The organism is Gordonia jacobaea (genome assembly GCF_001186365.1).
Lineage (GTDB): Bacteria > Actinomycetota > Actinomycetes > Mycobacteriales > Mycobacteriaceae > Gordonia > Gordonia jacobaea.
Map to the genome: position 1 here is coordinate 403699 of NZ_LDTZ01000015.1, position 115039 is coordinate 518737.

Annotated in this window: 108 protein-coding genes (2 of these 108 running past the window's edge); 42 read left to right on the forward strand and 66 right to left on the reverse strand. The window is 66.2% G+C overall.

The genetic code is table 11. The features are described from left to right. The 3 genes in view from gltX to ABW18_RS07800 are tightly spaced (at most 43 nt apart) and all read right to left on the reverse strand, a layout consistent with a single transcriptional unit that may run on beyond the window. Positions 1–539, reverse strand: partial view of a glutamate--tRNA ligase gene (gltX, locus tag ABW18_RS07790; protein ID WP_049698388.1) — the 5' portion only. It extends 940 nt beyond the left edge of the window; the window shows 539 of its 1479 coding nt (coding positions 1–539); the start codon lies at positions 537–539; its stop codon lies off the left edge, out of view. Positions 540–582: 43 nt separating this feature from the next. Then, positions 583–1407 carry an alpha/beta fold hydrolase gene (locus tag ABW18_RS07795; RefSeq protein WP_049698389.1) on the reverse strand — a complete coding sequence of 275 codons (825 nt, stop codon included), beginning with the start codon at positions 1405–1407 and terminating at the stop codon, positions 583–585. Continuing rightward, complete coding sequence (locus tag ABW18_RS07800; RefSeq protein WP_049698390.1) at positions 1404–2177, reverse strand: fumarylacetoacetate hydrolase family protein; 774 nt, start codon at positions 2175–2177, stop codon at positions 1404–1406. Before ABW18_RS07800 ends, ABW18_RS07795 begins: the two co-directional genes overlap by 4 nt. A gap of 171 nt (positions 2178–2348) precedes the next feature. On the opposite strand from ABW18_RS07800, the gene ABW18_RS07805 reads away from it, so the two are divergent. Beyond that, the gene (locus ABW18_RS07805) at positions 2349–3566 is read left to right on the forward strand and encodes an MFS transporter (RefSeq protein WP_049698391.1); all 1218 of its coding nucleotides are present in this window, start codon (positions 2349–2351) and stop codon (positions 3564–3566) included. A gap of 33 nt (positions 3567–3599) precedes the next feature. On the opposite strand, the gene ABW18_RS07810 is transcribed toward ABW18_RS07805, so the two are convergent. The 4 genes from ABW18_RS07810 to serA all read right to left on the reverse strand — a co-directional run bounded on the left by ABW18_RS07810 (position 3600) and on the right by serA (position 7791). Then, positions 3600–4592 (reverse strand): hypothetical protein, encoded by a 993-nt coding sequence (locus ABW18_RS07810; protein ID WP_049698392.1) that lies wholly within the window; start codon positions 4590–4592, stop codon positions 3600–3602. Continuing rightward, positions 4589–4939, reverse strand: a complete 351-nt coding sequence (locus ABW18_RS07815) for a GntR family transcriptional regulator (protein ID WP_049698393.1) — start codon at positions 4937–4939, stop codon at positions 4589–4591. The genes ABW18_RS07810 and ABW18_RS07815 overlap by 4 nt, the downstream gene beginning before the upstream one ends. A gap of 249 nt (positions 4940–5188) precedes the next feature. Beyond that, positions 5189–6199 carry a 3-isopropylmalate dehydrogenase gene (locus ABW18_RS07820; RefSeq protein ID WP_049698394.1) on the reverse strand — a complete coding sequence of 337 codons (1011 nt, stop codon included), beginning with the start codon at positions 6197–6199 and terminating at the stop codon, positions 5189–5191. After that, positions 6196–7791 carry a phosphoglycerate dehydrogenase gene (serA, locus tag ABW18_RS07825; protein WP_049698395.1) on the reverse strand — a complete coding sequence of 532 codons (1596 nt, stop codon included), beginning with the start codon at positions 7789–7791 and terminating at the stop codon, positions 6196–6198. The genes ABW18_RS07820 and serA overlap by 4 nt, the downstream gene beginning before the upstream one ends. A 344-nt stretch (positions 7792–8135) precedes the next feature. Between serA and ABW18_RS07830 the strand changes: the two genes are divergently transcribed. Beyond that, complete coding sequence (locus ABW18_RS07830; RefSeq protein ID WP_049698396.1) at positions 8136–8798, forward strand: chymotrypsin family serine protease; 663 nt, start codon at positions 8136–8138, stop codon at positions 8796–8798. Positions 8799–8961: 163 nt separating this feature from the next. Here the strand turns inward: ABW18_RS07830 and ilvC are convergent, their stop codons facing one another. The 3 genes from ilvC to ABW18_RS07845 all read right to left on the reverse strand — a co-directional run bounded on the left by ilvC (position 8962) and on the right by ABW18_RS07845 (position 12541). Continuing rightward, complete coding sequence (gene ilvC / locus ABW18_RS07835) at positions 8962–9975, reverse strand: ketol-acid reductoisomerase (protein WP_049698397.1); 1014 nt, start codon at positions 9973–9975, stop codon at positions 8962–8964. Between the two features lie 98 nt (positions 9976–10073). Continuing rightward, the gene (ilvN, locus tag ABW18_RS07840) at positions 10074–10574 is read right to left on the reverse strand and encodes an acetolactate synthase small subunit (protein WP_049698398.1); all 501 of its coding nucleotides are present in this window, start codon (positions 10572–10574) and stop codon (positions 10074–10076) included. Next, positions 10571–12541, reverse strand: coding sequence for an acetolactate synthase large subunit (locus ABW18_RS07845; RefSeq protein WP_049698399.1), 1971 nt, complete (start codon positions 12539–12541; stop codon positions 10571–10573). Before ABW18_RS07845 ends, ilvN begins: the two co-directional genes overlap by 4 nt. Before the next feature lie 399 nt (positions 12542–12940). Between ABW18_RS07845 and ABW18_RS07850 the strand changes: the two genes are divergently transcribed. The 3 genes from ABW18_RS07850 (at position 12941) to ilvD (ending at position 16961) form a co-directional block, all read left to right on the forward strand. Continuing rightward, the gene (locus tag ABW18_RS07850) at positions 12941–13387 is read left to right on the forward strand and encodes a PH domain-containing protein (protein WP_414652041.1); all 447 of its coding nucleotides are present in this window, start codon (positions 12941–12943) and stop codon (positions 13385–13387) included. A 56-nt stretch (positions 13388–13443) separates the two neighbouring features. After that, entirely contained in the window at positions 13444–14787 is a 1344-nt protein-coding gene (gene mgtE / locus ABW18_RS07855) for a magnesium transporter (RefSeq protein WP_049698401.1), read from the forward strand. A gap of 329 nt (positions 14788–15116) precedes the next feature. Further along, entirely contained in the window at positions 15117–16961 is a 1845-nt protein-coding gene (gene ilvD / locus ABW18_RS07860) for a dihydroxy-acid dehydratase (RefSeq protein ID WP_049698402.1), read from the forward strand. A 102-nt stretch (positions 16962–17063) separates the two neighbouring features. Here the strand turns inward: ilvD and ABW18_RS07865 are convergent, their stop codons facing one another. Further along, a complete protein-coding gene (locus tag ABW18_RS07865) occupies positions 17064–18437 on the reverse strand; it encodes a DoxX family protein (RefSeq protein ID WP_235434312.1) in 1374 nt (457 codons plus the stop codon). Between the two features lie 82 nt (positions 18438–18519). Between ABW18_RS07865 and ABW18_RS07870 the strand changes: the two genes are divergently transcribed. The 3 genes from ABW18_RS07870 (at position 18520) to ABW18_RS07880 (ending at position 20973) form a co-directional block, all read left to right on the forward strand. Then, entirely contained in the window at positions 18520–19689 is a 1170-nt protein-coding gene (locus tag ABW18_RS07870) for a PQQ-dependent sugar dehydrogenase (protein WP_231894270.1), read from the forward strand. A 121-nt stretch (positions 19690–19810) separates the two neighbouring features. Next, on the forward strand, positions 19811–20539 hold the full coding sequence (locus ABW18_RS07875) for a TNT domain-containing protein (protein ID WP_049698403.1): 729 nt from the start codon (positions 19811–19813) through the stop codon (positions 20537–20539). Next, positions 20536–20973: an Imm63 family immunity protein gene (locus ABW18_RS07880; RefSeq protein WP_049698404.1), complete on the forward strand. Its 438-nt coding sequence runs from the start codon at positions 20536–20538 to the stop codon at positions 20971–20973. Before ABW18_RS07875 ends, ABW18_RS07880 begins: the two co-directional genes overlap by 4 nt. 15 nt (positions 20974–20988) lie before the next feature. On the opposite strand, the gene gatB is transcribed toward ABW18_RS07880, so the two are convergent. From gatB to ABW18_RS07900, 4 genes are all read right to left on the reverse strand, one after another. After that, positions 20989–22491, reverse strand: a complete 1503-nt coding sequence (gene gatB, locus ABW18_RS07885) for an Asp-tRNA(Asn)/Glu-tRNA(Gln) amidotransferase subunit GatB (RefSeq protein WP_049698405.1) — start codon at positions 22489–22491, stop codon at positions 20989–20991. 72 nt (positions 22492–22563) lie between these two features. Continuing rightward, positions 22564–23598, reverse strand: coding sequence for an ATP-dependent 6-phosphofructokinase (locus ABW18_RS07890; RefSeq protein WP_005205247.1), 1035 nt, complete (start codon positions 23596–23598; stop codon positions 22564–22566). Positions 23599–23717: 119 nt separating this feature from the next. Continuing rightward, entirely contained in the window at positions 23718–24413 is a 696-nt protein-coding gene (locus ABW18_RS07895) for a LuxR C-terminal-related transcriptional regulator (protein WP_049698617.1), read from the reverse strand. Positions 24414–24423: 10 nt separating this feature from the next. Continuing rightward, positions 24424–25758 carry a sensor histidine kinase gene (locus ABW18_RS07900; RefSeq protein WP_053117416.1) on the reverse strand — a complete coding sequence of 445 codons (1335 nt, stop codon included), beginning with the start codon at positions 25756–25758 and terminating at the stop codon, positions 24424–24426. A 178-nt stretch (positions 25759–25936) separates the two neighbouring features. Between ABW18_RS07900 and ABW18_RS07905 the strand changes: the two genes are divergently transcribed. Both ABW18_RS07905 and ABW18_RS07910 read left to right on the forward strand, forming a co-directional pair. Then, complete coding sequence (locus ABW18_RS07905; protein ID WP_235434313.1) at positions 25937–26638, forward strand: hypothetical protein; 702 nt, start codon at positions 25937–25939, stop codon at positions 26636–26638. After that, on the forward strand, positions 26635–27861 hold the full coding sequence (locus ABW18_RS07910; RefSeq protein ID WP_049698407.1) for an alpha/beta-hydrolase family protein: 1227 nt from the start codon (positions 26635–26637) through the stop codon (positions 27859–27861). The genes ABW18_RS07905 and ABW18_RS07910 overlap by 4 nt, the downstream gene beginning before the upstream one ends. On the opposite strand, the gene gatA is transcribed toward ABW18_RS07910, so the two are convergent. From gatA to ABW18_RS07925, 3 genes are all read right to left on the reverse strand, one after another. Then, positions 27813–29312: an Asp-tRNA(Asn)/Glu-tRNA(Gln) amidotransferase subunit GatA gene (gatA, locus tag ABW18_RS07915; RefSeq protein ID WP_049698408.1), complete on the reverse strand. Its 1500-nt coding sequence runs from the start codon at positions 29310–29312 to the stop codon at positions 27813–27815. The genes ABW18_RS07910 and gatA overlap by 49 nt on opposite strands. Further along, positions 29309–29638, reverse strand: a complete 330-nt coding sequence (gatC, locus tag ABW18_RS07920; RefSeq protein ID WP_049698409.1) for an Asp-tRNA(Asn)/Glu-tRNA(Gln) amidotransferase subunit GatC — start codon at positions 29636–29638, stop codon at positions 29309–29311. The genes gatA and gatC overlap by 4 nt, the downstream gene beginning before the upstream one ends. 153 nt (positions 29639–29791) lie before the next feature. Continuing rightward, positions 29792–30382, reverse strand: coding sequence for an antibiotic biosynthesis monooxygenase (locus ABW18_RS07925; protein ID WP_049698619.1), 591 nt, complete (start codon positions 30380–30382; stop codon positions 29792–29794). Positions 30383–30439: 57 nt separating this feature from the next. On the opposite strand from ABW18_RS07925, the gene ABW18_RS07930 reads away from it, so the two are divergent. After that, positions 30440–31108 (forward strand): ACT domain-containing protein, encoded by a 669-nt coding sequence (locus ABW18_RS07930; protein ID WP_049698410.1) that lies wholly within the window; start codon positions 30440–30442, stop codon positions 31106–31108. A gap of 45 nt (positions 31109–31153) precedes the next feature. Here the strand turns inward: ABW18_RS07930 and ABW18_RS07935 are convergent, their stop codons facing one another. Together ABW18_RS07935 and ABW18_RS07940 are read right to left on the reverse strand one after the other, a co-directional pair. Next, positions 31154–31477, reverse strand: a complete 324-nt coding sequence (locus ABW18_RS07935; protein ID WP_049698620.1) for a nuclear transport factor 2 family protein — start codon at positions 31475–31477, stop codon at positions 31154–31156. A gap of 100 nt (positions 31478–31577) precedes the next feature. Beyond that, positions 31578–32357 (reverse strand): SDR family oxidoreductase, encoded by a 780-nt coding sequence (locus ABW18_RS07940; protein ID WP_049698411.1) that lies wholly within the window; start codon positions 32355–32357, stop codon positions 31578–31580. 75 nt (positions 32358–32432) lie between these two features. On the opposite strand from ABW18_RS07940, the gene ABW18_RS07945 reads away from it, so the two are divergent. After that, positions 32433–33383 (forward strand): LysR family transcriptional regulator, encoded by a 951-nt coding sequence (locus tag ABW18_RS07945; protein WP_049698412.1) that lies wholly within the window; start codon positions 32433–32435, stop codon positions 33381–33383. Here ABW18_RS07945 and ligA read toward each other — a convergent pair. Then, entirely contained in the window at positions 33313–35433 is a 2121-nt protein-coding gene (gene ligA / locus ABW18_RS07950; protein ID WP_049698413.1) for an NAD-dependent DNA ligase LigA, read from the reverse strand. The two genes, ABW18_RS07945 and ligA, sit on opposite strands and share 71 nt — an antisense overlap. 66 nt (positions 35434–35499) lie before the next feature. Here ligA and ABW18_RS07955 point away from each other — a divergent pair, with 66 nt between their 5' ends. Then, complete coding sequence (locus ABW18_RS07955) at positions 35500–35883, forward strand: MmcQ/YjbR family DNA-binding protein (protein WP_049698414.1); 384 nt, start codon at positions 35500–35502, stop codon at positions 35881–35883. A gap of 156 nt (positions 35884–36039) precedes the next feature. Here ABW18_RS07955 and ABW18_RS07960 read toward each other — a convergent pair whose 3' ends face one another. The 11 genes from ABW18_RS07960 to ABW18_RS08010 form a co-directional block, all read right to left on the reverse strand. Then, on the reverse strand, positions 36040–37074 hold the full coding sequence (locus tag ABW18_RS07960) for a uroporphyrinogen decarboxylase/cobalamine-independent methonine synthase family protein (RefSeq protein WP_049698415.1): 1035 nt from the start codon (positions 37072–37074) through the stop codon (positions 36040–36042). A gap of 11 nt (positions 37075–37085) precedes the next feature. Continuing rightward, complete coding sequence (gene mnmA / locus ABW18_RS07965; protein ID WP_049698416.1) at positions 37086–38231, reverse strand: tRNA 2-thiouridine(34) synthase MnmA; 1146 nt, start codon at positions 38229–38231, stop codon at positions 37086–37088. Continuing rightward, a complete protein-coding gene (locus ABW18_RS07970; protein WP_049698417.1) occupies positions 38231–39439 on the reverse strand; it encodes a cysteine desulfurase family protein in 1209 nt (402 codons plus the stop codon). Before ABW18_RS07970 ends, mnmA begins: the two co-directional genes overlap by 1 nt. A 75-nt stretch (positions 39440–39514) precedes the next feature. Beyond that, the gene (locus ABW18_RS07975; RefSeq protein WP_049698418.1) at positions 39515–40891 is read right to left on the reverse strand and encodes an FAD-binding oxidoreductase; all 1377 of its coding nucleotides are present in this window, start codon (positions 40889–40891) and stop codon (positions 39515–39517) included. Between the two features lie 146 nt (positions 40892–41037). Further along, positions 41038–44583: an ATP-binding protein gene (locus tag ABW18_RS07980; RefSeq protein ID WP_049698419.1), complete on the reverse strand. Its 3546-nt coding sequence runs from the start codon at positions 44581–44583 to the stop codon at positions 41038–41040. A gap of 8 nt (positions 44584–44591) precedes the next feature. After that, the gene (locus ABW18_RS07985) at positions 44592–46052 is read right to left on the reverse strand and encodes an MFS transporter (protein ID WP_049698420.1); all 1461 of its coding nucleotides are present in this window, start codon (positions 46050–46052) and stop codon (positions 44592–44594) included. A 255-nt stretch (positions 46053–46307) separates the two neighbouring features. Continuing rightward, complete coding sequence (locus ABW18_RS07990; RefSeq protein ID WP_049698421.1) at positions 46308–46817, reverse strand: DUF4334 domain-containing protein; 510 nt, start codon at positions 46815–46817, stop codon at positions 46308–46310. 126 nt (positions 46818–46943) lie between these two features. Beyond that, positions 46944–47873 (reverse strand): lysophospholipid acyltransferase family protein, encoded by a 930-nt coding sequence (locus tag ABW18_RS07995; RefSeq protein ID WP_049698621.1) that lies wholly within the window; start codon positions 47871–47873, stop codon positions 46944–46946. A gap of 7 nt (positions 47874–47880) precedes the next feature. Further along, the gene (locus ABW18_RS08000) at positions 47881–48783 is read right to left on the reverse strand and encodes a GNAT family N-acetyltransferase (protein ID WP_049698422.1); all 903 of its coding nucleotides are present in this window, start codon (positions 48781–48783) and stop codon (positions 47881–47883) included. Between the two features lie 112 nt (positions 48784–48895). Continuing rightward, positions 48896–49849 carry an electron transfer flavoprotein subunit alpha/FixB family protein gene (locus tag ABW18_RS08005; RefSeq protein WP_049698423.1) on the reverse strand — a complete coding sequence of 318 codons (954 nt, stop codon included), beginning with the start codon at positions 49847–49849 and terminating at the stop codon, positions 48896–48898. An 83-nt stretch (positions 49850–49932) separates the two neighbouring features. Further along, the gene (locus ABW18_RS08010; protein ID WP_049698424.1) at positions 49933–50718 is read right to left on the reverse strand and encodes an electron transfer flavoprotein subunit beta/FixA family protein; all 786 of its coding nucleotides are present in this window, start codon (positions 50716–50718) and stop codon (positions 49933–49935) included. A 205-nt stretch (positions 50719–50923) separates the two neighbouring features. On the opposite strand from ABW18_RS08010, the gene ABW18_RS08015 reads away from it, so the two are divergent. From ABW18_RS08015 to ABW18_RS08025, 3 genes are read left to right on the forward strand one after another with little or no spacing between them, the layout of a single operon-like run. Further along, on the forward strand, positions 50924–51787 hold the full coding sequence (locus ABW18_RS08015) for a class I SAM-dependent methyltransferase (RefSeq protein ID WP_414651973.1): 864 nt from the start codon (positions 50924–50926) through the stop codon (positions 51785–51787). A gap of 17 nt (positions 51788–51804) precedes the next feature. After that, a complete protein-coding gene (locus tag ABW18_RS08020) occupies positions 51805–53370 on the forward strand; it encodes a 1,4-alpha-glucan branching protein domain-containing protein (RefSeq protein WP_049698426.1) in 1566 nt (521 codons plus the stop codon). Beyond that, the gene (locus ABW18_RS08025; protein ID WP_049698427.1) at positions 53367–54641 is read left to right on the forward strand and encodes a glycosyltransferase family 4 protein; all 1275 of its coding nucleotides are present in this window, start codon (positions 53367–53369) and stop codon (positions 54639–54641) included. Before ABW18_RS08020 ends, ABW18_RS08025 begins: the two co-directional genes overlap by 4 nt. A gap of 9 nt (positions 54642–54650) precedes the next feature. Here the strand turns inward: ABW18_RS08025 and ABW18_RS08030 are convergent, their stop codons facing one another. After that, entirely contained in the window at positions 54651–55406 is a 756-nt protein-coding gene (locus ABW18_RS08030; RefSeq protein ID WP_049698428.1) for an acyltransferase, read from the reverse strand. 161 nt (positions 55407–55567) lie between these two features. On the opposite strand from ABW18_RS08030, the gene ABW18_RS08035 reads away from it, so the two are divergent. Further along, positions 55568–56896, forward strand: a complete 1329-nt coding sequence (locus ABW18_RS08035) for an outer membrane protein assembly factor BamB family protein (RefSeq protein WP_049698429.1) — start codon at positions 55568–55570, stop codon at positions 56894–56896. Then, the gene (locus tag ABW18_RS08040) at positions 56896–58185 is read left to right on the forward strand and encodes an alpha-amylase family glycosyl hydrolase (protein WP_049698430.1); all 1290 of its coding nucleotides are present in this window, start codon (positions 56896–56898) and stop codon (positions 58183–58185) included. Before ABW18_RS08035 ends, ABW18_RS08040 begins: the two co-directional genes overlap by 1 nt. A gap of 95 nt (positions 58186–58280) precedes the next feature. Here ABW18_RS08040 and ABW18_RS08045 read toward each other — a convergent pair whose 3' ends face one another. Beyond that, complete coding sequence (locus ABW18_RS08045) at positions 58281–59507, reverse strand: THUMP-like domain-containing protein (RefSeq protein WP_049698431.1); 1227 nt, start codon at positions 59505–59507, stop codon at positions 58281–58283. Positions 59508–59626: 119 nt separating this feature from the next. Here ABW18_RS08045 and ABW18_RS08050 point away from each other — a divergent pair, with 119 nt between their 5' ends. Next, positions 59627–59986: a hypothetical protein gene (locus ABW18_RS08050; RefSeq protein ID WP_235434315.1), complete on the forward strand. Its 360-nt coding sequence runs from the start codon at positions 59627–59629 to the stop codon at positions 59984–59986. Positions 59987–60038: 52 nt separating this feature from the next. Here the strand turns inward: ABW18_RS08050 and ABW18_RS08055 are convergent, their stop codons facing one another. Together ABW18_RS08055 and ABW18_RS08060 are read right to left on the reverse strand one after the other, a co-directional pair. Then, complete coding sequence (locus tag ABW18_RS08055) at positions 60039–61025, reverse strand: class I SAM-dependent methyltransferase (protein WP_049698432.1); 987 nt, start codon at positions 61023–61025, stop codon at positions 60039–60041. A 125-nt stretch (positions 61026–61150) separates the two neighbouring features. Then, positions 61151–61939 (reverse strand): enoyl-CoA hydratase/isomerase family protein, encoded by a 789-nt coding sequence (locus ABW18_RS08060; protein WP_049698433.1) that lies wholly within the window; start codon positions 61937–61939, stop codon positions 61151–61153. Positions 61940–62016: 77 nt separating this feature from the next. Between ABW18_RS08060 and ligD the strand changes: the two genes are divergently transcribed. Then, positions 62017–63036, forward strand: coding sequence for a non-homologous end-joining DNA ligase (gene ligD / locus ABW18_RS08065; RefSeq protein ID WP_049698434.1), 1020 nt, complete (start codon positions 62017–62019; stop codon positions 63034–63036). Positions 63037–63069: 33 nt separating this feature from the next. Here ligD and ABW18_RS08070 read toward each other — a convergent pair whose 3' ends face one another. Both ABW18_RS08070 and ABW18_RS08075 read right to left on the reverse strand, forming a co-directional pair. Then, positions 63070–63900, reverse strand: a complete 831-nt coding sequence (locus tag ABW18_RS08070; protein WP_049698435.1) for an NUDIX hydrolase — start codon at positions 63898–63900, stop codon at positions 63070–63072. Positions 63901–63993: 93 nt separating this feature from the next. After that, positions 63994–64842 (reverse strand): ABC transporter ATP-binding protein, encoded by an 849-nt coding sequence (locus ABW18_RS08075; protein ID WP_049698436.1) that lies wholly within the window; start codon positions 64840–64842, stop codon positions 63994–63996. A gap of 132 nt (positions 64843–64974) precedes the next feature. Between ABW18_RS08075 and ABW18_RS08080 the strand changes: the two genes are divergently transcribed. The 3 genes from ABW18_RS08080 to ABW18_RS08085 all read left to right on the forward strand — a co-directional run bounded on the left by ABW18_RS08080 (position 64975) and on the right by ABW18_RS08085 (position 67046). Then, positions 64975–65973, forward strand: a complete 999-nt coding sequence (locus ABW18_RS08080) for an LLM class flavin-dependent oxidoreductase (protein WP_049698437.1) — start codon at positions 64975–64977, stop codon at positions 65971–65973. A gap of 99 nt (positions 65974–66072) precedes the next feature. After that, complete coding sequence (locus ABW18_RS23125) at positions 66073–66243, forward strand: hypothetical protein (protein ID WP_235434316.1); 171 nt, start codon at positions 66073–66075, stop codon at positions 66241–66243. After that, positions 66243–67046, forward strand: coding sequence for a metal-dependent hydrolase (locus tag ABW18_RS08085; protein ID WP_235434317.1), 804 nt, complete (start codon positions 66243–66245; stop codon positions 67044–67046). Before ABW18_RS23125 ends, ABW18_RS08085 begins: the two co-directional genes overlap by 1 nt. Before the next feature lie 7 nt (positions 67047–67053). On the opposite strand, the gene ABW18_RS08090 is transcribed toward ABW18_RS08085, so the two are convergent. From ABW18_RS08090 to ctaD, 4 genes are read right to left on the reverse strand one after another with little or no spacing between them, the layout of a single operon-like run. Next, the gene (locus ABW18_RS08090; protein WP_049698438.1) at positions 67054–67518 is read right to left on the reverse strand and encodes a cupin domain-containing protein; all 465 of its coding nucleotides are present in this window, start codon (positions 67516–67518) and stop codon (positions 67054–67056) included. Continuing rightward, entirely contained in the window at positions 67515–68264 is a 750-nt protein-coding gene (locus ABW18_RS08095) for a peptidyl-tRNA hydrolase (RefSeq protein WP_049698439.1), read from the reverse strand. Before ABW18_RS08095 ends, ABW18_RS08090 begins: the two co-directional genes overlap by 4 nt. Beyond that, entirely contained in the window at positions 68261–69484 is a 1224-nt protein-coding gene (gene serB, locus ABW18_RS08100; protein WP_049698440.1) for a phosphoserine phosphatase SerB, read from the reverse strand. Before serB ends, ABW18_RS08095 begins: the two co-directional genes overlap by 4 nt. Positions 69485–69506: 22 nt before the next feature. Further along, complete coding sequence (gene ctaD / locus ABW18_RS08105; RefSeq protein WP_049698441.1) at positions 69507–71285, reverse strand: aa3-type cytochrome oxidase subunit I; 1779 nt, start codon at positions 71283–71285, stop codon at positions 69507–69509. Positions 71286–71581: 296 nt separating this feature from the next. Between ctaD and ABW18_RS08110 the strand changes: the two genes are divergently transcribed. From ABW18_RS08110 to ABW18_RS08120, 3 genes are all read left to right on the forward strand, one after another. Next, the gene (locus ABW18_RS08110; protein WP_235434318.1) at positions 71582–72613 is read left to right on the forward strand and encodes an ABC transporter substrate-binding protein; all 1032 of its coding nucleotides are present in this window, start codon (positions 71582–71584) and stop codon (positions 72611–72613) included. Then, positions 72591–73376 carry an isocitrate lyase/PEP mutase family protein gene (locus ABW18_RS08115; RefSeq protein WP_049698443.1) on the forward strand — a complete coding sequence of 262 codons (786 nt, stop codon included), beginning with the start codon at positions 72591–72593 and terminating at the stop codon, positions 73374–73376. The genes ABW18_RS08110 and ABW18_RS08115 overlap by 23 nt, the downstream gene beginning before the upstream one ends. An 86-nt stretch (positions 73377–73462) precedes the next feature. After that, the gene (locus tag ABW18_RS08120; RefSeq protein WP_049698623.1) at positions 73463–73951 is read left to right on the forward strand and encodes a beta-class carbonic anhydrase; all 489 of its coding nucleotides are present in this window, start codon (positions 73463–73465) and stop codon (positions 73949–73951) included. A 7-nt stretch (positions 73952–73958) separates the two neighbouring features. On the opposite strand, the gene ABW18_RS08125 is transcribed toward ABW18_RS08120, so the two are convergent. Next, entirely contained in the window at positions 73959–75434 is a 1476-nt protein-coding gene (locus ABW18_RS08125) for a DUF2252 domain-containing protein (protein ID WP_235434319.1), read from the reverse strand. 209 nt (positions 75435–75643) lie between these two features. Between ABW18_RS08125 and ABW18_RS08130 the strand changes: the two genes are divergently transcribed. Both ABW18_RS08130 and ABW18_RS08135 read left to right on the forward strand, forming a co-directional pair. After that, the gene (locus ABW18_RS08130; RefSeq protein ID WP_049698444.1) at positions 75644–78592 is read left to right on the forward strand and encodes a DEAD/DEAH box helicase; all 2949 of its coding nucleotides are present in this window, start codon (positions 75644–75646) and stop codon (positions 78590–78592) included. Positions 78593–78647: 55 nt separating this feature from the next. Beyond that, positions 78648–79511, forward strand: a complete 864-nt coding sequence (locus ABW18_RS08135) for an SWIM zinc finger family protein (RefSeq protein WP_049698445.1) — start codon at positions 78648–78650, stop codon at positions 79509–79511. Between the two features lie 25 nt (positions 79512–79536). Here the strand turns inward: ABW18_RS08135 and ABW18_RS08140 are convergent, their stop codons facing one another. Beyond that, positions 79537–79944 carry a VOC family protein gene (locus ABW18_RS08140; RefSeq protein WP_049698446.1) on the reverse strand — a complete coding sequence of 136 codons (408 nt, stop codon included), beginning with the start codon at positions 79942–79944 and terminating at the stop codon, positions 79537–79539. Positions 79945–80019: 75 nt separating this feature from the next. Between ABW18_RS08140 and ABW18_RS08145 the strand changes: the two genes are divergently transcribed. After that, positions 80020–80598 (forward strand): TetR/AcrR family transcriptional regulator, encoded by a 579-nt coding sequence (locus ABW18_RS08145; RefSeq protein ID WP_049698447.1) that lies wholly within the window; start codon positions 80020–80022, stop codon positions 80596–80598. 108 nt (positions 80599–80706) lie between these two features. On the opposite strand, the gene nrdF is transcribed toward ABW18_RS08145, so the two are convergent. The 5 genes from nrdF to ABW18_RS08170 all read right to left on the reverse strand — a co-directional run bounded on the left by nrdF (position 80707) and on the right by ABW18_RS08170 (position 85778). Next, a complete protein-coding gene (gene nrdF, locus ABW18_RS08150; RefSeq protein WP_005206006.1) occupies positions 80707–81708 on the reverse strand; it encodes a class 1b ribonucleoside-diphosphate reductase subunit beta in 1002 nt (333 codons plus the stop codon). A 56-nt stretch (positions 81709–81764) separates the two neighbouring features. Continuing rightward, positions 81765–83975 carry a class 1b ribonucleoside-diphosphate reductase subunit alpha gene (gene nrdE / locus ABW18_RS08155; RefSeq protein WP_049698449.1) on the reverse strand — a complete coding sequence of 737 codons (2211 nt, stop codon included), beginning with the start codon at positions 83973–83975 and terminating at the stop codon, positions 81765–81767. A gap of 84 nt (positions 83976–84059) precedes the next feature. Then, positions 84060–84572 (reverse strand): class Ib ribonucleoside-diphosphate reductase assembly flavoprotein NrdI, encoded by a 513-nt coding sequence (gene nrdI / locus ABW18_RS08160; protein ID WP_200903228.1) that lies wholly within the window; start codon positions 84570–84572, stop codon positions 84060–84062. A 38-nt stretch (positions 84573–84610) separates the two neighbouring features. After that, the gene (gene nrdH / locus ABW18_RS08165; RefSeq protein WP_005174646.1) at positions 84611–84844 is read right to left on the reverse strand and encodes a glutaredoxin-like protein NrdH; all 234 of its coding nucleotides are present in this window, start codon (positions 84842–84844) and stop codon (positions 84611–84613) included. 340 nt (positions 84845–85184) lie between these two features. Continuing rightward, positions 85185–85778 carry an NADPH-dependent FMN reductase gene (locus ABW18_RS08170; protein ID WP_049698450.1) on the reverse strand — a complete coding sequence of 198 codons (594 nt, stop codon included), beginning with the start codon at positions 85776–85778 and terminating at the stop codon, positions 85185–85187. A gap of 112 nt (positions 85779–85890) precedes the next feature. Here ABW18_RS08170 and ABW18_RS08175 point away from each other — a divergent pair, with 112 nt between their 5' ends. Together ABW18_RS08175 and hpxO are read left to right on the forward strand one after the other, a co-directional pair. After that, positions 85891–86520: a TetR/AcrR family transcriptional regulator gene (locus tag ABW18_RS08175; protein ID WP_049698451.1), complete on the forward strand. Its 630-nt coding sequence runs from the start codon at positions 85891–85893 to the stop codon at positions 86518–86520. Positions 86521–86605: 85 nt separating this feature from the next. Then, positions 86606–87763, forward strand: a complete 1158-nt coding sequence (gene hpxO, locus ABW18_RS08180; protein ID WP_049698452.1) for an FAD-dependent urate hydroxylase HpxO — start codon at positions 86606–86608, stop codon at positions 87761–87763. 30 nt (positions 87764–87793) lie between these two features. On the opposite strand, the gene eccB is transcribed toward hpxO, so the two are convergent. Then, positions 87794–89338: a type VII secretion protein EccB gene (eccB, locus tag ABW18_RS08185; RefSeq protein ID WP_049698453.1), complete on the reverse strand. Its 1545-nt coding sequence runs from the start codon at positions 89336–89338 to the stop codon at positions 87794–87796. Between the two features lie 288 nt (positions 89339–89626). Between eccB and eccE the strand changes: the two genes are divergently transcribed. After that, the gene (gene eccE, locus ABW18_RS08190) at positions 89627–91378 is read left to right on the forward strand and encodes a type VII secretion protein EccE (protein ID WP_049698454.1); all 1752 of its coding nucleotides are present in this window, start codon (positions 89627–89629) and stop codon (positions 91376–91378) included. Positions 91379–91429: 51 nt separating this feature from the next. On the opposite strand, the gene manA is transcribed toward eccE, so the two are convergent. From manA to ABW18_RS08205, 3 genes are all read right to left on the reverse strand, one after another. After that, positions 91430–92695 carry a mannose-6-phosphate isomerase, class I gene (gene manA, locus ABW18_RS08195; protein ID WP_049698455.1) on the reverse strand — a complete coding sequence of 422 codons (1266 nt, stop codon included), beginning with the start codon at positions 92693–92695 and terminating at the stop codon, positions 91430–91432. After that, positions 92695–93816, reverse strand: a complete 1122-nt coding sequence (locus ABW18_RS08200; protein WP_049698456.1) for a hypothetical protein — start codon at positions 93814–93816, stop codon at positions 92695–92697. The genes manA and ABW18_RS08200 overlap by 1 nt, the downstream gene beginning before the upstream one ends. Positions 93817–93891: 75 nt before the next feature. Continuing rightward, complete coding sequence (locus ABW18_RS08205) at positions 93892–94395, reverse strand: DUF3499 domain-containing protein (RefSeq protein ID WP_049698457.1); 504 nt, start codon at positions 94393–94395, stop codon at positions 93892–93894. A gap of 238 nt (positions 94396–94633) precedes the next feature. Here ABW18_RS08205 and ABW18_RS08210 point away from each other — a divergent pair, with 238 nt between their 5' ends. Beyond that, a complete protein-coding gene (locus ABW18_RS08210) occupies positions 94634–95110 on the forward strand; it encodes a metallopeptidase family protein (RefSeq protein ID WP_049698626.1) in 477 nt (158 codons plus the stop codon). 4 nt (positions 95111–95114) lie between these two features. On the opposite strand, the gene ABW18_RS22980 is transcribed toward ABW18_RS08210, so the two are convergent. Next, the gene (locus tag ABW18_RS22980) at positions 95115–95372 is read right to left on the reverse strand and encodes a WhiB family transcriptional regulator (protein WP_197494574.1); all 258 of its coding nucleotides are present in this window, start codon (positions 95370–95372) and stop codon (positions 95115–95117) included. A gap of 609 nt (positions 95373–95981) precedes the next feature. Here ABW18_RS22980 and cofD point away from each other — a divergent pair. Genes cofD through ABW18_RS08230 form a run of 3 tightly spaced genes read left to right on the forward strand, consistent with a single transcriptional unit; the run spans position 95982 to position 98979 of the window. Then, positions 95982–97028: a 2-phospho-L-lactate transferase gene (gene cofD / locus ABW18_RS08220; protein WP_049698459.1), complete on the forward strand. Its 1047-nt coding sequence runs from the start codon at positions 95982–95984 to the stop codon at positions 97026–97028. After that, positions 97025–98404 (forward strand): coenzyme F420-0:L-glutamate ligase, encoded by a 1380-nt coding sequence (locus ABW18_RS08225; RefSeq protein WP_049698460.1) that lies wholly within the window; start codon positions 97025–97027, stop codon positions 98402–98404. The genes cofD and ABW18_RS08225 overlap by 4 nt, the downstream gene beginning before the upstream one ends. Beyond that, positions 98401–98979 (forward strand): NUDIX hydrolase, encoded by a 579-nt coding sequence (locus ABW18_RS08230; RefSeq protein WP_049698461.1) that lies wholly within the window; start codon positions 98401–98403, stop codon positions 98977–98979. Before ABW18_RS08225 ends, ABW18_RS08230 begins: the two co-directional genes overlap by 4 nt. A gap of 39 nt (positions 98980–99018) precedes the next feature. Here ABW18_RS08230 and glgC read toward each other — a convergent pair whose 3' ends face one another. Continuing rightward, complete coding sequence (gene glgC / locus ABW18_RS08235; RefSeq protein WP_049698462.1) at positions 99019–100233, reverse strand: glucose-1-phosphate adenylyltransferase; 1215 nt, start codon at positions 100231–100233, stop codon at positions 99019–99021. Positions 100234–100346: 113 nt separating this feature from the next. Between glgC and glgA the strand changes: the two genes are divergently transcribed. Further along, a complete protein-coding gene (gene glgA / locus ABW18_RS08240; protein ID WP_200903229.1) occupies positions 100347–101513 on the forward strand; it encodes a glycogen synthase in 1167 nt (388 codons plus the stop codon). Here glgA and ABW18_RS08245 read toward each other — a convergent pair. The 9 genes from ABW18_RS08245 to dapE all read right to left on the reverse strand — a co-directional run bounded on the left by ABW18_RS08245 (position 101492) and on the right by dapE (position 109707). Next, positions 101492–102421 carry a putative RNA methyltransferase gene (locus ABW18_RS08245; protein ID WP_049698628.1) on the reverse strand — a complete coding sequence of 310 codons (930 nt, stop codon included), beginning with the start codon at positions 102419–102421 and terminating at the stop codon, positions 101492–101494. The genes glgA and ABW18_RS08245 overlap by 22 nt on opposite strands. Further along, positions 102418–102585 (reverse strand): DUF3117 domain-containing protein, encoded by a 168-nt coding sequence (locus tag ABW18_RS08250; protein WP_004019232.1) that lies wholly within the window; start codon positions 102583–102585, stop codon positions 102418–102420. Before ABW18_RS08250 ends, ABW18_RS08245 begins: the two co-directional genes overlap by 4 nt. A gap of 114 nt (positions 102586–102699) precedes the next feature. After that, on the reverse strand, positions 102700–103074 hold the full coding sequence (locus tag ABW18_RS08255; protein WP_049698464.1) for a DivIVA domain-containing protein: 375 nt from the start codon (positions 103072–103074) through the stop codon (positions 102700–102702). Positions 103075–103110: 36 nt separating this feature from the next. Next, a complete protein-coding gene (locus tag ABW18_RS08260) occupies positions 103111–104154 on the reverse strand; it encodes a glucosyl-3-phosphoglycerate synthase (RefSeq protein WP_049698465.1) in 1044 nt (347 codons plus the stop codon). Next, entirely contained in the window at positions 104151–105026 is an 876-nt protein-coding gene (gene folP, locus ABW18_RS08265; RefSeq protein WP_049698466.1) for a dihydropteroate synthase, read from the reverse strand. Before folP ends, ABW18_RS08260 begins: the two co-directional genes overlap by 4 nt. A gap of 73 nt (positions 105027–105099) precedes the next feature. Next, positions 105100–106875: a long-chain-acyl-CoA synthetase gene (locus tag ABW18_RS08270; protein ID WP_049698467.1), complete on the reverse strand. Its 1776-nt coding sequence runs from the start codon at positions 106873–106875 to the stop codon at positions 105100–105102. Positions 106876–106932: 57 nt separating this feature from the next. Further along, on the reverse strand, positions 106933–107469 hold the full coding sequence (locus ABW18_RS08275) for an LOG family protein (protein WP_049698468.1): 537 nt from the start codon (positions 107467–107469) through the stop codon (positions 106933–106935). Beyond that, positions 107466–108239, reverse strand: a complete 774-nt coding sequence (locus ABW18_RS08280) for an LOG family protein (protein WP_064870417.1) — start codon at positions 108237–108239, stop codon at positions 107466–107468. Before ABW18_RS08280 ends, ABW18_RS08275 begins: the two co-directional genes overlap by 4 nt. Before the next feature lie 352 nt (positions 108240–108591). Beyond that, entirely contained in the window at positions 108592–109707 is a 1116-nt protein-coding gene (gene dapE, locus ABW18_RS08285) for a succinyl-diaminopimelate desuccinylase (RefSeq protein WP_049698470.1), read from the reverse strand. A gap of 101 nt (positions 109708–109808) precedes the next feature. Between dapE and ABW18_RS08290 the strand changes: the two genes are divergently transcribed. After that, positions 109809–110825: a zinc-dependent alcohol dehydrogenase family protein gene (locus ABW18_RS08290; RefSeq protein WP_049698629.1), complete on the forward strand. Its 1017-nt coding sequence runs from the start codon at positions 109809–109811 to the stop codon at positions 110823–110825. 61 nt (positions 110826–110886) lie between these two features. Continuing rightward, a complete protein-coding gene (locus ABW18_RS08295) occupies positions 110887–111294 on the forward strand; it encodes a VOC family protein (protein ID WP_049698471.1) in 408 nt (135 codons plus the stop codon). On the opposite strand, the gene ABW18_RS08300 is transcribed toward ABW18_RS08295, so the two are convergent. Continuing rightward, positions 111276–111977, reverse strand: coding sequence for a helix-turn-helix domain-containing protein (locus ABW18_RS08300; RefSeq protein ID WP_049698630.1), 702 nt, complete (start codon positions 111975–111977; stop codon positions 111276–111278). The genes ABW18_RS08295 and ABW18_RS08300 overlap by 19 nt on opposite strands. A 164-nt stretch (positions 111978–112141) precedes the next feature. Between ABW18_RS08300 and ABW18_RS08305 the strand changes: the two genes are divergently transcribed. The 3 genes from ABW18_RS08305 (at position 112142) to dapD (ending at position 113915) form a co-directional block, all read left to right on the forward strand. Beyond that, positions 112142–112432 carry a hypothetical protein gene (locus ABW18_RS08305; RefSeq protein WP_049698472.1) on the forward strand — a complete coding sequence of 97 codons (291 nt, stop codon included), beginning with the start codon at positions 112142–112144 and terminating at the stop codon, positions 112430–112432. Between the two features lie 165 nt (positions 112433–112597). Further along, positions 112598–112885, forward strand: coding sequence for a hypothetical protein (locus ABW18_RS08310; protein ID WP_049698473.1), 288 nt, complete (start codon positions 112598–112600; stop codon positions 112883–112885). Between the two features lie 61 nt (positions 112886–112946). Continuing rightward, positions 112947–113915 carry a 2,3,4,5-tetrahydropyridine-2,6-dicarboxylate N-succinyltransferase gene (gene dapD / locus ABW18_RS08315; protein WP_083444336.1) on the forward strand — a complete coding sequence of 323 codons (969 nt, stop codon included), beginning with the start codon at positions 112947–112949 and terminating at the stop codon, positions 113913–113915. 298 nt (positions 113916–114213) lie between these two features. Here the strand turns inward: dapD and dapC are convergent, their stop codons facing one another. Further along, positions 114214–115039, reverse strand: partial view of a succinyldiaminopimelate transaminase gene (dapC, locus tag ABW18_RS08320; protein ID WP_049698475.1) — the 3' portion only. The gene runs 299 nt beyond the window's last position; the window shows 826 of its 1125 coding nt (coding positions 300–1125); its start codon lies off the right edge, out of view; the stop codon is at positions 114214–114216.

Consider the following 115039-nt stretch of genomic DNA (forward strand, 5'->3'; position numbering starts at 1 on the left):
CCGGCCTTGATGGTCGTCGGCCCGCGTACGAGATCGTTCCAGGTGATGTCGTCGTCGGGCATCGGAAGGCGGACAACGGCTTTGCGTCCCGCTGCGCGATAGGCCTCACGCTGTTCGTCGGTGAGGTCGCGGTCGAAGTTGTCGTAACCGAGCTTGGGGTCACGCCCTGCCGCGCGGTGACGTGCCTCGACCTCCTCGGGCGTCGAGAACGCCTCGTAGGCCTCACCCGCGTCGAGGAGTTGCTTGACGACGTCCTTGTGGATGCCGCGACGCTCCGACTGTCGATAAGGCGCGTACGGGCCCCCGACCTCCGGGCCCTCGTCCCAGTCGAGCCCGAGCCAGCGGAGGGACTCGAGGATGGCGTCGTAGGATTCCTGGCTGTCGCGCGCGGCGTCGGTGTCTTCGATCCGGAAGACGAAGGTGCCCTTGTCATGACGCGCCTGGGCGAAGTTGAACAGCGCGGTCCGCACCATTCCGACGTGCGGTGTGCCCGTCGGCGACGGACAGAAACGGACACGGACTCCCTGCGCGCTGCTCATGGAGGTCAGCGTATCGAATGGGTACCGACCGCCGACCGCCTGCTCAGTCGCGGTGGCGACCGAGGAAGTCGACCAGCAGTCGATTCACCTCGGCCGGCTGCTCGAGATATCCGAAATGCCCGGCCTTCTCGACCTGCGCATACTCCGCTGTCGGGATCGCGTCGGCCACTTCACGAGCGAGCTCGACAGGAAGCCGTCTGTCGTCGCTGAATCCGACGACCAGCGACGGGACGGCGATGCGTCGGTACGCGTCGAGTCGGTTGGGCTCGTTCGTGTGGATTCCCAGTTGCGCACGCATGCCGGGCGTCATCTTCTGCTGCGAGAACATCATGACGTCGAGCCAGTCGCGGGTCGTGCGATCGTCGGCGAGTGTGTGCGCCGAGAGATTCAACTCGGCAGTGATCGCTGCCTCGTACTCGGGCGGCAGCTCGACCCCGTTGTCGTAGAGCGCACGCTCGCCCACCGAGAAGGTCTCCTGCAGAACGGTGGTGCGCCCATAGGTCGCCATCATCACCGCGCCGCGGACGAGATCCGGTCGCGCAAGCGCAAGCTCCTGCGTGATCCGTGCGCCGAGAGAGGTTCCGACGACGAATGCCGGTGCAATGCCGAGCGATTCGATCAGGCTCGCGGTGTCGGCGACCATGTCGTCGAGAGTGAAGCCGTCGGCACACTCCGACGATGGCGCGATCCCGCGGTTGTCGAATGTGACGACCTCGTACCCCGCTTTCACAAGCGCGGGAACCTGATTGGCCTTCCACACCCGCCCGGGGCTGCCGCTGCCCATCACCATCACGACGGCGGGACCCGTCCCCGTGCGCTCGTAGGCGATCTCTATTTCGTTGACGTGTGCGACGCCCGATCCGCTCACGGCTTGTCGACCACCGGATTGCTCAAGGTGCCGATGCCCTCGACCGTGACCGAAACACGTTGTCCGGCAACCATCGGACCGATTCCCTCGGGAGTTCCGGTGAGTATCACGTCGCCCGGGAGCAGAGTCATCACGCGTGAGACCCATTCCACCAGTGCGCCGACGTCGTGAAGCATCAGCGACGTGCGACTGCGTTGACGTACCTCGCCGTCGAGCTCGGTGGTGATCGCAGCGTCGGACGGGTCGAACGTGGTCTCGATCCAGGGTCCGAGGGGGCAGAAGGTGTCGTAGCCCTTGGCGCGCGTCCATTGGCCGTCGATCTTCTGCTGATCGCGGGCGGTCACATCGTTGGCGACCGTGTAACCGAGGATCGCAGAAGCGGCGTCGGCAGCCTTCACGTCCTTGCACGGACGTCCGATCACGACGGCGAGTTCGCCCTCGAAGTCGACACGTTCCGACGACGGCGGACGCACGATGGGCACCTCGGGTCCAACGATGGAGGTGTTGGGTTTGAGGAAGATCACAGGACTCTCCGGCGCTTCCGAGCCCATTTCGGCGGCGTGTGCCGCGTAGTTCTTCCCGACGCAGATCACCTTGGACGCGAGGATCGGCGCCAGCAATCGGACGTCGACCAAAGGCCACGATCTGCCCGTGAACGTCGGTGTACCAAAGGGATGTTCGGCGATTTCCTTGGCGATCGAGGAGCCATCCGACTCTTCGATCGAGACGAAAGCCACACCATCAGGACTCGCAATTCGGCCAAGACGCATACCAAGAACACTAGCGCACGCATCGCGTCCACTCTGTGGGACGTGAAATTGAGCCGACGTCGCATCAGTCTTAGAATGTGAACATTGCATCTCATTATTTGAGAGTCGTTCGAGATGCGCGACGACGCCACCTGGCCACCGCTGCCAGGACACACCCGAGGGAGGTCCGCGATGACGACCACGTCCACCATCACCAACACCAGGCGCTGGACCATGCTCGCGTGCTCGCTCATCGCCGCGATGACGACTGCGGTTGTCGTGGGAGGTGTCGCCTACCTCATTCCCGCGCTGCACACCCAGCAGGGCATGTCGCTCGCCCAGGCCTCTGTGCTGGCCACGATCCCGACGATCGGCCTCATGATCGCGATCGTCGGCTGGGGCACGCTGCTCGATCGATACGGCGAGCGGACGATCCTGCTGATCTCGGTCTCCATCACTCTTGTCGGCACATCCGCTGCCGCGATTACCGCGGCCGCCCAGGCGTCGTACGTCGCGATCGCGGCCTGTCTGTTCATCGCCGGAGTGGGTTCTGGTGCGGCCAACGGCGCGAGCGGACGCATCGTCGTCGGATGGTTTCCTCCCGAATTGCGTGGCACGGCAATGGGAATTCGGCAGATGGCACAGCCGCTGGGGATCGGCGTCTGCGCACTGACGATGCCAGTGATCGCCGCACGACACTCCGTCGCGGCCGCGCTGGCGGTGCCCGCTGTCGTGACCGCAATCGGTTTGGCTGCCGTCGTGTTCGGTGTGATCGATCCGCCCACACCGTCGACAACCGGCGCCACCGCCTCAGCGCAACGTCGAAACCCCTACCGCGAGAGCTGGTTTCTGGCGCGGGTCCACGCGGTCAGCGTCTTGTTGGTGATCCCGCAGCAGATGCTGTGGACATTCGTACCGACCTGGCTGATCGTCGCGCGGCACTGGTCACCCGCCGCAGCGGGCATTTTGGTGACGATCACCCAGGTGATCGGCGCGTTGGGCAGGATCGCGGCCGGTCGCTGGTCGGATGCCTGGTTGTCACGGATGCGGCCGATTCGGCTGATAGCGCTCGGCGCGGCGGCGGCGATGGCGCTGCTCGCCGTCGCCGACTGGCTGCACACGCCGTTGGCGCCCGCATTGATGATGATTGCCTCGGTGATCACGGTCGCCGACAACGGTCTCGCATTCACCGCGATCGCCGAATATGCAGGGCCGCAGTGGAGTGGCCGCGGACTCGCTATCCAGAACACCGCCCAGTACCTGGCAACGGCGGCGACCACACCCCTCTTCGGACTTCTGATCGGCGCCGCAGGATTTCCGCTCGCCTTTCTCGTCAGCGCTGTCGCTCCCGCTGTGGCGACCCCACTCATCCCGAAAGACGCAGTGCCGCAGGAGGAGTTGGTCGCCTGACTGCGCGACACATTTCACCACCGGGTGAGACACTCATCGATGCGAGGATGCCTGCGCGAGACTCGCATTCACCAAACCTGCGGCCTGCTGCGCATCGGGAACGACGACGAGTTGACGGCTTCCGTCGGTTCGAGTGATCAACAGGGCCGAGCCTGACCGCAGGACGATCCCGCGTACCCCACGCAACCGCCCGTGCACACAGAGCCGCTCACCGTAACCGCCGAAGTCGCGCAACGCGTTGACCTGAGTGACCTCAGCACGCACGACGTCACTCATCGGGACGGTCATCCGGGGCCATCCGACAACGCCCCGCACGGCGATCCGCTCCCGATCAACAGTCACGCGGGCAGACCACAGGATCGCGCCGGCCAACGCGGCGATGACACCCGGCAGCAACAACCATGGCTCCCGCAGGAGCACCGCGAGCATGACAATCGACACCAGCACAAGGCCGAGGACGACCAGCGAACCCGCCGACGTCGATACCCGACGCTGCCACAAAAAGCGCTCTCCCACTGCGAGTTCGGCCATCGGTAGTTCGCCGACCGGCACAGGTGCTGCCTGCTGGGTCGGGCGCACCAGCGCAGCGGTGATCAGACCCACGACCAGTCCGATCACTCCCGCGACAGCGAGTTCGATTGCCGGAACACCGATCTCGTACACCGTGGCGGTACCGCGTTGGGAGCCAACGCTACCCACGATCCCGAGCACCATGAACACGGTCAGTCCGTTGACGAGTGCGAGCGCCAGTCGTAGCAGCCTACCGTCACGTATGAACCACCCCGCCGCACCTCCGAGAACCGCTCCGAGAACCGCAATCACCACCACGGAGGCGACGACGCCGATCACACTCATCGTGCCGTCGACTCCGTGTGAGTTCCAATGCGTAGCAATCTCTTTCGGCAGCTCCGCGCGCCAGATACGCAAGAGCACCAGCGCGACGGCGAGCACCGCGATCGACGGAAGCGTGCCCAACAGGACCGCTGCCACCCTCCCCGAACGGCGTTGAGACGACGGATGGTTCATGACATCCTCCTGGTGATTTCGACGTTCAGTTCCGCTGGCCCGACTCCGAAGCGGCGGGCCGCGTCGACGAGTCGGTCCAGCGCATCAGCGAGTTCGGCATTGCGCGGCGCATCGCTGGAGACCACAGCACCTCGGCCCCTGCGAAGCTCGACCAGTCCTTCGTCGCGCAATTCTTGGTAGGCGCGCAACACGGTGTGGATATTGACGTCGAGCGATGCAGCGAGGTCGCGAGCGGACGGAAGCCGCTCACCCTGGGCCAGCTCTCCCCGCGCGATGCCGCCACGTACCGACGCGGCGATCTGGGTGAAGATCGGCGCGCGATCTGCGGTATCGATGCGGATGAGCACGCCCCAATCATATAGTTCTAGTTCAAATAGAACAACTATCTTCGCCGCGTCGATCTGCCGCGCGCTGCGCTGCGCAGAAAGTTACGTCCCGTGGGTCGCTCGTATGTACCGGTACATGCGGATGTCCCGAGGGGCGCGGTTTTCTGCGGGTGAAAGTAGCGGGTGAGAGTATCTGCGCGGGTTGAGCCAGTGGCCACAAACGACTCGGGCCGGAACCCGAAGGTTCCGGCCCGAGAAGAGGACAGCTGACTAGAGACGATCCAGGATGCGCTTGCCGATCTCGCCGGTCGACAGCGTCGCGCCGTCGCGGTCGAGAAGATCGTCGGCGACGGCCTTTTCGACGCGGCGCGCCTCGTCGGCGTATCCGAGGTGATCAAGCAGGAGCGCCACCGACAGGATTGCCGCGGTCGGGTCGGCCTTCTGCTGGCCTGCGATGTCGGGGGCACTGCCGTGCACCGGCTCGAACATCGAGGGGTTGGTGCCCGTGGCGTCGATGTTGCCCGACGCCGCCAGGCCGATGCCGCCGCTGACCGCTGCCGCGATGTCGGTGATAATGTCGCCGAACAGGTTGTCGGTGACGATCACGTCGAACCGGCCCGGATCGGTCACGAGGTAGATCGTCGCGGCGTCGACGTGGCAGTAGTCGACGCTCACGTCGGGGTACTCCGCGGCGACGGCGTCGACGGTGCGACTCCACAACGATCCCGCGAACGTCAGCACGTTGGTCTTGTGGACCAGCGTCAGATGCTTACGACGGTTGGTCGCACGCTCGAAGGCGTTGCGCACCACTCGTTCCACCCCGTAGCGGGTGTTGACGCTGACCTCGGTCGCGACCTCGTGCGGGGTGTCGACGCGGATCGCTCCACCGTTTCCGGTGTACGGACCCTCCGTGCCCTCGCGGACCACGACGAAGTCGATGTCCGGGTCGCCCGCCAACGGCGAGGTCACCCCCGGGAAACGATGCGACGGCCGCAGATTGACGTGATGGTCGAGCGCGAACCGCATCTTGAGCAGCAGGCCGCGTTCGAGCACTCCCGAGGGCACCGACGGATCGCCGATGGCGCCGAGGAGGATCGCGTCGTGCTCACGTAGCGACGCCAGATCGTCGTCGGTGAGCAGTTCTCCGTTGCGGTGGTAGCGACGAGCACCGAGGTCGTACTCGGTGACCGCCACGTCGGGCACGAGCGTCGTCAAAACTCCGAGTGCCTCGGAGATGACCTCCGGGCCGATGCCATCTCCGGCGATGACCGCGAGTTTCATGACAGATCCACCTGCTCGATCAGAGTGGAGTCGACAGCGTTCGAGATCTCGGCGACCACGGCGTCGTCGACCTTGGTGCTCACGCGCAGCATCATGGTCGCGCCGCCGCCGTCGGCGTCCTGCGAGAGCGCCGCGGCGAGGATGTCGATACCCGCGTTTCCGAGCAGCGTGCCGATCTTGCCCAGCGAACCGGGCTGGTCGACGTAGCTGACGAGCAGGTTGAGGCCTTCGGCCCGCAGGTCGAAGTTGCGGCCGTTGATGTTGACGATCTTCTCGACCTGGCGCGGCTCTGTGATGGCACCCGAGACGTTCTGCACAGAGCCGTCGGCGTAGACGGCCTTGACGTCGACGACGCTGCGGTGGCTGGGACTCTCGGTGTTGGTGACGACCTCGCTGGTCACGCCACGCTCGGCAGCAACCGTGGGTGCGTTGACGAAGGTCACGGGCTCGTCGAGTGCGGCGGAGAAGAGTCCACGAAGGGCAGACAGCGCGAGGACGTCGACGTTGCTCGACGCGAGCTCACCGCGAACGTCGACGACGATCGACGACGGCAGTTCGCTGCTCAGGGCACCGATCAGGACGCCGAGCTTGCGCGACATCTCCAGCCACGGAGCGACCTCTTCGTCGACGGCTCCACCGGTGATGTTGACCGCGTCGGGAACGAAGTGACCTGCAAGCGCGAGACGCACGCTCTTGGCGACGTCGGTACCTGCGCGATCCTGCGCCTCACTGGTCGACGCACCGAGGTGCGGCGTGACGACGACCTGCGGCAGCTCGAACAGCGGCGAATCGGTGCACGGCTCGGTGGCGAAGACGTCGAGGCCCGCGGCACGCACCTGACCCGACGTGATCGCGTCGGCGAGAGCCTGCTCGTCGACGAGTCCACCGCGGGCGGCGTTGACGATGATCACGCCCTTCTTGGTGCGCGCGAGCTGGTCGGCGCCGATCAACCCGAGGGTCTCCGGCGTCTTCGGCAGGTGCACGGTGACGAAGTCTGCACGCTCGAGCAGTTCGTCGAGGCTGACCAATTCGATGCCCAGCTGCGCCGCACGCGCGGGCGAGACGTAGGGGTCGTAGGCGATGACGTGTGTCTCGAACGCGGCGAGACGCGCGGCGACGAGCTGGCCGATGCGACCGAGCCCCACGACGCCGACCGTCTTGTCGAAGATCTCGACGCCGTTGAACGACGAACGCTTCCAGGTGTGCTCACGCAGGGTCGCGTCGGCGGCCGGGATCTGACGTGCGGCCGAGAGCAGCAAGGAGACCGCGTGCTCGGCGGCGGTGTGGATGTTGGAGGTGGGGGCGTTGACAACCATCACGCCACGCGCGGTCGCGGCAGGTACGTCGACGTTGTCGAGACCCACGCCTGCGCGGGCGATGATCTTGAGGTTCTTGCCCGCCTCGAGCACCTCCTCGTCGACGGTGGTGGCGGACCGCACGAGGATTGCGTCCGCGTCGACCACTGCCTCGAGGAGCTTGGGACGGTCAGGGCCGTCGACCCACCGCACCTCGACGCCATCGCCGAGCGCTTCCACGGTCGAGGGGGCCAGTTTGTCGGCGATCAGGACGACCGGACTGCCAGCTGAGGTCACAGTGAATTCTCCGTAGATCGGTTACACAGGAATCGAGACGCCGAAGACGTGTCGACATGTCGAGGGACGTGATCGAAGCGCCAAGGACGTACGGGACTCAGCTTAGAGGGGCGTCCGAGGCGCCTGAACAGCCGGTCTGCGTCGTCGAAGCACTTACTCAGGAAACACCTGTACATTGTGATCGTCATTACGCGGCTGGCGATCGTCAACACGAGTCATCACGAGCAGGTTGCAAAGCAACCGCATCTGGATTCCATGTGCAGATCGTATTGGCCGCTGACCGTTACGGTGTGCATGACCCGCCGCTCAGGCGGGACCGGTGTTAACAAGAGTGGAGCATGTGAATGATGAGGAAGCTGACAGCGATGCTGGCTGTTCTCGCAGCGGTATTGCTTGCCGGCTGGGGGTCCGGTAGCGCCACTGCTGCCCCGGCAAAAATCTACCTCGGCGGCGGCTCGGGAATCCTGGTCCTCAAGGGAGGCAACAGCGCGGCCGCCTGCACCCTCACCACGATCGGCAACGCCAAGACCGGCGAGTTGATCGGTATCACCGCGGGCCACTGTGGCAAGCCGGGACAAAAGGTGGTCTCCGAGACGTTCCAGAGCCGCGGCCAGGCGGGCACCATCACCTATTCGGATCCCAAAGAAGACGTGGCGATCATCGAGTTCGACAGGAGCCGCGTCGTACCGCTGCGCACCGTGAACGGTGTGACGATCAACCGCATCGACCCCACGCCCCTCAGCTTCCCCACCATCGCGTGCAAGCAGGGTCGCACCACCGGCAACACCTGCGGCATCGCGTGGTTCTCCGACGGTGACGCTCACTTCTCACAGATCTGCGTCATCGAAGGCGATTCGGGCAGCCCCGTGGTTGTCGGCGACCGACTCGTCGGCATGGTCAACGCGTACTACTTCGTCGGCTGCATCGGACCGGAGACCGGAACGAACATCGGCCCCGTGCTCGATTACGTGAAATCGACCAGGTACAAGGGTTTCTCGCTGATCTGATCGACTGATCCCAGAACCGACGCAACACCCCGAGGCAAGCAATTTGCCTCGGGGTGTTGCGTTTTCGCGTGAACGACTTCAGGTCGACGCCGAGCGCCACCGGCACAACGACACCGGCCCGGCTCCCTGACGGGAACCGGGCCGGCGCTGAGTGCTTTGAATATCAGGCGGTTTCGGTGATCGGACGATCCACCCAGCTCATCAGGTCGCGCAGCTTCTTGCCGGTGACCTCGATCGGGTGCTCGGCGTTCTTCTTACGCAGATCCTCGAGCTCCTTGTTGCCGCCCTCGACGTTGGCGACGAGGCGCTTGACGAAGGTGCCGTCCTGGATGTCGGAGAGGATGGCGCGCATGCGGTCCTTGGTGTCGGCGTCGATGACGCGCGGGCCCGACAGGTAGCCACCGAACTCGGCGGTGTCGGACACCGAGTAGTTCATGCGGGCGATGCCACCTTCGTAGATCAGGTCGACGATGAGCTTGAGCTCGTGCAGCACCTCGAAGTAGGCCATCTCGGGTGCGTAGCCCGCCTCGACCATGACCTCGAAGCCGGTCTTGATCAGTTCCTCGGTGCCACCGCAGAGCACAGCCTGCTCACCGAAGAGATCGGTCTCGGTCTCTTCCTTGAAGGTCGTCTTGATGACACCGGCGCGGCCACCACCGATGGCCGAGGCGTACGACAGTGCGAGCGCCTGTCCCTCACCCTTGGGGTCCTGGTCGACGGCGATGAGGGCGGGAACGCCCTTGCCGTCGACGAACTGACGACGCACGAGGTGGCCGGGGCCCTTCGGGGCAACCATCGCGACGGTGACGTTCTCCGGAGCCTTGATCAGGCCGAAGTGGATGTTGAGGCCGTGGCCGAAGAACAGCGCGTCGCCGTCCTTGAGGTTCGGCTCGATGTCCTCGGTGAAGATCTTGGCCTGCGAGGTGTCGGGTGCGAGCAGCATGATGACGTCGGCCCACTCGGCGGCCTCGGCGTTCGACATGACCTTGAGGCCCTGCTCTTGCGCCTTCTCGCGCGACTTGGAGCCCTCACGCAGGCCGATCGCCACGTCGACGCCGGAGTCGCGCAGCGACAGCGAGTGCGCGTGGCCCTGGCTGCCGTAGCCGATCACAGCAACCTTGCGGCCCTGGATGATCGACAGATCGGCATCGTCGTCATAGAACAATTCGATCGCCACAGTTGGATTCCCTTCGATATCTACTTGTGCCCCAGTCGAAGTGGTCTCGAGGCGGGGGCTCGTATGTTGTCTTACGACAGGTTGTTTTCTTCAGAACGTCAGCGGTTGGCCGACATGCTCTTGGGTCCTCGACCCAGTGTGACCGCGCCGGACTGCGCGATCTCGCGGATGCCGTACGGATCGAGCATCCGCAGCAGGGCCTCCAGTTTCTCCGACGTTCCGGTCGCTTCGACGGTCAACGACTCGGGCGAGACGTCGATCACCTTGGCGCGGAACAGATTCACGACCTCGATGACCTCACTGCGCACCGAAGCGTCGGAGCGCACCTTGACCATCATCAGTTCGCGGGACACCGACGACGCCGGGTCCTGCTCGACGATCTTGATCACGTTGATCAGCTTGTTGAGCTGCTTGGTGACCTGCTCGAGTGGGAAGTCCTCGACGGAGACCATGATGGTCATTCGCGAGACACCCTTCATCTCGGTCGGGCCGACAGCAAGTGATTCGATGTTGAATCCGCGGCGCGAGAAGAGCGACGACACGCGTGCGAGGACACCGGGAAGGTCCTCGACCAGAACGCTCAGGGTATGAGTACTCACTTCCGACCCTCCTGGCCGAGATTGGTCTGCTGGTTGACGATTTCGTGGATGTCGGCGACGTCCTCCGCGGCCGACTCGTCGTCGTCGAAGAGCGGCCGGATGTCGCGTGCGGCCATGATCTCGTCGTTGCCGGTACCCGCTGCGACCATCGGCCAGACCTGGGCGTCGGCGCCGACGATGAAGTCGATGACGACCGGGCGGTCGTTGATCTCACGCGCCTGGGCGATCACGTCGTCGACGTCGGCTTCGTTCTCGACGCGGAATGCCGCGCAGCCCAACGCTTCCGCGAGCTTGACGAAGTCGGGGATGCGTCGCGAGTGGGTCGAGAGGTCGGTGTTGGAGTAGCGCTCCTCGTAGAAGAGCGTCTGCCACTGACGGACCATGCCGAGGTTGCCGTTGTTGATCAGTGCCACCTTGATCGGGATGCCCTCGATCGCGCAGGTGGCCAGCTCCTGGTTGGTCATCTGGAAGCAACCATCGCCGTCGATGGCCCACACCTCGGCGTCGGGATCGGCCATCTTGGCGCCCATCGCCGCGGGAACGGCGTAGCCCATCGTGCCGAGACCACCGGAGTTCAACCAGGTGCGCGGCTTCTCGTAGGAGATGAACTGTGCTGCCCACATCTGGTGCTGACCGACGCCCGCGCAGTACACGGCGTCGGGGCCCGCGAGCTGCCCGACGCGGGAGATGACGAACTCCGGCGACATCGAACCGTCGGCGGGACGGTCGTAGCTCACCGGGTAGGTGCGGCGGATGCGGTCGAGGTAGGTCCACCACTCGGTGAGATCCTGCGACGTGTCGCTGGTGGCACGCTCGTTGCGCAGCGTCTCGATCAGATCGGAGATGACCGCCTTGCAGTCGCCGACGATCGGGACATCGGCGACGCGGTTCTTGCCGATCTCGGCAGGATCGATGTCGGCGTGGATCACCTTCGCGTCGGGCGCGAACGACGCCAACTGTCCGGTGACGCGGTCGTCGAAGCGTGCGCCGAGAGTGATCAGCAGGTCGGAACGCTGCAGTGCCGCAACGGCTCCCACAGTGCCGTGCATGCCGGGCATGCCGAGGTGCTGCTGGTGCGAATCCGGGAAGGCACCGCGAGCCATCAGCGTGGTGACAACGGGGATGCCGGTCAGCTCGGCAAGCTCGAGCAACTCGGGCGACGCGTTGGCCTTGATCACACCGCCACCGACGTAGAGCACGGGGTGCTTCGCGGCGTTGATCAGTCGAGCTGCCTCACGAACCTGCTTGCCGTGCGGCTTGGTGACCGGACGGTAGCCGGGCAGATCGATCTGCGGCGGCCACGAGAAGGTGGTCTGCGCCTGCAGGATGTCCTTGGGGATGTCGACGAGAACCGCTCCGGGACGGCCACTCTCGGCGATGTGGAACGCCTCGGCCATGACCCGGGGGATGTCGACGGCATTGCTCACCAGGAAGTTGTGCTTGGTGACCGGCATCGTGATGCCGGAGATGTCGGCCTCCTGGAACGCGTCGGTACCGATCAGTGCCCGGCCGACCTGGCCGGTGATCGCCACGACGGGCACCGAGTCCATCTGCGCGTCGGCCAGCGGCGTGACGAGATTGGTCGCACCGGGACCCGACGTCGCCATCATGACACCGGCGCGGCCGGTGACCTGTGCGTAGCCGGTGGCAGCGTGACCAGCGCCCTGCTCGTGACGAACGAGAACGTGGCGCACCTTCTGCGAGTCCAGGAGGGGGTCGTAGACCGGCAGAACAGCGCCGCCCGGAATACCGAAAACCACCTCGACGCCGAGCTCTTCGAGTGATCGAACCACCGACTGCGCGCCGCTGACCCGCTCGGGTGCGACGGTGTTCTGCGGCACGGCGCGGAGCGTGCCCGCCGCCGGTGATTGTTCGCGCAGCACGTTGGCTGCGGTGCCATTACTCTTGGCTGCGGGCTCGGTTGTGGCATCGGCCCCGCTGGCGGCGCGTGCTGTTGGTGCGCTCACTGCACGGTCCTCACATCTTCTGTTCGGCGTCCTGCGACGGACTGGGATTCGATTGATTTGTGATTGCGCATGGAGATCGGTTCACCATGTCGTTGACAACAAAAAACCCCCGACAGCAAGGCTGTTCGAGGGTGGCGCGTCGATGCTTGTTGGGTCTACGAAGTGACCGATCAGGCGACGACGCGCCGGCCGATTACTACGAGAAGATCCTTGTGCATCACGTCGTTCACGGTAGGGCTGTGCACATCACTGAGTCAAACTACGGACACTTGAGTCCCACATCGTGGGAATGCACTGCATGGACGGGCCATCTCGCGAGGATGTCACAATGGGGTCGTGCCTTCGTCTGACCAGCCGACTTCCAGCGACCTCCCCGACGACGTTTCCCCGAGCGAGGACCTGTCTCGTGAGGATCACCTGTCCCACGAGGACTCATCGGCAGAGGACGCAGTCGAGTTGCCACAGGCATTCCGGGTACAGAAGCTGGCGTACTTCGCAGTGCCCGCGGCGTTCGTCGTGGCAATCATCCTTGCGGGCACGTCGCTGGTGTGGCTCGGCTGGACGCTGATCATCCCGATCCTGCTCGCCCTGTGGATCGGACGAATCCGGACCGTCGTCACCGAGGACGGGATCACCGCGGTCGGCACGTTCCGCACCAGGCACATCGCGTGGTCGGACATCGCGGGCCTGCAGTTCTCCAAGTGGGGACCCGTGCGCGCGGTGTTGTCCGACGGATCGAGGGTCCGGTTGCCCGCGCTGATGTTCCGCGACCTCCCGTTGCTGTCGGCGGCGAGTCGCGGCCGCATCCCCGATCCGTACGCCGCGGCCGCAGCAGCAGAATCCTGACATCACCAGCGCTGCTGGCCCGGCCGGATCCCGGCCTTCGCGTTAAGGTTCTTCAGGTGGCAAGCCCCACTGTTTCCGCCCACGACATCGACGACCTGATCAACGCGGGCGAGCTGGCCCAGACGTCTGAATACCTGGCCAGCCTCCCCCACCACGACGTTGCGGCCATTCTGGACAGACTCCCCCGCGAGCACAGTGGTATCGCCTTTCGACTACTGCCCAAGGACGTCGCCGTAGACGTCTTCGACGACCTCAGCCCGCGGTCGCAGCGTCACCTGATCGACGACCTCGGCACCACGGCGGTCGCCGAGGCGTTCGACAATCTCGATCCCGACGACCGCGCAGAACTACTCGATGAATTGCCCGCGGCCGTCGCCAAGACGTTGATCGCGGACCTGACGCCCGAAGAACGTGACGCGACCGGCGTCGTCCTCGGCTATCCGCGAGGTTCGGTCGGCAGGCGGATGAGCCCCGAAATAGTCCATGCCTACGTCGACGAACCGGTCGCCGCGGCTCTCGCACGCGTCAAGGAGCGCGGCTCCGAGGTCGAGACGATCTACACCATCCCGGTGATCAATCGCCATCGCGTCCTCGAGGGCGTGGTGAGCTTGCGCGATCTCCTGCTCGCCGAGCCCGAGACCCTCGTCGGCGACCTCATGCGCAAGCCCGTCGCGGCCAACGCCGACGACGACGCGGAGTCGACCGCACAGCGCTGCGTCGACCGCGGCATCCTCGCGATGCCGGTCGTCGACAGCGAGAACAGGGTCGTCGGGGTGCTGACCCTCGACGACGCAGTCGAGGTGATCGAGCAGGCCCGCGACGTCGACGAGGCACGTGCGGGCGCAAGCGAACCACTCGACGAGCCGTACCTGCTCGCCTCGGTCTTCTCCATCACGCGATCACGGATCGTGTGGCTCTTCGTCCTTGCCATTTCGGCGATACTCACGGTCAACGTGCTCGAGATCTTTGAGGCGACGCTCGACGAAATGGTGGCTCTTGCCCTGTTCATCCCCTTGCTGACCGGTATCGGCGGCAATACCGGTTCGCAAGCCGCAGTGACGGTCACCCGAGCCCTGGCCGTCAACGACGTCACACCTCGCGACGTCGTCCGGGTCGTCGGCAAGGAGTTCCGAGTCGGACTGACACTCGGCGTCAGCCTGGGGCTCGTCGGATTCGTGGTCGCGGGCCTGGTCTACGACTTCCGGATCGGCACGGTCATCGGCGTGACCATCGTGTCGATCTGCACCATGGCCGCGACGGTCGGCGGACTCATGCCGCTGATCGCCAAGTCGATCAAAGTTGACCCCGCGGTGTTCTCCACTCCGTTCATCTCGACCTTCTGCGACGCAACGGGCCTGCTGCTCTACTTCATGATCGCCAAATCGGTACTGGGTATCTGAACCGCTGCAGCTGAAGCGCTGGGCGGCCGGCACGACCGGGCCGTCGGCCGACATCTGTTTTGTTCCCGCACGTCAGCGGGGAGTACCGTTGATGAGCGAACCCGCTTCGCCACGCCCATCGGAGTGACGACGCGAGTTGGCTCAGCCCAGTCGAACCCGGTGCGGACCCGCCGAGGTGTCAGGCCAGACGAACGTTTCCGATCGCACACGAAGACGGTGAGCGAATATTCGCGTCTGGTGTGGCGTTGAGACGTCACAGCGCCGTAGTCGGCGCATCGCGAGTCCACACGGTCCGCCCCGCGCGGACACCGAACGATCGAGGAATTCCCATGCCAGCCCTGAGGTCGCGAACCACCACCGTCGGACGAGAAGCAGCCGGAGCCCGCGCACTGTGGCGTGCCACCGGCATGACCGATGACGATTTCGGCAAGCCGATTGTTGCGATCGCGAACTCGTACACGCAGTTCGTGCCGGGCCATGTGCACCTCAAGAACGTCGGCGAGATCGTGGCCGACGCCGTGCGCGCTGCAGGCGGCGTTCCCCGTGAATTCCACACAATCGCCGTCGACGACGGCATCGCGATGGGTCACAGCGGCATGCTCTATTCGCTGCCTAGCCGCGAGATCATCTCCGACTCTGTCGAGTACATGGTCAACGCGCACACCGCCGACGCCCTGGTGTGTATCTCGAACTGCGACAAGATCACTCCCGGCATGCTCAATGCCGCGATGCGCCTGAACATCCCGACGGTCTTCGTCTCGGGTGGCCCGATGGAAGCGGGCAAGGCCGTGATCGTCGACGGTGTCGCGCAGGCGCCAACCGACCTCATCACCGCCATCTCGGCGTCGGCGAACAACGACGTCAACGATGACGGCCTCACCGAGGTCGAGCGTTCGGCCTGCCCGACGTGCGGTTCCTGCTCCGGTATGTTCACCGCCAATTCGATGAACTGCCTGACCGAGGCACTCGGTCTGTCGCTGCCGGGCAACGGCTCGACGTTGGCGACACACGCCGCGCGTTACGACCTGTTCAGTCGCGCGGGCACCACCGTGGTCGAGGCGGCCAAACGCTACTACCGCGACGACGACGATTCGGTCCTCCCTCGCAGCATCGCGACCACGACGGCCTTCCGTAACGCGATGGCGCTCGACGTCGCGATGGGCGGCTCGACCAACACCGTGCTGCACATCCTCGCCGCCGCTCAGGAGGGCGAGGTCGCCGACTTCGATCTCGATGTCATCGACGAGATCAGCCGAAACGTGCCGTGCCTGTCGAAGGTCGCACCCAACTCGGACTACCACATGGAAGACGTCCACCGCGCCGGCGGCATCCCCGCCATCCTCGGCGAGCTTCGTCGTGGCGGACTGATCGACGACACCGTTCCCACCGTGCACTCGAAGACCATGGCCGACGCCCTCGACGACTGGGACATCCGCGGCGGCAAGGCCACCGACGCCGCGATCGAACTGTTCCATGCCGCACCGGGTGGCGTGCGGACCGTCGAACCGTTTTCGACGAAGAATCGGTGGAGTTCACTCGACACCGACGAAGAGGGCGGTTGTATCCGCGACGTCGAGCACGCGTACACCGCAGAGGGTGGACTGTGTGTGCTGCAGGGCAATCTGGCCGAGGACGGGGCCGTGCTCAAGACGGCAGGCATCAGCGAAGACCTCTGGCATTTCGAGGGTCCCGCACGCGTCGTCGAAAGCCAGGAGGAGGCCGTGCAGGTCATCCTGTCCAAGACCATCCAGGCCGGTGAGGTGCTCGTCGTGCGCTATGAGGGTCCTTCCGGCGGCCCCGGCATGCAGGAAATGCTCCACCCGACCGCCTTCATGAAGGGCACCGGCATGGGCAAGAAGTGCGGGCTGATCACCGACGGCCGGTTCTCCGGTGGCTCGTCGGGTCTGTCGGTCGGCCACATCTCGCCTGAGGCCGCCGCTGGCGGCGTCATCGGTCTGATCGAAGACGGCGACCCGATCCTCATCGACGTCAAGACCCGCGCGTTGAAGGTGCTCGTCGACGACGACGTGCTCGCCGAGCGTCGCGCCAAGATGGAGGCTTCCGAGCGTCCATGGCAGCCCAAGGATCGCCAGCGCACGGTGACGACAGCGCTGCGCGCCTACGCCAAGCTGGCCACGTCCGCTGACAAGGGCGCTGTTCGCCGGGTCGACTGAGCGTCCGGCGAAGACCGCCGACCAGAAGGGCCCGACCAACTGGTCGGGCCCTTCTTCATTACGTTCTGTAGTTATAGCGGGGCTGTCTCTATTGCGGGGCCGTCAGCTCGGGTTGCCCGGAGAGGTGAACGGGTCGGTGCCGTTGCAGAAGATCCAGATCACGCAGGCGACGGCGATCCCGATGACCAGCCACAACACAGAGCCGACGAACGGTCTGCGAGCCCAGCCACGCGGATAGTCCAGCGAGTAGAGCCCCGGCCCGGTGAGGATGATGGCTGCGGCGGCCGCGGCCATCATGAGTTCGAACTCGACGCCGTTTGCGCTCGCGAAGAACTCGAATCCACCGCCGATGGTCGTCTTGAATGCGGCCGCCAGCAGCGCCACGGCGAGAATCGCCGACGCTCCGATCGGCGTGAGCAGCCCGACGATCACCATCAGACCGCCGATCGTCTCGGCGAGCGCGATGCCCGCCGCCAGCGGCTTGGCGGCATCGGCTGCGAACCCGATCGCGGGGTTCGCGGGGTTGAGGAGTTCGTTCTGAAAGCCGTCGAGGCCCGTGCCGTTCCACCAACCGAACAGGCGCGACAAGCCGTGCGCCATCGCGACGACACCGACGGCCACGCGTAACAGCAGCAGCCCGAGGTCGAGGGTGCCGCGTCGCGCGCGTGGCTCCGCGACCGCGACCGAGTCGTCGTGGTCGGCGTGCACCTGCGCAGGCGCAGGGTCGGCGTGGGCAGTGTGGGCGTGGGCAGAGTGGGCGTGCGCACTGTCGAAGGCGGCCGTATCGGCGGGTTCGGGGGTGGCAGGGTCGGACCCGGGGTTGCCCGTGTCGATGATGGCCGTGTCGTGGCGCTCCGGCGAGCTGTCGGCCGAGGGATCGGCGACCTCCGCGTACCCGCGCGTGGGCTGGGGCGTTGGAGGTACAGGCGTTGCAGGTACAGGCGTTGCGGGTACAGGTGTTGCGGGCTCCTGTGCCGCGGCGGGACTCTCGAAGCGCTCGGTTGTGGCGTCGTCGCCGCGTTGCGGCGCGGGCCTGCGGCGCCGGCGCTGTCCTGTCTCCCCCGCGGGCGGCGGCGGGGACGCCACCGAGGGCGGCGTCGACGTGCCTGCCCGTGGCGTCGTCTTCCCGGTCGGCATGTTCTTCGCGGCCGACGGGGTCGCAGAGAACGGGCGGGTGTGCACCTCGTCCGGATCGAGATCGTCAAGTTCGTCGACGCGAGTCATACGTCCGCGAGAATGCCTGTCGTAGAAGGCATCTCGGTCGTCGGCCGGGCGTTGCTGGATGGGGATGCGTCCGGTCGTCTCGTCGTACGGACTCGCCGAGTCCCCGTCGGAACCAACGTAGGGTTCGCTGCTGCCGGTCTCCGCGTTACCGGCCGCCACGCGCCCGGTTCCGGTGCCGCGCCCGTGATCGTCGGAGCCCGACGCCGCTCCGGAGACGTCGTCGGCAGGAGTCCGGTCGTCTCGTTCAGTCACACAGTCGACTGTAGAGCGTCGTCAACGGGCCACCTCCCAACAGCGCGCGGTGAGTCGTCGACCATCGCCTACTGTGGTGTGCATGCGAGAGGGGCGGAACGAGCGGCACCGAACCGCCAGATCCCGGCGGGTGCGCCTGTGGGCACTGCTGACGGGCGCAATGATGCTGGTGGCCGTCGCACTCACCGGGTGCGCCGATTTCTCCGCTCAGGACCGCGACCGCTCGGCAGGCGAATTCTCGGCCAACAACGACTCGCCCCGCAAGCAGCAGCAGACGCCGACACCCGAGCCCAGCACACCGCAGAATCAGGGTCCGCCGCCGACCGGCCCGTGCGTCGATCCCGACCCGCAGGTCATCGCCACATGTCTCGCGTCGACCGGAGGACTGATGCCCGGCGACGATCAGGCAACCACAACGGTCGTCGCCGAACGCACGACAGGCAAACTGATCACCGCAAAGCGATACGGACCGCAACGAGCGATCGCGTCGTTCGACGTCGACGGTTCGGGCGACGGCGGACTCGTCGACTTCGCGTTGTCTCCGACGTACAGCCAAGACCGCCTCATCTACGCGCTCATCACCACCCCGTCCGACAATCGCGTGGTCCGCATCGCGCCGGGCGACGTCGCCAAGCCGATTCTCACGGGCATTCCGAAGGGCGCCACCGGAAACATGGGAGCACTGTACTTCCGCTCCCCCACCGAGCTCCTCGTCGCGACGGGCGACGCGGGTGATCCGTCGGCGGCAGCAAACCCTGCGTCGCTCGCGGGCAAATTGCTCTCCGTCACCTCGTTCGGGTCGGGTGCGAATCCGCCTCCCAAGGTCGTCGCGTCCGGCTTCGGATCGAACGTGGCACTGTGCCACAACGACAGCGGAGGGCTCTACGTCGCTGATCGCACCGCGACCGAGGATCGCTTGCAGATCGTCGAGTCGGGCGGACCCAAGGTGCTGTGGACGTGGCCCGACAAACCCGATGTCGCGGGTTGCGCTGTCTCGTCCGGTCAGATCTTCGTGACCACCACACGCACCCAGCAGATCCTCGCCCTCACCGAACCGACTCGCGACAAGCCGACGATCACTCCGCCCGCTGTCGTTCTCGAGAAGCGTTACGGCGCTTTGGGCAGGATCGTCAGCTCTGCAAGTGGCGCAATGCTTTTCGCCACCGTCAACAAGGCGTCGGGTAACCCTGTCGGCACCGACGACCGCGTCGTGCGCTTCATCCCGCCCGCGTCGTCGGAGAACCGGACTTAGGGTTACGAGCCGCGTTCACCGTCACCCGTTCGTCGTACGGATTTCGCGATACCGCCGATGAGCGGCGTCGGCGCACTCTACGCTGCCTTCACCACTGATCATTCAGCGAAAGGCACGGCCCATGCGTCGTCGCGGTCTGGTTCTCGTACTCTCGTTCATTTTCACCCTCGCCTTTGGGTCTGCCGGTGTAGCGGCCGCGGCGCCGGGATTGGGGTCATCCGATTTCGGCAGTCTCGGAGGCATTCCCGGCCTGCCGGGCACCTCGGCCGGCTGTTCGGCGGAACTCTACAGCCCTGGCGATTGGCGACTCGGCCCGAAGGAGTTCGCGACGGAAGCGCCCGTCGGACCCCAATTGGCCGGCTACAAGCGCCTCGGCAACTTCACCGACGGCAAGGACTTCCTGACCAAGTGGTGGGACCCGGACGCGAAGCCCAAAGCAAACTGGCGCTATCCGGAACAACAGGGTTACGTCATCAGGAACGGCAAGCCCATCAAGCACCGCGCCGCGCTGGACGTCGGCAAGAGCATCGACCGATACGGCGGTGAGGGCGGCAACTTCTTCGCCCCCACCGGCACGAGTTACATCAAACGGTCACTGCCGCCGTCGAATCTCGTCAACAGCTCCAGCCCACGGTATTGCAACTACCACGTGTACCGCGTGGTCAAGCAACTCCCGATCTACACCGGACCGATCGCACCGGCCTTCGAACAACCTGGTCTCGGCACTCAGTACGAAGTGGTTCCACAGCTTCTGCCGAGCCGCCCGGAGTGCGGGACCGATGTCAACGTCGGCTGGCTGCTGTGCGCCGGATACCTGCTGCAGACGTTCCCGCCGGTGACAACCGGATGACCGGTATCGACAGCGGGCTCGGCGAATCGATGACGACACGCATCGTCGAGCTCGGCCGTCGTATGGGGGCGGTCGCCGACGACCTCCCCGAGCTGTCACACCTGCGCGACGACGGTGTTCCGTCATGCTGGCAGCAGGACGGCGTGTGGCATCTGACGGTCAGAGAACGTGCACGCATCCTCTCCGACCGACAGACCACCTCTGCCCACGAGTTCCTCTTCTTCGTCGCCGAACAGATATCGGAGGCGATGTCGCGGCGACTGCACCCGCCCGGCACCCCTGATTTCCGCAGGGTGTCGTGGCAGGCGCAGTACGACATCCTGCACGGCGTCGACCCTGAATGGGCCGACACGTGGCTCACTCAGACGCGGTCACGACTGGTCGACGCGGGCGTCGACGACGATGTGCTCGCTCTTCTTCCGAACGCGAGCTGATCGGCCCGGACCTCGTCAGGAGCAGGCCGCGATGACCAGCTCTTTCACACGGGCCGGGTCGGCCTGACCGCGCGTCGCCTTCATCACGTCGCCCACGATCTTGCCTGCGGCCGCAACCTTGCCGCCACGGATCTTGTCGGCGATGTCGGGGTTGGCGGCCAGTGCCTCGTCGACGGCCTTCTGCAGTGCGGAGTCGTCGCGCACCACCTCGAGCCCGCGGTCGGCGACGATCTGCTCGGGTTCGCCCTCGCCGTCGAGCACCGCGACCGCAACCTGCTGCGCGAGCTTGGTGGTCAGCTTGCCCTCGTCGACGAGTCCGATGACGGTGGCGACCTGCGCGGGGGTGATCGGTAGGTCGGCCAGCTCGGCGCCGCGCGTATTGGCCTGCTGCGCGAGGAATGACACCCACCAGCCGCGCGCGGCCTCGGGAGCGGCACCCGCCTCGACGGTCGCGATGATGAGGTCGACGGCGCCGACGTTGACCAGGTCACGCATGACCTCGTCGGACACACCCCACTCGGTCTGGATGCGCGCGCGTAGTACCCACGGCAACTCAGGCAATGCGCCTCGGATCTCGGCCACCCACGCCGAATCCGGTTGCACGGGAGGCAGATCGGGCTCCGGGAAGTAGCGGTAATCCTCAGCGGTCTCTTTCCGACGCCCCGCCGACGTGGTGCCGTCGGATTCGTGGAAGTGGCGCGTTTCCTGCACGACCTCGCCGCCGGACTCGAGAACCGCTGCCTGCCTTCGCATTTCGTAGGTGACGGCGACCTCGACACTCTTGAGCGAGTTGACGTTCTTGGTCTCGGTGCGGGTGCCGAACTCCACGGCATCCTTGCGCATCAACGACACATTGGCATCGCAGCGCAGCGACCCCTGATCCATGCGGACGTCCGAGACGTCGAGTGACTTGAGTAGGTCTCGCAACGCCGTGACGTAGGCACGGGCGACCTCGGGGGCACGTGCCCCGGCACCGGTGATCGGCTTGGTCACGATCTCGACGAGCGGCACGCCGGCGCGGTTGTAGTCGAGGAGTGAGTGATCGGCGCCGTGAATGCGGCCGTCGCCACCCACGTGCAGTGACTTGCCCGTGTCCTCCTCCATGTGGGCGCGCTCGATCTCGACACGCCACGTCGTTCCGTCGGAGAGCGCGACGTCGAGGTATCCCTCGTAGGCGATCGGGTCGTCGTACTGCGAGATCTGGTAGTTCTTCGGCTGGTCGGGATAGAAGTAGTTCTTCCGCGCGAAGGTGCTCGACGGCCGGATCGAACAGTTCAGCGCCAGCCCGATGCGGATCGCGTATTCGATGGCCTTGGCGTTTGCCACCGGGAGCGAACCGGGCAGGCCGATGCACACCGAGCACACCTGGGTGTTGGGATCGGCGCCGAACGTCGTCGGGCACGCACAGAACATCTTGGTGTCCGTACCGAGCTCGACGTGTACCTCGAGTCCCATCACGGGATCGAACTTCTCGATGACCTCGTCGTAGTCCATCAGTTCGGCGGTCGCGGCAGTCATGGCGTCCAGTTTATGCGTGCGCGCATCGCCGGGTCGGTCGGGTCGTGTGCATCGATAGGCCGCGCGGGGCCATCAACCGAAGATGACCCGCATTTCCTGATACTGGGCTGCCGGGACCTGCTTGTGGTTGGCCAGCGCCTCGTCGAATGTGGTGCGCTCGATCTCGGTGCCACGCAGCACCACCATCTGACCCCAGCCCTTGTCGGCGACGAGATCGGTCGTCGCCATGCCGAGTCTCGTTGCCAGGACGCGGTCGAACGCCGTCGGCACCCCACCCCGCTGCACATGGCCGAGGACCGTTGCGCGGGTCTCGATCCCGGTGCGCTCCTCGATCATCGGCGCGAGAACCTCGGCGATGCCGCCGAGTCGGGGGCGGTTGAAGCCGTCGAGCCCCTTCGTCGAATGTGCGGTCTCCATCTCGGGCAGCTTGAAGCCCTCGGCGACGACGACCATCGGCGAGCGACCACGGTTCTTCACGCTCGTCACCCAGGCGCAGATCTGATTGAGACTCTCGGGGTGCTCCGGGATCAGAATCGCGTGTGCGCCGCCCGCGATGCCCGAGTGCAATGCGATCCACCCCGCGTGACGGCCCATCACCTCGAGCACCATGCAGCGCTTGTGCGAGTTGCCGGTGGTACGCAACCGATCGATGGACTCCGTCGCGATCTCGACCGCTGTGTTGAAACCGAACGTGTAGTCGGTCGCTGCGATGTCGTTGTCGATGGTCTTCGGCACGCCGACGATGTTGATGCCGTCTTCAAAGAGCCGCTGCGACGCGGCGGCGGTGCCGTCGCCGCCGATGGCGATCACTCCGTCGATCTCGAGGTTCTTGAGGACCTTCTTGATGTTCTCCGCGCCGCCGTCCGGCTCGGAGTACGGCCCGAATCGACTGGTACCGAGGATGGTTCCGCCCTCGTGGCTCAGACCGCGCACACGCGCGCGGTCGAGCTCGATGATGTCGCCGTAGACCAGTCCGTACCAGCCGTCACGAAATCCGACGAACTCCTGCCCGTAGACGGTCTCTCCCTTGAGAACCGCGCCACGGATGACCGCATTCAAACCAGGGCAGTCGCCTCCGGAGGTGAGAATGCCGTATCTCTTCGCCATGTCTCTTCGTGCCTTCCGCCGTCCGAGGTCCCGCTATCGGTCTGGGTGATCGGTGTCCAATCTAGTTGGCCGTCGTCCCGTGCGCCGAGCGACAGCGAATGCCGCACAGTTGGGGTTCGTCACTTCACACCATGCTCGTAGGCGTAGACGACGGCTTGGGCACGATCGCGCAGGCCGAGTTTTCCCAGCAGCCCACTCACGTGCGTCTTGACGGTCTGCTCGGTGACGAACAGCTCGCCTGCGATCTCTGCGTTCGACTTTCCCTCAGCCACCAATTCGAGCACTTCACGCTCACGTGGAGTCAGCGATGCGAGTTCCGGTGACCTGGTGCGTCGCTCGCGACGCGAGGTCACCTCGGCGATGAGTCGGCGGGTGATCGACGGCGCGAGCAACGCATCGCCCGCCGCGACGACCCGCACAGCCCGGACGAGCTCGTCGGCGGGCGCATCCTTGAGCAGAAATCCCGACGCCCCGATCCGCAGCGCTTCGTACACGTAGTCGTCGATGTCGAAGGTCGTCAACATCAGCACGCGCGTCTTGCCCGCGGCGCCGTTCGCCGGAACGCCTGCGCCCGTACCGGATTCGACGCCCGCCTGACTCGCCAGAATGCGCTGCGCCGCCCACAACCCATCGCGCCTGGGCATCCGCACATCCATGAGCACCACGTCGGGGCTCACCCTGGCACACAGTTCGACCGCCTCGACGCCGTCGGCGGCATCACCGAGCACCGAGAAGTCGGGTTGGGCGGCGAGTAACGCCGAGAATCCTTGTCGGACCATCGCCTGGTCGTCGACGATGACAAGCGTGATCGGCACCGGATGCACGCTACCTTTCTGTATCCGATGAATGTGTATCTGAAGAATCTGTATCTGATGAAGCTGTATTTGATGAACCAGCGGGGTCCGATGAAGTGATCGCGCGCTGGTTTCCGGTGGGAACCCACGCGCGGACGGCGAATCCGCCGTCAGGGGTGAGCGCGGTGACGAGTGATCCGCCGACGCTGCGCGCCCGATCCGTCATACCGGGGATACCGGCGCCGTTGCCCGCAAGATCCAGCGGCGGTTCGGTGCCCGGACCGTTGACGACTGCGAGCTCGAGCTGACCTTGCGCACCGTCGCGCAGCCAGATGTCTGTCCGCGCTCCCGGCGCATGGCGGGTGGCGTTGGCCAGGGACTCCTGCACGATCCGATACACGGCCAGACCCGACGCCTCGCCGACGTCCGTTCCGGGCGTCGCCAGATGCAACTGCACGTCGGCTCCTGCCCGACGTGTCGCCTCGACCAACGACTCGATGTGTTCGAGCCCGGGGTTGGGCGCTGTCCGCGCACTCGACTCATTCGAGGTGTCGTCGGGTTCACGCAGCACGCCGAGAAGCTGGCGCACCTCGTCGAGCGAGGTGCGCGCCGCGACGGCGATCGCGTCGAATTCGGCCGCAGCGGCGTCGCTGACGTCGGGCAGTCGATACCGAGCGGTCTGCGCCATCACCACCACCATCGACATCCGGTGGGCAACGACGTCGTGGAGGTCACGCGCGATGCGTGCACGCTCCTGCAGGACGGCCGCCTCGGATTCCGCCGCCTTGGTCTCCTGGGTGCGCTCGGCCAGCTGCCTACGAGATGCCAGCAGCCCGCGCACAAGGGCGATGACGATGGCACCGAACGTCAGACCGAAGATCCATCCCGGCCGCTGGTCGTCGGGGGCCGAATTCGTCATCACCAACGTCGACGCCAACCAGATCACCGGCAGCCACCGGAGCGGGCATCGGAGTGCGGCCATGAACGACAGCACCAGGATCGCGATGATGTGCGTCACCTGGATCGACCATGGCCACCCGTTGACGGTGGGAACCACCGACCCGATGATCATCGCCGCGAGCAACGAGATCGCCCATCCCACAACGGGAGCCGACCATGCCAGCGCGACCGGCCATGCGATTGCCGCGGCAACCGCCGGCATCGCGTACGCCGGGACGTCGTGCGTCAGGCTCGACGTCGGCCACGCCACTGCGAACAGCACTGCGGCACACAGGAGGAAGAAGACATTCATGCGCGACGAGAAGTAGCGTCGTAGATCGGGATCCGACAGCGCTGGAGTAGCGCGCACCTCGTCGACGAAGGCGGAACCGGCCTTACGGAGCCCGGTCCGCACGTGCTTCATCATCAGATCACCTCGACGTCCACCGTAGGCGAGCACGTTCCCGATGTCCTCATACCTAAGAGGGAGATCGGGATCGCTCCGGGGTAGCAGGTCGACGACGGCGGGCACTGCGAATGGACTGTGGGACAACCCCACTCGCGGCCGATGTGGGGTTGTGCTCTGCATTTCTAGCGTCGATCACATGACTTCGAGCCACCGACTCCCCCGCAACACCCAGAGACGTCGACGCTGGTCAGCCGCACTCCTGCTCGTCGGCGTCGCCGCGTTCACCGCACTGCCGATGACGCCAGCAGGCCACGCGACCGCGCAGTCGTCGACCATCCAGTCCACGTCCAATAGTGAAGTCTCCGACGGCGGAACCGGAGATCCCGCTGCGGCTGCGGTCGTCCGACAGCTTCTCGATCGCAACGGCGCGGGAGCGATCGCGGCGCTCCCGTCCGACTTCGCATCCAGGATGGGGTACTCGCCGGTGCTCGACGGCGACGATGCGAGCAATCCCGGCGGCGATTGCTCGTCACCTGTACCCATTCCCGCGAGGTTCGAACCACTGTGCCGCACACATGATTTCGGCTACGACATGCTGCGCTACGCGGCGCGGGTCGGAAATCCGTTGGGCCCCTGGGCGCGACTGGGTCTCGACACCGCCCTGGTGACGCGGATGCGCGAAACCTGTCACGATCCGCTGTGTATGGGTGCGGCGGAGCTGGCACGGGTGGGGGTCGGACTCAACACCTGGCATGAAGGCGACGGCCCACCACAGGACCGCGGCAACGTGCTCGCCGCGACGTCGTCGGCCATCGGGCACCTCGTCCACGACGATCCCGATGGCAACAGCGACGTCGAACGCGATGGCACACAGGCATCGTCGGGGGCGACACGATGACGATCCCGGGAACCGATCGAGCACTCAGCGCACCTGCACCTCCTCACCCGGCGATCGCCTGGGCGATTGTGCTCGCCACCGGGATCGGGCTCTGGCCGTCCCCGCTTCCGCGGACGCCGTGGCTCGCAGGTGTCGTCGTTGCCGGGTGCGCAGCCATCGTCGTGAGTGCCACGCTGGTCGGACTGAGACTGTGCCATCGTTCCCGGAGTGCGACTCGATGGTCACCGCTTGTGGCAGCGTGCACGTTCCTTGTGGTCGCGGCTACGGCGAACATGTGGTGGCAGAACGGAATTCGCGGCGAGCTCGGCTATGCCCCTGTCGGCATCGAGTGGGTGGTGTTGCTCGTCGGACCGACAGCCGCGGTTGTCGCCGCGATCGTCTGGCTGCCACGCCTGAGCGCGCTGGCCGTCGCAGGCGCTGTCTCGGTTGCCGCCGGACTGCTCACGCCCGTCTCGGGCTCAGCGTCGGCGTCGACGTTGAGCGCACCGGTATCCAGCGCACGCGACGCGAATGCCCTTGTCCAGCAATGGGTCGACGCGGGCGGCCGCGGTGACGACGCGGTGTTGATCGCGGTCCCGACGGGCTCGGGGTGGATCGACGCCGGCGCGGTCACGGCGATCGGTGAGCGCGTCGGCCGGATGCGCACCATCACGCCCCGCTACGCGTCGTCGCAGTCGTGGCGGGCATTCGTCACCGACCGGGGTGCGGCCGGACGCGCGTCTGTCGCGGTGGTCACGGCAGTAACAGCAACGCTCGATTCTGTTCCCGCACAGCATCGTCCGCGCATCATCCTGTACGGCCAGAGCCTCGGAGCGATCGGAGCGGAGACGGCACGGGTCTGGGCCGACGATCATCGACCCGGCACTGTCAGGGCCACCGTTCTCTCCGGGGTTCCCGCAGACACCATCGCGACGCACGCGCACGGATCGCCGCGCATGGTGGTCGCCAATGCAACCGACCCGGTGACCACGTGGTCACCGGCGGCGATCTGGCGCGCTCCGTCTAGACCTTCCGAGACGGTCACAGTCGGCAGACCGACCCGACGCGTTCCGTGGCTTCCCCTGGTGACGTTCGTGCAGAACTCCGCCGACCTGCTGGGGTCGCTCGACGGCCCCGCAGGCGTCGGCCACCGGTACTCCGGTCCGGATCAGGCGCACGGCCTGCCCGAAACCGATCAGACGATCGGACCGCGGGCGGCCTCGTACGCTGCGCCCACCCGGTAGAGCCGGTCGTCGGCGAGGGCCGGAGCCATGATCTGCAGCCCGACGGGCAGCCCGTCGTCGACCGACAGCCCGGACGGCACCGACATCGCTCCGACACCAGCGAGATTCACCGGGAGCGTGCACAGGTCGAACAGGTACATGCTCAGCGGATCGTCGACCTTGTCGCCGATGGGGAACGCGGTGGTCGGCGTCGTCGGCGAGACGAGGACGTCGACGCTCTCGAAGGCCGTGGCGAAGTCGCGCGCGATCAGCGTGCGGACCTTCTGCGCCTGGCCGTAGTACGCGTCGTAGTAGCCAGACGACAAGGCGTAGGTACCGATCATGATGCGGCGCTTGACTTCTGGACCGAATCCGGCCTCGCGTGTCAGTGCCATGACCTCTTCGGCGCTGTGCTTGCCGTCGTCGCCGACGCGCAGCCCGTACCGCATGCCGTCGAAACGAGCGAGGTTCGACGACACCTCACTGGGGAGGATGAGGTAGTACGCGCCGAGAGCGTAGGTGAAGTGCGGGCAGGAGACCTCGACGACCTCGGCGCCACGCTCGGTGAGCGTTGCGACAGCCTGCTCGAACGACGCGAGCACGCCGGGCTGGTAACCCTCCCCCTGGAGTTCGGTGACCACGCCGACCCGCACACCCGTCAGATCGCCGGACGCGCCCGCGCGTGCAGCGCCGACGACATCGGGCACGGCCACGTCGATCGAGGTGGAGTCGCGCGGGTCGTGTCCCGCGATGACCTCGTGGAGCAGCGCGGTGTCGAGGACGGTGCGCCCGCATGGGCCACCCTGATCCAACGACGACGCGCAGGCGACGAGTCCGTAGCGGGACACCGTGCCGTAGGTCGGCTTGACGCCGACCGTCGCGGTGACCGCGGCGGGCTGACGGATCGAGCCACCGGTGTCGGTGCCGATCGCGAGGGGCGCCTGGTACGACGCGAGCGCCGCAGCGCTGCCACCACCGGAACCGCCCGGGATGCGTGTGGTGTCCCAGGGATTGCGGGTCACCTGATAGGCGGAGTTCTCGGTGGAACTGCCCATCGCGAACTCGTCCATGTTGGTCTTGCCGAGGATCGGGATGCCCGCCGCACGCAGCCGCGCGGTCACGGTCGCGTCGTAGGGCGGGACCCAGCCCTCGAGAATCTTCGAGCCGCAGGTAGTGGGCGCGTCGGTCGTCGTGAACACGTCCTTGAGTGCGAGCGGCACGCCGGTGAGCGGCGATGACGCCTCTCCTGCCGCAACGGCGTCGTCGGCGGCCTTGGCGGCGACGAGCGCCTCGGAGCTGCTCACATGCAGGAATGCACCGAGTTGGTCGTCGATCTCGGCGATGCGGTCGAGGTGCGCCTGGGTGACCTCGACAGACGAGAGCTCACGGGAGGCGATCTTCTCGCCGAGCTCTGCGGCGGACAGTCCGGTGATATCGGTGGCGGCGCGGGTGGCCGGTGTCTGAGAACTCACTGTTCCTCCCCCAGGATCTGCGGAACGGCGAACCGGTCCTGCTCGACGGCGGGCGCACCGGAGAGCGCCTCTTCGGTGGTCAGGCCGGGCTTGACGACGTCTTCGCGCAACACGTTGGCCAGCGCCGCCGGGTGGGCGGTCGGCGGGACGTCGTCGGCAGCGACCTCGGAGACCTGCGCCACATGCGCCAAGATCGAATCGAGCTGTTGCGCATAGAGATCGAGCTCGTCGTCGCTCAGCGCGAGTCGCGACAGCCGCGCCAGGTGCGCGACCTGTTCACGCGAGATCGTCGACCCTGCGTCCTCCGACCCAGATCCGTCAGACATTTGAAGAGATCACGTCCTTCCTCACCAGCAAAACCACCGGCATCGGCAACAGCGCACCGACAACCCCATCAAGCCTAGGCGACGACGGTCTCGGCCGAGTCGACGCGGTACTCGACGACGATCTGGCACGGCGAGGCCGGACCCCGACGCTCGTCAGTGAAGCCACCTCTTGAGGCGACGAGTGATCCACGGCAGCACCAGGTACACCATGAGCGGGGTGTTGATCAGCGTCGCGATCAACGTCTTGAGCACCAGTGGCATCCCACCGAGATGGGGAATCACCAGGAAGTTGATCAGCAGCGACATCGGGAAGAATCCCAGCCAGATGGTGACCGCCTGCTTCCACCGCGGCGGCGGCGCACCCATCACCCGGACCGCGTTGGTCAGCGTCGACTGTGGCTCGAACCACCCCTCGATACCCGAGAGGCGATGCGTCGCATACTCGACGGCCACACCCTCACCGCGAGACAACCACGCTTTGCGCACCGGCGAGGAGTTCCAATCCTCGAGCGCGTCGTCGTCGGCGAAGCGGTAGACGACGTAGTACTCGTCGGGTTTGCTGCTCGACCGCAACCATCCGCCGCCGAGAAAGCCGGGGAACGTACGGGCCAGCGCGATCCCGGCGTCCGTCCAGGTGACGAAGTCGTGTTCACGCCCGGACTCGATGCGTCGCGCGACGGACGTCGTGACGTGCTGTGTGCCGGGCGCGTCGTCGTGATCGGGAACCGAAACCATGTCCTCCATCGTGGCGGCAGCACGCGGCCGATGCCATCCGAGCACGCCCGCGGCCACGGTGCGACAATGTCGCACGTGTCATATCTGCTGCGCGTGTACCTCGAGGACCGCCCCGGCAGCCTCGGACTGCTCGCCGTGCAGCTCGGGTCCGTCGGCGCTGACATCCTGTCCCTCGAGGTCGTCGAACGAGGTGACGGCTACGCCGTCGACGACCTCGTCGTCGACGTCGCGCCCGGCTCACTTCCCGATGCGTTGATCACCGCGGCCGAAAGAGTCACCGGTGTGCGCGTCGACTCCATTCGTCCCTACAGCGGACTACTCGACACCCACCGCGAACTCGAGCTCGTCGACCAGGTGGCCACCGCCGACCACGACCGGCTACAGGTCCTCGTCGACAACGCGCCACGCGTACTGCGCGTGTCGTGGGCGATGGTCGTCACCCGGGCGGCGGGTGGTGTCCTCGCACTCTACGGCAGCTCCGGCGCACCCGAGACGCCGCTGACCAGCGCTGACTGGCTTCCGCTCAGCGAGGCCGCGCAACTCGACCCCGACGCCGACTGGGTCCCCGGCGCCTGGCAGGACATGGACACGCGAATGGCAGCAGCCCCGCTCGGCGACGGCCGAAAAGCGGTGCTGCTCGGCAGGATCGGCGGCCCAGACTTCCGACCGTCGGAGATCGCGCGCCTCGGTTACCTCTCGGGCATCGTCAGCACTGTGCTGCGCACCGAGTCGTAGCCAGGCGGCATTCGGCGGGGATGCCGTCACCGTAACGACGACGCGTCACTCGCGAATTGTCATGCGCGACAACTTGTCTCCGTTGACCGTGTAGGTGAATGTCGACGGACCGTTGAATCCGTCTCCGCCCACAGTCGCGATGACGACGGTGTCGGCACCGGCCGTCGTAGCCTTCGTGACGTCGAGCGTGACGTTCTTGCCGATGAATTCGTTGTCGCTCCAGCCGGTGATCGCGTCGGGTCCGGTGAAGACCCGCCCCCAATCGTCGACGGAACCGTCCGGCGTGAAGGCGTCGAGGAACGCCTGCAGATCACCGGCATTCGTCGCGTCGATCGACGCGGCGACGGGCGCGGGTAGCGAGGTGGTCATGTCATCTCCCTTGATGAATCGGGTCGGGCAGGCACCCGGACACGCGAGCAATCCGTCGGCGCCAGGTGAGGAAGTACAGCCAGAATCCAGTCTGACCGGGTCAGCGCGTGGTGTACCCGCCGTTCGCGAAGATCGTTTGTCCGGTGATCCAATGCCCCTCTGTCGCAAGGAAGGTCACGATCGGCGCGATGTCTTCGATTCGGGTGAGCCGGTTTCCCATCGCCTGTGACTTGTGGAATTCCACACGCTCCGGTGTCTCTTGCGGATAGAAGAACGGCGTGTCCATCGGTCCGGGGCCGATGTTGTTGACCGAGATGCCGCGATCGGCGAACTCCTTGGAAGCCGCGCGGGTGAAGTGCTCGACAGGCGCCTTACCGCCGGCGTACGTCGAGTAGCCGTCGGTGTAGGCCGCGAGCAGAGACGTGACGATGGTGATGATCGCACCGTCGTCGTTGAGCCGCTTTCCTGCTTCCTGCAGGAAGAAGTACGCAGCCTTCGCATTGATGTCGAACATCGAATCGTATTCGGCCTCAGTCGTTTCGACGATGGGCTTGCGAAGCACTTTGCCCACGGTGTTGACCGCGATGTCGACGCCACCGAATGCGCCGACGGCCTCGTCGAAGAGCGCGGCGACCGCGGCAGGAGCGGTGAGGTCTCCCTGGACAATGATCGCCTTGCCGCCCAGTTCTTCGACCGCGGCCGCGGTCTTCTCCGCCTCCGGCCTGCTGGCATCGCTGTTGTAGTGGACGGCGACGTTGGCGCCGAGTCCCGCGAGATCGCGCGACACGAGTCCACCGAGATTCTTCGCACCTGCCGCCACGACGGCACTCTTGCCGTCGAGAGGGCGAGTGAGAACGGATGAGCTCTGATTCTGCGTCATGCCTCCGACGGTAGGAATCCCAAAACTCCAATTCAATCGGATCTTCCTGGACCTTACTCAAGTAAGATTTGCGCTATGGCTGAGTTGGACGACGCTGCCGCGCTGGACACCCGGCGACTTGAACAGTTCGTCGCGGTCGCGCAGGCCGGGACTCTGGCTGCGGCGGCGGAACAGATGTTCCTCACCCAGCAGGCGCTATCGACGGCGCTGAGACAACTCGAGCGCGAGGTCGGCGTGACGTTGTTCGACCGGACAGGTCGACGCCTCGTGTTGACCGCCGCAGGCGAGAATCTCCTCGAGGGTGCGCTTCCACTGCTCGCGGGCGCGCGCGAACTCGCACGGTCGGTCCGACGTCGAGCCGCGGGCGTCCCCGACGCATTCACCATCGGACACTCGCCCGCCCTGTCGAGCGACGAGGTCTTCGCGCTCGTCGAACCCGCACTGCGGCTGCATCCCGCTGTATCGGTGACGCTGGTCAAGACATTTCCCGATCGATTCACCGACCAATTACTGTCGGGCGAGCTCGATGTGGTGTTGCGCCGAGGCGTCGAGACACCACCGCAACTGACGTCGTCGATCGTCACCTACCACCCGTTGCGGCTGGCGATGGCAGCAGACCACCGCTTGGCCGACGCGGACACCGTCTCGGTGAGCTCGCTCCTAGACGTGCCCATCGTGGTGTGGGCACCGGAACGGCATTCCTTCTACACCGACTTTCTGGTCGCGCACCTGCGCGGCGGCGGCTTGGAGCCGACGTTGCGCATCTGCCGCGTCCAAGGTGCGCCGCCCGCGACGGCGGTGCTCGTCGACGACGACGCTGTCGCATTCGTGACCGATCCGGTGGGCACGAGTCACGAAAATCGAGTCATCGTCAAGGATTTCGACGATCCGCCGCTGACCCCTGTGCAGGCGCTGTGGCTCCCGCACACGGTTTCGGAGTTCAGGACCTCACTGCTCAACTCGGCTCCGCGTCGGACTCCGGAAGGGCAGCCGCCGGCCCCTCCCCCGTCTCCAGCAGGTGCTTGAAACCGTCTTCGTCGATCACGGGCACCCCGAGTTGTTCGGCCTTCGCAGCTTTGCTGCCCGGGGAATCGCCGACGACGACGTAGTCGGTTTTCTTCGACACCGAGCCCGACGCCTTGCCGCCGCGCGCCAGGATTGCTTCCTTGGCGCCGTCGCGGGAGAAGTCCTGCAGCGAGCCGGTGACGACGATGGTCTTGCCCTCGAGCGTGCGCACGATGGACTCATCGCGCTCGTCTTCCATCGAAACCCCTGCGGCACGCCACTTCTCGACGACTTCGCGATGCCAGTCGACGGCGAACCAGTCGTGAATACTCTGCGCGAGCGTTCCGCCGAGTCCCTCGACGTCGGCGAGTTGCTCGGGCGTCGCGTCTTCGATCGCCTGCAGCGAGCCGAATTCGGTTGCGAGAGAACGCGCCGCGGTGGGTCCGACGTGGCGGATCGACAGCGCGACGAGCACGCGCCAGAGCGGAACATCCTTGGCGCCTTGCAGATTGACGAGCAGACGCTTGCCGTTCGCCGAGAGTTTGCCGTCCTTGGTGGTGAACAGGTCGACCTTGGCGAGGTCGTCGGCGGTCAGTGAGAAGAGGTCGCCCTCGTTGACGATGACTCCGGAACCCAGCAGCGCTGTCGCTGCTTCGTACCCGAGCGCTTCGATGTCGAAGGCGCCGCGACCCGCGAGGTGGAACAGCCGCTCACGCAACTGCGCGGGACAGGATTTCGCGTTGGGGCAACGGATGTCGGCGTCGCTGTCTTTCTCGGGCCGCAGCGTGGAGCCGCATTCGGGGCAGCGCTCCGGCATCACGAATGCACGCTCGCTGCCGTCGCGCAACTCCACCACGGGCCCGAGTACCTCGGGGATCACGTCGCCTGCCTTGCGGATGGTGACCGTGTCGCCGATCAGCACACCCTTCCGACGGACCTCGGACTCGTTGTGCAGCGTGGCACGCGAGACCGTCGAGCCTGCGACCAACACCGGTTCCATGAAGGCGAATGGGGTGACGCGGCCCGTCCGGCCGACGCCGACCTTGATGTCGAGGAGCTTGGTGGTGGCCTCCTCGGGCGGGTACTTGTAGGCGATCGCCCAGCGAGGTGCACGGGAGGTCGAGCCAAGCCGACGCTGCTTGGCAAAGTCGTCGACCTTGACGACGATGCCGTCGATCTCGTGCTCGACGTCGTGCCTGTGCTCGCCCCAGTACGCGATGCGGTCGAGGATCGCGTCGGCTCCCGACACCTTGGTTGTGTGCGTCGACACCGGTAGTCCCCACGCCCCGATCGCGAGGTAGGCGTCGTGCAGAGACTTGGGCTTCCAGCCCTCGGTGTGGCCGAGTCCGTGACAGATCATCCTGAGCCGACGCTTCGCAGTGATCTGCGGGTTCTTCTGCCGCAACGAACCCGCCGCCGAGTTGCGCGGGTTGGCGAAGGGGGCCTTGCCGTCGTCGACGAGTGATGCGTTGAGCGCCTCGAAATCCTCGACGCGGAAGAACACCTCACCGCGGACTTCGAGCACGTGCGGTATCGGGTACTCGTCGGTCGCGGTCAGCCGCGCCGGGACGTCTTCGATGGTGCGGGCGTTGAGCGTGACGTCTTCACCGGTGCGTCCGTCGCCGCGGGTGACGGCGTGGTCGAGCACGCCGTCGATGTAGACCAGCGCGAGCGCGACGCCGTCGATCTTGAGTTCGCACAGGTACTCGGTGCCGACACCGACTTCTTCCTCGACCCGCGAGACCCACGTACGCATCTCGTCGCCGTCGAAGACGTTGTCGAGCGACAGCATCCGCTCGAGGTGGTCGACCGGGGTGAACGCCGTGGAGAATCCGCCGCCGACCAACTTGGTCGGAGAATCGGGCGTTGCGAGCTCGGGATGCGTGTCCTCGAGTTCTTGCAACTCACGCAGGAGACGGTCGAACTCGCCGTCGGAGATGATCGGCGCGTCCTTGACGTAATAGCGGAACTGGTGGTCGCGAATCTCTTCGGCGAGCTTCGACCACTGCTCACGCAGGTCTGCGCTGGGGTCCCTCGTCGTGGGATCCGTGGTTCCGACGTCTTGTGCCACCCTCAAAGACTATCGAAGGGCACCGACACGCCCTCCCGCTCGGCTACCGTCGCCTATCGTCGACTCATGCCGCACCCCATCGTGTTCGACGACGCCGATCCGCTCCTCGGCCGGGTGCGCGCAATCGCACTCGCGCTACCCGACACCACCGAGGTGGTCGCGCACGGCCGTCCGACGTTCCGCTGCGGGAAGATGTTCGGCACGTACGGCGGCAGCATCAAGGGCGGCGAACGCCACGACCAGTCGTTGCTGTTCATCCCCGACGACGCCGAACGCGACGCCCTCGTCGACGATCCGCGGATCTTCCTGCCCGCGTACGTCGGCGTATACGGCTGGCTCGGAATGCTTCTCGACAAGAAGACCGACTGGGACGAGGTCGCCGAGCTTCTCGATGCGAGCTACCGTCACGTGGCGCCGAAGAAGTCGTTGGCCAAGCTGCCGCCGCTCTGAGGCGTCGACTCGGCTGTCGGACCGACCCACCGAGCTGAATGTGTGTCGAATCCGAGGATGTGTGTGCTGCAGCGCCCACATCTTTCGAAACGACACACATTCAGGTGAGCGCCGGACCCCACACCAGTCCCAACGCCGCCAGCCCCCACGCGGCCGTCACAGCGCCTGCGGGTCCTCCGACAGCAGTTCCCCTGCGCGTGCACAGATGCCGAGGGCCGTGCGTGCCCAGGCAGGCGAGGCTCCGGCCAGACCACACGTCGGAGTCGCGATAACGTTGTCGGACAACACTTTTCGATCCAGTCCGATCCGATCGGTGATCGCGGCCAACCCGCTCGCGACCGTCTCGGCGCGGGCCCGTCGGTCGGCTCGCTGAGCCGACACCACACCCGCGACGAGGACATCGCCGCGTTCGATCAGCTCACCGATCCCGTCGAGGGTCTCGGTGTCGAGTACGTCCGGCCCCGACGAGATCGCGGCGTCGAGCTCCACCGAATGTCCGACGCCGCGCAACCGTCCGATCAGATCCCAGCGTGGCGCCCCGCAGTTGTGCACGATCGCCGGTCTACCCACCTGTTCGACGATGCCCGCGAGCGCGTCCACTACCTCGGGGAGTGGGATCGCGCGGATCGGATCGAGTCGGGTCAGCGGGGTCACCGTGCCGTCGAGGACGGCTCCGATCAGAGGTTCGTCGAGTTGCACGGTCACCTGCGCGCCCAGACGTCTGGCAACCTCCGCGGCGTGCTCGCGCAGTCCCTCGGCCGTCGACTCGACGACGTCATGCCACGCGCCCGCATCGCGGAGCACCTTGTGCCCATTGGGCAGCTCGACCGAGGCGGAGAAGGTGAAGGGTCCGCACACCGCGACCTTGACCTGACGCCCGGTACCGATGAATCCCGCTGTGTCCCAAAGCTCTTCGAGCGCGTCGAGGTCGAATCGCAGGTAGTCCGACGCCGCACGGGTGACGGCCGAGGGTCGTGCCGCGAGTCGGTAGCCCCACGGCCCCGCGTCGATCGGCATGTCGACGAGCAAAGTGCCCATCCGGCCGACCATGTCGGCTCCGATGCCACGTGCGGGCAACTCCGCGAGGTAGGTGAAGTCGAGTTCGCCGCCCACGATCGCCGCGGCCTCAGTCGGATCGGTGCCCGGCATCGAGCCGACACCCGTACCGACACCGGTCGGCAGCGACGTCATCACATCACCGGTCAGTGCGCACTCGACGACGCACCCGCGACCGCCGCGTCGCTGCGACGCACGTGCGAGGTGCCCGCGATACGACCCGAGCCGACGACGAGATCGCCTCGCTCGGCGTCGGGCAGGTACAGCACGGCTGCCTGGCCACGCGCGACGCCGGTCAGCGGCTCACGCAACTCGATGTCGATCCCGGGGCGTCCATCGTCGCCGGTGACCGGTGTCGCGACCGCCTGCGCGAGTCCGCCGTGCGCACGCACCTGCACGATGCACTCGATCGGGCCGCTCGGCACATGTCCGGATGTCCACACGGCCTTGGTGGCACTGATCGACCAGACCTGCAGGTTCTCTGCGGCCCCGACGGTCACGGTGCCGGACTCGGGGTCGATGTCGGTGACGTAGCGCGGACGCCCGTCCGCGGCGGGTGCGTCGATCCCGAGACCCTTGCGCTGGCCGATGGTGAAGCCGTGGACGCCCTCGTGGTCGGCGAGACGTTCGCCCGAGTCGGCGTCGATAACGGCACCGGGACGCACACCGATTCGTGCGCCGAGGAAGGCTCTGGTGTCGCCGGTCGGGATGAAGCAGATGTCGTGTGAGTCCGGCTTCGACGCGACGGACAGGCCGCGCCGCGCCGCCTCGTCGCGGATCTGCGGCTTGGAGGTGTCGCCGACCGGGAACATCGCCCGCGACAACTGCTGCTGGGTCAGAACCGCGAGCACGTACGACTGGTCTTTGTCGTCGTCGACGGCACGACGCAGTTCGCCGTCGGCGAGTCGCGCGTAGTGACCGGTTGCCAGTGCGTCGAAACCGAGCGCAACCGCCTTTTCGGCGAGCGCGGAGAACTTGATCTTCTCGTTGCAGGTCAGGCACGGGTTGGGTGTTTGGCCGGCTGCGTACGCCTCGACGAACTCGTCGATCACGTCATCCTTGAACTTCTCCGCGAAATCCCAGACGTAGAACGGGATGCCGAGAACGTCGGCGGCGCGTCGCGCATCGTCGGCGTCCTCACGTGAACAACATCCGCGAGAGCCGGTGCGCAGGGCCCCCGGCGCCGTCGACAGCGCGAGATGCACGCCGACCACCTCGTGGCCCGCATCGACGGCACGTGCTGCGGCGACGGCCGAATCGACTCCTCCGCTCATGGCTGCCAGTACGCGCATCAGTTCCCCTTACCTGCGGGAGTCGAGACCAGTCCGGCGACGCGGGCGCGGTCGACGACCTCGCCGATGATCTCGGCGACCGACGCGATGTCGGCGTCGGTCGTGGAATGGGAGAGGGAGAAGCGCAGCGACCCGCGCGCGTCGGCCATGCTGACCCCCATGGCGAGCAACACATGGCTGGCCTGGGCAACGCCTGCGGTACATGCCGAACCCGTCGAGCACTCAACACCGTTGGCGTCGAGGAGCATCAGCAGCGAATCCCCTTCGCAGCCCGCGAAAGACACGTGCACGTTGCCGGGTAGCCGACGATCGTCGCGAGGCCCGTTGGCGCTGGCTCCATCGATGGACAACAGCACGTCGAACAGTCGATCACGCATCGCTGAAACCTGCGGCAGCGTCTCGTCGAGAGTGTCGACCGACCGTCGCAGTGCAGCAGCAAGGCCGACGATCCCCGGCACGTCCTGGGTGCCCGATCGCAGATCCCGCTCGTGTCCGCCACCGTGCTGCAACGAAACACACTCGACGTCGCGCCCGAGAAGCAGCGCGCCACATCCGTACGGTCCACCAAACTTGTGCCCGGCGATACTCATGGCGGAGAGCTTGCTGCCCGCGAAGTCGACGGGGACGTGACCGGCCGCCTGCACGGCGTCGGAATGCACGGGGACGCCGAACTCGATGCCGAGAGCCGCGATCTCACTGACCGGCTGGATCGTTCCGACTTCGTTGTTGGCCCACATCACCGAGATCAGTGCGGTCTGCGCCGCGTGCTGCTCGAGCTCGGCACGCACGTGCGCAACCGACACCGCGCCCTCGGCGTCGACCGGGATCACGACGAGTTCGGCGCCGTCGTTGTCGGCCAACCACTGCGCGGCGTCGAGCACGGCGTGGTGCTCGACCGCGGACACCATGATTCGACGACGCTGCGCGTCGCCTCTCCTACGTGCCCAAAAGATGCCCTTGACCGCCAGGTTGTCGGCCTCGGTGCCGCCGCTGGTGAAGGTCACCTCCGACGGCCGCGCACCGAGTGCCGACGCGACGGTCTCGCGGGCTTCTTCCAGGTGACGCCGGGCACGACGACCCGAACCGTGCAACGACGACGCGTTACCCGGCTGGAGATAGCAGGCGGTCATCGCCTCGAGTGCCTCCGGCAGCAGAGCTGTCGTCGCGGCATTGTCGAGGTAGACCGGGGCGCGGGATGACGTGGACATACGCACTCAAGGATAAACGCGCGAACACCCGTGACCAATTCCGTCGTGCGGAGCCGAGTTGCACCGGACCGGTGATCAGCGGGCGACCTGGCCGACACCGAGTACCCCGCCGGGGTCGTGCTGGAGCGCGAGCGCCGCCAGCCAGGCGGCCGTCTCCTCGTCGTAGCAGGACCGGACGCGCTCGGGGTCGGCGCTGGCGGTGAAGTTGGGAAGTCGTCCGCCGGTCGCCCACTCCGACATGTCGCCGATCAGCCGGTCGGCGTGCCCGGGCACGATGTCGGCGATCGGTGGCACCAGGACGCCGACGACGTGCATATTGAGCGCGGCGTCGCGGTGGCAGACCGCACTGTCGGGTCCGCGTTGCTCGGCGAACGCCCCTCCGAGCAGCCTCAGTTCCACCAGCAGTAGCGGCGAAGCGACCTCGGGCCCCGCGTGGTCGAGCAGCGTGCGCACCGCGTCGTCGGGCAGCCCCGACAGCAGCATGCCGTTCTCGTACGCAGGCTTCGGGTCGGTGGGGTCGGCATGGATCATGCCGACGGCGGCGTAGGGCATCGTGCCCACCGCGTCGAGAATCGGGGTCGCCACCGCGCGCATCGGCGCGAAGGTCGACGCCGCAGTGTCAGCATCGGCGACGCTGGCGTAGCGCACGGCGACAGTGAGCTTGCCCGCGAGCATCGGCGGAACCCCCGGCATGTCGGGCAGCCGCAGGAGCGCGATCGACGTCGACGCCTCGCGAGGAAGATCCTGTGTCCATCGTTGCCATGCCGCGAGCACCGCCGCCGCGTCAGCTCCGTCGAAATAGACTGCGCCGCCATAGAATTCCGCGATCGGCAGTAATTCGATCTCCAACTCCGTGACGATGCCGAGCGTGGCCTTCCCGCCGCGGCAACCCCAGAACAGATCGGGATCTGCATCGGCGCTGACCCGCCGGAGGCGCCCGTCACCGGTGACCATCTCGATGGCGCGCACATAATCCGACGACACCCCGACCGACCGGACGAGCGGCCCGATACCGCCGCCGGACAGAAATCCCGCTACGCCAACGCCCGGCGCCGATCCGCACAGCGGCGCAAGTCCGAACTGCGCTGCCGCCTCGATGACCCGCTGCCAGCGCACGCCTGCACCGACCCGTGCTGTCCTCGTTGCGGGGTCGATCTCACACGTGTCGAGCGCACCCGTCCGGACCAACAACGACCGTCCGTCGATCGGCGTCGCGCCGTGTCCAGTGCCATGGACGGCAACCGTCATGTCGTTAGCCGCGGCGAACGCGACTGCCGCGGCGACATCGTCGCTGCCTGCCGCGTCGACGACCGCCCACGGGCGCCTCGACACCGAGGCGTTGAAGCTCACGGTCGCGTAGCCCTCCTCGGTGGGACGGAAGACATTTCCGCGAATCCTGGCGCGCAAACCCGCGATGTCGGCTTGGTCGATCCCTGTCGGTGTCTGGGTCATGGCGATGCTCCTCGAATGTGCACGTGGCGACCGGCTGATCCGGCCGCACTCACACGATGTCGGCACACCCTTGGGATGATCTTGCGGTCTTCTTGGAGTGCACACCAGCCGATGTCCATCGTTCAGCGCACACCAATTCGTGCAGGTCAGACAATGCGCCCAGCGGTCGCCGCCGAAGCGAGTGCGCTCATGCCGGCAGCAGCAGCGAGCGCGGAGATATCGGCGAGCTCGCGCTCACGCCGCGCTCCTGCGGGCGCGCGGGATGCCGCGGCCATCCGACACCGCAGTACCCCTGGCGTACTGGCCTGGGTCTCGGACAATTCTCGCGCACGCCCGAGCGCTTCGATAGCGGCGTCGTCGTCGCCGATCAGGAAATACAACTCCGCGAGGGCGAGGTCGACCGGGCCGATGCACCCGACCTGCCCCACGGTGGCGATGCAGCGCGTGAATCGACCGAGGTACTCGATGAAGGGCTCTGCGCGATCGGTCAATTCGAGTTCGACGACGACGCCGGCCAGGATCACTGCCTGCGCGAGCGACGTCCACATCATGGGTTCTCGCTCCACCAGCCAGGCGTCGATCATCGTGATCGCGAGGTCGACGTCTCCGTGGATACCCGCAACGGTGGCGACGCCCGAGGCCAGCAGCGTCGCAACGGAATTGCCCGGCGCACCGGACACCACGGAGCGCACCCACTCCAGGCGGTCGCTTCCATCGATTCCCAGGACGTCGTCGACGATCTGCTCGAACATCCCCTCCTGCGTTGCCATCGCCATCATCGCGAGCGCACCACTACCTGCGACGTAGAGTTGCGTCTGCTGGTGGACCGCGTACGCCGTCTCGAAATGCGTACGCGCACGGTCGAATTCACCATGCCACACCGCGATGGCCGCCTCCATCCACCGCAGTTGTGCGCGCAGTATCGGTAGGCGCATTCGTTCGCTGCCGACGATCCCGCGCCGTAGGTGCCGTTCGGCGGCGTCAAGGTCGCCGAGTGTCATCGTCGCCATCGACAGCACGGAATCGACGATCACCTCATCGAGCGCCGATGACGCATGCGGAAGTTCGCGAATGGCGACACCGAGTGCGACCGCCTCCTGTGCCCGATCGGCGACACCGGAGTACGTGAGCAGGCGCGCGACCATGACGTCGGCGAGCACGTCGGAATCATCGAGCCGGCGCGCGAGCACCTCCGCACGGGCGAGAAGCGTCGCAGGAATCGCCGCGTCGCGGTTGTAGCAGGTGCCAACGGCCAACGCGCCCAATACCCGTGCGCTGCTCGCGGCGTCGCCGTCGGTGAACTCACCGACGGTCGTCAAGATGTCCTGGAGCGGGCCGGTCTCGGTTCCCGGCGCAACCCACGGCCATCCCCCGCCGGACCTGATCAACGTGGCGGCGAGACGTCCAGCCGTCTGCGGACTCCCCGAACGCATCGCGTCCGTCAGCCGTTCGCCCACCATCTCGAGCACCGTCGCGACGTTTCCGGCACGCAAATGGGCGTCGAGCAGGTCGACGAGCAGGGCATCACGCATTGCGACGTCGGCCACCGCCTGATCGGACGCCTCATATGTGCGTAGAGCGGCATCGAGCCAGTACGCGGCGTTGATCGAATCCCATCGTGACGTCGCGTCGGCCGCGACTCGACGACACGCCTCGATCACGTCGGCGACCTCGGCCAACGGCAGGGCTCGCAGGAGATGACCGGCCCGCCGCGCCAACGAAGCCGAATCCGTCGACGGCGCGAGCACGTCGGCTGTCCGCAGGTGAATTCTGCAGCGCCGCAACGTTTTGATGCCCGCCATCGCTTCTTCGCGCAGCAACGCGTGCCCGAACACGGCACGCCCGTGTCCAGCGTCGGTCACCACTATCCGCTCGTCGACGGCGTCGTCGATGCAGTCGGCGACCTCGTCGACATCACGGTCCATCACCTGAGCGAGAAGAGGGACGTCGATGTCGCCACCGCCGATGACAGCGGCATAGCCGACGACCTCACGTGTCGCGGGGTCGAGCGAGGCGAGGCGTCGATCGAGTACCGAACGGACGGCAGCCGGAACGACTTCTCGGCGTTGCGAATCCGGCAGCCGCGCATACTCTGTGACGAAGAGCGGGTTACCGCCGGTGCGGTCGACGAGCTCGTCGAGCTCGCCCTGCGAGAGCTCGACGTCGGATATCTCTCGTACCAATGCCGTGACCTCGTGGCGTGCCAACGCGGGAACATCCACGACACGACCCCCTGCCCGCACCATCGCCGAACGCAGGCGAGCGATCGCAGGCCCGCCCTCCTCGTCTCGCACCGTGACGACCACCCGCACCGCCACCCGCTGCAACGTGGTCAGGTAGACCAGCAGGTCTATCGACATCGGATCCGCCCACTGCGCGTCGTCGACGATGACGGTGACCGGTCGCGATGCAGCGCGTGACTCGAGGAGTGCCTGTACACGTTCGTACACAGCGAACCGTGCGGCGTCGGCGTCGACGCCGGGTGGAACCGACAACACCGAGTCGGCGTCGGCGTTCAGTCCGCGGCACAGTTGACGCATCGGCCACCACGCCGGAATGCCCTGGGAATCAGGACATCTCACCCACACGACGACGTCGCCGTTGGCCGACGCCATTCGAGCTGCCTCTTCGGCGAGCCTGGTCTTCCCGATCCCTGCCGCACCCCACAGCGCGAGCCATCGCGTGATCGGACCCCGGTCGTCGACGAAAAGCGTTGCCAGCGTGCGCCTCTGCGCATCACGTCCGACAAGGGTGCCTTCCGGCTCGGCCGCCACTCCTTCAACGGCGGCAGTGACGTCCGGAGCCCCGGCGTATGCGTCGCGTGCGCCGACCCCTGGCGCAGCAGGATTTTCGGCATCAGAGTTGTCGGCATCGATCCCGGTGATCGGCGAGGGCACCGTGCCGGCCCCCGACCAGCGGGGCGCGCGCGGCCACGCGGCGATTTCGGCGTCGTGGCGCAGAATGGCGCCCTGCAGATCGCGCAGTTCGTTGCCCGGGTCGAGGCCCAGTTCGTCGTCGAGTCGTCGAACATGCTCTGTGTAGGCCGCGAGCGCATCGGCACCTCGGCCCGCACGGTAGAGCGCCATCATGTGCAACCAGACAGCACGATCGCGGAGCGGATCGAGCGCGCGCAACGCCGCTGTCTCGGTGAGCGCCTGACCGGTGTCGCCGTGTGCGAGCAGCGTCGTGATGTGCGCCTCCGTGACGGAAAGTCGAGTTTCGGACGCCGCAACGGAATCGGCGCCAACCCACTTCTCGTCGGCCATATCTGCCAACAGGGGTCCACGCCACAGTCGGCGTGCCTGTTCGCAGAGTTGCAGTGCGTCATGCCAACGAGCGCCGTCGACCTCGTCGCGAATCCTGCGCGCGAGCGCGAGGTACTCGACAAGGTCGACGGAGTCGTCGGCGATGGTCAGTCGATATCCGGGATTGACCCTCTCGATGGGCGACGGCCCACCGGACTCGCCCCGCAGCGCGCGCCGCAGATTGGAGATGTAGGCCTGCAGGCTCGTCGTTGCGGCGGGCGGCGGATGCGTGCCCCACACCGAATCGATCAGCCGATCAACCGACACCACCGCGCCGCGCGCAAGGATCAACGCGCCCAGGACGATTCGCTGCTTGGGCGATCCCAGGTCGACTGTCTCGCCCGCGCGACGCACCTCGAGGGGACCGAGGATCAGATACTCCCGCATCTCTCCCCTCACACCTGTGGACCGGAATGTCGGAAAAACGGCGATTTCGAGTGTACGACCGGCATCGCAACGATGTTGGCTGTCTGAGCCGGATCGACCGACCCGACAGCATCGACACTCGCACGCGCCGACCGCATTGCCACGATCACCACGACCGCACCGAGTGCCGCGATCGCGGCGCTGATCCACAACGCGCGGCCGAGCGCGTCGACGTAGGCGGCGGGCTGTCCGCCGTTCAAGACCGACACCGCGGGAAATACCGCACCCAGTGCTGCCACGCCGAGCGCGATTCCCGACTGACGGAAGACATCGTTGACACCGGCGGCAAGACCCGCGTCGTCGTGCGCTGCCTCGGCCAACACCACCCCGCTCATCACGGGATTGAACACACCCGCACCGACGCAGGCCACGAGAAAGCCGGGCACCATGATCCAGCCACTGCTGTGCTCGCCGGCACGCGTCATCCAGACCAGTCCGGCGGCGACCGCGACCAGGGCCGTCGAGAGCAGCACCCAGGGCGCGACGCGTCCGACGACGCGATCGGTGAGACCCGCGACGACGAGCATGACCATCGTCCCCGGCAGATACACGAGGCCCGCGGCGATCGCCGACATCCCGAGCACCCCCTGCAGGTAGATGGTCACGTACACGAACACGGCGAACATCGACGCACTGATCGCGAACGTCGCGACCTGAGCTCCCGTAAAGGCAGGGTTGGTGAACATGCGCAGCGGCAGCATAGGTTGCGCGACAACGGATTCGACGACGATGAACGCAACGAGCGCGATCCCGGCGATGCCGAATGCGCTCAGGGTGACCGCATCCGCCCAACCGCGCGCGTTGGCTTCGACGAGTCCATAGGTCAGCGCACCCAGCGCGAGAACAACGCTGAGCTGACCCCAGACGTCGCCCCGTCGCGGACAACTACTCGCGGACTCGTCGATCCAGCGTGTCGCGTAGACCATTGCAATCCCCAGCGGAATGTTGACGACGAAGATCGCGCGCCAGTCGATCCAGTCGGTGAGGACGCCGCCGAGCAGTGGCCCCACAGCGAACGACGCTCCGATGGTCGCCCCATAGGCCGCCAATGCCTTGGTCCGTTCCTCTTTCCCGGGAAATGCGTTCGCCAGCAACGCAAGTGACGAGGCAAACAGCAGCGCGGCGCCGAGCCCCTGGCCGACACGAGCGGCATTCAAGGTGCCGATGTCACCCGCAGCCGCACAGACCGCGGACCCGATGGTGAACACCACGGCGCCGACGACGAAGACGCGGCGTCGGCCGATGCGGTCGGCCCATGCACCTGCGCTGAGAACGATCGTCGCCAACGCCAGCGTGTATCCATCGATCACCCATTTGAGCGAGGTCATCCCCGCGTCGAACTCGCGTGCCATCGCGGGGAGCGCTGTGTTGACCACCGCGATGTCGAGCATGAGCATCGCGGTTGCCACACACACCACGGCGAGCGTCACGCGCTGGACCGGCGTCCACCTCGGCTTTACAACGTCGGCGGGGCTGTCGGGCCGCCAGCTGGAGCCGGTTGCGTGAGCGTGTGCTGTACGAATGTGTGGCCTGTGACTGCGTTTCGTCTGCGCCATGACTTCTGCCTTTGTGTCGATCCTTCAGGGACGACGACAGAGTGCGATGACGCGCTTGGCGATCCCTTGTCGACTTCTTGACGCGGGTAATTACGGCGCAGATGTGGTTGGAGCGTCGACGCTCAGAACTCAGTCACGTTCGAGGTAGAAGTAGAAATGGCGGCCGCCGATGAGGCCGCCGGTGCCGTTCATGATGCCCATCACCGTGGTGTCGTCGACGCGCTTGAAGTGGTCGATCACCGGCTGGCCGTCGTAGACCATCGACGCAGTGACCTCGCCGCGGAACTCGATGGTCCACAGCGACGCTTCACCCTTACCGACGCGGGTGTTGGAATACAGCTCACCCGATTCGTTGCGACATACCAGCGGTTGCACCTCACTGAGCGAGATGAAGTTCTTACCGTGCCAACCGATCTTGGTCAGTAGCCCGTTCATCGCATGCCCGGTGGCGAACTCGCCACCGCGCCAACTCCCGAGCATGTCTGCCGGTCTGAGTGTCTCCAGGTCGGCCCAGACCGCGTCGAGGTCGGCGTCGGCGATGGTGCTGCGAGCGGCACGCAGCTCAACGAACCGCGCCCGTGCGGCCTCGCGGCGTGCGTCGACAGCGTTCTCGGTAGGTGTCTGCGAACTCACGGTCACGAAATCTCCCCGACGGCTGGGCGCACCGATACACACGGCGCGGCTTTTTCTCACCGTATCGGATCGAGCGATCGGGTGTGTCCGCAGTCACCGGCGCGAGTGCCGCCGTTCGTGCCCGTCGCCAACTCACGGATGAGCGTGCGCGGGAACCCCTCCGACGAGTTCGGCGCAGCGTTCGGCGAGTTCACGGCGGTCCGAACCGGGAAGTTGAGACTCGTGCACCTGGACGCGCACCGCGAGACCGCGGGTGCGCAGCACGCGTCGCAGCGTGTCGGCGGGCGAATCGTCGCCGATGAAACCTGGTGCGGCCGTGACCATTCCGGAGACTTCGAATTCAACGTGCAGCGGAATGACAGGCACTCCGGCGTCGATCGCCGCCTGGAAGAACGCGGGTCGGAAGTCACCGCGGGCACGTCCGCACCACGTGGTGCCCTCCGGGAAGACCGCCACCGAGTTGTCGGCCTGCAGTTCTGCCACCGCCCGATCGACGGTTGCGGGCAGGGTACGCAGCGAGCCGCGGTCGATCGAGATGATTCCGAGCCGCCGAGCGAGCGTCGACACGACGGGCATCGACATCACGTCGCATTTGGCGACGAACCGAGCCGGGTTGACGACGGCGACAGCGAGGATGTCGAGATATGAGATGTGATTGGAGACCACGAGCCCACGGGTGCTCGCGGAGAACGGTCGACGATCGTCGATCACCACTCGAACCCCCACCGACCACAGCAGGGTTCGCGCACTCGTGCGGATGTATGCCCGACGCAGGAGGCGCGGCAGGAACACCATGAGCGACCCCACCAGCAGGACGACGGCCGTCGATGCCGCGAGCAGCGCGACCCGAATCGCGACGACGAACACATTCGCCGGGGCGAACGGATTGTCGGCGTGGCAGAGGTCACCGCACGGGCTGGCCGGGTACCACGCGTGACGAGGAGTACCGGTCGCAGGTGACGTGGAGTCGTGGGCGGGAGCAGGATGCACTGTGGGCGCCACTGTCTGCGTTGACAGTTGTCCGGCGGACGTCGGAGGGCTGATGATCGCTGCGGCCGTCATACGAACCTCACTCTCGGGGAGATACTGCGAGTCGCGCGCCTGTCGCACGAAGTCTGTCGAGGTAGCGGGTGTTGGCGTGTTCGCGGTCGATGATCGTGACGAAGTCGCCGACGTCGAAGATCTCGTCGACCGCCGGGTCACCGCACACCGTCGCGCCGAGGCGTAGGTAGGCACGCAGCAGCGGCGGGAGGGTGAGAGTCGACGGTGGCTCGATCTCGCCGAGGGTGCGGCCGTCGATCAGTGGGGTGTGCAGCGGGAAGGTTCGCCACGGCGCCCGGTGGCGGGCGAGCACGTGGTCGCGGACGCCGCGCAGCGTCGAACCCCGCAGTTCCTCACCGGGGCCACCGAGCGGAACCGAGACGCAGCCCATCAGGTAGCGGTAGTCCGCATCGTCGAGGTATCGCAGCACCGCGGCCCAGAGCAGCGCGGTGATCGCGCCGTGGCGATGGCCCGGCGCCACGCATGCGCGACCCATCTCGACGACCGACCCGCCGATCTCGTTGATCTCGGTCAGGTCGAACTCGGTTGCCGAGTACCAGCCGCCCGCGGCGATGGCTCGCGGCGGTGCGAGCAGTCGGGCGCAGCCGAGGACGCCGTACACGTCGTCGATGGCGACGAGGTGCTCGGCGAAGTCGTCGACGTGGTCGGCGTCGCGGCGGGTTGTCGGGTCGCCGATCTGATCGGAGAAGCCCGGCTCTGCGGCGAAGACGTCGTAGCGGAGCCGTTGGACGGCGTCGATCAGCTCCGGGCACTCGGTGAGGACGATCCGCAGGCGCCCGGCATCGACCAGGGTGCGGCTGTGTGCAACACCGCGGGTGTCCAGTACGTCTGTCATGCCCCAGATGAAAGCCAGTCGCAACGACCGGCCTGCTACGTGCGCGTGACGTGTCGGGGCGCGCTCGGTGAACAGAAAGCAGCGATCCCCGGCCCAGGTGGGTCGGGGATCGCTGTGGGTGGTTTCGACAGGCTCAACCAGCGGGCCCGCTGATCGAGCGATTAACCGCTGATCGAGCTTGTCGAGATCACTTGCGCTTCTTGACCTCTTCGGTCAGCTGCGGTGCGACGTTGAAGAGGTCGCCGACGATGCCGAAGTCAGAGATCTCGAAGATCGGTGCTTCCTCATCCTTGTTGACGGCGACGATCGTCTTCGAGGTCTGCATGCCTGCGCGGTGCTGGATGGCGCCCGAGATGCCCAGGGCGACGTAGAGCTGCGGCGACACGGTCTTACCGGTCTGACCGACCTGGAACTGGCCCGGGTAGTAGCCCGAGTCGACGGCGGCACGCGAGGCGCCGACAGCGGCACCGAGCGAGTCGGCGAGTTCCTCGACGACGGAGAACTTCTCGGCGCTTCCGACGCCACGACCACCGGAGACGACGATCGACGCCTCGGTGAGCTCCGGACGGTCGCCACCGACGTTCGGCTCGACCTTGGTGATCTTCACGCCACCCTCCTGCGCCGGGACCTCGACGTCGACGCGCTCGCCCGCAGCAGCCTGCGGTGCGGCCTCGACGCCACCGGGGCGCACGGAGAAGATCGGGGTGTCGCCCTTGGCCTGCGCGTCGACGGTGAACGCGCCACCGAAGATCGAGTGGACGCCGACAGCGCCTTCCTTGACGTCGACGACGTCGGCGAGCACGCCCGAGCCGAGACGCACGGCAAGACGGCCTGCGATCTCCTTGCCGTCGGCGTTGGCCGCGACGAGGATGCCCGCGGGCGATGCCTGCTCAGCGACCGACGACAGGACGTCGACCTTGGGGCTGATCAGGTAGTTGGCGGCGTCGTCGGACTCGGCGACGTAGATCTTCTCGGCACCGGCGGCCTTGAGGTCGTCGATGATGCCGTCGGCGCCACCGGGTGCGCCGACCACGACGGCCGACGGCGTACCGAGTGCACGAGCGGCGGTGATCAGTTCGTTGGTCACCTTCTTGAGGGCGCCCTCGGCGTCCTGTTCGACCAGAACGAGTACTTCTGCCATTGTTTTGCTCCTGGATGTCTGGTGGCCTGCGGCGAGTCTGTCGACTGCGCGGGCCGGTGAGGTGGTCTCGGTGCGTTCGGCGCCTAGATGATCTTCTGGCCGACCAGGTACTCGGCAACCTTCACGCCGCCGTCGCCCTCGTCGGTGACACGCTCACCCGCGGTCTTCGGAGGCTTCGGGGTCGAGCTGGTGACGGTCGTGCCCGCATTCTCGAGGCCCACATCGGAAGGCTCGACGTCGATCTCGGCGAGGCCGACGACCTGAACTTCCTTCTTCTTGGCGGCCATGATGCCCTTGAAGGACGGGAAGCGCGGCTCGTTGATCTTCTCGTTGACGCTGACGATCGCGGGAAGCTCGGCCTCGACGTGGTAGATGCCGTCGTCGGTCTCGCGCTCACCCTTGAGAGACTCGCCCTCGACGGTCAGCTTGCGCAGATGCGTGAGGTGCGGCAGTTCGAGGTACTCGGCGATCATCGCGGGGATCGCACCGACGCGACCGTCGGTGGCCTCATTACCTGCGATGACCAGCTCGACACCCTCGACGGTGCCGAGTGCGCGGGCGAGCACGTACGCGGTCTGAACCGCGTCCGAACCGTGCAGCGCATCGTCCTTGATGTGGATGGCCTTGTCGGCACCCATCGACAGTGCCTTGCGGATGGCTTCGGTGGCACGCTCGGGACCTGCGGTGAGGATGGTGACCTCGCCTCCGTTGGCCTCCTTGATCTGCAGCGCTTCCTCGACCGCGCGCTCGTTGATCTCGTCGAGCACGGCGTCAGCGGCCTCGCGATCGAGCGTGTAGTCGGTCTCGGAGAGCTTTCGCTCGGACCAGGTGTCCGGAACCTGCTTGATCAGAACGACAATGTTTGTCATGGGTCTACGTCGACCTCCTGCGTCGGGTTCGGCAACTTACCGGCGGGTAAGGCCATCGGTCTCCACCCACTTTAGCGTCTCCTATTTTGCCTTAGAACATCGCCTACCTCACACTATGGCGGCGTTCGAACGGGCGGGATGCGACAAGTGCGGCCAGGCGAAGCGACTGCGGCACGTTCTTGGGACGGCCCCGGGTACTAGTCTCATGGGGATGATCGACGCACAGGGCTCGACAACGGACCGTCGGCCGACGGCAAACCTGGACGCATTGGACACCGATGCCCAACTCGCACTGACCGGCGAGCGGACGGTTCCCGGCATCCCGGCAGAGAACTACTGGTTCCGGCGCCACGAGATCGCCTACCGGTTCATCGCGGAGTCGTGCAGAGGGAAACAGGTTCTCGAGGCAGGCTCCGGTGAGGGCTACGGCGGCGCAATGCTCGCCGCCGCGGGCGCGACGGTCACCTGCGTCGACTACGACGCGTCGGCCGTCGAACACACCCGCAGGCGCTACCCGGAACTGACGATGATCGCCGGCAACCTGGTAGATCTCCCCCTGCCAGACGAGTCGGTCGACGTGGTCGTGAACTTCCAGGTCATCGAACACCTGTGGGACCAGGCCGCCTTCATCGCCGAGTGCCGTCGAGTGCTGCGTCCCGGCGGGCGTCTCCTCGTCTCGACGCCCAATCGCATCACCTTCTCGCCGGGCCGCGACACCCCGCTGAACCCTTTCCATACGCGTGAACTCGACGCCGCCGAGCTCACCGATCTGCTGACCGATGGCGGGCTGGAATCCGTTGTGATGCACGGCGTTTACCACGGCGCGGGCTTGGCGGAGTTGGACGCGAAGTGGGGCGGATCGCTGATCGACGCACAGATCGAGCGAGCCTTGGCGGGAGAGGACTGGCCCGCCGACCTCGTCGCCGACGTCGCCGCGATCTCCGCCGACGACTTCGTCATCCTCGAAACCTCCCCCGACAGTGCAACCGCAGACAAGGCCACCACAGACAAGGCCACCGCCGACATCGACGCGTCGCTCGACCTCTTCGCCATCGCGGTCCGACCCTGACGACCCCGGCACACCCGATGACCATTTCCTCACCCCGCACTGCGAGGCACCCACAGAGCAGCGGTAGCGCCGTGCCCGGCCAGTTCACCCTGGTGCTGCACTCTCACCTGCCGTGGCTGGCCAACCACGGTCGCTGGCCGGTCGGTGAGGAGTGGCTCTACCAGTCGTGGGCGGCGTCGTATCTTCCGGTCTTCGCCATGCTCCGACGTCTGGCCGCCGACGGATTCACCGATCAGCTCTCGCTGGGCATCACACCCGTGTTGGCCGCCCAACTCGACGACCCGCACTGCCTTCGCTCGATGCACGAGTGGCTCGCCGACTGGCAACTGCGGGCGGTGGCGGCCGCAGACAATCCGGACCCGATCCGACGCGAGCTCGCCGGGCACGAATTCCGATGTGCGGCAAGGGCGGTGGGCGACTTTGAACGCCACTGGCAACACGGTGCTAGTCCACTGATCCGAACACTGGCCGACAGCAACGTCGTCGAAATCCTCGGCGGCCCGCTCGCCCATCCGTTCGCTCCCCTGCTCGATCCGAGGTTGCGTCGATTCTCGCTCGCCGAGGGGCTTGCCGACGCTCGATCACGATGGGGTACTGCGCCGCAAGGGATCTGGGCGCCCGAGTGCGCGTTCACGCCGGGAATGGAGTCCGAGTATTCCGCTGCGGGCGTACGACATTTCATGGTCGACGGCCCCGCGCTGCACGGCGACACCTCGCTCGCGCGACCCGTCGGGGACTCCGACGTCCTCGCCTTCGGCCGCGACCTGACCGTGAGTTATCAAGTGTGGTCGCCCAAATCGGGATATCCGGGCCACTCCGCCTACCGCGACTTCCACACCTACGACCACACGACCGGCTTCAAGATGTCGCGCGTGACCGGCAAAACCGTTGCGGCGCACAATAAGAAGCCCTACGACCCCGACCGCGTCGCGCCGGTGATCGATCGCCAGGTCGACGACTTCGTCGAACACGTTCGCGCACGCCTGATCTCGGAATCGGAGCGGATCGGCCGACCCGCGCTGGTCGTCGCAGCGTTCGACACCGAGTTGTTCGGGCACTGGTGGCATGAGGGACCCGCGTGGCTCGAACAGGTGCTTCGACGCCTCCCCGAAGCCGGGGTGCGCGTCGGGACGATGGCATCCGCAGCGGCCGATGGCCTTGTCGGAGAAACGGTTTCCCTCACCGACAGCTCGTGGGGTTCCGGCAAGGATTGGCGTGTATGGAACGGGCCGCAGGTCGAGCACCTCGTCGAACTCAACGCAGAGGTCGTCGAGACAGCACTCGACACCGTCGACAAACTTCTCGACGCGGGGACGGGTCGTGATCGCGTTGCCGATCAGATCATCCGGGAGACACTGCTGACCGTCTCGTCGGACTGGCCCTTCATGGTGTCGAAAGACACCGCGGCCGAGTACGCGGTGCGTCGAGCCCACACCCATGCGCACGCCACGCGTGAGATCGCCGACGCCGCGCTACGCGGACGCACCGAGCAGGCAACGCGTCTCGCCGCCAATTGGAATCTCGCCGACGGCCTGTTCGCCGACCTCGACGCCCGTCGGCTCCGCGGAGACGAGCGCGCATGAGAGTGCTACTCGTTTCCTGGGAGTACCCACCGGTCGTGGTGGGTGGGCTCGGCAGGCACGTGCATCACCTCGCCACCGAGCTCGCCGCCATCGGGCACGACGTCGCGGTTCTGACGCGCAAGCCGTCGGGTACCGACGCACTCACTCACCCGACCACCGACACCGTCGTCGAGGGCGTGCGGGTAATCGCCGTTGCAGAGGACCCGCCAGAGTTCGAATTCGGGCAAGACATGATGGCGTGGACACTCGCCATGGGTCACGCCTTCGTCCGCGCCGGACTCGGCATCCTCACTGCAGGCATCCTCACTGCAGACTCGGACTCGCGCTGGACGCCCGAGGTGGTGCACGCCCACGACTGGCTCGTAGCGCACCCGGCGATCACGCTCGCCGAACTGTTCGACGTCCCCCTCGTCTCGACGATCCACGCCACCGAGGCGGGCAGACACAGCGGCTGGGTCAGCGGACGAACCAACCGTCAGGTGCACTCGGTCGAGTGGTGGCTCGCCAACGAGTCCGACGCTCTCATCGCCTGCTCGGCGTCGATGCGTGACGAGGTCACCAGACTCTTCGGGCCTGGGCTGCCCGACGTCCAGGTCATCCACAACGGTATCGACGTCGACACCTGGCCATACGCCGAACGGGCACGCACGCAGGGACCCGCGGAGTTGCTGTTCGCCGGGCGCCTCGAATACGAGAAGGGCGTGCAGGATCTTCTCGCCGCGCTCCCCCGGATCCGACGCACTCATCCCGGCACCACGCTGACCATTGCGGGCGACGGCACTCAGTACGACTGGCTCGTCGATACCGCTCGCCGCCACCGGGTGTCGCGCGCGGTGCGGTTCCTCGGCGGCGTCGGCCACGACGAACTCGTCGACCTGATGCACCGGTGCGACGCGATCGTGTTGCCCTCTCGGTACGAGCCCTTCGGCATCGTCGCGCTTGAAGCCGCCGCCACCGGTGCGCCTCTCGTGGTCTCCACTGCGGGCGGACTCGGCGAGGCCGTCGTGGCGCCGGTGACAGGCCTGACGTTCACTCCGGGCGACGTCGCGGGTCTGACCGCTGCCGTTCGGTCATCCCTGTCCGATCCGGTGCAGGCTGCTGCACGCGCACGACGCGCCCGGGCGCGCTTGACCGCCGAGTTCTCCTGGCGGGAGGTGGCCGAACGCACCAGCGGCGTCTACCTCTCCGCAAAGCGTCGAGTCCGCCATCCCGTCGGACGCCCATTCATCGCCGAAAGGCCGCTCCCGGAACGCGATCCAGGGCAGGCCTGAGCAGACGTGTCAGGCGCCGGGCCCCTGGCGGGCTTGCGCCTTCTTGCGTTCGATGTCGGCAAGTGCGCGTTCGAGTTCGGCGCGCTCCTCGGCATTCGTGGCCCAGTCGTCCTTGCGGTTCTTCACGACGCGCGCGGGCGCGCCCACGGCGATCGAGTAGGCGGGGATCACGCCCTTGACCACGGCGTGCGACCCGAGCACGCACCCTCGCCCGACGATCGTGTTGCGCAGGACCGAAACCTTCGCGGCCACCCAGGTGTCGGCGCCGATGCGGACCGGACCCTTCACGATCCCCTGGTCTTTGATGGGCAGCGTGATGTCGTCGGTCTTGTGGTCGAAGTCGCAGATGTAGCACCAGTCGGCGACGAGCACCGACCCGCCGATCTCGAGGTCGAGGTAGGAGTTCACCACGTTGTTGCAGCCGAAGACCGTCTTGTCGCCGATGCGCATCGTGCCCTCGTGACAGCGGATCGAGTTGCCGTCACCGATGTGAACCCAGCGTCCGATCTCCATCCTGCTCAGTTCCGGCGTCGCATGGATCTCGACGTTGCGTCCGAGGAAGAGCATTCCCCTGAGCACGATGTGCGGGTTGGCCATCCGGAACCGCGCGAGCCGGTAGTACCGAACCAGATACCAGGGGGTGTACGCCTTGTTGCGCAACACCCAGCGGAGCGAATCGAGGGTGAGGAATCGTGCCTGGCGCGGGTCGCGGCGTCGACCTGCTCGCCACCGCGACCGATACGAGGCGTTCCACATCGTCGTCATGACGACTCACCATAATCGACGCCGCTGCCGGCTTCGGCGGCGGAGCCGCGGCTTCAGTGGGCAGCGGAGCCGCCGTGCGAACCAGCGGCGAAGCGTCGCACGATAGGCTCAACTGCTGGCGTCCCGGTGCAGTGCCGGAGACCGAACATGACGGGAGCAGGATGGCTGTGGTTGGCCCCCGGATTCGGGTACCGCGACGGGTTCTGGCGCCGCTGGCGCTCCTGCTCGGTGCCGTGGTGGCACTCAGCGCCTGCTCGGACGGGCACATCGACGTCCGTTCGGTGGCGAGCCCCGGCTGGGCCAGCTACGGCGGCAACGGCGCGAACTCGAACTACACCTATCCGTCGATCCCCGACGACCTCACCCTGAGCTGGACCCGCCCGACAGGCGGCCCGGTGACCGCACCTCTCACGCTGTCCAACCAATCGAACGTCAACGTCACCGCGAATACCGCCAACGGTTGCAACCTGCTCGCCCTCGATCCCAACTCGGGGCGTATGAACTTCTGCAAACGGATGCGTGCGGGCATCGAGGGAAATTCGACGCTGCTCGACCAGTTCGACCAGCCGTACGTCGGTGAGGAGACCACCTTCGTGGCGTTCAACGCCGGCGGCGCGATCCGCTGGCGGATGCCGGTGATCGGCGTACCGCTGTCGGCCAAGTTCGCGGCGCCCGGCGAGGTACTCGTGGTGACCACCCAGGGTCAGATCCTGATGCTCAACACCCAGAACAGCGACTTCACCGCACCCGAGGTGCGCCTGCGCCCCGAGGCCGACCCCGGCGACCCGCTCTGGGGCTACGGCGACTGCGTCAGCAACGGCCCACGCTGCGCCGTGCCCGCACCGCCCGCCGTCGACGAACAGCACAGCCGGTTCTTCCTGAACTTCTGGCCGACGGGTGCGATCGCGTCGCAGATCCGCGGCTTCTCCTACGCGAAGCAGAACGACGGTCGTGTTGTCCGGGAGATCTGGCATGCCGACGTTCCCGGCGGTGTGATCGGCGCACCGACACTGTCAGCCGACGGCAACACCCTCTACACGTTCAGCCGACTCGGCCAGGTCGTCGCGCTCGACGCCGCCACCGGTAAGACCAAGTGGACCTACGACAACGGCGGCTACGGATTCGCATCCATGACCGTCTCCCCCGACGGCCTGATCATCCCGACCGGTGTCATCGGCGCCCCGCTGACCCTGCTCCGCGACCGCGGCGACAAAGCCGAGCAGGTGTGGCAGCGCAAGGATCTCGCCGTGGTGAGCCTGTCGACCCTCACGTCATCGAAGACCGCGTGGACCGTCGTACGCGATCAGGGCAAGAACTCGCTGTCGCTGGTCGAGGTCGACACGTCGAACGGTGCCACGAAGCGCACCGTGGCGATGCCCGGCGCAGAGGGATTCACGACGGGGGTCGCGGTGTCGCCGTCGGGACAGATCGCCACGGCCACGAACATCGGCGAGGTGTTCTTCTTCGACTCGAAGAAGAACATCGACTGATGACAGCCACCACGCCGGACTGGGTCGCGACGTCGATCTGGTGGCACGTGTACCCACTCGGTGCACTGGGCGCCGACACGACCGGCGTCGACCGGACCTGCCGACGCCCGCTGTCGGCACTCATCGACTGGCTCGACTACGCAGTCGCGTTGGGAGTCAACGGGATCGCGCTCGGTCCGATCTTCCAGTCCGCGACCCACGGCTACGACACCCTGGACTACTTCACCATCGACGAACGACTCGGCGACCGAGCCGATTTCGACGCCCTCGTCTCCGCATGCCGGTCGCGCGGCATCAGGATCATGCTCGACGGTGTGTTCAATCACGTGTCACGCCAGCATGATCGAGTTGCCGACGGTTCGAGCTGGGCGCGTCGCCAACGTGACGGCACCGTGCGCACCTTCGAAGGTCACGACGATCTGGTCGCGCTCGATCATCGCAATCCCGAGGTCGCCGACCTGGTCGTCGACGTCATGTGCCATTGGCTCGACGCCGGCGCCGACGCATGGCGTCTCGACGCTGCCTATGCGGTCCCATCTGCCTTCTGGCGCACCGTTTTACCCCGTGTGCGTGGGCGATTCGCCGACACCTACGTGCTCGCGGAGGTCATTCACGGCGACTATCCCGGATTCGTCTCCGACAGTGGTGTCGACTCGGTAACCCAGTACGAGCTGTGGAAAGCCGTGTGGAGCAGCATCATCGATGCCAACATGCACGAACTGCAGTGGGCGCTGACACGCCACGACGAGATGCTGACCACGTTTGTACCGTGGACGTTCGTCGGCAATCACGACGTGACCCGCATTGCGACCCGACTCGCCCAGCGTTCCGCTGATCTCGCCGTCGTGCTCCTGGCCACCCTGCCCGGCACCCCTGCGATCTACTACGGCGACGAATTGGATTGGACCGGAACGAAAGAAGAACGCGTCGGCGGCGACGACGCGATCCGGCCGCCGCTGCCGCAGACACCTCCCGACGACGCGGCGCTGCCCGCAATCTACCGACTCCACCAGCGGCTGCTGGGACTTCGACGCCGCTTCTCCGACATCGAGCACGCGCGCGTGCAAACACTCGACGTGAACCAGGGCCTACTGGTCTACCGCGTGCACACCGAACAGCCGATCACTGTGGCACTCAACGCCGCTCAAGCACCCGGTGACGTGACTGTCGAGCTGGGTACCACCGGCCACCTCGAGTCTGAAGCGTCTCATCGCGAGGGCGACTCGATCCACCTCGAGCCGGGCGGCTGGTACATCGCCGGTACCGAGCTCTCGCAGGACAAGTCGTAATCACATCGCGGCCGCGCAGAAAGTTACGCCTTGTGGGTCGCTCGCATGTACCGGTACGCGCGGAGGACCCGAGGGGTGTGGTTTTCTGCGCGCGACTAGCGCGCCCTGGCGCCGGCCTCGCACAGGAACCCGACGCCCTTGCGGCCAATGCGGGTGAGCACGAGCGCCAGTGATCGCGACCCCTTGAGGCGCAACCGCTTCCGCAACGCGTCGGGGTCGACGTCGAGTCCGCGGACGAGGATCTCCAACGTTCCGCAGTCGTGCGCGGCGAGGGTCTTGCGCAACACCTTCTCCGACGTCGAAACCTCCTCGATGACCTCGAATCCCCTCTCCCCCAGCGGCACCTGCTCGCCGGTGAGGTATGCGATCTGCGGGTCGAGTTGCCGCAACCCGTGCCGCGCGGCGTACTGACGCACCAGTCCCGCGCGGACAACAGCGCCGTCTGGGTCGACAATCCACCGACCGACAGGACCGTGTTGGTCGACGTCGTCGGGCTCGTCGTCGGTGACCTCGAAACCGCCCACAACGCCGTCGCTACCGGTACGCAGCACCGTTGCCCGTGTTCGGTCGACGATCCCCGGTCCGCTCCAGAGGCAGGCTTCACGGACACCACCGTCGAGCGAGGTGATCTGCACTTCCCCGGTGAAACCGAAGCGGTTGCGCAGCGCCCGATAGTCAAGCCCCGGAGCACATTTGACGATCACGACGCGACCCGAGTAGGTCATCAAGACGTCGGGAAGCGGCGGCGTGAGTTGATCGAGCCGGAAGATCCGTCCCGCACCGGACCGTCGGGCAGGGTCGGCGATCACCACGTCGGCCGTCGACGTGGGGGTCAGTGCATCGGCGACGAGAAGCGCAGTCGGAGTGGGCAACTGACCGAGGACGCGCCGATTGTGTTGCGCCATGGACAGTCTCACGTGATCGAGGTCGCTCCCGATCACGCCGGCGATCCCATCCTGTGATGCGAGTTCGACGACCTCACCGCCGATCGAACACGTGATGTCGTGGATCACCGCTCCGGGGAAACGCTGCGCGATCTCGGCGGCGCGATGTGCCGCAACCACACTCGGCGTCGCCTGCTGAAGAGCATCGTCGGTGAGCAGCCACTGATCGGCGTCGCGCAGTTTGCGCGCAGCTCTGCGGCGATCACGCACCGTCTCGATGAGCGCGGCGTCGTGAGGCGCGTAGCGTCGTCGCGCCGCTTCGACGTCGGCGATCATCGACGACGGCGTCAACGCCATACCCGAGACGACGTCGAGCGCCTTCTCGCCGTAACGACCACGAAGGAAGGCGACATCGTCGAGCGTGAATTCGTATCCCACAGTCGCAACTCCCCTGGCGCGTGCCGGTTCCACAGACACCTTGGCACATGAGCGGTGAGCACAGGCGCTCGGGCATGCCCGATATTGACTATTAGGTAAGGCTAAGCAACTATGAGGCCGTGAACAGGAAGAGAATCGTCATGGTCGGCACACTCGTCGGGGCGGCGGCCGTCATCGGAACCGCAGTCGGTGCAGCGAATGCGGAGGCCAAGGTCGCAGAAGGGCGCTACAACTTCTGCGTGAAGACCCAGTACGGAAGCTCCGTCGACGAGCGATGCAACGAATACAGAGTGGTGGGCAACCAACTGATCGGCCCGGCCAATCAGCCGCTGCAACTCATCGACACCCCCAACGGTGCCGTCGCCGTGATCCCACCCGCCAGCGGGCTGGTCATCACGAAGAACGCCAACGGATACAAGATCGTCAACACGATCCTCGGCATCCCCGTCGCGACGTCGCAGTTGACGCCCCTGGGCTGATCCGCCACGCCGCGCCGGGAGCCCGAGCCGCAGTCCGCAGATCACCCGCCGATCACTTCGGCTTGTACCCGCTCACTACCACGTTGTAGAAGAACTTCGGCGGCACAACCTTGCGCAGGACGTTCTCGTCGAGCCAGGTCATCCGCTTCCACCCGCCGAAGGCGAATCCGGCCCAACCCCAACCGAGCTTCTCCGACGGCACGGCGGCCTCGAAGGTGCGGACGGGCCAGCCGAGCATCGCGGCGGCCAACTCTTCGGTCGCGGTCTCGACCCGGGCTGCCCCGGCCGAACGCGCGATGTCTGCCAACTCGTCGGGATCGAAGGTGTGGATGTCGACAACGGCCTCGAGCGCCGCCGCGCGCGACGACTCGTCGAGCTCCTCCTGCGGTCGACGCCACGCCTTGAGCGGGCCGAACTTGGTGACGTGGGTGGTGGCCCACCAGGTGGCCCGGCTCATCCACCGGGCGTAGAAGTCGCCGATCGTCGACGGCTCGCCCGCGAACACGAAGCGTCCGCCCGGCTTGAGCACACGAAGCACTTCGCTCAACGCCTGCTCGACGTCGGGGATGTGGTGCAGCACCGCGTGACCGACGACGAGGTCGAAGGTGTTGTCGTCGTAGGGAATACGCTCGGCGTCGGCGACCCGGCCGTCGACGTCGAGGCCGAGGTTCTCCGCGTTGCGCAGCGCGACTTTGACCATTCCCGGCGAGAGATCGGTGACCGAGCCCTTCTTCGCGACACCGGACTGCAACAGGTTGAGCAGGAAAAATCCTGTGCCACAACCGAGTTCCATTGCCCGCTCGTAGGGCAGCGACTCGTCGGCGGCAACGGCGTCGAACCTGCCACGCGCATAGTCGATGCACCGTTCGTCGAAGCTGATCGACCACTTCTCGTCGTAGGTCTCGGCCTCCCAGTCGTGGTAGAGCACCTGCGCGAGCTTGGTGTCTTCCAGCGCGGCCTTGACCTGCTCCTCGGTGGCATGCGGATTAGGCGCCGGATCGACGTGATCTGCTGCCGACTCGTTCTCCGTGGTCGTCATGTCTCCTACTTTCGCCCTATCCTGTGTCGTCGCGACGGCTCTGGCTGTCGCGACAGCGATTCCTACTCGCCGGTAATGACACGTTGCCGTTGAACCCTACCCGCCGTCGAATGCAGGACCAGCGGTCACTTCCCGGTGAACTGCGCCTTGCCCGGCCCGTTGGCGATGAACGAATCCATGCCGATCTTGCGATCGTCGGTGGCAAAGAGCGCCGCGAACTGCTGTTCCTCGATCTTCAGTCCGGTCTCCAGGTCGACGCCGAGCCCCTGGTCGACCGACCTCTTCGCCGCTGCCAGCGCCAGGCTCGCGGCATTACGGAACTGCCCGGCCCACGCCAGTGCTGCGTTGTAGACCTCGTCGGGCGCGACGACCTCGTCGACCAGGCCGATCCTCAGCGCCTCTTCTGCCCCGACGAAGCGGCCCGTGAAAATCATGTCCTTCGCCTTAGCGGGGCCGACGAGACGCGCCAGTCGCTGCGTGCCGCCGCCGCCGGGAATCACGCCGAGGAGCGCCTCGGGGACGCCCAGCTTCGCGTTGTCGCCCGCGATACGACGGTCGGCGCCGAGCGCCACCTCGAGCCCGCCACCGAGTGCGTATCCGGTGATCGCGGCGACGGTCGGCTTGGGGATCTCGGAGATCGAACCCAGCGCACGCTGCAGGCGACCGGCCACCTTCGACATCTCGGCGAACGTCATGTCGGTCATCTCTTTGATGTCGGCGCCTGCCGCCAACACCTTGGGTCCGCCGTAGACGACGACGGCCTTGATGTCGGAACGGTCGGTCGCCTCGTGTGCCGCCGCCTCCAACTCGGTCTGGACCTGCCGGTTCAGCGCGTTCATCGGCGGACGGTTGAGCAGGATCGTTCCCACTCCCGGATGGTCGTCAGAGGTCTCTAGGGTCACGAACTCAGGCATGTGTCGAAGGCTACCGTCCAGCGACGCCCAGCCGTGATGTGGGCCACCGCCGAGACCCGACGACCTACAGTTGGTGCATGGCACCTTCGCCGTCCTCGAAGTCGTCGGCCGGCGAACCCGTCGAACTGTCCGTTGGTGAGCGCACGATCCGACTCTCTAGTCCAGACCGCATCTACTTCTCCGAACGCGGCGAGACCAAACGCGACCTCGCCGACTACTACACCGCGGTCGGCGACGGCATTGTGCGGGCGCTGCACAACCGGCCGTGCATGTTGCACAGATTTCCCAAGGGGGTCGACGGCAAGAAGGTCCACCAGAAGCGGGTACCCGCGGGCGCTCCCGACTGGCTGAAGACCACCGAGATCTACTTCCCGCGCTTCGGCCGCACCGCCGACGAACTCTGTGTGACCGAACTGGGCAGCGTGATCTGGGCGGTGCAGATGTCGACGGTCGAGTTCCATCCCTGGAACTCACGATGTTCGGATCCGGAGCTGCCCGACGAATGGCGCATCGACCTCGACCCGATGCCGGAGTGCACCTTTGATCGCGTGCAGCGGGTGGCGCACGTCGCGCACGAGGTGCTCGACGAACTGGGTGTGCGCGGTTTTCCCAAAACGTCCGGCGGACGTGGCATGCACATCTACGTGCGAATCGAACCGGAGTGGAGTTTCAACCAATTACGCCGCGCCGCATTGGCTTTCGCGCGCGAGGTCGAGCGTCGAGCACCCGACGAGGTCACCACGACGTGGTGGCGCAAGGACCGCGACCCCGCAGCGCTGTTCGTCGACTACAACCAGAACACGCGTGACCACACCATGGCTGCCGCCTACTCGGTACGCGGCAATCCGCGCGCGACGGTCTCGGCGCCGATCCTGTGGTCGGAGGTCGACGACGTCGCACCCGACGACTTCACCATCGCGACGATGCCTGCGCGCTTCGCCGAACTCGGCGACCTGCACGCGGAGATCGACGACGTCGCCTATCGCATCGATACCCTGCTGGAATGGGCCGACCGAGACGAGGTCGACCGGGGAGAGACCGATCAAGAAGAGACCGGCCCCACCGACGACCCGGACGTCGTCGACCTCGACCGCTGAGACCACGCACGCAGTGGGTTCAGGCGGTAGCTCTCAGAGCGTGATGTCGGGAATCGGTTGATCGGCGAGCGTCGCCATGTACGCGTCGGAACCGGAGAAACTCAAGCCGCTCAACCCATGCCCAGCGCTTACCTCGGGTTCGATCGTCTCGATCGTGCGCTCTGCGGCCAGCAGCTCGTCGACGGTGTCGAACCGCGCGACCTCGGTCAGCTGAGACCAGGTCGGCGGCAGCAGGAAGTGCTTGCCATCGGACCAGGCCACGAGAGCGTCGGCCGCGCCGGCCCACCGCGCGACGTCGGCCTCCGACGTCGCGTCGTCGGCGACCTGCCCCTCGGGCATGGCTGCCAGGAAGAAGCGGGTGTCGTAGCGTCGCTTCTCGTTCTTCGGTGTGATCCAGTGCGCGAGCGGACGCAACAGGTCGGCACGCAGCGTGAGGTCGTGGGCGCGGAGGAACTCGGCAAACGAGATCGTCTTGTCGACCAGCTTGTGGCGTTCGTCGCGCAGCGTCGCCGGGTCGGCGAACGAGCCGTCGGGCCGCGACGCGAGCAGCACACCGCACTCCTCGAAGGTCTCGCGAACCGCCGCGCAGACGAGGGCCTGGGCGAGCTCTTCCGTGGTGCCCAGCTGCTGCGCCCACCAGTCCGCGCCGGGGCCGGTCCACGCGAGATCGGCGTCGGCATCACGGGGGTCGACGCCGCCGCCGGGAAAGACCGTCATCCCACCGGCGAACGCCATCTGCTTGACCCGACGCTGCAGAAAGACCTCGATACCGCCGTCGGCGTCGCGCGCCAGCACGACTGTCGCAGCGTCGCGCAATGGCGCGACGGTCCCCGCATGGTCTGTCGCGGCCTCTGTATCGGTCATGTCGATCTCCTGCTCTGTGCCAACTCCTACGTGGGCCAACTCCTACGTGGGCCACAACCTGTGGTCCGCGTCACCGAATCGACACTATCGCTGCTACCCGACGGCCCGACGGTGGGATCCGGCACGACGCGAACGACGCGCGAAGAAGCGGGAGCCGTCCTTGGTCAGCGTGATCTGCTGACGGAACGTGTCGGAGAGGTTCTTGCTCGTCAGCACATCCCCGAGCAGGCCCTGCGCGACGACGCCGCCTTCGGAGAGCAGCATCGCGTGGGTGAAGCCGGGCGGGATCTCCTCGACGTGGTGCGTGATGAGCACGGTGGCAGGGGCATCGGGGTCCTGCGCGAGGATCGACAGCCGGTCGACGAGCTCCTCCCGACCGCCGAGGTCGAGGCCCGCGGCGGGTTCGTCGAGGAGCAGCAGCTCGGGGTCGGTCATCAACGCGCGGGCGATCAGCACTCGCTTACGCTCGCCCTCCGACAGCGTGCCGAATCTCCGGTCGGCCAGATGCTCGGCGCCCATCGACTCGAGCGATTCGACGGCCTGCGCGCGATCGACGTCGTCATAATCTTCACGCCACCGACCGATCACCGAATAGCCCGCCGAGATCACGACATCACTGACGACCTCGTCGTCGGGAACCCGGTCGGCGAGGCCGGGGCTACTGACGCCGATTCGCGTCGACAACTCGCGAACCTCCACCCGGCCGAGTGGCTCGTTGAGCAGATACGCGGTGCCCGACGACGGGTGCAGTTCGGCGGCGGCCATACGCAGGAGCGACGTCTTGCCCGCACCGTTGGGGCCGATGATCACCCAGCGTTCGTCGAGCTCGACTTGCCAATCGATCGGCCCGACAAGCGTCTTGCCACCGCGCACGAGTGTGACGTCACGAAAATCGACGAGCAGGTCCGGGTCCGAGGATGCAGTGTCACTCACCCGTCCCATCGTGCCCTACCGGGCGGCCTCCCGGATGCTCGGACGCGAGAGAACATGTCGAGGTTTTCCTCGACGTGTTCGCCCACACCGAAACCGCCCACAAAAGGGAATACCTTCGACGCCGTACTCCTTGCCCTTGGTATGTCCGTTGATCTGTCCATCCTCGACCTCGCCCAGGTCGGTCGCAACGAAACCGTCGCCCAATCCCTGGCTGCCTCAACAGAAATGGCCACCAAAGCCGAGCTGTGGGGCTACCGGCGAATCTGGTATGCCGAGCATCACAACATGCGCTCGATCGCGTCGTCGGCACCCGCCGTTCTCATCGCGCACGTCGCCGCACACACCTCGACAATCCGCCTCGGCGCCGGCGGCGTGATGCTCCCCAACCACGCGCCGCTGACGATCGCCGAGCAGTACGGCACCCTTGCCGAACTGCACCCCGGCCGCATCGATCTGGGTCTCGGTCGAGCCCCCGGCAGCGACCAGCAGACCTTCACCGCGCTGCGTCGGGACATGGCATCGGCCGACCGCTTCCCGTCCGACGTCCTCGAACTGCAGGGGTATCTGCGTGGCGAATCGCGCATTCCCGGAGTCGGCGCGACGCCCGGCGCGGGCACCGACGTCCCGCTCTACATCCTCGGTTCGTCGTTATTCGGTGCACAACTCGCCGCCGCGCTCGGACTGCCGTATGCCTTCGCATCGCACTTCGCTCCGCAGGCCCTCACCGAGGCCGTCGCGCTCTACCGTGACCAGTTCCAGCCGTCCGAGGCACTCGCAGAGCCGTACGTGATCGCGGGTGTCTGCGTGATCGCCGACGACGATCCGGATGTCGCGGCAGCGCAGCTCCGCCAGGCCAAGCGCCAGCGAGTGACCGCGCTTCTCGGTCGAGGCGGTCGGCAGTTCACCGACGACGAGGCCGACGCGATCCTGGAGATGCCGCAGGGCAGGCAGATCGATTCGATGCTGACCTACGCGGGCGTCGGCACTCCCGCAGAGGTCCGCGACTACCTCGACTGGTTCGCCGGGCACGCCAACGCCGACGAACTCATCGTCGCGTCGATCGCTCCCGACCGCGACGTGTGGCTGAGCACGCTCGGTCACCTCGCGCCGGCGGTACAGCCCTCCACGCAGCCGGTCTGATCGATCGCGCGTTTCAGGTCATACACATCTTCGCTCTATGTATGATCAACCTCATCACGCCGAGGCCGAGCCCGGCCCGGCGGGCGATGAGGAGTCAGGATGTCCGACCTCAAGGTCCGCAGAGTCAAGTTCGACCTCGCCGGAGACGACATCCCGTTCAACTGGCATCCACAGCGGCCCGCCTTCGCGATGCAGTGCAACGTCGTGTCGTTCTTCGCGCCCGGCTTCGAGAAGCTGATCGTGCGTCGACACGCGAGGCACTGCCGTTGATGCGCGATCCGGAGATGGTCGACGAAGCAACCGACTACGTCAAGCAGGAGGGGCAGCACACTGCTGCGCACCTGGCCCACCTGCGGGCGCTCATCCGACGGTGGCCGGGACTCCGGCACACGATGGACGAGGTCATCGCCTCCTACGACCGGTTACTCGAGACCAAACCACTCGCCTGGCGTCTGGCCTACGCCGCGGTGGTGGAGGCGACCTTCACGCCCTACTTCCGCGTGTTCCTCGATCACGACGACAAACTGTTCGAACCCGGGGATGAGCGCATTTCCTCACTCTTCATCTGGCATTTCGTCGAGGAGATGGAACACCGCAGCTCCGCGTTGCGGGTGTACGACGCCGTCCACGACAGCTATCCCTACCGGCTCAAGACCATCGCAGGTGTGGTCAAGCACTTGAACGAGATGTTGAAGATCGTCGGCGACGGCTTTCGTGAGCACGTGCCCGTCGGTGAAGGCGGCGAATTCGCCGACCTGGTCCCGGCCGGGGTGACCCTGCGGTCGATGGCCGCCGTGTGGCGATTCAACCGGACGCATACGGAATACGACACGACCTACGCCGACGTACCGATGCGCGAGATGATCGAGATGTTCGTCGGACTCGTGCGATCACAGGCGCCCGACCACGATCCGCTCTACGAGCGACTCCCCGACTTCGCGGCCCGCTGGTTCCGACGCTACGACGAGGACCCACGGGCAGCCGCCCGCTGGTATTCGGTCGGCGTCGGTGAGATCGCCAAACGTGTCCCCGACGGCCAGGGCGACGTCGTCGACGTAACGTCGACGGCCTGACCCCTGCTTACTGTCGCGGTTCGAGTAGTGCGAAATCCGCGAAGTCGAAACCCGGCGCGACGACGCAACTGACGAGCGACGCCTCATCTCCGACCGCACGCGCGCGTTGCCAATTCCCAGGCGGGACAAAGGCTTGCGGACGCTGCCCTAATTCGACGTCGGGTCCGACGACCACGGTCTCGACGTCGTTCGGCACGTTCCCGTCACCGCCGAGGTCGAGTTCCACCGGGGCGCCACGATGGAAGAGCCACATCTCCGCACCGCGCACCGTATGCCACGACGACTGCTCGCCCGGCAGCAACACGAAATAGATCGCTGTCGCAGCCACGCGCGTGCCCTCATATCCCAAAGGCAGTGCGCCACCGGGGATCTCGACGCCGCTACGCCAGGTCTCGCGATACCAGCCACCCTCGGGGTGGGGCTGCAGGTCGAGTGCTTGTGCCCACTCGGGTAGCCGCGACGCGTCGCTCATTCGCCGATCACCTCCGCGATCACGGTCACCGACCCGGGCGCGATCTCGGTGAAGCCGGCGTCACGCACCGCAACTGCTCGCTGCTGAGCGTCGGCGGCGAGCAGATCCTTCCACCGATCTCGATCGGCGAGGCACACCGACAGCGGACATCCCGCGTCGCGCCATTGACGCGCCGCCTGCTCGTCGAGGAGCTTCACGGCGAGCATCGACCCGTGGCCGACCTGCGCCGCCAGTTTGCCGACGGTCATCTCGAGATCGGGATTCACCCAGAGGCATACGCCTGCCCCACCGGGCGTCGATGGCAACGCCCCGTCGACGTCGGTGCCGCCGATCTGCAGGCGAGAGATGCGTCGGTCGACGTCGCCGACCCGTCCGGGAACGAACGCGCGCGCATGGGCATCACCCTCACTCGCCGTGACGCCCCACACCTCTTGTGCCGCAAGCCAATGCGCGCCTCGGGCACGGCGCGCGATCTTACGGATGCGCGCATCGCACCACGCCGTCATCGGCTCCGACCACGGACCGTCGGCGCCCGATCGGTCGTCAAGGCAGAGCAAGGCGACAGACCGCGCTGCCGCCGTGAGCAACTCGGTGCGGTCGGGCGGGTCGGACTTCTCGATCCGCAACACCATCTGCATCGCGAGCACGTCGGCGGGATTATCGGGATCGTCGGCGCCGCCCACATAGTCGACAAGACGTCGATAGGCGTCGTCGAAGGGATCGACGACGGACTCCGTAGACGTCATGGCAGCGGGACGCGCCGCAAGACTCCGTCCGCGGCGTCTGCGGCCTCGATTTCGTCGCGGGTCACGCCGAGGATGAACAGCACCGCGTCGAGGAACGGGTGGTTCAACGCGGCGTCGGCGACCTCGCGTAGCGCGGGCTTGGCATTGAAAGCGATTCCGAGGCCCGCGACCGAGAGCATGTCGATGTCGTTGGCTCCGTCGCCGACGGCGATCGTCTGTTCCATCGGCACGCCGACCTGGTCGGCGAATGCCCGCAACGCGCGTGCTTTGCCGGGGCGATCGATGATCTCGCCGATCACCCGACCTGTCAGCCGGCCATCGACGACTTCGAGGGTGTTGGCACGGACGAAGTCGAGTTCGAGGTCGTGCGCGAGGCCGTCGATCACCTGACGGAACCCGCCGGACACCACACCGCAGCGATATCCGAGGCGGTGCAGCGTACGGATCGTGGTGCGCGCACCGGGTGTCAGTTGCAGCGAACCCGCCACCTCGTCGAGAACGCGCGCATCAAGGCCCTCGAGTGCCGCGACGCGTTCCCGTAGCGATTCCGCGAAGTCGAGTTCACCGCGCATCGCAGCCTCGGTCACCGCGGCGACCTCGGCCTCGCGACCCGCATGTGCGGCGAGCATCTCGATGACCTCGCCCTGGATGAGCGTCGAGTCGACATCGAAGACGACAAGCCGCTTGGCGCGTCGTGCGAGTCCGCCTCGCTCGATCGCGATGTCGACACCGTGCTTGGCCGCAACGCCCGCCAAACCCTTGCGAAGGTCGGCGTCGGCAGCGACGCTGTTGCGCCCGCCGACGCTGACCATCAATTCGAGGCCGGTCACCGGATAGTCGGCAACACCCCGGATCGAATCGATGTTGCCGCCCTGGCCTGCGAGTTCGGCCGCGACCGCTCGGAAGGCTCTGGCGGTCACCGGACTTCCGAGCAAGACCACCGCGTGAGTCGACGGACGGTGCCCGGCCGGCGTGCCGCCGACCTCGACGATCACATCCATGCCGATCGAGCCCATCGCCTGCTCGACGACGTCCTGAACCTCTTCGGGGTCGGTGTCGACCGAGACCATGACCCCGAGCGTCAGGCGGTCGTTGATGACCACCTGCTCGACATCGAGCAGACTCACCTGCTGCGCCGCGAGCGCTCCCATGAGGACCGAGGTGACGCCCGGCTTGTCCGGGCCGGTGACCGTGATCAGGATCGGTGTGGATTGCTCCATCGAGGCGTTGTGAGGAACGTGATCAGCGATCGCGGTCGCCGGATGCCTCGTGGCTGCCGGTGGTCAGCGGATCGCGACGAACGTCCTCGGCCACCCTGCTCTCATGCCCGTGGCCACCACCGACGTGCGCTTCTTCACGCATTCGGTCGACCATGTGCGGGTAGTGCAGTTCGAACGCGGGACGCTCCGAACGGATGCGGGGAAGCTCGGTGAAGTTGTGGCGCGGCGGCGGGCAGCTGGTCGCCCACTCGAGCGAGTTGCCGAAGCCCCACGGATCGTCGACGGTCACGACCTCGCCGTAGCGGTAGCTCTTGAAGACGTTCCACAGGAACGGCAGCGTCGACAGGCCGAGGATGAACGCACCGATGGTCGAGATCTCGTTCAGGCGGGTGAATCCGTCGGACGGGAGGTAGTCGGCGTAACGGCGCGGCATGCCCTCGTTACCCAGCCAGTGCTGGACCAGGAAGGTGGTGTGGAAACCGATGAAGGTCAGCCAGAAGTGCCACTTGCCCAGTCGCTCGTCGAGCATGCGTCCGGTCATCTTGGGGAACCAGAAGTAGATACCCGCGTAGGTGGCGAACACGATCGTGCCGAACAACACGTAGTGGAAGTGCGCGACGACGAAGTAGCTGTCGGAGAGGTGGAAGTCCAGCGGCGGGCTGGCCAGCAGAACGCCGGTGAGGCCACCGAAGAGGAACGTCACGATGAAGCCGACGGAGAAGAGCATCGGCGTCTCGAACGTGATGTTTCCCTTCCACATCGTGCCTATCCAGTTGAAGAACTTCACACCGGTCGGCACTGCGATCAGGAACGTCATGAAGGAGAAGAACGGCAGGAGAACCGCGCCCGTGACGTACATGTGGTGCGCCCACACGGCCACCGACAGTGCAGCGATCGCGAGCGTTGCGTACACCAGACCGGAGTAACCGAAGATCGGCTTCCGGCTGAAGACAGGGAACACCTCCGACACGATGCCGAAGAACGGCAGCGCGATGACGTACACCTCGGGGTGTCCGAAGAACCAGAAGAGGTGCTGCCAGAGGATCACACCACCGTTGGCCGGGTCGTAGAGGTGCGCGCCGAACTGTCGATCGACCTCGAGGCCGAGCAGCGCGGCGGTCAGCAGCGGGAAGATCAGCAGGATCAGGACGCTGGTCACCAGGATGTTCCAGGTGAAGATCGGCATGCGGAACATCGTCATGCCGGGTGCGCGGAGACAGACGACGGTCGTGACCATGTTGACCGCGCCGAGGATGGTGCCCAGACCCGACACACCGAGACCCATGATCCACAGGTCGGCGCCGACGCCGGGCGAGTGCACCGCGTCGGTCAGCGGCGTGTAGGCGGTCCAGCCGAAGTCGGCAGCGCCGCCCGGGGTCAGGAAGCCGCCGATGGCGATCGTCGAACCGAACACGAACAGCCAGAAGCCGAAGGCGTTCAGACGCGGGAACGCCACGTCGGGCGATCCGATCTGCAGCGGGAGAACGAAGTTGGCGAAGCCGATCACGATGGGCGTCGCGTACATCAGAAGCATCACGGTGCCGTGCATCGTGAAGAGCTGGTTGAACTGCTCCGTCGACAGGAACTGCATGCCCGGACGGGCGAGCTCGGCGCGCATGAGCAGCGCCATCAAGCCGCCGATCAGGAAGAACGCGAAGCAGGCGGTGATGTACATCATGCCGATCAACTTGTGATCGGTCGTGGTGATCAGCTTGTAGATGAAAGAACCCTTGGGCTGATAGCGCGCAGGGTACGGGCGCGCTGGCACAACCTGGGTTGTGGGCTGGTCTACCGCGGTCACAGATCCTCCTCTAACCGACCGTGAGCTCGGGACGGCAACGAACGAAAAACTACCGCTGGCAATCACACACCGAGCGCTGGTTACCGATCGTAGCCCCTTCACCCCGGCTGGGCCGAGTGGGTCCTACGATCTGTCGTACAAATTCTCCAGAGCACCCCAAAAGAGCATGTCAGTGACCATATTCGGGCGCCGACACGACGTGTCGCACGGCTGATTCCACACCCTGCACCGACGTCGCGCGAACCCGCACGGTCTGCCACGAAAGACGGCTGCGCGGCGGTGCTAGGTTGATCTGCGTGTCAGGCGGTAAGCAGAGTGCGGTCGGTCGAGGTCGTACGCGCAAGGTCAGCGTCACTCTCGGCGCCTTCGTCGTGGCGGGTGCGCTCGCGGTGGGGTTGTCGGGTTGCTCCGACGACAACACGGCCTTGACCACGCCCGACGGCAAGACCATCAGCACCTCGACGACGCGCATCGCCGACGTCAACGTGGTCTCACCCGACCGCGATTACAGCAAGACGTGCCTTGCTCCGACGGCGTCGGACGACCCGCAGGCCGACGTCAACCGGATCGTCGTCACCGATCCCTCGCTCCTCGACGCGATCTGCGCACTGGGCATCGGCTCCAAGGTCGTCGCGGTGACCTCCGCACCCAACAGCGTTCCCGCCTACCTCGGCCCACAGCTGACATCGGTACCCACGATCGGCACCTCGCCCGACGCCGCGACCGTCGGCACAGCCGCACCCGACGTCGTACTGACGACACCAGACACGGCTGCGTCCGCCAAGGCATTCGGGTCCACCAGGGTGGCCACCATCGAGCCCGGCGACTGGCGCGCACAGTTCACCGAGGTCGCAGACGCACTCGGCAGGGCGTCGCAGGGACCGCGGCTGCTCGACGAATTCGACACGGAAGCCCGCAAGACCGGCAAGCGTATGGATGCCGCCCACTCCCGGGTGTCTCTGGTCCGGTTCGGCAACAACTCGGAAGTGATCGCGGGAACCGACAGCTTCGCAGGCCAGATCCTCTCTACCGTGGGGGTGCAGCGGCCGGCGTCGCAACGCACTGCAGGCACCACCGTCCTCACCGACAAGAACTTCAAGGACGCCGACGCCGATCTCATCTACGTTTCCTTCGAGGGTTCGGCGGGTCTCGCACACGGCAAAGAGGTCTTGCTCAGCGACCGCTGGCTGGACATGGGTGCGCCGACCTGGAAGCGGGTCCTCATCGTCGACGACGACGTGTGGTACCGCAGTTCAGGCCTTGCCGCCGCGTGGCTCGTGCTGAACGACGTGAAAGGTTCACTCAATGGCAACTCCGGAAGCTACTGACTCCTCACCCGACGCTCTGACCGCCAAGGCACAGGCGCTGCTCGCACTGCACCAGCCCGGTAACCCCGTCGTGCTGCCGACGGTCTGGGATGCATGGTCGGCACAGATCGCCACCAACGCCGAGTTCTCCGGCCTGACCGTCGGCAGTCATCCCGTCGCCGACTCGATCGGCAAGTCCGACAACGAGGGAATGACGTTCGACGACCTCCTCACCCGTGTCCGGCAGATCACCGCCTCCACTGATCTTCCGGTGTCGGTCGACGTCGAATCGGGGTACGGCGAAAGCGCGTCCCGGCTCATCGACGGATTGCTCTCGGTGGGCGCCGTCGGGCTCAACATCGAGGACACCGTGCATTCCGAGGGCAGGCGTCTGCGCAGCGCCTCCGAGCATGCCGCGCTCATCGGCGAGTTGCGGGCCGCCTCCGACGCCGCGGGAGTTCCCGTCGTGATCAACGCCCGCACCGACCTGTTCATCCGCGCCGACGGCGACGAGTCCGACCGCGTCGAACGCGCGGTGGCACGCCTGCGGTTGTGCGCGGACGCGGGCGCGAGCTGCCTCTATCCCGTCGGCCGCCACACCGACGACGTCTACCGCACGCTCACCGCCGAACTGCCGCTTCCGGTCAACGCGATCGGTAACCCTGCGGCCGATTCCGGACGAGCGCACTACGCCGAGCTCGGCGTCGGCCGCATCAGTTTCGGACCGTTCTGGCAGGCCAACCTCGCCGAACGTGCCGCCGAGCTGTTGACCGCGTGGCACTGAGCGCGTCTCTCGCATTCGCGCCCGAGATCGACCCAGACTGATCGCAACTGTTCCCGCCGGTGCGTGGCGTCGGCAAGGCTCGTCGCATGACTGTCACCGACGAGTACCTGGCCAACAACGACGCCTACGCCGCCACGTTCACCGGCCCGTTGCCCCTGCCGCCGAGCAAGCACGTCGCCATCGTCGCGTGCATGGACGCACGCCTCGACGTCTACCGCGCGCTCGGCATCAACGAGGGTGAGGCACACGTCATCCGCAACGCCGGAGGCGTCGTCACCGACGACGAGATCCGTTCGCTCGCCATCAGCCAGCGGCTGCTCGGGACAACGGAGATCATCCTCATCCACCACACCGACTGCGGCATGCTGACGTTCACCGACGACGAGTTCAAACGCGAGATCCAGACCGAAATCGGTCAGAAGCCCGAGTGGGCGGCCGAGGCGTTTCCCGACGTCGAAGAGGACGTCCGACAGTCGCTCACACGCATCCGGAACAGCCCGTTCATCACCAAGACCAGTTCGCTGAGGGGATTCGTCTTCGACGTCGCGACCGGGCGGCTCGCAGAAGTGGACTGACGGCCACTCACGGCCAGCCGGGCGCCGACTCGACGGTCCCGTCGTCTATCGCGGCGACCAGTTGGGCGTGGTCTCTCTCGGTCTGGTCGGCGTATGCCTGTGCGAAAGCGACCACGGATTCCTGGGTCTTGTCCGACTTGCCGAAGTACTCGTTGATCGCCCTCGCGTCACCACTGCGCGCGTGGGCACGGGCGAGAACATGGCCGCACGCAGTGGCGAAGGTCGCGAGCCGTGGCGCAACCGATTTGCCGTCGGGAATGACCTTTCCGTCACGGAACTGCCTGATGTAGAAATCCCAGTCGCGGATCGTGGACCATCCGAGAAAACTGTCCGACGCACTCTGGATCAGTCGCTGCCCGTTGACCACTCGCTGTCCGTGATTCGGGTACACGCTGGGCCCGAGGAACTTCTCGTACACCGACGGCGCGGCCTGTTTGATCTGGAAGAACAGCGGGTCGCCGGTCTGGTGCTCCTCGTTGAGGGTGAGATAGACACGCATCCCGACGCTGCCGACGCCCACCACCTGCTGCACGACGTCGACGAGATCGAAGCGACGCAGCAACGCCGCGATGTTCTCCCGGATGGAGCCGTAGTAGCCCAGCAGGACGTCGTTGAGTACATCGTCGAACTGCTCCAGCTCGTGCGTACGGTACGGCGGGTCCTCGGTGATGGTCCGTCTGCCGTCGACGAGGTGGGTGAACTTCTTCGACGCTCCCCTGTTGCTCCGCTTCGCGGCGCGTTTGGTGAGGTACTTGTCCAACTGGGCGCCCTCATCCGGAGCCAGGTACCCCACCAGGTCGTCCGCGGAGACCTTTGCCGACCACACGTCGAGGATCGGCCAAGTCGCGTAGGTGGCGATCGAGTCGCGGTAGCCGGTGAATCCTGCGCGAACCGCCTTGACCGCCGTCTTCTCGTCGATGCCGTTGTCCCGGGCGAGGACGACGAGGCTCGCGACAAAGCGCAGCAGGTCCCATTCGAACGGCCCCGGCAGCGTCTCGTCGAAGTCACGGAGGTCAAAGGCGAGTGTCCGCTCGGGCGTGTTCCACATCCCGAAATTCAGCACATGAGCGTCGCCGCACATCTGCACGTGGATGCCGGTGTTCGGCCGCGATGCGAGGTCGGCCGCCATGACGGCCGCGGCTCCCCGGTAATAGGTCCACGGCGACGCCGCCATCCGGCCGTGCCGGATGGGGAGCAAGCGTTGATCGCGAATCTCGTTCTGCGACAGGATGGTGTGCAACGCGTCGTGGCCGCGTGTTGACGGGTCCCACTCTCCCAGCGACGTCCTCGGCACCTTCTTGCGTGCCGCCTTGCCCACCGAGCCTTCCGTAATGGCGTACTCGGTCGGTCCGGCCGCCAGCGCCGCGGACTGTGTTACCAGCTCGCCGTCATTGGTGGGTTGGGACGGGAAGTGTGGCGAGTCGGACCCGGGCGATCCGGACTCCTGGGTGGAAGCGTCGGCTGCGTCCGTCGGAGAGGTCATGCAACCAGTGTGGCGCGTGAGGCGGCACCGCGCGCAGCTTCCACCACTCTCGACCACGACGTGTCGTGGTCGGCCGCTAATCTCGAACCATGTCCGCCATTCCCGATGGGTACTCCGACCTGCCCGAAAACCCCCGCCGTCTCGTACACCCCGCCTTCTCGACCACCCTGGCGCGTCTCGACCACGCGTGCGCATCATGCTGAATTTGAATGTCCATCACGGCGACACGACGTAGCGCGCCACAGGCGCCCGGCTGGCACACACTCTGGCGGCCGGGTATCGGCATGGCCATCTGGCTCGATACCGACGCGGAGCTGCCAGAAGAGCTCGCACAACTGTTGGCGGGCAAGCGTTTTCGACGCGACATCGGGATGATCGCGGCGACCGGACGCCGTGAGTTCGTCGCCGCGATCACACTGGGAACGTCATCGGCGGTCGCTGCGCTCGACGCATCCCGCTCGACGCCCGTGGCGGGCGACGTCCGCTGGTACCGGATGATGCTCGACGGCGTGCGCCGGTTCGTCGCCGCAGGCTCGGTCGCCCCCGTCGTCACTGATCTGGGTGGCGAGACCGTCGTCCGCTGGACGCCCATTCCCACTGCGGCGTGGCGCAGTTGGATGACGGTGATCACCGCCGGCGCGCCGGATGCCCTCACCCACAACGGCGGGGCGGAGGCGCTCGCCGACTTCGCGAGCGAACTGGTCGACCACGCATGCCGCGCACGTCTCGCCGACTCGGCAGCACGGCTGGGCCCCGCGCGGCCGTCGACGCCGGTGCTCGCAGCGCTGGTCGACGACGCCGCGGCACCCGACGCCGCCCGCAGACCCGCCGCGCACACAGCGTGGAACCAGTGGGCGGGCAGCGCACCCCAGGACGAGTCGCTGCTGGTGTTCCGGCTGTTCGAACCCGCGGACCTGCCCGATCCAGACGACACCTTCGGCGCATGGGACGACGAACCCCCTCCCGATCCGCGCTGGCGACTCCAGGTGTGCCGCCGCGCACCCGACGGCCACACCGAACCCGTTGCGCCACACCGCCTCGACGCACACGAGCTCGACCAGGTGACCACCGAACTCGCGTCTGCTGTACGCGCGTTCGGCGAACTCGCGAAGGCCGATCCCGACCGCAACACCCTCGACTTCCTGCTGCCGACAGACAGCGTCGAACATCTGCTGGCGTCAGGCACCGCGCTGCTCGCCGATGCGGGTTTTCCCGTGCTCCTGCCCCGCACGATCGCCGACGTACGGCCCTCCCTCGGAGTACGCGCGGCACCGGTGTCAGGCGGCGGCGCACCCGCACGCATGGTGGGGCTACGCGAGATGCGCGAGTTCGAATGGCGCCTCGCTCTGGGCGACGGTCCGGACGCGATCACGCTCACCGATACCGATCTCGACGAATTGTCCAGGCAGAAGGGCGATCTCGTTCGAGTGCGCGGCGTATGGATGCGCGCGGAAGGTGCGGCGTTGACGCGTGCCGCCACCTTCATCCGTACCCAACGGGCGCTACGCGCGTCCGGCGAGCCCGCCGACATGGGAGAGCTGTTCGGACTCGTGACGGGCACCGCGGACACGCTCCCCGTCCCGGTCGGTTCCGTCCGCGGCCTCGGCTGGCTCGACGACGTCGCCGCCGGCTCGATGCTGCGAGCCCAACCGGTCCCCGCGCCACGGGAACTACGAGCTGTTCTCCGCCCCTATCAGCAGCGCGGACTCGAGTGGTTGGCCCACCTGAGCGACCTGGGCATCGGAGGCGTACTCGCCGACGACATGGGACTCGGCAAGACCGTCCAGGTCATCGCCCTGCTGTGTGCCGAACGCGACGGCGCGCCGACCGACCACACCCCGACGCTCGTCGTGTGCCCGATGTCGTTGGTGGGCAACTGGTCTCGCGAGTTGAACCACTTCGCACCGAGCCTGCGGGTCCACGTCCACCACGGCGCCGATCGTGCCCGCAGCGCCACCTTCGCGTCGACGATCGCCGACGTCGAGGTGGTGATCACCACCTTCGCGATCGCCACCAGGGATCGTGATCTGTTGGCCGCGCAGCAGTGGCGACGCGTCGTGGTCGACGAAGCGCAGCATGTGAAGAACGTCAGAACAGCCGCGGCGAAAGCGTTGCGTGCCATCCCCGCCCGTCACCGACTCGCACTGACCGGCACACCGGTCGAGAACCGTCTCGAGGACCTGCGCGCGGTGATCGACCTCGTCAACCCCGGCCTACTCGGTTCGGCGTCGACGTTCCGGGCGCGGTTCGCCGAACCCATCGAACGCGACCGGGATCCCGATGCACTCCGACGACTCAACCGCGCCACCAGACCGTTCATCCTGCGCAGGGAGAAGACCGACCCCTCGATCATCAGCGACCTCCCGGAGAAGACCGAGATCACCGTGCGCGCGAACCTCACCGTCGAACAGGCTGCGCTCTACCGCGCGATCATCGACGACCTCATGGTCGCGCTACGCGACAAGCAGCAGCGTGCCATGCGCAGGCGGACCGTCCTCGCCGCGCTGACGCGTCTCAAGCAGGTGTGCAATCATCCGGCACACTATCTCGGCGACGGTTCACCCATGATGCGGCGAGACCGCCATCGCTCGGGGAAGCTCGAACTGCTCGGCGACATCGCGACCACGCTCGTCGCCGACGGCGACAAAGCGCTCGTCTTCACCCAGTTCGCGGCGTTCGGAGAGATGCTGGCGGCGTGGTTGTCCGAGCAGCTCGAGACTCCGATTCCGTTGTTACACGGGGGTATCGGCCGCGCTGATCGCGACCGGATGGTCGCGCAGTTCCAAGGCGACTCACGGGGTTCCACACAGGAATCGGCGGCCGACTCTCCCCCGATCCTCGTCGCCACGCTGAAGGCGGGCGGCACCGGATTGAACCTCACCGCCGCTACCCACGTCGTGCATGTCGACCGCTGGTGGAACCCCGCTGTGGAGGATCAGGCAACCGATCGCGCCTACCGCATCGGCCAGCACCAACGCGTCCACGTTCGACGATTCGTCTGCGTCGGCACCCTGGAGGAACGCATCGACGACATGGTCGCGAAGAAACGCGAGCTTTCGCGACTGACGGTGTCGGCGGGCGAGAACTGGATCGGCGACCTCGGCGACGATGAACTGTTCGACCTCTTCCGCCTCCGCGACGAGGCGGTCAGCGAATGAGACACCTCATCTCCACACACGACATCTCCACACACGACCGGTTGAGGCAGACGCGATGAGGCGCGGGACGGTGCCGGTCCGCGGTTACGCGGTGACCCGCTGGTCGCGCGCCTTCGTCGACGTTGTCGAGGGCCGCACCGACATCGCCGACGCCACCGGGACGCAGCGCTCCGGCTCGGTTACCGAGTCAGCGGACAGCCGACGAATCAGCAAGGCGCGACGATACTTTCGCGACCGCCACGTGCATCGCCTTTCCATCCGCCCCGGCCAGGTGACCGCGTCGGTCGAGGGCAGCCAACTCGACCCGTTCGACGTGATCCTCTCGATGCGTACGGTCGACGTCGACACCGTCGCCACACTGCTCCGCAGCCGTGCGGGTGTCGCAGAGGTGATGTCGGTGGCGCGTGGCGAACAACCGCCGATCGTCGGAGAGTTGCTCGGGCCGACGGAGTCAGCCGACGTCGCCTCGCAGTGCAGCTGTCCCGACGAGGCGGTCCGGTGCATTCACGTGCTGGCCGTCGCCTACGAGGTTGCCGCGGAGATCGACCGCTCCCCGCTCGCCCTGTTCACGGTCATGGGCACCGACCTACCGTCCCTGCTCGACGCCCTCGGCAACAACAGCGACACGGATTCCGACGAGTCTGCCGCCCAGGGCACGTCAGGCGTCGGAGATGAAAGCGACGGCGATGGGAGCGACGGCGATCCGAGCACCGAGCACGAGACCCTCAGCGCCGTCGACTTCTTCGGGACGCATGCGCCGCTGCCGCCGCTACCTCGGCCGACACGCAGCAACCCGCTCACCGACCTCGACGGCACGGCGTTGCGCGCGGCCTTACGGGCGTCAGGGGTAGCTCCCGGCGATATCGCCGAAGCCGTCGACGAACTCGGCGATCTCTACGACCGGCTCGTGCAGGAGTAGCCGCTGTTCGGCCGGCCGCGGGCATTCATGCCTGGACGTAGGCGTCCGCGTACTCCTCGCTGGGGGCAACGGGCTCGATGATGTCGAGCAGGACGCCGTCGGGTGCGGCAATGATGAAGTGTCGCTGACCGAAGTCCTCGTCGCGAAGAGGCAACACCACATTCACCCCCGCCGAGCCGGCCAGCCGATTGTGGACGCCGTCGACGTCGCCGACTTCGAGGTTCACGATCACTCCTCGCGGAAGCTCACCGTATCCGCTCGGAACCGTCGGGTGATCGTGAGCAAGGATCGCCAGTTCGTAGTCGCCCAGGCGCAGGCTGACATACCAATCGGATTCGAAGGTCGTCTCGAAGCCGATGAGGTCGCGGTAGAACGACGCCGCGGCCTCGACATCGCGCGACATGAGGACAGGATACAGGCTGGTGACGGCCATTGAGCACTCCTATACATACAATGTGAATGTAACGAGATCAGCTTACATACTGTCTGTACGTAAAGGAAGAGTGTCATGCCCCGTGCCTCTGCGGCCGCCGCTGCTCAGACGGCCCAACGCATCCTCGACTCAGCGACTGAACTGTTCGCCACCCGAGGCTTCAGCGAGGTGTCCCTCGACGACGTCGCCCGCGAAGCCCGGGTTACGCGAGGAGCGGTCTACCACCACTATCGAAACAAGGCCGGATTGTTCGGCGCGGTTGCCGCTGCGCTCCAGTCCGACGTCGCACGGGCTGTCGTCGCGGCGGCGCAGGATGCGGGCACGCAGCCGAGCGAGCAGCTCCGGGCAGGATCACACGCGTTCCTCGATGCGATCACGGACGGTTCCGCCGGACGCATCCTGCTCATCGATGCCCCGGCGGTGATCGGCTGGAAGGAATGGCGTCGACTCGACGCAGCGAACTCGGCAACACACCTGCGCGAAGCGCTACGTGACGTCGGAGTCGCCGAAGATCTTCTCGACGCATCCACCGCACAACTCTCAGGTGCGATGAACGAAGCGGCTCTGTGGACGGCGCAGCACACCGACACCGACCTGGCACGCGAGCGGTCCCATCTGGCGCTGGACAGACTGCTCGCCGCCTACCTGCCCTGAGGCCATTGCAACCCCGCAGCGCACGCCACGAAAAGAGGCCCGGATCTGCAGAAACTGCAGATCCGGGCCTCTCGCCGGTCTTTGTGGACCGTCAGCCAGATCAGGGTGTCAGAAGTCCCAGTCCTCGTCCTCGGTGTTGACCGCCTTGCCGATGACATACGAGCTACCCGACCCGGAGAAGAAGTCGTGGTTCTCGTCAGCGTTGGGCGACAGCGCCGACAGGATCGCGGGGTTCACGTCGATGTCGTCGCGCGGGAACATCGCCTCGTAGCCGAGATTCATCAACGCCTTGTTCGCGTTGTAGCGGAGGAACTTCTTGACGTCCTCGGTGAGCCCGACCTCGTCGTAAAGCGCTTCGGTGTAATCGGATTCGTTGTCGTACAGGTCGAACAACAACTCGAAGGTGTAGTCCTTGAGCTCCTGTCGACGCTCGGGGGTCTGCGTCTCCAACCCGCGCTGGTACTTGTACCCGATGTAGTAACCGTGCACGGCCTCGTCGCGGATGATCAGCCGAATGAGGTCGGCGGTGTTAGTGAGCTTGGCCCGACTCGACCAGTACATCGGGAGGTAGAAACCGGAGTAGAAGAGGAACGACTCGAGCAGCGTCGAGGCGACCTTGCGCTTGAGCGGATCGTCGCCACGGTAGTAGTCCATGACGATCTGCGCCTTGCGCTGGAGTTGCTCGTTCTCCTCCGACCACCGGAACGCCTCGTCGATCTCCTTGGTGGAGCACAGCGTGGAGAAGATGGAGCTATAGCTCTTCGCGTGCACCGACTCCATGAACGCGATGTTGGTCAGCACCGCCTCCTCGTGCGGCGTGGTCGCGTCTGGGATCAGCGACACAGCACCGACGGTGCCCTGGATGGTGTCGAGCAGCGTGAGGCCTGTGAACACGCGCATCGTGAGTTGTTTCTCGTACTCCGTCAACGTGTTCCACGACGGGATGTCGTTGGAGACAGGAACCTTCTCGGGCAACCAGAAGTTACCGGTCAGGCGATCCCACACCTCCGCGTCCTTCTCGTCGGGCACCCGGTTCCAGTTGATGGCCGAGACCCGGCTCACCAGCTTGATGGGTGCGCCGTCTGCGGGACTGTGCGTGCCTGCGGTCATGATGGTCGCCTCCTGCGGCGGGGTTAAGGGTTGTGGAGGTGTGCGGGGTGTGGTGGTTACAGCATGCAGCTGACGCAGCCCTCTACTTCGGTACCCTCCAACGCGATCTGACGCAGACGGATGTAGTAGAGCGTCTTGATCCCCTTGCGCCAGGCGTAGATCTGCGCCTTGTTGACGTCGCGGGTGGAGGCGGTGTCCTTGAAGAACAGCGTCAGACTCAACCCCTGGTCGACGTGCTGTGTGGCGGCGGCGTAGGTGTCGATGATCTTCTCGTAGCCGATCTCGTACGCATCCTGGTAGTAGTCCAGGTTGTCGTTCGTCATGTACGGCGCCGGGTAGTAGACGCGGCCGATCTTGCCTTCCTTACGGATCTCGATCTTCGCCGCGACCGGGTGGATCGAACTCGTCGAGTGGTTGATGTAGCTGATCGAGCCGGTCGGGGGCACCGCCTGCAGGTTCTGGTTGTAGATACCGTCGCGCGCCACCGCGGCCTTCAGCTCACGCCAATCGTCCTGCGTCGGGATGTCGATCTCGGCCTCGGCGAACAGCTCCCGCACACGGTCGGTCGCGGGCACCCACGCCTGATCGGTGTACTTGTCGAAGAACTCGCCGCTGGCATACGTGGACTTCTCGAAGCCTGCGAACGACCTACCACGTTCGCGCGCAATCGCATTCGACGCCCGCAGTGCGTGGAACAGCACCGTGTAGAAGTACATGTTCGTGAAGTCGATGCCCTCGTCGCTACCGTAGTAGATGCGTTCGCGGGCAAGGTAACCGTGCAGGTTCATCTGGCCGAGGCCGATGGCATGCGAATCGTTGTTGCCCTTCTCGATCGAGGGCACGGAGGTGATCGCCGTCTGGTCGCTCACCGCGGTCAAGCCGCGGATGGCCGTGTCGATCGTCTGCCCGATATCGGGAGAATCCATGGTCTTGGCGATGTTGAGTGAACCGAGGTTGCACGAGATGTCTTTGCCCACATGGGAATACGAGAGATCATCGTTGTAGGTCGACGGAGTCGAGACCTGCAGGATCTCCGAGCACAGGTTGGAGTGGGTGATCTTTCCGTCGATCGGGTTCGCCCGGTTCACCGTGTCCTCGAACATGATGTAGGGGTAACCCGACTCGAACTGCAGCTCGGCGAGGGTCTGGAAGAACTCACGCGCCTTGATCTTGGTCTTGCGAATCCGACGGTCCTCGACCATCTCGTGGTACTTGTCCGTCACGTTGATGTCGGCGAACGGCACGCCGTAGACGCGCTCGACGTCGTACGGGCTGAACAGGTACATGTCGTCGTTGTTCTTGGCGAGTTGGAAGGTGATGTCGGGGATGACCACACCGAGGCTCAGCGTCTTGATGCGGATCTTCTCGTCGGCGTTCTCGCGCTTGGTGTCGAGGAAGCGGTAGATGTCGGGGTGGTGGGCGTGCAGGTACACCGCGCCCGCACCCTGCCGTGCGCCGAGCTGATTGGCGTACGAGAACGAATCCTCGAGCAGCTTCATGATCGGGATGACACCCGAGCTCTGGTTCTCGATCTTCTTGATCGGCGCGCCGTGCTCACGGATGTTGCTGAGCAGCAGCGCGACGCCACCGCCACGCTTGGACAGTTGCAGCGCCGAATTGATCGCTCGCCCAATGGATTCCATGTTGTCTTCGATGCGAAGCAGGAAGCAACTCACCGGCTCGCCGCGCTGCTTCTTGCCCGAGTTGAGGAACGTGGGTGTCGCAGGCTGGAATCGGCCCTCGATGATCTCGTCGACCAGCGCACGCGCCAGCGACGTGTCGCCGTCGGCGAGCGTCAGCGCGACCATGCACACGCGATCCTCGAAGCGCTCGAGGTAGCGCTTTCCGTCGAAGGTCTTGAGCGTGTAACTGGTGTAGTACTTGAACGCCCCGAGGAACGTGGGGAAACGGAACTTCTTGCCGTAGGCGTGACCGAAGAGCAGCTTCACGAACTCGCGGTCGTACTTGGCGAGCACCTCTGGCTCGTAGTAGTTCTCCTCGAGGAGGTAGTCGAGCTTCTCGTCGAGATCGTGGAAGAACACCGTGTTCTGGTTGACGTGCTGCAGGAAGTACTGATGCGCAGCCTCGCGGTCTTTCTCGAACTGGATCTTCCCGTCGATGTCGTACAGGTTCAACATCGCGTTGAGCGCGTGGTAGTCGAGCTCGCCCGGGTCGTGATCGGCCGGGCCGGCGTGTACGCCCGACACACTCGCCGACGTAGTGGTGTCCGGGACTGTGGATTCCGAGACGGATGCGGTAGGCGACACGAAGAGACTCCTCGGAGATGGGGTGCGTGTGGAGGTGATGGAAGGTTGCCGGATGGTCGAGACGATAGTGGGCGCTACCGACACTCAGGCGCGGACGTTGACGGCCGTCTCGGGATCGACGAAGGCGTCGCTTCGCGAGAAGTCGACCAGTCCGCTACGGACGCGGTCGACGTCGTCGGAAGTGCCCATGAGCTCGAATCGGTAGAGGTACGGAACGGAGCACTTACGGGAGATGATGTCGCCCGCGAGGCAGTACTCCTCGCCGAAGTTCGTGTTCCCCGCGGCAATGACGCCACGGATCAGCGAACGATTGTGTGTGTTGTTTAGGAATTTGATGACCTGCTTCGGCACGAAACCGTTGCTTCCCGTCGACGACGGTTTGCCGCCACCGTAGGTGGGACAGATCAGGACGTAGGGCTCGTCGACCTCGAACACGGCACCCCCTCGCCGCTCGCCGTCGAGGACCGGGATGCGCGCGACGCGCATTCCCAGCTTCTCGACAAACCGATGGGTGTTCTCCGACACCGATGAGAAGTAGACGATCAGCGGTGACTCGAGAGACGTGTGCGGACTAAGAGATGGTGCTGTGAGAGACATTCGATCCGGCTTCCCCTTCGGATCGTGATGCGGAGGCTTCAGGCTGCGCGTGTTGCCAGAGCTTTGATGCGATCGAGACGGAAGCCCGACCAGTGCTCATCGTCGGCGACGACGACGGGGGCCTGCAGGTAACCGAGAGCCATGACGTAATCGCGAGCGTCTGCATCCTGGGTGATGTCGACGACCTCGTACTCGATCCCCTGCTTGTCGAGAGCCTTGTAGGTGGCATTGCACTGCACGCAGGCCGGCTTGGTGTAGACGGTGATGGCCATCAGATTGCTCCTCGGTCGTGGTGACGTCGTACTGCCTCAGGTGATTCTCCAGTGTGAAGATAGTGATCTGGGTCACCGACCTCACCGCCGTCGCTGAGGGTTACAAGCGATCCCCGTCGTCGGCCTTGCTGGTGTCCCAAACACTACACCTTGTGTCTGACATTTGGTTGCACCACTAGAGCTTGTAATCACATTGATGAAAGTCGCAGGTCGCGGGCCTACACGATCGTGAACTCCGGCGTGTCGCCTCGCGAAACGCAACGGCCGCCCTGGTCGGGACTCACACATTTGTGATTCTTCCGACACGGGCGGCCGTCACAGACTCTCGCCGATCAGCACCTCATACAGCTACGGCAACCTCGGATCCCAGTACCCGCACGGCGTCGACGGCCCCGTCGATGACCTCGGCGGGAAGTCGGCCCGAGTCGCCGAGCTGGCTTCCGGATACTCCGAACTCCACCTCCTCGACGACCTGCCCACCCGCGATCTTCACCGACTTGCGAATGTCCTCACGCGACCACGCGCCCCCGAAGCGCCCCAGCGCCACCCCGATGACACCGACCGGCTTACCGGTCAGCGCGCCCGAACCGTAAGGCCGGGACAGCCAGTCGATGGCGTTCTTCAGCACCGCGGGAGCCGACCCGTTGTACTCGGGCGTGACGATCAATACGGCATCCGCGGCGGCGACCCGCTCCCGGAGCGCGACGACCTCGGGATCGAGTACGCCATCGCCCGAACCCGGCGCGTAGTCGATGTCTTCGTTGTAGAACGGCACACGACCGATGTTGTCGACAACCGAGAACTCGATGCCCGCGGGGGCCTTGTCGACGACGGACTCAGCGAGCTGCCTGTTGATCGACGCCGACCTCAGGCTGCCGACCAACACCGCGACCGTGACGTTGGCGTTCTGTGCTGTGATGTCGTGATCTGGCACGAGACTTCTCCTTTCCATGGCGTTACACTTGCTTGGTAAACCGGACCGCGGTCCGATTTGTTCCACCAGATTCGATCCGCAGTGCGGATCCGTCAACCGTTAGGCTCATCACATGCGTAAAGAGGTCGAGGGAGGACCACGGTCACTGCAGTTGACCCAACCCGACAGCGTCGAACGCGCTGACGCGGCACGTAATCGGCGATTGCTGCTCGCCGCAGCGAAGAACCTCATCGACAACCACGGCGCCGCCGCGGTCACCATGGATGCGGTCGCGCGCGAGGCAGGCGTCGGCAAGGGCACCGTGTTCCGGCGGTTCGGTAGCCGAACCGGGTTGATGTTCGCCCTCCTCGACCACTCCGAATCGGAGCTACAGCAGTCCTACCTCTCGGGCCCCGCACCACTCGGACCGGGCGCCGCTCCCCTCGAACGCCTCCTCGCCTACGGTGCCGCGCGGTTGAAGATGAACGCGGCTCACCTCGACATCCTGCTCGAGGCAGATCTACCGGGGACCGAGTTCTGGAGCCATCCCGTCTCCCAGGCATCGAGCATGCACGTCCAGATCCTGCTGCGGCAGTTGGGTTTCCCGGATCCCGTCGAGGTGACGGCGATCGCCCTGTTGACTCCGCTCGGCGCCACCGCCGTCAAGCACCTGACCGAGGTCGTCGGCCTCGACCTCGAGACGATCATCACGCAGTGGCAAACGATGGTGACCTCGATGGTCGGCGGCTTGCCAGTGCGCTGACGATCACACGCCGCCACACAATCGACCTCGCCGCGCGCGACGCCACGATCGGCCCTAGCCTGTTCATGGTGGAAGGGAAGACAACGTGAAGGCAGTCATCATCGGTGCAGGCATGGGCGGCATGAGCGCCGCCATCGCCCTGAAGCAACTCGGATTCGACGTCGAGGTCTATGAGCAGGTGACCGAGAACAAGCCGGTCGGCGCCGCGATCTCGGTGTGGTCCAACGGCGTCAAGTGCCTCAATCACCTCGGACTCGAGGAAGAGACCGCGGCGCTCGGAGGCATCGTGGAGACCATGAGCTACATCGACGGCCACACCGGCGAGACGATGTGCCGGTTCAGCATGCAGCCGCTGATCGACGAGGTAGGCCAACGCCCCTACCCCATCGCGCGGGCCGAGCTGCAGCTCATGCTCATGAACGCCTACGGATTCGACGACATCAACTTCGGCATGAAGATGGTGTCCGTTGCAGACGGACCTGACGCGGCCACAGTACATTTCGCCGACGGCACCAGTGCCAGCGGCGACATCGTGATCGGTGCCGACGGCGCGAAATCGCTGACTCGCGAATATGTTCTGGGCGGTCCGGTCACGCGACGCTACGCGGGATACGTGAACTTCAACGGCCTCGTCGCCACCGATCCCGCCATCGGCCCGTCGACCGAGTGGACGACGTACGTCGGTGACGGCAAACGGGTTTCGGTCATGCCGGTCGCGGGCGACCGCTTCTACTTCTTCTTCGACGTCCCGATGCCCGAGGGGCAGCCCTTCGAGCGGGGAACCGCCCGCGAGGTGCTCACCAAGGAATTCGACGGCTGGGCACCAGGGGTGCAGACGCTCATCGAGAAGCTCGATCCCGCAACAACGAACCGCGTCGAGATCCTCGACCTCGACCCGTTCGACACCTGGGTCAAGGGCCGCGTGGCGGTACTCGGCGACGCCGCGCACAACACCACTCCCGACATCGGGCAGGGCGGCTGTTCGGCGATGGAAGACGCCGTGGCCTTGCAGTTCGCCTTCCGCGATCATCCCGACGACGTGTACGCCGCGCTCGACGACTACCAGGCCGCGCGTGCCGAGCGCGCGGGCGACCTCGTCCTGCGTGCCCGCAAGCGCTGCGACGTGACACACGCGAAGGACCCCGAGAAGACAGCGCAGTGGTACTCCGAACTCCGAGAAGAGGACGGCACCAACATCATTCGCGGCATCGTCGGCAACATCGTCGGCGGTCCGGTCACCTGAGCACCCAGCAGCGGGTAACCGCGGGGCGCTCTAGCCGCCGGTCTGCTGCGCGCTCTCCGGCGGGTTGACCGCGATGCCTGCCGGATCGGGAGCCACGCCGTCGTGCGCGACGAGCGCGTTCTCGCGCGAGAGCGTCGGCCCCGCGACGAGCAGTGAGATCACATCCCACGGAGCGGGTGTCGGCGATGCGCCGAGTCGCAGAACCGACCCCGTCTTCGCGTCCGGCACACCGTAGCGCACACCGGTATCGGCGACGTAGAAGCGCGATTCCGCACGCGCACTGTCTGATTCGTTGCCGGTGACCTGAACGTAGGCGCCCGACCCCGGTCGCACGTACACCTGGTCGACGCCGGGACCCGATCCGTCGGCGCTCGCGACCCGCACCGGTTTCGACCCGTCCGGCAGCGGCAGCGAGTCCCCGACGAGAAGCGTTGTCCGAGCGGCGTCGGCGTCAGCACCGCGCACCCAGGCCCGGCACACGGTGCCCTCGCTGGGTGTGACGAGATGCGGTGTCGTCGTGGGGAAATCGGCGATCGGCAATTCGTCGCGCATCGGTGTCGATGCGACGACGCCCGGCGCGACGGTTGCCACGGGCGCGGCGTCGTCGCGTTCCGCGAGTCGGAGAATCTCTGCCGCCGCGGCACTGATGGGCTGCACACCACCGCGCAGCACCACGTAGTACTCGACGACACCGTTGGCCGCGGATGTCTTGATGACCGAGCCGACGCGTGCGTCCCCGGCCCACAGTGAACCGACACCTGCGGGTGAACTCATTTCACCCTGCCCCGGAATGTCGGGGAGCGTCAACGGGTCGACTTCGGGAAAGGTGTTGAGTAGTCCGCGACTGATCGGCCGCGGCGTCCGGCCCTCGAGTCCCAGCGCCCGCAGCACCGGAACACTGGAGGTATCCACCTGCGCGCGAACGGGTGTCGGGTGGCCGTCACGGTCGAGTTGGTAGATCAGGAACACACCCGAGCCGTCGGTCACGTACAGGGCGTCGTCGGCGCCTGCGGCGCGGATGTCCGTCCCGAATACCGGTTCGCCCGCGACGACCGACAGCGCTCCGGCCGCCGCGCGTCCCGACCCCGCACCGATCCCCGACGTCCCATCGGCCGCACTCGCATCGATACTGTCGCATACCGTCCACGCGGAGACGCGCGAGACCGGCAGGGCCGACGGCGCACCGGGAATGCCGAGCAGCGGACCGCGCGGGTAGCGGGCCAGCTTCTTCTCCGACGCCGACGCCGGCTTCTCGTCGCTGCCAGTGATGAGTCGTGCCGACGCCAGGTTGAATACCGGGTGCACGGTGCCGTCGATGACGACGTAGGTGCCGCCGGTTTTCGCCGCGATGATGGTCGACTTGCCAACGGAGCCTTGCGGACTGACAAGGCCCCACACCGCAAATCCCGCGAGCACGAGCACGCCGAGAACCGCCCCGACCGCCAGCGCACGCCCCTGTGATCGCATCGGATCGTGCAACATGCGCACATCTCGACGGATCAGCGCGTGATCGAGGCGCCGCAACAGGAATCTGTATCCGTTGACCTGCGCTCTGGTGGTCAGTTGACGCGCCATCGCTTCCCTCCCCCACTTCGTCACCCGCGCACTCCCGCGGCACCGCCTGTGTCAGGGGACTTCTCACGTGACACGTAGCGGCACAACGTCGCGACGGCTGGCCGGCGCGGTAGTAGCCTAACCGAACCAGACCCGCGCAAAACCGACAATCCGACGTTGCACCTCGCCTGTGGACAACGCACGATTCGACGCACAGCGGCGCGGAAAACGCTCTACTACTGGGTGATACGTATATGGGGCCGCCGGTGCGCGGGCTGGTACCGGGTGTGGCGAGAGGGGAGCAGGTACATGGCGTTCGACACGGGGCCGTCCGCACGATCACGGCTACCCGGATTCGCGACACTGGTCGGGATCGAGGCGCTGCTGGCAGCCGGGTTCGTCGGCTGGTGGGTCGCGGGCGGCCGAGCGGGGGTCGCCGCACTCGGCGTGGCAGCGCTCGTGGCGTTGACGCTTGTCCCGATAACAGGCCGACAGTCTCTGGCGGGCAACATGATCCGTCGGCTCGGCTTCTACTGGTCCCGAGCCAGACGTCGACTCCCCGAACTCGCACCCGCCCCATTCGACGTACCGACATCTGGTCGCCGACAGCGCGTCTCGCCGACTGGTCTATCCACAGAAGATGGCCCTCTCGGTGTCCGCTGGGCAGGGGGCACGATGATCACCGTCCTGAGGGTCTCCCCCGCACGCTGCACCCCGACGTTCCTGTCCCCCTTCGGCTGCGAAACGGCAGAACCAGAGCTGCCGCTGGCGACACTCGCCGGGTGCATCAACCCCTTCGACATCCCTCTCTCGTCGATCGACGTGATCAGTCACGGTGTCCGAGTCGGCGGAGCGGGACAAGCGGCCGCTATCTACGAACGCACCCTCGGCCCGCTTCCCGCGACGACGCACCGCAGCACCTTCGTCGTCCTGCGACTCGATCCAACCCAATGCCCCAGCGCGGTTGCCCGCCGCGGCGGAGGCGCGACCGGCGCGCTGCGGACCGCGACCATCACCACGCGGCGGGTGGCGCGTCGACTTCGCGAATGCGGCCTCGTCGCCACCCCGCTCACCGCAGGCGAGATGGATTCGCTCACAACGCAATTGACGCATGGCTCGGAGCTGAGCTCGATGAGAGAAGGATGGTCGCAGGTCATGGCGGGACGAATCCGCTTCCGCACCGCGACCATCGACCCCCGCGAGCTACCGCGCGTATTCGGTACGGCCTGCCCGGCAGCGCTCGCGACGACGCTCACCCTCACTCTTTCCCACGGACAGGACGGCAACCTCCGGGTGCGCGCGCTCATGCGCGTCGACGACGTCCCGGACGCCGGACGCGTCGTCGACACCTGGCCGACAGGGGCGACCCCGCTCGACGGACGGCAGTTCGACGCCCTCGCGGCGTCGCTTCCCTATGCCGCCGCGCATCGGGTGCACCGCGGACTGCACGCGACGTCGGGCGCACAGGCACACGCCCTGCTCGGCGCTCTGCGGATTCAGGTGAGTGGCTGCGGCCAATTGATCGGCGCCGATCACACCGGTCGTGCCGTCACCTCGCGACTGTTCGGCCCCGGCATATCAGAGGTCTCCCTGGTCGGCGATACACGCCTTGCCGCACAGGTCGTGCTGCGGATCGTCGCGACCGGAGGCCGAGTCGTGGTGCACACCTCGCGTCCGGATGGATGGCAGCACCTCGTCGCGCGCGTCGGCGATCATCGAGTCCTGACATTCGCCGACCCCCACGGTGGTCGTGACGGCGGCGGCCGGATTCACCTCTTCGACGGTGTCGCGCCACGCCCCGTGTCGGCGGGTACGACAAGGATCGTCGTCACCCACGATCAGGGGTCGGACAACGAATCTGCCACTACTGCAATCGAATTGAACACGGTCGAAGTGAGACAAGATCGGACACAACCGCACGACGTGACGCTGCGAACATCCGATGCCTGCGTCCGCGTCACGATGGTCGCGACGCCGGAGGAGTCGAGCTTCACCGGCCCGCTGCCCGTGCAGCCGATGCCCTACCCCGGCCGTCCCGAACGGTCCGGACTACTTGTCTGAGAACAGCTTCGCGTCGGGCAGCGGTTAGTGCCGCAGCTATCCGCGCCGCAGCTATTCCTCCGCGAACGACCCCGCGGGGTCGTTGACCGGAACTCGTGCGCGGAAGAACAGCGCCCGACTCGACGACGCTCGCACGACGACATCCGGGTCATCGTCGGGAATCCACGCCGCGTAACCCGACGGGACCGACAGTGGCGTGTCGCCCGGCAGCCGTGCCTCGATGGTTCCCCCGAGCGCGGCAAGGATCTGCGGACCGGGCATGTCGAAGCAGATCGACGACGGTTGGTGAAGGCCCGTACCCTCCAACTCGACACGCGAGAGCCGGAATTCGGGCGCAGGCGTCAAGTAGATCCGCTCGGTGCCGACGGTGCGGATTCTCGGCTTGAGATCGTCGGCGTCGACCGGGGTGAAGTCGAGGACGCGGAGCAGCTCGGGCACGTCGATGTGTTTGGGGGTGAGGCCACCACGCAGCACGTTGTCGGAGTTGGCCATGATCTCCACTCCGGTACCGCTCAGGTAGGCGTGGAGTACCCCGGCGGGCAGGTACAGTCCTTCGGTTGGCGAGAGGTGAATCCGGTTGAGCAGCAACGACGCGAGGACACCCGGGTCGTTGGGGTAGATCTCGCCGAGCTCGAGTGCCGTACGCAGTTCCGGGCCGAACCGCGATCCCGCGTTCAGCGCATCGACCGCTCCCGCGAGTACGGCGGGAACCACGGTGCGCAACCGTGATTCGGGCAAGGTGAGCCACGTGGTGAACACCGCGCGCAGCCCTTCGGCGTCCGGTTGGCCTGCCAGCAATCCCAGGTACGGGTCGAGCTCCGAGACCTGCAGTTCGCGCAATAAGTCGATCGTCTGCGCCGGATCGCGGAAACCGGCCAGCGCGTCGAACTCGGAGATGGCGACGATCAGCTCGGGCTTGTGCGAGGCATCCTTGTAGTTGCGCGTCGGCGCATCGATGGGTATCCCGGCGGCCTCTTCACGCTCAAATCCTTCACGGGCCTGCTCAGCACTGGGGTGAGCCTGCAGCGACAACGGTTCGTCGGCGGCAAGTACCTTGAGCAAGAAGGGAAGTCGGTTGCCGTACCGATCTGTTGTCGCGGCACCGAGCGCCTGCTGCGGATCGTCGTCGATCACGTCGAGCAGCGTGCCATCCGGCCCGCCGTCGGCGCCGAGGACCGTTGCAGGCCCCTCCGCGTGCGCGCCGAACCAGAGTTCTGCCTCCGGATGCGGCGAGGGAACCGGCTTCTGACGCAGCGACGCGATAGCCGTTCTCGACCCCCAGGCGTAGGGGCGGACCACCCCGTCGAGCAGTTTCATCAGTCTCCGATTCCGGTCAGGCGCAGATACACCGCGGCGATGTCGACACGCAAAGCGAGAAGCACATAGCCGACCAGGTCGGCGGGTCCGTCTGCCAGATCCTCGGGACCGACAGGTCCTGCGGGATGCGTAGCCGGATCGGCACCGTCGACGTCGCCGAACACCGCCTCGGCATCCGGAATGCCGACAATTCTGCGCTCGGCATACCACTGCTTCGACGCCGTCGTGACCGCGAGCACCCGCGGCGGTTCGGCCGCCAACGGTCCGTCGATCTGCGGGTCGTGAAAGATCGAGTCGACGGCGGACGCGCCCCCCGCACTCCACGACTGCAGCGAAATGCTCGCCACGGCGTCGATATCGGCTGTGCCGCACACCTTTCCGGACAATGCGAGCAGCGACTTCGCGTTGCGGGCGGCGACCACCGAGGCTGCCGGGCCGTCGCCGGTCCACACGACCCGACGATCTGCCAGCCGAGCTGCCAACATCTTGGCGCGGTTGTGGAACGTTTCGCGGGCGGGATGGTCTGTCGCCGCCTCGTCGTCGAGTGCGTCGGCGATGTCGCTCACCAGCGGCGCCGGACCGGTGAACCGCACATCGGACAGCGACGCGAATACCGCCAGCAACGTCGCGACGTACACCGCGAATCGAAAGCGCGGGTCGACGCGCAGACGAGGCGAAAGGTCGATTCCGCCGCCGCCCAACGCATCTCGCAACGGCCCCTCGATGGGTGCTGCGACGACGACCTCGGCGCGTCGACGCTGCGCACGCGCCGCGGCATCGGCGAGCGCCATGTCGCCCGCGTCGTCACCGGCGACGACGACCACGTCGAGCGGGCCGACCCAGCCCGGCAGGGCGGGTGCAGACACGATGGGCACGTCGACACGGGTTGCCACGCAGGCCACGACGAGCGCGACCGCATCGCGGGCAACACTCGACGTTCCGTGCACGATCACAACGCTTCGGGGCCGTAATGCCGCCAGTGGCTCGAGTACGCCCTCACGCATGGCCTCGGCAACGGCACGCACCTGCGCACCGGTCAACGCCGCCGCCTGCAGTAGACCCTCGGAGTCGCCCGCAATCAGGTCGTCGACATCATCGAGGTCGGCGGCATCCGTACGCATAGAGTCAGCCTAGCGACGCATGGCGTCGCTGCCCACACACAGCCATATTCTGATCCACCAGATCTCGCGGGCGCGTCAGTCGACCGGGTCTGGCAGCACACGAAGGTGCCCCCGCCTGCCAGGACGCGGCTTCACACCCCCGCTACGACGCGCGGCGTCGGACCCCGAACGCACGTCGGGGCTCGGGCGGAGATCGGTCGTAGACGTACCTGCGCGGTGACGGCCTGCCCGAACGTCGTCGAACGCCTCCTGGTCGAAACCCGGCGCACGGCCCACGGCACCCGCGATGCCGCGCGCACCGACCTCGCGCCCACCGACTTCACGTACAGCCTCGGCAAGGGCCGTCAATTCGTAGTCTTCGGCGACCGGCGCCGAGAATCCCCGCTCGCTGCGGAGCATTTCCCACCCGCGCGGCACGGTGATGCGTCGTGCATGCTCGTCACACAGATCCCACGAGTGCGGCTCATCCGACGTGGCGAGAGGACCGATGACCGCCGTCGACTCGGCGTACACAAAGGTCAGGGTCGCAACCGCCGACCGGGAGCAAGCCGGGCGGCAGCATTGTCGGGGAAGCTTCACAGCAGAAAGATTAGTCCCACGCCCCGGCGAACGGTGTTTCGACACGCGGCTCGAGGTCTGACATGGGATGCGAGGGCCGACACGCGGCGCGGACGGCCCGACACGCGGCCCGACGCCTCCGAGTCGACACCGGTGGGTGGAGACTTACAATCTCGGCATGCGTATCGAACGGCGGCGCGCAACGCGCGATCGAGGCCAGGGTTCGCCGGTGCGCTCCTCGGAGAACCGGGTGTCCGATATGCGGCTCTCGGCTGTGCACGCAGCGCGTCGAGCACGCCGCGACCGACGGGGCCGGGGGCTGCGCTCCCCGCTGTTGCCGCAGGGCGTGCCTGCGTGGCGCAGCAAATCGGACGAATTCGACACGGTTGTCCTTGAGGCGTTCGCGGAGATCGACGCTCGCTGGCACGACGAGCTCTCCGGACTCGACATCGCCGTCGACGAAATCCCACGTCTGCTGCCCCGCGACCCCGAAACCGTGCAGTGGCCCGACGAGGTGACCGCCGACGGAGCCGTCCCGCTTGCGCGTCTGATGCCCGCGGGGGTCGATGTCCACGGAGCGCCGACCAGGGCGCAGATCATCCTGTTCCGCCGGCCGCTGGAGAGCAGGGCGAAGAAGGGCGAGGACCTACTCGATCTCGTTCACGAGGTCTTGGTACAGCAGGTCGCAACACACCTGGGTCTCGACGAGGACATCATCGACCGGGGACCCGAGTAAACCGTCAGATGATGCCGCGCTTGAGGCGGCGACGCTCACGCTCGGAAAGGCCGCCCCAGATCCCGAAACGCTCATCGTTGTGCAGGGCGTACTCGAGGCACTCGGCCTTCACCTCGCAGCCCTGGCAGATGCGCTTCGCCTCACGAGTGGAGCCGCCCTTCTCGGGGAAGAACGCCTCCGGATCGGTCTGCGCGCACAGCGCGCGATCTTGCCATTGGTCTTCGATTGCGTCGAACAAGCCCTCGAAGTCGTTGGGCACCAAGGAAAGATGACGGCGCTGCAAGTTCTCGTCAGCGCCAAGTGAAACCTCGGGCGTCCCGATCTCAGGTGTCCCGATCAATGAATCATCAACGGGCCCAAGGGTTGTGTAGTTCGCATCCCCACTCAACGGGGACGCGATCTCTGAATGTCCGTGTGGTTCAAGGGGATTGCCGATCGCGTTGTCGAATGCCATCGTCGGCGCCTCCTGCCTGGGAAGTCGTTGTTCTCTGTCGTCACAGCGGCGCGGCATCGGTGCCACACCACCACTCATACCCGTACATTCTCGATCTTCACCAAGTGTCCGGCGCGATCTGGCACCACCACGGTGTCCGATCAACCTTTCCGAATTCGAACAAGTGATCGAACTTCGTTGCGATGCACCGATTCTCGATCTCGAACCAGAAATGACACTGATGTGATTAGACACGCCAGAGACGTGTCCGGTCAAGTTGAATCAAAATATTCCTTAATACCATCGACCGACAAGAACTCCCCGTAAGACACGAGTTGTGTTGCGCGGACACATCAATGTCACATCAGATGCGAATGGCGGGCGCGGCGTCGTGGTCCATGATATCGACTCGATCCCGACTCACTAGAGTGGGTCGTTGTGAAGGTGACGGTACTCGTCGGCGGTGTCGGCGGCGCACGATTTTTGTCCGGGGTCCGCGAACTGCTCGGTCCGACGCCGTTTCCGGTTGCCGCGGGCGACTCGGCATCGAGCAACGGAAACGAGATCACCGCGGTGGTCAACGTCGGTGACGACGCATGGATGCACGGCGTGCGCATCTGTCCCGACCTCGACACCTGCATGTACACGCTCGGCGGTGGAATCGACCCGGAGCGCAGTTGGGGTCGAGCCGACGAGTCGTGGCACGCCAAGGAGGAACTGGCCGCATACGGCGCAGACCCGGACTGGTTCGGACTCGGCGACCGCGACCTGGCGACGCACCTGATCCGCACCCAGATGCTCGACGCGGGCTACCGGCTCGCCGATGTGACCGCCGCACTGTGTCGGCGATGGCAGCCCGGCGTGCGACTACTGCCCGCAACCGACGAACGTCACGAGACACACGTCGTCGTCGCCAAACCCGATGGGAGCGAAGGCGAACGCGTCGCGATCCATTTTCAGGAATGGTGGGTCAAACACCGTGCGCAGATCCCGACCTTCGGGTTCGCACAGGTCGGGTCGGACGACACCGCACCGGCACCAGGGGTCGCCGAGGCAATCGCCGACGCCGACATCATCCTGCTCGCGCCGAGCAATCCCGTGGTCAGCATCGGGGCGATCGTCAGCGTTCCCGGCATCCGGAGCGCATTGCGCACCACGTCGGCGCCCGTGGTCGGCATCTCCCCGGTGATCGACAATCGTCCGCTGCGGGGAATGGCCGACGAATGCCTGTCGGTCATCGGCGTCGAGTCGTCCGCTGAGGCGATCGCCGCCCACTACGGCGCCCGCAGCGCCAACGGAATCCTCGACGGGTGGCTGATCGCCGAGGGCGACACCGCACACGTCGACGGCATCGCCATCGGGACGGCACCGCTACTCATGACCGACCCGCAGACCACCGCCGTGATGGTCCGTGACGCGTGCGCCCTCGTCGGCGTCGACATTCCGCAGGCTGCGCACCCCGACGCGACCGGAGACGCTCGATGACGGCCGACGCCGGCGCAGCATCGCGAGACGGAGCACTCCGCGACCACCGCGCCCCCGCGGCTCTGGAGATCATCCCGGTCACCGGTCTGCCCGAGTTCGACACCACGACCGACCTCGCAGCGGAGATCACACGCCGCGCCCCGTGGTTGCGCGACGACGATGTCGTCGTCGTCACCAGCAAGGTGTTCTCCAAGACCGAGGGTCGGATGATTCCGGCGCCCACCGACCTCGACGAGCGTGATGCGCTGCGGCGCAAGCTGATCGACGCCGAGTCCGTGCGCGTCCTCGCGCGCAAGAACCGCACGTTGATCACCGAGAACAAACTCGGCCTCGTGCAGGCCGCTGCGGGCGTCGACGGCTCCAATGTGCCGACCGACCAGATCGCGCTACTCCCCGAGGACCCCGACGGCAGCGCACGACTGTTGCGCGAAGCCATCGCGAGACTCACGGGTCACCACGTCGCGGTCATCGTCACCGACACGATGGGCCGCGCCTGGCGTACCGGACAGACCGACGTCGCGATCGGTGCGTCGGGAATCGCCGTGAGCCACCCCTACGAGGGCGGCGAGGATTCGTACGGCAACCCGTTGATCGTCACCGACATCGCCGTCGCCGACGAGATCGCGTCCGCCGCAGACCTGGTGAAGGGAAAGCTCGACGGCGTTCCGGTTGCGGTGGTGCGCGGGCTTCGCGTGCACGACGACGGATCGACTGCCGCGCGACTCGTGCGACCGGCCGACGAGGACCTGTTCCGCCTCGGCACCGCCGAAGCCATCACGCAGGGCAGGGTCGAGGCGATCCTGACCCGACGATCTATCCGCGACTTCTCGTCGGAACCCGTTGCGCCCGAAGATCTCCGGGCCGCATTAGCCGACGCGCTGACAGCGCCGGCGCCCCACCACACGCATCCGTTCCGTTTCGTCTGGGTGCGATCTCGTGAGCGTCGAGTCCGTCTGCTCGACGCGATGGGACACGCGTGGCGAGCCGACCTCTCGTCGGACGACAAGTCACCCGAGTCGATTTCCAAGCGTGTGCGGCGCGGCCAGATCCTCTACGACGCACCGGAACTGGTGATCCCGATGCTCGCCGGCGACGGCGCGCACACCTACCCCGACTCACGTCGCAACGCCGCAGAGCACACGATGTTCACCGTCGCCGCAGGCGGCGCGGTCGCGAGCTTGCTCGTCGCGCTGTCGGTCCGCGGGCTCGGTAGTTGCTGGGTGGGATCGACGATCTTCGCGCCGGAGGTCGTGCGTCGCGAGCTCGACGTCGACCCCTCGTGGGAACCGTTGGGCGCCATCGCGATCGGATACCCCGCCCAGCCGCAGCAGCTACGCGAGCCGGCTCCGACCGACGAGTGGGTGATCGAGAGATGAGCGCTGAATCCCTTCACTCATCGGCCGTCGAACTTCTTCGGTCATGGAATGCGCAGGCGCCCGAGCAGGATTCGCTGCGACACGCCTATCTCGCTTTCCTCGACGCGCAGCCGGATGCGTGTCTCCGCCGCAGCGTGCCCGGACATCTCACCGCGTCGACGATCGTGTTCGACGCCACGCACACCCACGTCCTACTGACGCTGCATCCGCGTGTGGGCAAATGGATTCAGCTCGGTGGGCACTGCGAAGAGTCCGACGGCTCGATCGCCGACGCCGCACTCCGCGAGGCGCGCGAGGAGTCGGGAATCGACGACCTCACACTCGGCGCATTGGCCCAGCTCCACACCCACCCCATCACCTGTTCTCTCGGCGTGCCCACCCGACACCTCGACGTGCGCTTCGCCGCGGTCGCGCAGCCGCAACCGGGTGGCGCCCTCCCCGACTTCGATATCAGCTCGGAGTCCGACGACCTGCGCTGGTGGCCGGTGAACGCGCTACCCGCCGACGACGGCACCGAGATCGAATCCCTCGTCGCCGCCGCGCTGGCGCAGCTCGAGGCCCGACAGCAGCGTTGAGAGCAGAGGGTTGAGAGCACCCTGCCGCGGGCATGCGCTCTAGATGCGGATGCCTTTGCCGACGGTGACCACCTCGCCGTTGCTGACGGCGAAACGATCGCGGTCGGCGGCGATGTCGACGCCGACCTGCTGGCCGTCGGAGACGACGACGTTCTTGTCGAGAATCGCGTGCCGCACGACGGCGCCCTTGCCGATCCGCACACCGGGCATCAACACACTGCCCTCGACGATCGCGCCGTCTTCGACGTGCACGTTCGCGGAGATCACCGACTGCGACACCGTCCCACCCGAGATGATGCTGCCGCCACCGACGACCGAATCCTGCGCGGAGCCACCCTGCACGAACTTGGCGGGCGGGACGTTCAACGACTCGGCGCGGATCGGCCAGTTCTGGTTGTAGAGATTGAAGACGGGGTGCACCGACACGAGATCCATATGGGCGTCGTAGAACGCGTCGAGCGTTCCGACGTCACGCCAGTAGCCCTTGTCGCGTTCCGTGGCCCCGGGAACCTCGTTGTCCTTGAAGTCGTACACGTAGGCGGCCTTGCGGTCGACGAAGCTCGGGATGATGTCGCCACCCATGTCGTGATCGGAGTCGGCATCGGCAGCGTCCTTGATGATCGCCTCGACAAGCGCATCGGTGGTGAACACATAGTTGCCCATCGAGGCAAAGGTGACGTCCGGATCGTCAGGTGTCCCAGGCGGATTGCTCGGCTTCTCCAGGAAGCGGGTGATCTTGCCCGAGTCGTCGGAGTCGATGACACCGAAGGCCGACGCCTCGACGCGCGGCACCCGGATACCGGCGACTGTCACCTCGGCGCCGGACGCAATGTGCGCCTCGACCATCTGCGACGGATCCATTCGGTACACGTGATCGGCACCGAACACGACGATGTACTCCGGCTGTTCGTCGAAGATCAGGTTCAGCGACTGGTAGATCGCGTCGGCGCTGCCCGTGTACCACCGCGGACCGAGACGCTGCTGCGCCGGAACGGGCGTGATGTACTCGCCATGAAATCCTGATGTCCACCAGGTTTGCGAGATGTGACGGTCGAGTGAGTGCGACTTGTACTGTGTCAGCACGCAGATTCGTTCGTACCCCGCGTTGACCAGATTCGACAGCACGAAGTCGATCAGCCGGTACGCGCCACCGAACGGAACGGCCGGTTTGGCGCGGTCCTTGGTCAACGGGTACAGGCGTTTTCCCTCGCCACCGGCGAGGACGATTCCGAGAACGTGCGGCTGCGATCTCACACTCCCAACTTAACCGCCAACCACCAGTGGGGCCATACGAATCGCGGGTCCGTTCTCGAGCGATTCCACACGCGAATGGCGAAGTCTGACGCATGGCACTAGCGTCAGGACCCATGAGGGTGGCGATGATGACGCGGGAGTATCCACCCGAGGTCTACGGCGGCGCCGGAGTCCATGTCACAGAACTGGTCCGGCATCTCCGAAGTCTCGTCACCGTCGACGTGCACTGCATGGGCGTTCCGCGCGACGACGCCTTCGTCTACTCCCCCGACCCCGCGCTGGCCGACGCCAATCCGGCGCTGTCGATGCTCTCGACAGACCTTCGGATGACACAGGGAGCGGCCGACGCCGACATCGCGCACTCGCACACCTGGTACACCGGTACCGCCGGGCACCTCGCGGCTCGCCTGTACGGCATCCCACACATCCTCACCGCCCACTCCCTCGAACCGTTGCGGCCATGGAAGGCCGAACAACTCGGCGGTGGCTACCAGGTGTCGAGTTGGTCGGAACGCAACGCCGTCGAGTACGCCGACGCCGTCATCGCGGTCAGTTCGGGCATGCGCGCCGACGTGGTGAACGCCTACCCGCGGTTGGACCCCGAGCGAGTTCACGTCGTGCGCAACGGAATCGACACGACGCTGTGGTACCCGGTCGAGGAGCCCTACAACCAGGAGTCGACGTTGGTGCGGCTGGGGGTCGATCCGTCGCGTCCCGTCGTCGCGTTCGTCGGGCGCATCACGCGCCAGAAGGGCGTCGGGCATCTCATCGCCGCCGCACATCACTTTGATCCGTCGATCCAGCTCGTCTTGTGCGCGGGCGCCCCCGACACCCCCGAGATCGCAGCACAGACCGAGGCCGCCGTCGCCGAACTGGCTGCCGCACGCGACGGAGTCCATTGGGTTCGAGAGATGCTCCCGCTACCCCGAATCCGCGAAATCCTCACCGCAGCAGATGTTTTCGTGTGCCCTTCGGTGTACGAGCCGCTCGGGATCGTCAATCTCGAAGCGATGGCATGCCAGACGGCCGTCGTCGCGTCGACCGTCGGTGGAATCCCGGAAGTGGTGCGCGACAACGTCACCGGACGACTCGTCCCTTACGACCCGACCGACGCGGTCGGCTTCGAACACGGAATCGCCGAGGCCGTCAACGACGTCGTGGGAGATCCGGCGGCCGCCACCGCGATGGGCGTAGCAGGACGCGAACGCGCAGAATCCGAGTTCTCGTGGGACTCCATCGCCGAACAGACGCTCGACGTCTACCGGTCGACGCTCGCCTGACACACCGTGACCGTCACCGCGACGGTGACCGGGGTCGTCGTCGATCCCGGCGCGAATGTGTGTGCGGCGCCCTCGATCTCGTCACGATCACGATGAAAGGCCGTCGGCCCCATGGACACGAGGTCGGCGATGGTCGACGCCGTCACGTCGCGACGCTCGCGAACCACCGTCTGCTCGACGGTCTCGAACCGCCGACCGACCGCGGCGGACACGGCGTCGGACTTGTCGGCAGACACCGACAGCATCGACATCGGCTCGATCAGTTCGGCGAGATGGTCCGGTTGCGGGGTGACGATGATCCACCGCCCACCGTCGCGCAGAATACGGGCGGTCTCGTCGACATTGCGCGGAGCGAACACCGACAGCACGACGTCGGCGCAGGCGTCGACGAATGGGAGGTCGCGCCAGACGTCGGCGACGACTGCACCGGCTCCGGGAACTCTGCGCGTCAACGCGCGGGCACAGTATTTCGAGAGATCGACACCGACACCGCGAGCGTGTTCGACGCTGCCGAGTGCGGCCGACAGATAGTGGCCCGGCCCGGCACCGAGATCGACGATCACCGGTGAACCCGTGTGGACCGACCGCGCCTGGGTGCTCCGAGCTGCAGCCGCCTCGGCAACCGCGTTCACGACAGGATCGAGGACACCTGCGTCGTGAACGCGCAAGCGTGCAGACACCATGTCGGCGGTGTCGGACTTGAGCGACCCCGATCGACCGTCGAGCAGGGACACGTACCGCTGCTTGGCGATGTCGAACGAGTGCCGGAGCGGGCAGAACAGGCGTCTGCCCGGTTCATCGAAGGTGAGGGACTCGCCGCAGACCGGACAACGGAGCAGGTCGACAAAGTCGGCGATATCGCCGTCGGGCCCCGTGCTCGATGGTTCGGCTCGCGACTCCTGAGTCAGCCGGTGACCCCGCGCAGTTCTTCGCCGAGCGCTGCGGCTTCGTCTGCGGTCAGTTCGACGACGAGACGGCCGCCACCCTCGATAGGAATGCGGACAACGATCCCACGCCCCTCCTTGGCTGCTTCCAGGGGTCCATCCCCAGTACGTGGCTTCATCGCCGCCATTTCGCAAACTCCCTTCAGAGTTCTCTCGCCGTGGTGGATTCGACGACAGCGCACGGCTGCCGTGTTAATGATACGTGTTCACTGAATCGGCCCGACCGACGGACGCGAAAACCCCTAGTCGCGGTCGTTCTCCGACGGCGAGTCACCGGCGTGCGTGGAGTCGTACACCGACCTGCTCTCGGTCGACACCGGCTCCGCGCCGTCACGTGCCTGCAGGGTGAGCACCACCGCACGCAGCTCGTCGATCTCCGCGGCAAGCCGCTCGAGCGCCCAGTCGACCTCACGGGGCTTGTAGCCGCGCACGGTCTGGGCGAACACAAGTGACCGCACATCGTCGCCCGCGATGCCCGCGGCGGGCAGGCGGGTCAGGGTTGTCTCGTCGTCGATCGGCGGCAGTTCTTCTCCACGACCGAACACGAACCACACGACAGCGAACACGGCGGCCACGACCACCACCATGATCAGCAGGTAGAGCAACAGCGTCTGCATGGAGAGAAGTCTATGACCGCCGTGGCGACGCTCAGGTCAGCTGGCCATCTCCTCGGCCGTCGCGTCGTCGCCGCGAATGGTGTTCATCGGCGGACGGTCCTCGAGATAGAGGTCGGTGGTGTGCGGAGTGAAGGTGCCGTCGGGCTCCGCGGTGAACTGGGTGAGCCCTGCGCCCGAGTCCTCGATGCCACAGCGTCGCATCAAGGTGCCGACGATCTGCCTGCTCATGACGCCCAACTCGATGATCGGGCGGTTGCGATGCGTGCGGACGCCCAGGTTCACCTGGCCGATGCCGGAGAGTCCGTAGAGGTCGTAGGTGTCGATCAGCAGCCCGATCTCCACTCCGTACCCCGGCGCGAATGGGACGGCCGAGAGCAGCTCCCTCGTACCCGCGTACTCGCCGCCCAGCGGCTGGAGCACTGCGGTCAACTCAGGTTTCTGCGATGCGAGCAACGGCCGGGCCACCAGTTCGGTGACTCGCCCGCCACCATTGGCGTCCTGGGTGGCTCCGGTCCGCAGCGGACGTCGGTAGTAGCCCTTGACTAGGTGGATGTCCGGGTTGACGAGCAGCGGTCCGAGCATCTTGGGCACGAACATCGGATCGGGATCGATGAGGTCGGAGTCGACGAAGGCGATGAGATCGCCGGTGACCGCGGCGATGGACCGCCACAGCACCTCCCCCTTGCCCTTCACCGGCTCGAGTTCCGGGACGGCCTCCTCGCGGCTGATGACCCGGGCGCCGGCGGCGATGGCCCGCTCCGCGGTGGCGTCGGTCGACCCGGAGTCGAGGACGACGAGTTCGTCGACCAGCGTGCCGAGGAGGGGCCGGATCGTCGCGATCACATCGGCGACGGTCTCCTCCTCGTTGAGCGCCGGCAGTACGACCGACACCGTGCGTCCCTGCTTGGCTGCCACGAGTTCTTCGATGGTCCAGTCCGGCTGTTCCCACGTGTGCGTACTCGACCATGATTGCTCCTCGCCGATCGCGTCGGCGGGGGTCGGCCACATGGCTGTGCGGTCGCGATTGTTTGAAGCGGTCGCCCTGTGGCGAGCTTGGGTTCGACGTACCTGTTCGGTCATGCGAGTCCCCTGACTGTTCGGGCGGGTGGCCGTGTTCCCGCTATTGCAGCGACCATGTCGACGACTCGACGTGTGGCGGCGACCTCGTGGACGCGGAAGATTCGAGCTCCAGAAGCGGCGCTCAACGCTGTCGCGGCCAGTGTCCCCTCCACGCGCTCGTCGAGGTCCACACCCAAAGTCTCCCCCACGAAATCCTTGTTACTCAGTGCCATCAGCACTGGCCAGCCTGTATTAACAAGATCTTTTACGTGGCGTAACAGGAGCAGCCCGTGGTGAGTGTTTTTGCCGAAGTCGTGTGTCGGGTCGATAACGATTGAGTCGCGAGCCACGCCCTGCGCTTCGGCCGCTTCGGCCGCCCGGGTCACCTGGGCGATCACCTCTGCCACCACATCGGTCGGTTTCTCGCCGTAGGCGACGCGGTGCGGACGTGTCCGGACCTCCATGCCGCCGGTGTGGGAACACACGATTCCGGCACGCCGCGCCGCGGCGACCTTGACCAGATCGGGATCGGCACCCGCCCACGTGTCGTTGATGAGGTCGGCTCCGACAGCGCACGCGCGATCGGCGACTTCGGCGCGCCAGGTGTCGACACTGATCAGCAGATCCGGGTAGCGCTCACGAATCCACTCGACCATCGGCACGACCCGCTCGGTCTCGGTCGCGGCGTCGACTTCTTCGCCCGGCCCGGCCTTCACACCACCGATGTCGACGATGTCGGCGCCCTCGGAGACGACCTGCCGGATACGGGCCTTCGCCGCGTCGTCGGAGAACGACGATCCACGGTCGTAGAACGAATCGGGCGTGCGATTGACGATGGCCATCACCAGGGCCCGATCGGCGGGCACGGGCCTACCGCACAGGGTCGCATTCATGGGAGCCAGCGTAGCGATCGCCGCGCGTCACAGATCGACGGCGACCGCCGGCACTAGCGCGTTGTGCGCCTGTTCAGTTCTTGGGCACCGTGGCGTTCGCCACCTCGTCGGCGTAACCGTCGTAGTACTTGACGTAACCCTCCGAGCGACCCTTGAGCACGTAGAGCGGATCGTCGCCGGTGTCGGAGTAGCTCTCGTCGCGAAGTTCGACCTTGCGGTTCTTGAACGTCGACGTGGCCTCGAGCTGGTCGACGACGCGGACGAAGAGCGGAATCGCGTACGGGGGCAGGGCGTCGTAGAGGTGCGCCGCGAGCTCCTTGCCGTCGAGCTCACCTCCGTCGCGCAGGGTGATCGCCCCCATGCCCGCCTTGCCGTCGGTTCCGGGGACCTCGGCACCGAACACGACGGACTGGCCGACCTGGGAGAACCCGTCGAGTCCCGCCTCGACCTGGGTTGTCGCCACGTTCTCACCCTTCCAGCGGAACGTGTCGCCGAGGCGATCGACGAAAGCGATGTGGGAGAAGCCCTGATCGCGGACGAGATCGCCCGAGTTGAACCACTCGTCGCCGTCCTTGAACGCGTCGCGGATGATCTTCTTCTCGGTCTCCGCCGGGTCGGTGTATCCGTCGATCGGGACGCGGTCGTTGATGCCGGAGATCAGCAGTCCGATTCCGCCACGCTTGACCTTGGTCAGTCGGCCGTCGGCATTGCGCTGAGGCTTGCCCTCGTCGTCGTACTCGACGATCGCGTACGGCAGTGGGCAGAACCCGGCGGTGCGCTCGACGCTGAAGGCGTTGACGAAGACCAGGTTCAGTTCACTCGCGCCGTAGAACTCGACGATGCGCTCGATGCCGAAGCGTCGCTGGAACTCGTCCCAGATATCGGGGCGCATGCCGTTGCCGACGATGAGCCGGACGTCGTGGGAGCGATCGGTTGGCTTCTCGGGCTGGGCGAGGAGGTATCGGCAGAGCTCACCGATGTAGCAGAACGCCGTCGCGCGATTGCGGATCACGTCGTCCCAGAATTTCGACGCCGAGAAGTGCTTGCCGATCGCGATACACGCACCGGCCGCGAGGACAGAAGAGAGCGAAACGCTGAGCGCGTTGTTGTGGTACAGCGGCAGCGGCACGTACATGGTGTCGCTGTGCTTGAGCCGAACGGCAAGCCCGCCGATTCCGGAAAGGCTTGCAAGCCAACGGTTGTGGCTCATCACGCTCGCCTTGGGCATGCCTGTGGTACCCGACGTGAAGATGTAGAACGCCTCGGTGGATGCGGGCAGGTCCGCGGTGATCGAGGGGTTGGTTTCCGGTTTCTGGTCGGCTTCCTTCTCGAACTGCTCGAAGTCGTAGACATGCGACGGCAGCACGTCGGCACTGATGGACTCGAGCGCCTCGCTGCAGTCCGGGTCGAAGACCAGGACGCGCGCGCCGAGAAGCTCCACGCTGTGTTCGAGAACGTCGCCGCGCTGGTTGTAGTTCAACATTCCGGCGATTGCGCCGAGCTTGACCGTCGCAAGCATGAGCATCAGGTCGGTCGGGCAGTTCTTCGACAGGATCGCGACGACGTCGCCTTTGGTCACGCCGTCCTCTTGAAGCACCCCTGCGTACCGGTTCACGTGACGATTCGCTTCGCCGTAGGTGATGGTCTTGCCCTCGAAGCGGATGAACGGGCGCTCCGGATGGTCTGCAGCACGCTTGGCGAAGATCGACCCGATCGTGCGCTTGGCGTCGGGCGGGCGCCTGATGAGGCCCGGCGCGGCCTTGATCATGCCGACGGCGTCGGGAGCCATCTTGGCGACACCCTTCAGCAAGTCTGAGATTCCGACGACCTTGGTGGCGTCACCTGACATCTATTTCCACCCTCCGCTACGTGTGCCAACACGCGTCAAAACGTGTTCTTCGACACCTTACCGCTCAGTAGCAAACGCGATGGCGGCCGGCACCGTGTCCGCCACTTTCAGCCTCGCCAGTGACCGCTCTGACACAAACCCCTCGCCCTGCAACCGGCGCAGCCAGTCGAACAGCGGCGCATAAAAATCGAAGGGATCGCAGATGATGACCGGTTTGGCATGCATCCCGAGGTAGCCGCCCGTCCAGGTTTCGAAGAACTCCTCCAGGGTGCCGACGCCTCCCGGCAACGTGATGAATGCGTCTGCACGGTCGTCCATCAGTTGCTTGCGCTGTCGCATCGTCTCGGTGACGACCAGTTCGTCGGCGTCGAGGTCGGCGACCTCGCGCTCCATCAGCGCCCGCGGGATGATGCCGATCGTCGATCCGCCTGCCGCGCGTGTCGCCGACGCGACCGCGCCCATCATCGACACGTTGCCGCCACCCGAGACCAGGGTGTGTCCCGCGGCGCCGATGGCGGTCCCGAGGTCTGCGGCGAGGTCGAGGTAGCGCTCGTCGACCGGACCCGACGCGCAGTACACGCAGATCGCGGTCATCGGGTGGGAGTCGCGTCGACGATGATCTTCACCGCTTCCTCGGGTGTGTCGACGACGTGGAACAGGTCGAGGTCGTCGGAGGAGATCATCCCGCCCGCAAGGAGACGGTCGCGCATCCAATCGACGAGCCCCGCCCAGTGCTCACGTCCGAGCAACACGATCGGGAAGCGCACCACCTTCTTGGTCTGCACCAGGGTGAGCGCCTCGAAGAGTTCGTCGAGGGTACCGAATCCGCCGGGCAGGCACACAAACGCCTGGGCGTACTTGACGAACATCGTCTTGCGCACGAAGAAGTACCGGAAGTTCATCCCGAGATCGACCCACGGGTTGAGATGCTGCTCGAACGGCAGCTCGATGTTCAGGCCGATGGAGCGCGAATCAGTATGTGCGGCACCGCGGTTGGCGGCCTCCATGACACCCGGGCCACCTCCGGTGATGACCGCGTAACCCGCCTCACCGAGCGCCTTGCCCAGCCGGACACCGAGGTCGTACTCCGGCGTTCCCTCGGGGGTCCGAGCCGACCCGAACACCGTCACCGCCTCGGCGACGTCGTTCATCGCGTCGAAGCCCGCGACGAACTCGGATTGGATGCGCAGCACCCGCCACGAGTCACGCATGGTGCGTTCTGCTCGAAGCGTCTGGTCGCGGGGGTTCACCCACTGCAGCAGCCGCCGATCGGTGGTCTCCGGTCGCTGCAGATCTCGTCGGATGCGCATCGGCCCGACGTAGCAGGCACCCTCCTCGTCGATCACCACCTCGCCGCCCGGCATGTCGCCGCTCGCGTCGGAGTCGGTGGCGCCTTGCGGCGTGCTCGGCACAGCGTCGGACGAGGCATCTTCAGGTACGGATGACATGCAGGTCACGCTAGCAAGCCTTCAGGTGTCACCGATGCTCACTCGCGCATGCGCACTACCGCCGCGAGCGTCGATGAGTGCGGATCGACGTCGTCGAGGTTCGGAGGCCGGCAGCCCTGGGGACCGCACCTCGTCTGTGACGATCTACCTTCTGCACTGCCGAAGGTGCCGAGCGACAGATGAGGTGCGGATCATCGATGGTCGCGTCGACCGCGACGCCGATGCACTACCTGATGCTCACGGGAGTGCGCACACCGACAGAGCACAGTCAGGACAGATACGCCCTGAGGAGATCGGTGACCTCGGCGATCTGGGCCACGGGCACGCGCTCGTCGACGCGGTGCGCGAGGTTGGGATCACCCGGGCCGAGGTTGACGGCCGGGATTCCGAGTGCCGAGAAGCGCGACACGTCGGTCCAGCCGTACTTCGCACGGAACCGCCCATGAGCGGCGTCGACCAGCGCGGCTGCGGCGGGATGGCTGAGTCCTGGCAGCGCGCCGGGCGCGGCATCGGTCAGTTCGAGTGTGATCATCTCGGTGTCGAGATCTTCGGCGAACACATCGCGGACGTGGTCGAGTGCGTCGTCGACGCTGCGGTCGGGTGCGAATCGGAAGTTGATGGTCACCGAGGCGCTGTCGGGGATCACGTTGCCCGCCACGCCCCCGTCGATACCGACGGCCGAGAGGCCCTCGCGATACTCGCAGCCGTCGATGTTGACGTAGCGCGGCTGATAGTTCGCGAGCGTGGTGAGCACTCCGGCCAGTTTGTGAATTGCGTTGTCGCCCATCCACGATCGCGCAGAGTGGGCACGGGTTCCCGACGCGGTGAGCCGCACACGCAGGGTGCCCTGGCATCCGGCTTCGATCTGCCCGGCAGTGGGTTCACCGAGGATCGCTACGTCGCCCGAAAGCCATTCGGGCAGTTCGCGTTCGAGAAATCCGAGCCCGTTGTACTCGGCTGCGATCTCTTCGCAGTCGTAGAAGATGAGCGTGAGATCGTGCGACGGATCGTCGAGGGTTGCGGCGAGGTGGAGGAAGACGGCGTCGCCCGATTTCATGTCGACGGTTCCGCAGCCGTGCAGTACGTCGCCCTCGGCATCGTCGACGGTGCGTCGACTGGGCAGGTTGCCCGCGACGGGCACGGTGTCGAGGTGGCCCGCGAGGATGACCCGGCTCGGCTTACCGCGATTCGTGCGCGCGAGAACGCGATTGCCGTGTCGGAGCACCTCGAACCCGACCGTCTGCTCGCGGAGCGCCTTCTCGACGGCGTCGGCGATGGCCGATTCGTTGTGCGACTCGCTCTCGATGTCGACGAGTGCGGCGGTCAACTCGACGGGATCGGCATGCAGGTCGAGGTCGGCGACGGCGTTCTCGGTGGTGCTCACCTCTCCAACTTATCGCGCGTGCGGCCGCCACCCGACTTTCGCATTCCGGCTCACAACCCGTTCGGTAGCAGGCACCGAGCGCCGGTGGCATGGTGGACCGCATGTTGGGAACCGTCATCCACGCGCCGTTCGACGTGCGCTTCGAGGAGCTCGACCGGCCCGCGATCGTCGAGCCGACCGACGCGATCATCCGGCTGTCGGCGACCTGCGTGTGCGGGTCGGATCTGTGGACCTATCGCGGCATCAACGAGATCACGCATCCGATCCCGATGGGACACGAGTACGTCGGCGTCGTGGAGGAGGTCGGGTCCGCGGTGACCAACGTGAGGCCGGGGCAGTTCGTGATCGGCTCGTTCTTCGCTTCCGACAACACCTGCGACATCTGCCGTGCCGGATACCAGACCGGCTGCGTGCATCGCGCACCGGTGCGTGGCGCGCAAGCCGAGTACCTCCGCGTCCCGCTCGCCGACGGCACACTGGTCGCAACGCCCGAGGTTCCCGACGACGAGATCGTGCCCGACCTCCTCGCGGCGTCGGACGTCCTCGGGACCGGCTGGTTCGGTGCCACCGCAGCTCAGGTCGGGCCGGGCAAGACCGTCGTCGTGGTCGGCGACGGCGCCGTCGGACTGTTGGCCGTGCTCGCTTCGGCGCAACTCGGCGCCGAGCGGATCATCGCGATGAGCAGGCATGAGCAGCGCCAGAAGCTCGCTCTGGAGTTCGGGGCCACCGATATCGTGGCCGAACGCGGCGACGAGGGCGTCGCGGCGGTGAAGGAACTGACGAACGGACTCGGCGCGCACTCGGTGATCGAGGCAGTCGGCACGCAGCAGTCGATGACGCAGGCCATCGATTCAACGCGCCCGGGCGGGCACGTCGGCTTCGTCGGGGTGGCGCACGGGGTGGAGATTCCCGGCGACCAGCTCTTCTACAAACTCGTCCACCTCCACGGCGGCCCAGCGCCGGTCCGTCAGTTCCTGCCGGATCTCATCACGCGCATCATGAATCGAGACATCAACCCGGGCAAGGTCTTTGACCTCACGCTGCCACTGAGCGGCGTGGCCGAGGGCTACGCCGCGATGGACGAGCGACGGGCGATCAAGGCCCTGCTGCAACCCTGAGGCCCACACTCTGTCCGAAAGGTTCATGTGTGGCCGGCGGCTGTCGCATAGTGTCGCGGCCATGAGCGAAGACACCACGCCACGACCTGTTCTCAACGCCGTCTCGTTCGTCGTCGCCGACATGGCGGCGACGGTCGAGTTCTACTCGCAACTCGGCCTCGAGTTCGACCCCGACGCCGCGAACGCCCCGCACGCGCAAGCCACCGTCGCAGGCATGCAGATCATGTTCGACACGCGCGCCGTCGTGCTGTCATTCATGCCCGACTGGTACGTGCCGGAGGGAGGCCACCGCGCTGCTCTCGCGTTCGAATGTTCTTCGCCCGCAGCGGTCGACGCCGAGCACAGTCGCCTCGTCGACCTCGGCTACCGGTCGCTGCTCACCCCGTTCGACGCGGTGTGGGGACAGCGTTACGCGGTCATCCTCGACCCCGACGACAACCCGGTGGATCTCTACTGCGCCCTGAGCTGAGCCGCGTCGGCCACCGGTGGCACGAACGCAGTCGGAGGCGCACCGGCCAGCGCGACGAACTCGCGAAACATATGGGCGTAGTCGGCGTATCCGGTGCGATGCGCCACCGCCGACAGATCCTCGTCACCGAGCACACTCATCGCGTTGCGCATCCGGAGAATCCTGCCCAGCGTCTTGGCTCCATACCCGAAGTACTGCAACGACATTCGATGCAGAGTCCGTTCGGTGACCGACAGCTCCGCTGCACACTCGGCGACCCCGACACGACGACGCAGTATGTCGACGAGGTGCCATGACCAGGGCGGCGGGGCCGTGTGCCGATCAGCGGTGCACAACTCGGCCAGCGTGGCGACCTTGTCGTCGGAGGCTTCCAACAGCTCACACCAGCGCTCGACGCGTGGTCGCTGCCAGAGGGTGTCGGCCTCGACCCGCAGATCACGAAGTTCAACGGCCGGTACCCCGAGCAGACCCTGCGCGTGTCCGGGAAAGAATCGGAGCCCGACCATCTCATGCGGTTGATGTGCGACAAATACATTCGGACGAGTGTCCGGGCCCGCGAACAACAGGCCATCACCGGTCCAGATGACATCCATGCAGCCGTCGGGCAGAACCGTCGCTTCGCCGACGTCGACGGCACTTCGCCACGCGTGCACTGCTGCGACTCGCTCGGCCGATGACGTCATTCGTCCAGTGTCGCCCACGGTGAGCGACGGTGTCAGCCCGCTGGACACGCTGCCATCGCTCTGGACACAAGGCCCTGCCAGCTTGGGACGAAAGACCCTCTCCCCCAAGCCAACCGAGGTCGAACATTGGACACGTAGACCACTCGTCGAGGAGATGATGTTCGATGTCCATCCGCCGCACGCACACCGACAACCCGCAGCACCCCGCCGCCATCGTCGGGTTCGCGATCTTCCTGATCGGCTTCGGTGCCGCACCCCTCGCCCTGACAGCGCTCGCTTTCGGGAGTGGCACTGCCGCTCTCGTCGCCGCGATCGTGGCGGTCATCGGAATGGCAATCGGGATCGGCATCGTCTCGGTGATGACACGACGCCTCCAGCACAGCGCGCTGTTGCCCGATGCGACGTCGAAAGAGGAGCAGCACTACCTGGAGGTCTACCGCCACCAGGTCGCCTAGCCTGCCGCACGCAAGCGAGGTCGAGGTCGACGCCCCGGGTTGGGCGGGGCGTCGACCTTGCTGCGCTTTCTGCCGCTGACCGTCGGATCTTGCCCTAATCAACCACCGGACTGTGACCTGGATAACACTAGGCTGGGAGCGTCGTCGAATCGAGGAGATGACGCCATGACGGCTTTGCACAGATCTCACGTGTCACACGGCAATCACCCGATGGGTGTTGTCGCATTCGTTCTCGTGCTGGCGGGCTTCCTGTCGCTGGCGATCTCGCTGACCATGTTGGCAACGGGCGAAACCACCGCCGGAGTCGTCTGGGCGGTGGTGATGGTTGCGGCATTCGCCGGTGGAGCGGCAGTGCTCATCGCGCTGAGCCGCCAGATGTATCACAGCGCGTTCTTCCCGGTGAACACCGAGCACGACCGCGTCGAGTACGACCACATGTATCACCAGCACTGATTCCGGTCGATGCGGGCGACCTGGCCCAGCCCGTGCGGAGGTCGCCGGTAAACTCCTGCCCGTGACGACGAATGGCGCTTTCGCAACAGGCATCGCAACCGTGACCAACGGGGGGTCCGCCGATCCCGGCGTTGTCCTCGACGTCTGGTACCCGGACCCCGAACTCGCAACGCCGGATCTGGCCGACACCAAGATACTCGAGGGCGACGACATTCCCGCCGACCTGAACGATCTGGTCGGCCTCGACGAGGCACGCGGCGTCAAGATCGTCGCGGTTCGCACCTCCATCGCTGATCTGTCGGTCGCCCCGTCGGACGCCTACGACGTCTACCTGCGCCTTCACCTGCTGTCGCATCGACTCATCGAGCCGCACGAGGCGAATCTCGAGGGCATCTTCGGCCTGCTGTCGAACGTCGTCTGGACCAACTTCGGGCCGTGCCCGGTGGAGGGATTCGAGAAGGTTCGACGACGCCTTCGCGCGCGCGGACACGTGACCGTACTGAGCATCGACAAGTTCCCCCGGATGGTCGATTACGTCGCACCGGGCGGAGTCCGCATCGGCGACGCCGACCGCGTGCGTCTCGGTGCACACCTCGCCCCCGGCACCACCGTGATGCACGAGGGATTTGTGAACTACAACGCGGGAACGCTCGGCTCGTCGATGGTCGAGGGGCGAATCTCGGCGGGCGTCGTCGTCGGCGACGGTTCAGACATCGGTGGCGGAGCGTCGACGATGGGCACGCTGTCGGGCGGCGGCAAAGAGATCATCTCGCTGGGCAAGCGCTGCCTGCTCGGCGCGAACTCCGGCTGCGGGATTCCTCTCGGCGACGACTGCGTCGTCGAGGCAGGGCTGTACGTGACCGCAGGCACCAAGGTGACGGGTCCCGACGGCGCGTCCATCAAGGCACGTGAGCTCTCCGGACAGTCGAATCTGCTGTTCCGTCGCAACAGCCTCACCGGCACCGTCGAGGTGGTGCCGTGGAAGGGCGACGGCATCGCGCTCAACGAGGCGCTGCACAAGAACAACTGACCCGGGGCTGCCGAGTCGGCATTGCGGACGCCTTCGTGGTGGCGTGTGATTTCGACTCGGCAGCTCGCTGCGCTCGCGGCCGGCTCAATCAGCGGGTGAGGCCGGCTCAATCAGCGGGCGGGGCCGGTTCGATCGGCGGGTGGAGCGGCTCAATCAGCGGAGCGGCGTCGGGCCGGGTTGTGGATGTGTTCGAATCGAAGGATGTGGGTGCCGCAGCACCCACATCCTTACGTTCGACACACACTCACCGCGGGAGTGGGCGGATAAGGCGCCCAGCCGGCGCGGGTCGGGCGGACTTTCAGGCGGTGAGTCGCGCCACGGCGGCGTCGATGCGCTCGTCGGTGGCGGTGAGGGCGAAGCGCACGTGGTTGACCCCGAGCGGTCCGTAGAAGTCGCCGGGGGCCGCCAGGATGCCGCGCTGGGCAAGCCACGCAACGGTGTCGCGGCAGCCCTCGTCGCGGGTGGCCCAGAGGTAGAGCCCGGCCTCCGAATCGTCGACGCGGAAACCCGCCTCGCGCACCGCGGGCAGTAGGCGCGAGCGGCGCAACTGGTAGCGGGCGCGCTGTGCCTCGACGTGCGTGTCGTCGGAGAGCGCAGCGGTCATCGCTGCCTGGATCGGGAACGGCACGATCATGCCCGAGTGTTTGCGCACGGCAAGGAGTTCGGCGATCAGGTCGTGGTCGCCAGCGAAGAAGCCCGCGCGATACGACGCCAGGTTGGAGATCTTCGACAGGGAGTGGATCGCGAGCAGCCCGGTATGGTCGCCGTCGCTGACCCGGGGGTCGAGGATCGAGACGGCCTCGGTGTCCCAGGACAACCCGAGGTAACACTCGTCGGACGCGAGGATCGTGTCGTGCTCGCGGCACCACGCGACCACCTTGCGCAGGTGGTCGACGCCCAGCACGCGGCCAGTCGGATTCGACGGTGAGTTGATGAACATGAGCGCGGGTGCCGAGCTGCCCATGACCGGGCCGATCTGCAGCGTCGAATCTGCTCGTGTCACCGACGCACCCGCGAGCAGCGCGCTCACTTCGTACGTGGGGTAGGCGACCTCGGGAATCACGACGTTGTCGCCAACGCCGATACCGAGCGCGGAGGTCAGCCCGGCGATGGCCTCTTTGGTT

Bases quoted from the DNA above. Each gene is read 5' to 3' on its own strand.
- ABW18_RS07800 (WP_049698390.1), bottom strand. From the start codon at position 2,177: ATGCGTCTTGGCCGAATTGCGAGTCCTGATGGTGTGGCTTTCGTCTCG.
- ABW18_RS07805 (WP_049698391.1), top strand. From the start codon at position 2,349: ATGACGACCACGTCCACCATCACCAACACCAGGCGCTGGACCATGCTC.
- ABW18_RS07810 (WP_049698392.1), bottom strand. From the start codon at position 4,592: ATGAACCATCCGTCGTCTCAACGCCGTTCGGGGAGGGTGGCAGCGGTC.
- ABW18_RS07820 (WP_049698394.1), bottom strand. From the start codon at position 6,199: ATGAAACTCGCGGTCATCGCCGGAGATGGCATCGGCCCGGAGGTCATC.
- ABW18_RS07830 (WP_049698396.1), top strand. From the start codon at position 8,136: ATGATGAGGAAGCTGACAGCGATGCTGGCTGTTCTCGCAGCGGTATTG.
- ilvD (WP_049698402.1), top strand. From the start codon at position 15,117: ATGCCAGCCCTGAGGTCGCGAACCACCACCGTCGGACGAGAAGCAGCC.
- ABW18_RS07870 (WP_231894270.1), top strand. From the start codon at position 18,520: ATGCGAGAGGGGCGGAACGAGCGGCACCGAACCGCCAGATCCCGGCGG.
- ABW18_RS07875 (WP_049698403.1), top strand. From the start codon at position 19,811: ATGCGTCGTCGCGGTCTGGTTCTCGTACTCTCGTTCATTTTCACCCTC.
- ABW18_RS07880 (WP_049698404.1), top strand. From the start codon at position 20,536: ATGACCGGTATCGACAGCGGGCTCGGCGAATCGATGACGACACGCATC.
- gatB (WP_049698405.1), bottom strand. From the start codon at position 22,491: ATGACTGCCGCGACCGCCGAACTGATGGACTACGACGAGGTCATCGAG.
- ABW18_RS07890 (WP_005205247.1), bottom strand. From the start codon at position 23,598: ATGGCGAAGAGATACGGCATTCTCACCTCCGGAGGCGACTGCCCTGGT.
- ABW18_RS07900 (WP_053117416.1), bottom strand. From the start codon at position 25,758: ATGATGAAGCACGTGCGGACCGGGCTCCGTAAGGCCGGTTCCGCCTTC.
- ABW18_RS07905 (WP_235434313.1), top strand. From the start codon at position 25,937: ATGACTTCGAGCCACCGACTCCCCCGCAACACCCAGAGACGTCGACGC.
- ABW18_RS07910 (WP_049698407.1), top strand. From the start codon at position 26,635: ATGACGATCCCGGGAACCGATCGAGCACTCAGCGCACCTGCACCTCCT.
- gatC (WP_049698409.1), bottom strand. From the start codon at position 29,638: ATGTCTGACGGATCTGGGTCGGAGGACGCAGGGTCGACGATCTCGCGT.
- ABW18_RS07925 (WP_049698619.1), bottom strand. From the start codon at position 30,382: ATGGAGGACATGGTTTCGGTTCCCGATCACGACGACGCGCCCGGCACA.
- ABW18_RS07930 (WP_049698410.1), top strand. From the start codon at position 30,440: ATGTCGCACGTGTCATATCTGCTGCGCGTGTACCTCGAGGACCGCCCC.
- ABW18_RS07935 (WP_049698620.1), bottom strand. From the start codon at position 31,477: ATGACCACCTCGCTACCCGCGCCCGTCGCCGCGTCGATCGACGCGACG.
- ABW18_RS07940 (WP_049698411.1), bottom strand. From the start codon at position 32,357: ATGACGCAGAATCAGAGCTCATCCGTTCTCACTCGCCCTCTCGACGGC.
- ABW18_RS07945 (WP_049698412.1), top strand. From the start codon at position 32,433: ATGGCTGAGTTGGACGACGCTGCCGCGCTGGACACCCGGCGACTTGAA.
- ABW18_RS07955 (WP_049698414.1), top strand. From the start codon at position 35,500: ATGCCGCACCCCATCGTGTTCGACGACGCCGATCCGCTCCTCGGCCGG.
- ABW18_RS07960 (WP_049698415.1), bottom strand. From the start codon at position 37,074: ATGACGTCGCTGCCGACCGGTGTCGGTACGGGTGTCGGCTCGATGCCG.
- mnmA (WP_049698416.1), bottom strand. From the start codon at position 38,231: ATGCGCGTACTGGCAGCCATGAGCGGAGGAGTCGATTCGGCCGTCGCC.
- ABW18_RS07970 (WP_049698417.1), bottom strand. From the start codon at position 39,439: ATGTCCACGTCATCCCGCGCCCCGGTCTACCTCGACAATGCCGCGACG.
- ABW18_RS07975 (WP_049698418.1), bottom strand. From the start codon at position 40,891: ATGACCCAGACACCGACAGGGATCGACCAAGCCGACATCGCGGGTTTG.
- ABW18_RS07980 (WP_049698419.1), bottom strand. From the start codon at position 44,583: ATGCGGGAGTATCTGATCCTCGGTCCCCTCGAGGTGCGTCGCGCGGGC.
- ABW18_RS07995 (WP_049698621.1), bottom strand. From the start codon at position 47,873: ATGACGGCCGCAGCGATCATCAGCCCTCCGACGTCCGCCGGACAACTG.
- ABW18_RS08005 (WP_049698423.1), bottom strand. From the start codon at position 49,849: ATGGCAGAAGTACTCGTTCTGGTCGAACAGGACGCCGAGGGCGCCCTC.
- ABW18_RS08010 (WP_049698424.1), bottom strand. From the start codon at position 50,718: ATGACAAACATTGTCGTTCTGATCAAGCAGGTTCCGGACACCTGGTCC.
- ABW18_RS08015 (WP_414651973.1), top strand. From the start codon at position 50,924: ATGGGGATGATCGACGCACAGGGCTCGACAACGGACCGTCGGCCGACG.
- ABW18_RS08020 (WP_049698426.1), top strand. From the start codon at position 51,805: ATGACCATTTCCTCACCCCGCACTGCGAGGCACCCACAGAGCAGCGGT.
- ABW18_RS08025 (WP_049698427.1), top strand. From the start codon at position 53,367: ATGAGAGTGCTACTCGTTTCCTGGGAGTACCCACCGGTCGTGGTGGGT.
- ABW18_RS08030 (WP_049698428.1), bottom strand. From the start codon at position 55,406: ATGACGACGATGTGGAACGCCTCGTATCGGTCGCGGTGGCGAGCAGGT.
- ABW18_RS08035 (WP_049698429.1), top strand. From the start codon at position 55,568: ATGGCTGTGGTTGGCCCCCGGATTCGGGTACCGCGACGGGTTCTGGCG.
- ABW18_RS08040 (WP_049698430.1), top strand. From the start codon at position 56,896: ATGACAGCCACCACGCCGGACTGGGTCGCGACGTCGATCTGGTGGCAC.
- ABW18_RS08055 (WP_049698432.1), bottom strand. From the start codon at position 61,025: ATGACGACCACGGAGAACGAGTCGGCAGCAGATCACGTCGATCCGGCG.
- ABW18_RS08060 (WP_049698433.1), bottom strand. From the start codon at position 61,939: ATGCCTGAGTTCGTGACCCTAGAGACCTCTGACGACCATCCGGGAGTG.
- ligD (WP_049698434.1), top strand. From the start codon at position 62,017: ATGGCACCTTCGCCGTCCTCGAAGTCGTCGGCCGGCGAACCCGTCGAA.
- ABW18_RS08070 (WP_049698435.1), bottom strand. From the start codon at position 63,900: ATGACCGATACAGAGGCCGCGACAGACCATGCGGGGACCGTCGCGCCA.
- ABW18_RS08075 (WP_049698436.1), bottom strand. From the start codon at position 64,842: ATGGGACGGGTGAGTGACACTGCATCCTCGGACCCGGACCTGCTCGTC.
- ABW18_RS08080 (WP_049698437.1), top strand. From the start codon at position 64,975: ATGTCCGTTGATCTGTCCATCCTCGACCTCGCCCAGGTCGGTCGCAAC.
- ABW18_RS23125 (WP_235434316.1), top strand. From the start codon at position 66,073: ATGTCCGACCTCAAGGTCCGCAGAGTCAAGTTCGACCTCGCCGGAGAC.
- ABW18_RS08085 (WP_235434317.1), top strand. From the start codon at position 66,243: ATGCGCGATCCGGAGATGGTCGACGAAGCAACCGACTACGTCAAGCAG.
- ABW18_RS08090 (WP_049698438.1), bottom strand. From the start codon at position 67,518: ATGAGCGACGCGTCGCGGCTACCCGAGTGGGCACAAGCACTCGACCTG.
- ABW18_RS08095 (WP_049698439.1), bottom strand. From the start codon at position 68,264: ATGACGTCTACGGAGTCCGTCGTCGATCCCTTCGACGACGCCTATCGA.
- serB (WP_049698440.1), bottom strand. From the start codon at position 69,484: ATGGAGCAATCCACACCGATCCTGATCACGGTCACCGGCCCGGACAAG.
- ABW18_RS08115 (WP_049698443.1), top strand. From the start codon at position 72,591: ATGGCAACTCCGGAAGCTACTGACTCCTCACCCGACGCTCTGACCGCC.
- ABW18_RS08120 (WP_049698623.1), top strand. From the start codon at position 73,463: ATGACTGTCACCGACGAGTACCTGGCCAACAACGACGCCTACGCCGCC.
- ABW18_RS08125 (WP_235434319.1), bottom strand. From the start codon at position 75,434: ATGACCTCTCCGACGGACGCAGCCGACGCTTCCACCCAGGAGTCCGGA.
- ABW18_RS08130 (WP_049698444.1), top strand. From the start codon at position 75,644: ATGTCCATCACGGCGACACGACGTAGCGCGCCACAGGCGCCCGGCTGG.
- ABW18_RS08135 (WP_049698445.1), top strand. From the start codon at position 78,648: ATGAGGCGCGGGACGGTGCCGGTCCGCGGTTACGCGGTGACCCGCTGG.
- ABW18_RS08140 (WP_049698446.1), bottom strand. From the start codon at position 79,944: ATGGCCGTCACCAGCCTGTATCCTGTCCTCATGTCGCGCGATGTCGAG.
- ABW18_RS08145 (WP_049698447.1), top strand. From the start codon at position 80,020: ATGCCCCGTGCCTCTGCGGCCGCCGCTGCTCAGACGGCCCAACGCATC.
- nrdF (WP_005206006.1), bottom strand. From the start codon at position 81,708: ATGACCGCAGGCACGCACAGTCCCGCAGACGGCGCACCCATCAAGCTG.
- nrdI (WP_200903228.1), bottom strand. From the start codon at position 84,572: ATGTCTCTCACAGCACCATCTCTTAGTCCGCACACGTCTCTCGAGTCA.
- nrdH (WP_005174646.1), bottom strand. From the start codon at position 84,844: ATGGCCATCACCGTCTACACCAAGCCGGCCTGCGTGCAGTGCAATGCC.
- ABW18_RS08175 (WP_049698451.1), top strand. From the start codon at position 85,891: ATGCGTAAAGAGGTCGAGGGAGGACCACGGTCACTGCAGTTGACCCAA.
- eccB (WP_049698453.1), bottom strand. From the start codon at position 89,338: ATGGCGCGTCAACTGACCACCAGAGCGCAGGTCAACGGATACAGATTC.
- eccE (WP_049698454.1), top strand. From the start codon at position 89,627: ATGGCGTTCGACACGGGGCCGTCCGCACGATCACGGCTACCCGGATTC.
- manA (WP_049698455.1), bottom strand. From the start codon at position 92,695: ATGAAACTGCTCGACGGGGTGGTCCGCCCCTACGCCTGGGGGTCGAGA.
- ABW18_RS08200 (WP_049698456.1), bottom strand. From the start codon at position 93,816: ATGCGTACGGATGCCGCCGACCTCGATGATGTCGACGACCTGATTGCG.
- ABW18_RS08210 (WP_049698626.1), top strand. From the start codon at position 94,634: ATGCGGCTCTCGGCTGTGCACGCAGCGCGTCGAGCACGCCGCGACCGA.
- ABW18_RS08225 (WP_049698460.1), top strand. From the start codon at position 97,025: ATGACGGCCGACGCCGGCGCAGCATCGCGAGACGGAGCACTCCGCGAC.
- ABW18_RS08230 (WP_049698461.1), top strand. From the start codon at position 98,401: ATGAGCGCTGAATCCCTTCACTCATCGGCCGTCGAACTTCTTCGGTCA.
- glgA (WP_200903229.1), top strand. From the start codon at position 100,347: ATGAGGGTGGCGATGATGACGCGGGAGTATCCACCCGAGGTCTACGGC.
- ABW18_RS08250 (WP_004019232.1), bottom strand. From the start codon at position 102,585: ATGGCGGCGATGAAGCCACGTACTGGGGATGGACCCCTGGAAGCAGCC.
- ABW18_RS08255 (WP_049698464.1), bottom strand. From the start codon at position 103,074: ATGCAGACGCTGTTGCTCTACCTGCTGATCATGGTGGTGGTCGTGGCC.
- ABW18_RS08260 (WP_049698465.1), bottom strand. From the start codon at position 104,154: ATGACCGAACAGGTACGTCGAACCCAAGCTCGCCACAGGGCGACCGCT.
- folP (WP_049698466.1), bottom strand. From the start codon at position 105,026: ATGAATGCGACCCTGTGCGGTAGGCCCGTGCCCGCCGATCGGGCCCTG.
- ABW18_RS08270 (WP_049698467.1), bottom strand. From the start codon at position 106,875: ATGTCAGGTGACGCCACCAAGGTCGTCGGAATCTCAGACTTGCTGAAG.
- ABW18_RS08275 (WP_049698468.1), bottom strand. From the start codon at position 107,469: ATGACCGCGATCTGCGTGTACTGCGCGTCGGGTCCGGTCGACGAGCGC.
- ABW18_RS08280 (WP_064870417.1), bottom strand. From the start codon at position 108,239: ATGCCGGGCGGCGAGGTGGTGATCGACGAGGAGGGTGCCTGCTACGTC.
- ABW18_RS08290 (WP_049698629.1), top strand. From the start codon at position 109,809: ATGTTGGGAACCGTCATCCACGCGCCGTTCGACGTGCGCTTCGAGGAG.
- ABW18_RS08295 (WP_049698471.1), top strand. From the start codon at position 110,887: ATGAGCGAAGACACCACGCCACGACCTGTTCTCAACGCCGTCTCGTTC.
- ABW18_RS08300 (WP_049698630.1), bottom strand. From the start codon at position 111,977: ATGACGTCATCGGCCGAGCGAGTCGCAGCAGTGCACGCGTGGCGAAGT.
- ABW18_RS08305 (WP_049698472.1), top strand. From the start codon at position 112,142: ATGTCCATCCGCCGCACGCACACCGACAACCCGCAGCACCCCGCCGCC.
- ABW18_RS08310 (WP_049698473.1), top strand. From the start codon at position 112,598: ATGACGGCTTTGCACAGATCTCACGTGTCACACGGCAATCACCCGATG.